Genomic DNA, 114,227 nt, shown 5'->3' with positions numbered 1-114,227 from the left:
CCATGCACAGCGGTTCCCGACGGTTTATTCAGCACCAGGATATGGTCGTCTTCATAAAGGATAACGTCCGCCAGCGCCGCCACTTTTTGCAGATGCGGTGAAACGGCCTCTTCTTCACGTTCCGCCACGCGTACAGGCGGAATGCGCACTTCATCACCTGCTTGCAGTTTGTATTCGGGTTTGATGCGTTTTTTATTCACCCGCACTTCGCCTTTACGCAAAATGCGATAAATCATACTTTTCGGCACGCCTTTGAGCTGCGTGCGCAAAAAGTTATCAATGCGTTGCCCCGCTTCGTCAGCAGTAATAGCAACAATTCTTACGGATGGAGTCTCTGTTTTCATGGGGGCCGATTCTAAATAGCCATAAGGATTAGCGCCACTCATTTTTCTATGCTTATATTTATCTTTATCCGTCGTCACTCACGTGCTTCATGATTGATTTGGTGGTTATTAAACCAATCACCGCGCATAAGTGAAAAAACTGTGAGTAAGCGGGTGATAAATGGTAAAAGTCATCTTGCTATAACAAGGTTAGCAGTGGAATAATGTCACCGCTTCCGTGCTGAATCTTGTTAAAACAAGGAATTTTACGGAAAGACCCATTTTGTCCGGACGATCATCCACGCAGCAATGGCGTAAGACGTATTGATCTTTCAGACAGTTAGCGGGCTGCGGGTTGCAGTCCTTACCGGTAGATCGGATCTTCTCTGGAGAGTAATACCCAGGCGGTTCCCCTGATAATTGCGCTGCGTTTCCGTATGAAATGCAGGCAACCGACACTCTGCGCCTCTTTGAGCTGACGATAACCGTGAGGTTGGCGACGCGAATAGACACGAGGCCATCGGTTCACACCCGGAAAGGCAATACTCTGCCCGCAGCTTAGTCGTCAATGTAAGAATAATGAGTAAGTTACGATGAAAAGAATGTTAATCAACGCAACTCAGCAGGAAGAGTTGCGTGTTGCCCTTGTAGATGGGCAGCGTCTGTACGACCTGGATATTGAAAGTCCTGGACATGAACAGAAAAAAGCGAACATCTATAAAGGCAAAATCACCCGTATTGAACCGAGTCTGGAAGCCGCTTTTGTTGATTACGGCGCTGAACGTCACGGTTTCCTCCCGTTAAAAGAAATTGCCCGCGAATATTTCCCCGCCAATTACAACGCTCATGGTCGTCCTAACATCAAAGATGTGCTGCGCGAAGGCCAGGAAGTTATTGTTCAGATTGATAAAGAAGAACGCGGCAACAAAGGCGCTGCGCTGACCACTTTTATCAGCCTGGCGGGCAGTTATCTGGTTCTGATGCCAAACAACCCGCGTGCGGGCGGTATTTCTCGTCGCATCGAAGGCGACGACCGTACCGAGCTGAAAGAAGCGCTGGCAAGTCTTGAACTGCCTGATGGCATGGGCCTTATTGTACGTACTGCGGGCGTAGGCAAATCTGCCGAAGCGCTGCAGTGGGACTTAAGCTTCCGGTTGAAACACTGGGAAGCCATTCAGAAAGCCGCTGAAAGCCGCCCTGCTCCGTTCCTGATCCATCAGGAGAGCAACGTGATTGTTCGCGCCTTCCGCGACTATCTGCGTCAGGATATCGGTGAAATCCTTATCGATAACCCGAAAGTGCTCGAACTGGCGCGCCAGCATATCGCGGCGTTGGGTCGTCCGGATTTCAGCAGCAAAATCAAGCTCTACACCGGTGAAATCCCGCTGTTCAGCCACTATCAGATCGAGTCGCAGATTGAATCCGCCTTCCAGCGTGAAGTGCGTCTGCCTTCCGGCGGCTCTATCGTTATCGACAGCACCGAAGCGTTAACCGCCATCGACATCAACTCCGCTCGTGCAACCCGCGGCGGCGATATCGAAGAAACCGCGTTTAACACCAACCTGGAAGCGGCCGATGAGATCGCCCGTCAGTTGCGCCTGCGCGACCTCGGCGGCCTGATCGTTATCGACTTCATCGATATGACCCCGGTACGCCATCAGCGTGCGGTGGAAAACCGTCTGCGTGAAGCGGTCCGTCAGGATCGTGCGCGTATCCAGATCAGCCATATTTCACGCTTCGGCCTGCTGGAAATGTCCCGTCAGCGCCTGAGCCCGTCGCTGGGCGAGTCCAGCCATCACGTCTGCCCACGCTGTAGCGGTACCGGCACCGTGCGTGATAACGAGTCGCTGTCCCTGTCTATTCTGCGTCTGATTGAAGAAGAAGCGCTGAAAGAGAATACGCAGGAAGTCCACGCGATTGTACCTGTGCCGATTGCCTCCTATCTGCTCAACGAAAAACGTACAGCCGTTAATGCTATTGAAACCCGTCAGGATGGCGTGCGCTGCGTGATCGTGCCTAACGATCAAATGGAAACGCCGCACTACTCCGTACTGCGCGTACGCAAAGGTGAAGAGACGCCGACCCTGAGCTACATGCTGCCGAAGCTGCATGAAGAAGCAATGGCGTTGCCGTCTGAAGAAGAGTTCGCCGAGCGTAAACGTCCTGAGCAGCCAGCGCTTGCCACCTTCGCGATGCCAGAAGTTCCGCCTGCGCCAACGCCTGCCGAACCGCCAGTGAAAGCCGCTGCGCCGAAGGCCGCCGTTGCGCCAGCCGCTCCGGCAGAGCCGGGTCTGTTGAGCCGTTTCTTTGGCGCACTGAAATCGCTGTTCAGCGGTAGTGAAGAAGTGAAACCTGCCGAGCAGCCTGCGCCAAAAGCCGCAGAAAAGCCGGAGCGTCAGCAGGATCGCCGTAAACGTCAGAACAACCGCCGTGACCGTAACGATCGCAGCGAACGTCGTGACAACCGTGATAACCGTGGCGAACGTTCAGAGAATGGCGAGAACCGCGACGAGAATCGCCGTAACCGCCGCAATGCGCAGCAGAATGCCGAAAACCGTGATAACCGTCAGCAATCGACCGACGTAGCGGATAAAGCGAAGTCTGGTGATGAACAGCAGCAGCCACGTCGCGAACGTAACCGCCGTCGCAGCGAAGACAAACGTCAGGCTCAGCAGGAAGTAAAAGCGCTGAATCTTGACGAGCAGCAGACTCCAGAAACCGAACAGGAAGAGCGCGTTCGTCAGGCTCAACCACGCCGTAAACAGCGTCAGTTGAACCAGAAAGTCCGCTACAGCAGCAATACGTCCGAAGTGGAAGTGGTAGAAACCGCTGCCGCAGAAGAGAGCGTTGTCGCACCGATCGCAGCACAGACTGCACCAGCGCAAAGCACCGAGCTGGTGAAAGTGCCACTGCCTGTCGTGACAGAAGCGGCCCCAGAGCAGGATGACAACGGTGAAGCACGCGATAACGCCGGTATGCCGCGTCGTTCCCGTCGTTCTCCACGTCATCTGCGTGTGAGCGGCCAGCGTCGCCGTCGTTATCGTGACGAGCGTTACCCGCTGCAGTCGCCGATGCCGCTGACAGTTGCCTGCGCCTCGCCAGAAATGGCGTCCGGCAAAGTGTGGATCCGCTACCCGGTAGCGCGTCCTCAGGATGCGCAGCCAGAAGCTCAGGAAATCGAACAGGTACAGGCACAGCCTGTCGTGACCGAACCGCAAGCCGTAGCTACCGCCGTTGAAACCGTTGCCGCAGTCGAACCGGTCGTTGAAGCTGTCGTTGAAACGAAAGCAGAAGCACCGGTTCAGGCTGAAGCTGTGGTTGAAACGACGCATCCGGAAGTGATTGCCGCCCCGGTGGTTGAAGAGCCGCAGATGATTGCCGACGCCGATGTGCCGGTCGCCGAAGAGGTTGCCGCTCAGGCAGAGCCTGTCGCTGAAATGCAGGAAACCGCTCCGGTCGTTGAAGAGACACCAGAGGTGGTTACGGTAGAGCCTGAAACAGTGACTGCAGCGCCTGACGAGGTTGCGGCTGAACCTGAAGTGGTTGCAGAGCCTGAAATCGTTGCAGAACCTGAAATCGTTGCAGAGCCTGAAATCGTTGCAGAACCGGTTCAAGCGCCTGTGATCGTTGAAGCGCCAACCACGCCAGCGCCAGTATCCGAACCCGTTGTCGTTGCACCGGTCGCAGAAGTCGCAGCACCAGTCGCGGCAGAACCTGTTGCTGAGCACAGCCACGCCGCTGCGCCGATGACTCGTGCGCCAGCACCGGAATATGTGCCGGAAGCGCCACGTCACAGTGACTGGCAGCGCCCTGCTTTCGCCTTTGATGGCAAAGGCGCCGCAGGTGGTCACAGTGCGTCACACAGTGCCTCCGCTGGACCGACTCGTCCTCAGCCTGTCGAGTAAAATCGACAGCGTAAAAAGCCGACCTCAGGGTCGGCTTTTTTATTCCCCTTCAGGTCGGCGCATTCCCGCCAGTTCCGGCATCACCTTTTTCATCAATTCCAGAAATTTTCGCAGGCGAGTGGGATAATAACGTGCCCAGGGATAGACCAGGTGCACCGGCAAAGGTGCGGCCTGCCAGTCAGAAACCAGCTCGACGAGTCGCCCTTGCGCGATATCCTCGGTCACCGTCCAGCTTGACACCACCACCACGCCTAACCCCGCCAGCGCAGCATTGCGCGCTACATAGATACTGTCGGTACTCAGTCGCGGCGTGATCGGAAAGGTCACCGGCTCCCGACTGTGCTGATGGCTAAGCGAGACGTTATGTTGGTAGAAAGTATTGACGGCAATCCAGGGCAGTGACGATAGCTGTTCTGGCACCGAGATCGTTGCAAATTGCGCCAGCAGCGCCGGTGACGCGACCACGCTACGCGGGACTTCCGCCAGCAGCACAGAAACCGTTGCCGGATCGACCTCCACGCCTACGCGGATCGCACAGTCGATATTGTCGCTGAGAAAATCGACCGTTTTATCGTTGAGCATCCACTCCACCGACAGATTGGGATAGCGCGCTAAAAAGTTCAGTAACGGCGTGAGGAGCTGCTGCTGACCAAAAGCATGCGGAGCCCGCACCCGCAATGTCCCGACGGGCTCATCTTCCGTGACGTTGAGTCCGTCCTCTAACGCCAGCCAGGCATCAATGATATGTTTGGCGTGCTGGTATCCGCGCTCGCCGTCGTCCGTAAGCTTCATGGCGTGCGTGGTACGTAAGACCAGTTTCACCCCCAGCATTGCCTCCAGCGACTGCAACCGCCGACTGATTGTCGCCTGGGTCGTGTTCAACTGACGAGCGGCCGCTGACAACGATCCGGCCTCCACGATGCGCACAAACGTTCGCATCAGTTCCACCCTGTCTATACGCTCATTCTTTTTCATTTATCCGGTGCTCATACGCTTTACGTATAATGGTTTTACCACTTTGCTGACTACCAGGCCACCGACGTTCAGAGAAAAATAGCCTCACACCTGTGATTGAGGATTTTTAAATGCACACACCGTCTCGTTGGCTGATCTTTGTTCTGGCGCTGGGCGCAGGCTTCAGTGTCGCCGCCATCTACTATGCACAACCATTGTTACCGCTAATGGGGGCCGATTTGGCACTCAGCATCACCGGCATGGGACTGGTGCCCACGTTAACGCAGGCCGGCTATGCGCTCGGGATCCTGTTCTTATTGCCGCTCGGCGACCGTTACGACCGGCGGAGGCTCATTCTGATGAAAAGCGCAGCGCTCGCCCTGCTGCTGCTGGCCTGTAGCGTCACTGACCAGATGCATTCTTTGCTGACAGTAAGCCTGTTGCTGGGGATGGCGGCAACGATGGCGCAGGATATCGTCCCGGCGGCGGCAATACTTGCCCCAGAAGGTAAGCAGGGAAAAACGGTCGGGACCGTGATGACCGGCCTGCTGCTGGGCATTTTGTTGTCACGCACCGTGAGTGGTCTGGTCGGAGAAGCCTTTGGCTGGCGGGAAATGTATCAACTCGCCGCGCTCAGTATTGCGCTGGTCGGCGTGTTGCTGTGGAAAGTCCTGCCCGCGTTTGCTGCCCATTCCACGCTGAGTTATCCCGCGCTGATGGTGAGCCTGGCGCAGTTATGGCGTCGCTACCCGGCACTGCGTCGTGCCGCCCTGGCTCAGGGGTTTCTGTCCGTCGCGTTCAGCGCGTTCTGGTCAACGCTGGCCGTCATGCTTGCCGGACATTATCAGATGGGCAGCGCCGCTGCGGGGGCATTTGGTATCGCCGGGGCTGCTGGCGCGCTGGCCGCACCGTTGGCCGGTCATCTGGCAGATAAGATAGGGGCCGAAAAAGTGACGCAACTGGGGGCGTTGCTGGTGACCATCTCTTTTGCGCTGATGTTCCTGTTACCCGCCTTACCCGTGCAGGGTCAGTGGTTGCTGATTGCGCTCTCCGCCGTCGGCTTTGACCTGGGACTGCAATCAAGTCTGGTGGCGCACCAGAATCTGGTCTATAGCCTCGAACCGCAGGCCAGAGGCCGTCTGAACGCACTGTTGTTCAGCGTCGTCTTTATCGGCATGGCGCTCGGCTCGGTGCTCGGCAGTCAGATCTATGCGCTGGCAAACTGGCAAGGCGTCGTCGCGCTGGCCACCCTTAGCGGTGCCATTGCGCTGGTCATCAGACTGGCGGGAAAGCGTTCATCTGCTCATCTGCGGGTTAGCGTGTAACCGACAAAAAAATGCCCGCTCCGGGGTGAGATGGAGCGGGCAGACAAAACATACCCAGTTTCATGATATGTTTCAAATCGGTATTAGCGGTTGAGCTGGAACAGCGACATCCCCTGCATATCGGTGAAGGCTTTATAGGATGCCTGGAGCGCCGCCTGCTGCATGACGTACGATGAAATGGCCGCGTTCCAGTCCACATCCACCAGATTACTCATCTGCTGCGTTTGCCCAAGTGCGCGATCGGTGCCCAGCGAGTCCAGACTCTGCAATTCCTTCAGTTGTGTCCCCAGCTCCGCACGCACGCTAAGTACGTTATTCAGGGAGTTTCTCAGTCCACGGTTGGTTTTTTCCATAACAGCTTTAGCATCCGCTTTCAGCGTCTCATCATCACCGACCGGTGATTTTAGCGAGGCAATCGCTGAATCCAGCATTTTGAAAAGACTGGTTTCGGAGGTCCCGTTATTAGGTTCAGGAACAGAATTGCTGGTGATGGTGTCGAAAATTTTGTTGCCGGTGTGACCAATCACCATAGTACGAGAAGCATCCACCTGCTGAGTGATACTCTCCGTACCGCCGTTATAGGTGCCGTCAGCCTGCGAAAACGGTGCAGCGTCGGTTTTGTAACCCGCAAAGATGTAACGGTTATTACCGTCAGTGCTGTTTGCCAGGTTCATCAGTTGATCGCGGATCCCCTGTAAGTCAGTCGCCAGCGAAGCGCGATCATCATCACTTAGGGTACCGTTGACCGCATTAATGATTTTTTCCTGCGCGCTTTGTATCGCTGTCGTCACCTGGTTTAACACGTTCTCTTCCAGCGAAACCTTCTGCGTGGCGAAAGTTCGCGCCAGGGCGAACTGGCTATTCTCTGCCTGCGCCTGTGACAACACCACGGCCTGAGATGCGGCGATGGGATCGTCAGACGGATTGATTACCCGCTTTCCCGACGACATCTGCTCACCGTATTTCATCCATTCCGCCTGGGAATTGGTGATACCGCGCATGTTCTGCTGGTACATCATTTGGGTACTGATACGCATCGTTTCCTGCTCCCTTAGCGAATACTCAGCAGTGCATCAAACAGAGAGTTGGCGGTTTGCAACACCTGGGCGTTGGCCAGGTAATACTGCTGGAAGCGTTGCAGGTTGCCGTACTCTTCGTCAAGGTTGACGCCGGAAATGGACTGTTGCTGATTGCTCAGCTGCGTCACCACATTGCCCTGGGTGGTGCTGCTGGTTTTCAGCGTGGCGGTTTTGCTGCCCACGTTGCTTACCAGCGTGGCGTAGGCGTCGTTGAACGATTTCGAACCGCCTACCGTTGTGCTGTCCTTTTGCAAATCCAGCAACGCCTGACCGTTACGGTTGTCGCTCTCGCCTGCCGTGGCGTCCTTCGCCATCGCAATTTGCGATTCGTTAGTCACCAGAACGCCCATATTGATGATGGCGTCGCTGACCGGCTTGACGATAAAGCTGTCATTCTTAGCAGGGCCAACATCGATGCTAATCTCCAGGCCATCGAAGGTCAGTTTGCCCGCATCCTCGGTCGCTTCAAAAGAGGTGTTATCCGCAAGACGCGTCACCTGCCATTTCGCACCGTCATAAACCACTTTATAGTCTGTCGCCTGAACCTCTGAGGCGGTTTTAACGGTCGCGCTGATGCTACCAGTATTCTTGCTATTTCCATACACAGCCGGGTCGCCGATACTGAAGAAATCGACATTATTTTTGCCGTTCGCATCATACCCCTCGCGGTGCTGCTGGTTAAACGCATCGGCGAATGCCAGCGCCAGTTGTCCCAGCGTATTGCGCGCCTGATCCAGATCCTGAGAGCGGAAGGTCAGCAGACCGCCGAGCGAACCGGTCGTGATCAATTTTTCCGGAATTTCGATATTGCCCGCGATGGAATCCACATAGGCAACAGTGGTACGCGAAGGATCGGCCTGCGAAGGGACCGCCGCTAACTGACGGGCATTACTTCCCTGCACCAGTGAATAGCCGTTCGCCATGGTGATGTTATAGGTGCCGCCGTCCTGAATGCTGACTTCCACGCCGACAATTTTGTTCAGCTCGCTGACCAACTGGTCGCGCTGATCAAGCAGGTCATTTGGCGATGCCCCAGCACCCACACCGGTCAGACGCGAGATCTGGTCGTTCAGACTGGCAATCTGCTTACTGTAGTTGTTGATCTGATCGACGCTGGAACCAATCGCGATATTGACCTGCTTGTCCTGATCGCGCAGATACTGGTCGGTCGTTTTAAACTGGTTAACCAGTCCATTGGCTTTACCAATCAGCGTCTGGCGTGCCGCCGGGTCTTGGGCGTTACTTACCAGCGTTTGCAGGCTGGTGAAAAAATCCTGCATGGACGTGGAGACAGAGCTGGTTTTGCTGGCCAGCAGGTTGTCGATTTTGGACATCTGCTCATAACGGGTCGTCAGGCCGCTGCTCTGATTCTGCGCCGCGCGCAGTTGATTGGTGATGAACGAATCATATTCGCGCTGTACACCCGAAACATAGACACCATTGCCCACCCAACCGCCGGCACCCAGCGTGCTATTGGCTTGCGCCATAATGGTCGTCTGACGGGTATAGCCCGCAACGTTATAGCTGGAAATGTTGTTACTGGCAGTATTCAGCGCCGCCTGAGCCGCGCTCAGCCCGCTCATGGCGTTATTAATCAAGCTGGACATGGAAGTTCCTTTTAATCCTTCAGTTACAGATCATTATCGGCAGCAGGTCGCGGGACTTGAGCCATTTAGAAGAGATTGTCGAGATTCGTGTTGTAGGCGTTGCTCACCTTCTCGCTCATCGACTTCAGCTGTTGGATCATGCTGGTCAATTTACGCGCATAGTTCGGGTCGGTGGCATAGCCGGCGCTTTGCAATGCCTGCGCGCCCTGTTCCGCGGTAACCGCCGTGGTCACCGCCGCATAGCGTGGATTGCGGGTCAGCAGACCGACGTAATCCGACAGCGCTTCAAGGTACGAGCTGTACACGCGGAATTTGGCCTTCACCTTTCTCGCTTCGCCGTTTTCATATTCGGTCGTGGTGATTTCCGTCACCGGCCCTTTCCAGTTACCCGAGGCCTTCACACCAAACAGGTTGAAACTCGGCTCGCCGTTTTCCCGGCGGATCTGCCGCTGCCCCCAGCCGGACTCCAGCGCCGCCTGCGCCAGAATCAGGTGATGCGGCACGCCGCTCTGCTCACTGGCCAGACGGGCAGGCAGCGACAGTTGCGCCAGGAAGTCTTTGCTGTCGCCGGAGAGCGGTTCGTCATTGCTCTCCGGTGTTTTGGGCATCGCTTTACGCACCAGTTGCGTCAGTGCCTGGTTCTGGTAGCTGGTCACCGTTTCCAGCGGGAACTTCATCGGCACCTGCGGCGTTTCTTCCGCGGGCTGCGCCTGTCCCTGCGTCATCTGTTTGACCATCATTTCCGCCAGCCCCAGACCTTTACCGGCGGTCATCTGCTGCGCAATCTGCTGGTCATACATGCTGGTATACAGACGCGTCTGATCGCTGCTGAAGACGCCATCTTTTGGCAGCGCTTCACGCATGCTTTTCAGCATCATCTGGACGAACATCCCTTCCACCTGGCGGGCCACCGGGCGGATGTTCGCCGCCGGATCCTGACCCGCTTTCGCCTTCAGTTCATTCAGCGATTGCGCATCCCAGGCGGCGCTGGCCATCAGTTTGCTGTCGCTAATCATCAGATGATTTCCAGTTTCGCGCGTAAGCAACCGGCGCTCTGCATCGACTGCAGAATTGACATCAGATCCATCGGCGTCGCCCCCAGCGCATTCAGCGCACGGACCACGTTGTTCAGATTGGCGCTGGAACGAACGCTTTGCAGCGAACCGCCGCTCTGACGCAGATCGATTTGCGTTTGTGGCGTCACCACCGTCTGACCGCCACCAAACGGCGTATCCGGCTGGCTGACGTTAGCCTGACGGTTAACGGTAACGGAGAGATTCCCCTGTGCTACGGCACAGCTATCCAGCGTGACTTCGCGGTTCATCACCACCGAACCGGTACGTGAGTTGATCACCACTTTTGCATCCTGCGGCGTCACGTTCACCTCCATATTCTGGATATCCGCCAGGAAGCGAACCTGAGAGCTGTTGCCGCTCGGTACGCGAACCTGAATCGTGCGCGCATCCAGCGCGGTGGCGCTGCCAAAGCCGCGTGACCGGTTGATGGTGTCAGCAATCTGCTGCGCCATGGTGAAGTCTTCATTATTCAGTTGCAGGTTCAGCGTGTTACCCGCGCCGAACTGGCTGGGCAACTCGCGCTCGATTGTCGCCCCGTTGGTGATCCGTCCGCCGTTAAGCTGGTTCACCTGCACACTGCTACCGCCTGCAGACGCCCCGGCGCCGCCGACTAAAATGTTGCCCTGCGCCAGCGCATACACCTGGCTGTCGACCCCTTTCAACGGCGTCATCAGCAGCGTCCCGCCACGCAGACTTTTCGCGTTCCCCAGTGAAGACACCACCACATCGATGGTTTGTCCCTGACGACCAAAGGCCGGGAAGGAGGCGGTTACCATGACCGCTGCGACGTTTTTCAACTGCATGTTCGTCCCGGTCGGCACGGTAATACCCAACTGCGAGAGCATGTTGTTCAGGGTCTGGGTGGTAAATGGCGTCTGGGTCGTCTGGTCACCGGTCCCGTCCAGCCCCACCACCAGGCCGTAGCCAATGAGCGAGTTTTCGCGCACGCCCTGCACGCTGGTCAGATCGCGGATACGATCGGCATGCGCCAGCGTGGCGACGAGGACCAGAACCAGTCCAACTACAGATTTCAACATGGGAGACCTCGCTTACATCGGCGACAGGTTAAGGAAGAAACGCTGGAGCCAGCCCATATTTTGCGCTTCGTTGATGTAGCCGTTTCCGACATATTCAATACGTGCATCCGCCACCTGAGTTGACGGAACGGAGTTGCTGCCGCTGATGGTGCGCGGATTCACAACCCCGGAGAAGCGGATGAACTCAGTACCCTGGTTGATGGCGATCTGTTTTTCACCCACGACATGTAAATTGCCGTTGACCAGCACCTGATCGACGGTCACGGTCAGCGTGCCGCTAAAGGTATTACTGGCGTTGGCCCCGCCCTTGCCGTTAAAGGTATTCCCGCCGGAAGCCTCGACGTCCGCTCGCGCATTGCCGAATAATCCTTGCAGATAGCGCGGTACGGTATCAAAGCCAAAGTTGGTTTTACCGTCACGACTGGCGTTGGCAGAAGAGCTTTTACTGGCGCTGACGTTTTCCTGCAGCACAATGGTCAGCGTATCGCCGATGTTGCGCGGACGACGGTCTTCAAACAGTGGCTGATAGCCATAGTTGATGGGCTGCGCGGACTGAAAAATCGAACCATTTGCCACCGGCGTCGGGCCAGGAACAGGCTGCGCCGTGGTCGCGCCCTGGACGAGCGGAGTGGAAGGAATCCAGGCACATCCTGACAGTGAAACCACCAGCAGGGCCATGATCGGGTAAGCGTGCGCAGCGTTTTTTTGCATTGCCTTTATCTTCTGAATCAGGGTGCCGGTGAGACAGAAGCCTCACCGGACAACGCCTTAGAGTTGCGTCAGTTTTTGCAGCATCTGATCGGTCGTTGAGACCGCTTTGCTGTTGATTTCGTAAGCGCGTTGAACCTGAATCATATTGACCAGTTCTTCCGCGACGTTGACGTTTGAGGTCTCGACATAGCCCTGGTACAACAGGCCCGCCCCGTTCAGACCCGGCGTGCTCTCATTCGGCGCGCCGGAAGACTGGGTCTCGGTGTACAGGTTTTCACCAATGCTCTCCAGACCGGTATCATTCATGAACGTGGTCAGATTAAGTTGGCCCACCTGTACGGGCGCCGCCTGTCCCTGTTGGGTTACGCTCACCACACCATCACGACCGATGGTGATGCTCAGGGCGTTAGCCGGAATGGTAATCGCTGGCTGAACCTGGAAGCCGCCGGCGGTCACCAGTTGACCATTCTGATCGACCTGGAATGACCCATCACGGGTATACGCAGAAGTACCATCCGGCAGCAGGACCTGAAAGAACCCCTGACCTTTGATGGCGACATCTTTACTGTTGTTGGTTTGCGACAGGTTGCCCTGGCTGTGCAGACGCTCGGTCGCCACCGGACGCACGCCGGTACCGATTTGCAGACCGGACGGCAGCGTGGTCTGCTCAGAAGACTGAGCGCCAGGTTGACGAATGGTCTGATAAAGCAGATCTTCAAACACCGCACGCTGACGCTTAAAACCATTGGTGCTGACGTTTGCCAGGTTATTGGCAATCACATCCATGTTGGTTTGCTGCGCGTCCAGGCCGGTTTTGGCGATCCATAATGAACTGATCATAAAGTGTCCTGTATTAAGTCATCGACAGCAGTTGGTTAGCGCGACCAGCGTTGTCATCCACGCTGCTGATAACCTTCATCTGCATTTCAAAACGGCGGGCGCCGGCAATCATGTCGCTCATCGCTGACACCGCATTGACGTTGCTCCCCTCCAGCACTCCTGACATCACGCGAATGGTCGGATCGGCCTGCAGCACCGGGCCACGGGTTGCCTGTGCGGCAGCGGTCAGACGGAACATCCCGTCGTCGCCACGCTGCACTTCGTTCCCCTCGGCCTTCACCAGCTTCAGACGTCCCACCGGCGCGATGGTGTTCGCCGGATCGCCGGGATTCAGCGCGGAGATGGTGCCGTCCGCCGCGATGGTGATTTCCGACCCTTCCGGCACCGCAATCGGCCCGGCTTCACCAATCACTGGGTGCCCCTGAATGGTCAACTGTCCGGTCGGATCCACCTGAATGCTGCCGTTACGGGTATAGCCTTCGCTGCCGTTCGCGGTCTGTACCGCCAGCCAGCCATCCTGCTGTAACGCCACGTCCAGCGGACGCGAGGTGTAATCCATCTGGCCAGGCGTCATATCCGCCCCCGGCGTGGACGCGGTGACCAGCGTACGCGTCGGCAATGACAGCCCTTCGACGGGAACGGCGCGCAGCGCATTGAGCTGTGCACGGAATCCCGGCGTCGAGGCGTTGGCCAGGTTGCTGGCCGTCACCGCCTGTTGGTTCAGCGTCTGGCTGGCCGCCCCCATCGCGGTATAGATTGCGTGATCCATTACGTTATCCCGTCAGGCGCTTAGCGCAGGTTAACCAGCGTGTTAAGGATCTGGTCCTGGGTCTTGATAGTCTGCGCGTTCGACTGATAGTTACGCTGGGCGACGATCATGTTCACCAGTTCTTTACTCAGATCCACGTTCGAAGACTCCAGCGCGCCGTTGGTCAGCTTACCGAAGTTACCGGTCCCCGCCGTCCCCAGCAGTTCCACACCAGACGCCTGCGTGGCGGCCCAGACGTTATCGCCCTGAGAGGCCAGACCTTCGTTGTTGGCGAAGTTCGCCAGCACGATCTGCCCCAGCACTTGTTTCTGTTCGTTGGAGTAGTTGCCGACCACGGTGCCATCGTCGTTAATCTGATAGCTGACCAGATCGCCCGGCTTGTAACCGTTTTGCGTGGTGGCGATAACGGCGTTAGTCCCGGTGTTCTGCTGCATGGAATTTTGCAGGCTGAGAGTGAAGGTCGCAGGGACAGCACCGTTTACTGTACCGGTAGTAATGGAGAATGACGGCGTGGCATTAGGCGTACCGCTCAATACCCAATCTTCCGGCGGTAATGTCGTACTGTGCGTATATTCTTCAACGTTATCCAGCCCACCGTTCTTATCGAATGTCATCTGCGCGGCTTTCACCAGCGGTGCGTTCGCGACGCTGGAATCCTGAGTCCAGACGTCCCAGGTGTTATCGCCCGTTTTAACGTAAAACAGGTTAATGTCGTGTTGGTTACCCTGGCTGTCGAACACTGTTACAGGCGCACGTTTGTTGTAGCTGTCAGCGTCGGTTGGTTTGAAAGGCGTATTCGCCGGAACCTTGTCCGTTGAGTTCAGGTTGATCTGCATTGCGGCAGTATCGGTGCTTTTCGCCCCCATCAGGGTATTCGGGATGGTGATCGGACCCGGGTTTGCCCCTTGCTGAATGGTCGGCGGCGTACCCGTTGCCGGATAGCCAGTCAGTTGCATGCCCTGCATGTTGACCAGGTTACGGTTTTCATCCAGTTTGAACTGGCCGTTACGGCTGTAGAAAACCGAGCCATTGCTGTCGACCAGACGGAAAAAACCGTTCTGGCTGATAGCGACATCCAGACCACGACCGGTGTTGGTGGTCGTACCATCAGTAAAGTCCTGAGTGATGCCCGCGACTTTTACGCCCAGACCGACTTTTGAACCGGCAAACATATCCGCAAAAGACGCCGTACCGGATTTAAAACCATAGGTCGCGGAGTTGGCGATGTTGTTACCAATGACATCGAGGTTGGTGGCGGCGGCATTCAGACCGCTGACCGCTTGTGAAAAAGCCATGATGACTCCTGATTAGTGTGAAGGCTTAGATTATCTGCCGTACTTCGTCGAGGGTGGTGGTTCCATAGGTGCCCAGATCCAGAGTGTTGCCGCTGCTGCTGCGAATCACCCCTTGTACCAGTGCAAACTGCAAGGGTTGCGCCACCAGTTGCGTCGAGCCGTTGCTGGCATGAATCGCCACGTTATACGAGCCGTTCTCCGCCGTCGTGCCATCGGTCAGGGTGCCATCCCAGGTAAAGGTATGGACACCCGCCTTCAGCGCGCCAATCTCAATCGTGCGCACCACTTTGCCGTCTTTGTCGGTAATGGTGGCGGTGACTTTATCAGCCGGCTGTTGCAGCTCAACGCCAAACGGCGTGGTGGTGGTGGTGGCTCCCTCTTCGGTGCCTTTGCCCGCCAGAATGGTGGTACCCGGGATCATCACGCCATGACCAATCAGCGCGCTGGCCTGTAATGACTGGCTGTTATCGATCTGTCCGGAGATTGACCCCAGGGTGGTGTTCAGCTTCTCAATACCGCTGACGGTGCTGATCTGCGCGAGCTGTGTGGTCAGCTCGTTGTTCTGCATCGGGTTAGTCGGATCCTGGTTTTTCAGTTGCGCCACCAGCAGCGTCAGAAAGCTGCTTTGCAGATCGGCCGCATTGCTGCCCGACAGGGAACTCCCATTGCTGGTACTTTTCACACCGGTGTTTGTCGGATCGTTAACGTTTACCGCAATTGACATGACTGTCTCCTTTTACTGGCCCAGTGTCAGCGTCTTAAGCATCATGCTTTTAACGGTGTTGAGGACTTCGACGTTCGCCTGATAGCTGCGGGAGGCTGACATGGTATTAACCATCTCACCGACCACATCGACGTTAGGCATCTTCACGTAGCCATTGGCATCGGCCAGCGGGTTACCGGGTTCATAGACCAGCTTGTCCGGCGCCTGGCTCTCAATCACGTCCGACACTTTCACGCCCCCCGTGACTGCGCCGGGAGCCGCATCCACCTGGAAGACCACCTGCTTTGCGCGATACGGTTGACCATCCGGTCCCGTGACGCTGTCGGCGTTGGCCAGGTTACTGGCGGCCACGTTCAGACGCTTGGACTGCGCCGTTAATGCCGAACCGGCAATATCAAAAATATTCAGCAGCGCCACGGATTAGTTCCCCCCCTGTAGCACGTTCATCATGCCTTTAATCTGCCCACTCAAGGCAGTCAGGCTCATCTGGTACTTCAGGCTGTTATCCGCAAACTGCGTGCGCTCCCGGTCCATGTCGACGGTATTGCCGTCGAGGGAAGGCTGATCGGGAATGCGGTAGAGCAAATCCGTAGACGGTGCAGTGATGGCCTGGGCGGGAATATGCTGTGCGGAGGTTAATGCCAGCGACACACCGCTGGTTTCTTGCCGTCCACGCACCATGACTTTTTTTAACTCACTGGCAAAATCCATGTCGCGCGCCTGATACCCCGGCGTATCGGCGTTCGCAATGTTGGCGGCCAACACCTCTTGCCGTTGGGCGCGAAGATTCAGCGCTTCCTGTTGAAAACGTAAGGCGGCGTCGAGCTTATCGAGCATATCTCCTCCGCAGATGACAAAATTCAGCCGACAGCTTAAATCCCATTACGCGCGCGTTATCGCTGGAATAAACGCAAAATGGGTCGCTATTTATTGCGTTGATGGTTGCGACACACGGGTAGAATCCTGTCATTGCGAAAACGGTGGGAGGTGACGATGCAAACGTTAAAACGTGGATTAGCCATGCTGGCGCTGCTGTTCAGTCCCCTGACGCTGGCCCAGGATTTAAATGCGCAGTTGAACGACTGGTTCGGACAGCGCCTGGCCGGATTCAGCGACGATGTGGTCGTGACCGTGCGTACTCCCCCCAACCTGTTGCCGCATTGCGAAACGCCGGCGTTCAGCATGACCGGGGCAAAGCTGTGGGGGAACGTGAATGTGCTGGCACGTTGCGCCAATGAAAAACGTTATCTGCAGGTCAACGTACAGGCGACGGGAAACTATGTGGTTGCAGCCGCGCCCGTTGCGCGTGGAGGCACGCTTGGCCCGGCCAGCGTCACGCTAAAACGCGGACGCCTTGATCAGCTCCCGCCCCGTACCGTGCTGGATATCAGCCAGGTTCAGGATGCGGTGAGCCTGCGCGATCTCGCGCCGGGACAGGCCATCCAGCTCAATATGTTGCGCCAGGCGTGGCGCATTAAAGCCGGACAGCGCGTGCAGGTGGTTGCCAATGGCGATGGATTCAGCGTCAATGCGGAAGGTAAGGCGCTGAACAATGCGGCGGTCGCGCAAAACGCACGAGTGAGAATGTTATCGGGTCAGATTGTCAGCGGCATTGTCGATCCTGATGGGAATATTCTTATTAACCTATAATGAGTTAAAGATTTTGTTGCGGCTGCCGATAGTGATTACACATTCGATGACAGCTGGCCGCTACAGCATAACCCCTCGATGAGGATGATAAAAATGAGCATTGACCGTACCTCACCTTTGAAACCCGTTAGCACCGTCCAGGCGCGTGAAAACACGGATGCGCCGGTCCTCAAAGCGCGTCAGGAAAAAACCTCGACGGCAACCAGCACCAGCGTGACGTTAAGCGATGCTCAGGCAAAACTGATGCAGCCCGGCGTGAGCGATATCAATATGGAACGTGTTGAAGCATTAAAAACCGCTATTCGTAACGGTGAGCTGAAGATGGACACGGGGAAAATCGCCGACTCGCTGATCCGCGAGACGCAGAGCTATCTCCAGAGTGAGTAACTGACCGTATGACGCGCTTGTCAGAAATACTCGATCAGATGACGGCTGTCCTGAATGACCTGAAAACGGTGATGGATGCCGAACAGCAACAACTTTCCGTTGGCCACATTAACGGTAGCCAGCTGCAGCGTATTACAGAAGAAAAGAGTTCTCTGCTGGCGACCCTGGATTATCTGGAACAACAGCGACGGCTGGAACAAGACCCGCAGCGTAGCGCGAATGATGACGTCGCCGAGCGCTGGAAAGCGATTACCGATAAAACGCAGCACTTACGCGACCTGAACCAGCACAACGGCTGGCTGCTGGAAGATCAGATTCAGCGCAATCAACAAGCGCTTGAGGTTTTAAAGCCCTATCAGGAACCGTCGCTGTATGGCGCGAACGGTCAACCCTCTTCTGCCTCTCGCGGCGGAAAAAAATTCTCTATTTGATGATTACCGGATGGCGGCGTTTCGCCTTATCCAGACTACAGCACGGTGTAGACTGGATAAGCAAAGCGCCATCAGCCATCGTGATTACACCGTCCGGCGTGCAAACTCTTTCACTTTAAAGCCCATCACCGCCAGCGCGGCAAAGTAGGCGGCAATACCGGCCACGACCACCGCCATCAGGCGAAGCAGACGCCACGGCATGGTCCCCAGCGACCACTCCGGCATGATATGCAACATACCAACCAGCACGGCGGCCATCACCAGCACAGCAACAATCAGACGGATCAAAAAGCGCATCCAGCCCGGCTGTGGGGTAAAAATGTTCTGCTTGCGCAGTTGCCAGTACAGCAGTCCCGCGTTCAGACAGGCGGCAAGACCAATCGACAGCGACAGCCCGGCGTGCTTCAACGGTCCAATGAACGCAAGGTTCATCAACTGGGTCATGATAAGCGTCACGATGGCGATCTTAACCGGCGTTTTGATGTTCTGCCGCGAATAAAAACCCGGCGCCAGCACTTTCACCACAATCAGCCCCATCAGCCCCACAGAATAAGCAATCAACGCGCGCTGCGTCATCAGCGCATCGAAGGCCGTGAATTTACCGTACTGGAATAATGACGTAATCAAGGGTCCAGACAGGATCCCAATCGCCACCGCACTCGGCAGCGCCAGCAAAAAGCACAGACGCAATCCCCAGTCCATCAGGCGGCAATATTCGTCATGGTCGCCTTTTGCAAAACTCTTCGACAGTGAAGGCAGCAGAATGGTCCCCAGCGCCACGCCCAGCACCCCCGACGGAAACTCCATCAGGCGATCCGCGTAGTACATCCACGAAACGGAACCAGACGCGAGAAAAGAGGCGAAAATGGTGTTAATGATCAGTGAGATCTGACTGACGGAGACGCCGAGTATCGCCGGGCCCATTTGTTTCACAACCCGCATCGCCCCCGCATCGCGGAAGTTAACCCGCGGCAGCACCAGCATGCCGATTTTCTTCAGATGGGGAAGCTGATACACCAGTTGCAGCACGCCGCCAACGGTTACCGCCCATGCCAGTGCCAGCACCGGTGGATTAAAATACGGCGCGGCGAACAGCGCGAAACCGATCATGCTGATGTTCAAAAACGTGGGCGCAAACGCCGGAATGGAGAAGCGGTTCCAGGTATTGAGGATCGCCCCGACCAGCGACGCCAGTGAGATCAGTAAGATGTACGGAAAGGTGATTTGCAGCAGTTTGGTGGTTAACGCGAATTTATCGGCGGTGTCGGCAAACCCCGGCGCCGTCACCATGATCACCCACGGGGCGGCCAGCATCCCGGCAACGGTGACCACGGCAAGCGCCAGCGTCAGCAGTCCCGAAACATAAGAGACAAACACGCGAGTGGCGTCTTCGCCCTGCTTGCTTTTGTATTCAGCCAGAATAGGGACAAAGGCCTGAGAAAAGGCGCCCTCCGCAAATATGCGGCGTAGCAGGTTGGGTAATTTGAATGCCACAAAAAAGGCATCGGTTGCCATCCCGGCACCAAAGATTCTGGCGACAATCGCGTCACGTGCAAAACCCAGCACACGTGAAAACATCGTCATTGAGCTGACGGCGGCCAGCGATTTTAATAGGTTCATTGCTTTTTTATTCCAGACCCTACGGCAAAACGCCTGCAGTGCAGGCGTTGGAAGAGGCGCTTAGTCTACCTGGATTACGGTGAATTACTACCGCCAGATGTTACAGGGGATTATTCGCTCATCGCCTCGCGCCAGAGCTTATCCACCACGCGCTGGGCAAGGATCGCCTGCTCGCCCGCGGTTTCCGGAACCGTCTGATTTTGTACACATTCGACAAAATGGCGTGCGCAACCCGCGAATCCACGCTGTTCAAGCGTGGTTTGCCAGCCCGGAACCGGTTTGTGCAATACACCCTGCCCGCGCTCTTCACGCCACTCACGCATATCCGTCACGTCAATCAGCCCGCCATCGGTCACCGCCTGCACACTCTCACGCTGGCTTCCCGCTCGACGGTGCATACTGGTGGTGATTTGCAACTGACTGGCCGCGAAATGGTGCTCTGCGTACAGCATCTCGCCCGCGTCGTTGGTGAGTAGCGTCCCGCTGCTGAGCTGCGCGTTGCCGCCCGCCAGCCACAGCGCGGTGTCAACGACATGCAGATAATCATCCAGCAGCGTGAACCGCAGATCGTGAGGCCCCACGCTGTCGGTACGGTGTTTATCCATCCGCAGAGACGCCGCCGTCCCCAGTTCCGCCTTCAGCTCACGATACAGTGGCGCAAAGCGACGATTGAACCCGACCATCAGCGTCAGATTTTTCTTCGCTGCTAACGCTACCAGCCGCTCAGCATCACGTAAATTTTCCGCCAGCGGCTTATCAACGCAGACATGAACGCCGGCATTGAGTAATTCACTGACGACGGCGTAATGGGTCGCCGTGCTGGAATGAACAAACACCGCGTCGCAGCCCGCGGCAAGGTCGGTCAGCGAACCGGCATACGGAATGCGCCAGGCTGCGCAGATTTTCTCCGCTTTTTCACGCGACGGCGACCAGGCGGCCTGTAGCGTCCAGTCGCTGGCGGTGCCAAGCACGGGTAGCCAGGCTTTCTGGGCGATGCCCCCAAGACCGACCACCCCGATACGTAATGGTGTCACGTTATTCTCCCAGATGTTCCAGTAGCGACTCGAGGCGCTGTTTCAGCGCGGCGACTTCGCTTTCCAGCACCTCGACGCGGGCCTGTAAATCCCCTGTCGCCGCCTGTGGCTCATCGGCCAGGGCTACTGGCTCCTGCACCTCGCCGCAGAACAGATGCATATAGCGGCTTTCGCGCTTACCCGGTTCACGCGCCAGACGGACGACATAAGGGCCGTCTTCCCGCGTCGCCAGACGTTCCAGGGTCGCGTCAACTTCCGCCATATCGCTGAATTCATACATCCGCGAGGCGCGACTGCGCAATTCGCCCGGCGTCTGTGCGCCGCGTAGCAGCAGTGTCGTCACCAGCGCTACCTCCGCGGGGCTCAGTTTCAGGTTGCCAAATTCCGAGTTACAGAAGCGCTGCTCATACTTGGTGACGCGGCTACCAAAGCCGCTGACCGTGCGCAGAAAATGGCGCTTCACCAGATTGTCGAGTTGTTCCTGCACCTCGTGCTCCGCCATATTCATCACCGGTTCACGGTTGGTTTTCTGATTGCAGGCGGTGACCACGCCATTTACGGAGAGCGGATATTGCTCTGGTGTCGTGACCTGTTTTTCGAGCAGACAGCCAATCACACGGGCTTCAGCGGCAGTTAATTCATATTTCATAGGGTATCCTCACCGACCTGCGGTCCATTCTGATGTCGTTAACGCCGTCAGCACGTGGTCGCGCCATTGCCCGTCAATCAACAGATAGTCTTTCGCGTAGCCTTCTTTTTCAAAGCCAAGTCGCGCCAGTAAATCGCCGCTGCGTTTATTGTGCGGCATGTAATTCGCCATAATGCGATGAATATGTTGCGTGCGTTGCATATAACGAATTGCGGCGGTCAGTGCTTCAAACATCAGTCCCTGCCCCTGCCATTTCTGCGCAATGGAATAACCCAGATAGCAGGCATGGAAAGACCCCCGCACCACGTTAGAAAAATTCGCTACCCCGATGACCTCCTTTTCATCAGGATCCAGCAACGCAAAGTAATAGGCGGAACCTTGCTTATGAAATTCGGCAATCATGCTCAGCCGCGCCTGCCAGCCGGAGGGATAGCAGTGGCTTTCATCACGAATTGGTTCCCAGGGTTTTAAGAAATGACGATTTTCCGCGTAATAATCTGCCAGACGCCAGGCATCACGCTCATGCACTAAACGCACGACCAGGCGGTCGGTGGTTAAGCGCACTTTTGGCACGTTACTGCGATAGCCAAACATATTTATTCCTACTCCTTCCCGAATCGCCGTTACACCCTGATTGACTTACTATACCTGTGCAAAACCACCCTGTGAAAAGTGCAATTTGCCATTTTTTGAATTATTCCGCCATTTTGATGAAAACTCTCTATCAAGATGGACTTTTGATAAAAAAATATTGTCCCGGCGAGGGTGGGCAAAAAGACAGCGAAGCCGCAGAATAGGAGGTACTTCGCTTTATATACTCTCAATCATTCGAATGCCGCAAATTCCGCGCAACCCGAAGAGTGACGAGTGTTTCCCGGGAGGGGAAATGTCGCGTGTCTCGCAGGCCAGGAACCTGGGTAAAACTTTCCTGCTCATCGATAATATGCTGGTCGTGTTGGGCTTCTTCGTCGTATTCCCGCTGATCTCAATTCGTTTCGTCGATCAAATGGGTTGGGCCGCCGTGATGGTTGGCATCGCCCTTGGCCTGCGTCAGCTGATTCAACAGGGGCTGGGAATTTTTGGCGGCGCGGTTGCCGACCGCTTTGGCGCGAAACCGATGATCGTCACCGGCATGCTGATGCGCGCCGCCGGGTTTGCCACCATGGGCATCGCCCATGAACCCTGGCTTTTGTGGTTCTCCTGTTTCCTTTCCGGTCTCGGCGGCACGCTGTTCGATCCGCCGCGCTCGGCGCTGGTGGTGAAGCTGATTCGCCCGCATCAGCGGGGGCGCTTCTTCTCAATATTGATGATGCAGGACAGCGCAGGGGCCGTTATCGGTGCGCTGTTAGGCAGTTGGCTGTTGCAGTATGACTTCCGTCTGGTTTGCGCGACCGGAGCAATATTGTTCGTGCTTTGCGCCGCCTTTAACGCCTGGCTGCTGCCTGCGTGGAAACTCTCTACTGTGCGTATTCCGGTACGGGAAGGAATGAGCCGGGTGCTCAGTGATAAACGCTTTGTCACCTATGTGCTAACGCTTGCGGGCTATTACATGCTGGCGGTCCAGGTCATGCTGATGCTGCCAATTATGGTCAATGACATTGCCGGTTCACCTTCCGCGGTGAAATGGATGTATGCCATTGAGGCTTGCCTTTCTCTGACGCTGCTCTACCCCATTGCACGCTGGAGCGAGAAACGGTTTCGTCTTGAGCATCGCCTGATGGCGGGCCTGCTGCTGATGTCACTGAGCATGTTACCCGTGGGGCTGGTGAGTGACTTACAGCAGTTGTTCACGCTGATTTGCACCTTCTATATCGGTTCGATTATCGCCGAACCTGCCCGTGAAACCCTCAGCGCCTCGCTGTCGGATGCCCGTGCGCGCGGCAGCTATATGGGCTTTAGCCGTCTGGGGTTAGCCATAGGCGGAGCTATCGGGTATATCGGCGGCGGCTGGCTGTTTGATATGGGGAAACTGCTCCAGCAGCCCGAGTTACCCTGGATGATGCTGGGGATCATTGGCTTCATCACCTTCCTGGCGCTGGGCTGGCAGTTCAGTCATAAACGCACACCGCGCGGCATGCTGGAACCCGGCGCCTGATTTGATACCTGCGCATCTCTCCTCCATACTGAAAGGGAACTGACAGTCAAATGGAGGAGAAACGTGAAGCTTTATATTTACGATCACTGCCCTTTCTGCATCAAAGCCCGCATGATTTTTGGCCTCAAAAACATCCCCGTCGAACTGAATGTCCTGGCCAACGACGATGACGAAACCCCAACCCGAATGATTGGCCAGAAAATGGTGCCCATTCTGCAAAAAGACGACAGCCGCTATCTACCGGAAAGCATGGACATCGTCCATTACGTCGATAAGCTGGATGGCAAACCGCTGCTCACCGGCAAGAAGAACCCTGCCATTGACGAGTGGCTGCGCAAAGTGAACAGCTACGCCAATCACCTGTTGCTGCCGCGTTTTGCAAAATCTGCATTTGATGAGTTTTCCACCCCTTCGGCACGCAAGTATTTTACTGAGAAGAAAGAGGCGATGATTGGTAGTTTTGCCGACCATCTTGCCCATTCCGCTGGCCTGACCAAAAAAATCAGTGATGATTTGCGCGCACTGGATAAGCTCATTGTGCAACCCAATGGCGTGAACGGTGAGCTTTCCGAAGACGACATCCAGTTATTCCCCCTGCTGCGTAATCTGACGCTGGTGGCCGGTATCCACTGGCCGACACGCGTTGCTGACTATCGCGACAATATGGCGAAACAGACGCAGATCAATCTGTTATCATCAATGGCGATTTAACGTTTACCGGCGGTGGCTGAACCATACCGGCTGCCGCTTTTTTCAGTTTTTTCTACTGGCGAAGTTCGTGCTGGTGACACATGCTGCGTTATGTCAGGATTATGACGACCGCATCGTGTAGAGGAACCCCATGAAGAAGATTTTTTTTGCTGCCGCGTTGATTGTTGGCGGCCTGTTGACCGGCTGTAATCAGCTCACACAGTACACCGTAAGCGAACATGAAATAAATCAGGCGCTCGAAAAGCGCAACAACTTTGCCAAAGATATCGGACTTCCGGGCGTTGCCGATGCGCATATCGTACTCAACAATCTCTCCAGTCAGATTGGGCGCGAAGAGCCGAACAAAGTGACGCTGACCGGCGATGCAAAACTGGATATGAATTCGCTGTTTGGCAGTCAGAAAGCAACCATTAAGCTAAAACTGAAAGCCCTGCCCGTCTTCAATAAAGAAAAAGGGGCCATCTTCCTGCAGGAAATGGAAGTCGTGGACGCCACCGTGACGCCGGAAAAAATGCAGTCGGTGCTGCAAACCCTGATGCCTTATCTGAATCAGTCACTGCGCAATTACTTTAACCAGCAGCCAGCGTATGTCCTGCGCGAAGACAGCAGCAAAGGCGAAGCGCTGGCGAAAAAATACGCCAAAGGCATTGAGGTGAAACCGGGCGAAATCATCATCCCGTTCACTGATTAAACGACAAAGGCGCTGCGGCGCCTTTTTTTACGTGCAAACGAAAACGTTTCCCCTTATCCTTTGTTTCCGGCAAAAATGACATCCCCCAGCCGGAGCATATTGATGACAGCACCTTCCCAGGTTTTAAAGATCCGCCGCCCAGATGACTGGCACCTTCACCTTCGCGACGGCGAAATGCTGAAAACGGTTGTGCCGTACACCAGCGATGTTTATGCACGTGCGATTGTGATGCCCAACCTGGCGCCGCCGATCACCACGGTAGATGCGGCAATTGCCTACCGCCAGCGCATCCTTGATGCGGTCCCTGCCGGACAGACCTTCACGCCGCTGATGACCTGCTATTTAACGGACACGCTGGATCCCGCTGAACTGGAACGCGGCTTTCGCGAAGGCGTGTTCACCGCAGCCAAACTCTACCCGGCGAATGCCACGACCAACTCCAGCCACGGCGTCACCTCCATTGATGCGATCATGCCAGTACTTGAGCGCATGGAAAAACTCGGGATGCCGCTGCTGGTGCATGGCGAAGTCACCCACGCCGATATCGATATTTTTGACCGGGAAGCGCGTTTTATTGAGACAGTGATGGAGCCTCTGCGCCAGCGCCTGCCTGCGCTGAAAGTGGTCTTTGAGCACATCACCACCAAAGATGCGGCGGAGTATGTCCGTGACGGCAACGAATTACTGGCCGCGACGATTACACCGCAGCACTTGATGTTTAACCGTAATCACATGCTGGTTGGCGGCATTCGCCCACACCTCTACTGCCTGCCAATTCTGAAACGCAATGTTCACCAGCAAGCCTTGCGTGAACTGGTTGCCAGCGGCTTTGAGCGCGCCTTCCTTGGCACCGATTCGGCCCCGCACGCTCGTCATCGTAAGGAATCGAGCTGTGGCTGCGCGGGATGCTTCAACGCGCCAACGGCACTGGCCAGTTATGCAAGCGTATTTGAAGAGATGAATGCCCTGGCGCACTTTGAAGCGTTTTGTTCACTGAACGGTCCGCGATTCTACGGCCTGGAGGTCAATGACACCTTCATTGAACTGGTACGTGAAGAGCAGCAAGTACCAGAGAGCATCGCGTTGACCGACGATACGCTGGTGCCGTTCCTCGGGGGCGAAACGGTACGCTGGACGATTAAAAAGTAAAAAAAAACGATGCCGCCTGTTGTAACCTGGCCAGGATGACTGTATAAATAACCAGTATATTCAACAGGGGGCCATTATGCGTATTGAAGTCACCATTGCTAAAACTTCACCTTTACCTGCCGGAGCTATTGACGCCCTGGCAGGTGAACTCTCCCGTCGTATTACTCACCACTTTCCCGATAATGACGGTAACGTGACCGTTCGTTATGCCGCTGCAAATAATTTGTCCGTGATTGGCGCGACGAAAGAAGATAAAGAACGGATCAGCGAAATTCTCCAGGAAACCTGGGAAAGCGCTGACGACTGGTTCATTAAAGAATAAAAATGCTATGCCGTAGTCTCTTTTGCCGGGTCGCCCCGGCTTTTTTCTCTCATCGTTAAGACAACTGTTTTGCGGCATCATTTAATAATTCCCTGTTGCCTTCAGAATTGATTATATTTTCACCAGTCACTCAAGATTATTGCACAACATACTTAAAAAGAGTGAACAAGATGGTGATTAATTACTCACAAATTCTTAATTTGCAGAAATTTATGCTCCCCCCTCTTTAAAATCTCAGTGAATACCCTTATTTATTGATATACTGAAGTTGCTTCAGATAAAAACGCATTGAACCTCGAAAACCGTTGTCTTGTAACACGAATTAGGGGGCATGATGGAAAAGAATAATGAAGTCATTCAGACTCATCCGCTTGTGGGATGGGACATCAGCACCGTAGATAGCTATGACGCGCTGATGCTGCGTTTGCACTACCAGACTCCAAATCGTCCCGAACCCGATGGTACAGAAGTCGGTCAAACGCTCTGGTTAACCACCGATGTTGCCAGACAATTTATTTCGATATTAGAAGCCGGCATTGCCAAAATCGAATCCGGCGATTACCAGGTAAACGAATACCGTCGGCATTAACGAGACGGACATTCTCACTTAAAAAGGCACCTTCGGGGTGCCTTTGCTATTTCTGGGTTGTATTACGCATTTCACTTATTTACTCTGCATCAAACGCGACAGCAGAGAGAAACCGATGAAATACGACTTAATCATTATAGGCAGCGGGTCCGTTGGGGCAGCCGCAGGTTATTATGCCACTCGCGCCGGGTTAAACGTTCTGATGACCGACGCGCATATGCCGCCACACCAACAGGGTAGTCATCACGGCGACACCCGGTTGATCCGCCACGCATATGGCGAAGGTGAAAAATACGTTCCGCTGGTGCTGCGCGCGCAGGCGCTATGGGACGAACTCTCCACTCAAAATGAAGAGCCGATTTTCGTCCGCTCCGGCGTCATCAATCTTGGCCCCGCCGATTCGCCCTTCCTGGCAAACGTCGCGCGCAGCGCAAAACAGTGGCAACTGAACGTTGAGCAACTGGATGCCGCCGCCATCATGGCGCGCTGGCCTGAAATCCGCGTACCTGCAGACTACACCGGCCTGTTCGAAGCGGATTCCGGTTTTTTACGCAGTGAACTGGCGATCAAAACCTGGATCCGTCTGGCAGAACAAGCAGGATGCGCTCAGCTCTTCAACTGCCCGGTCACAGCCATTCACCATGATGATGACGGCGGAGTAACGGTGGAAACCGCTGACGGCGAGTACAGCGCGAAGAAAGCGCTGGTGAGCGCCGGTACCTGGGTTCAGGCTTTGATCCCCGACCTCCCCATCCAGCCGGTACGAAAAGTATTTGCCTGGTATCAGGCCGATGGCCGCTATAGCATCAAGAATAAGTTTCCTGCCTTCACCGGTGAACTGCCCAATGGCGATCAATATTACGGCTTCCCGGCGGAGAACGACGAACTGAAAATCGGTAAGCACAACGGCGGGCAACTTATCCACGCCGAAGCCGATCGCAAACCGTTTGCCAGTATCGCCAGCGATGGGTCTGAAGCATTCCCGTTCCTGCGTAATGTCCTTCCGGGGATCGGCTGCTGTCTGCACGGTGCGGCCTGCACCTACGACAACTCACCGGATGAAGACTTTATCATCGACACGCTGCCCGGCCATGACAACACGCTGATCGTGACCGGGCTGAGTGGTCACGGCTTTAAATTTGCCTCGGTGTTGGGTGAAATTGCCGCTGACTTTGCCCAGGAAAAGCCATCCGCCTTTGACCTGACGCCATTCAGGCTTTCCCGATTTACGGCATAATCATCAAATGGCCTCGTAATGAGGCCTTTTTAATGGTGATTAAAATATGCGTCGTCTGTTTCTTTATCTGGTCAACAATATTCGCGAGCATTTTATGCTCTACGTTATTTTGTGGTCGCTACTGGCTATTCTTGATGTTATTTACATCCTGTTTTACTGAGCCCTCAGCATTGACAAATACTGACAAAAACTGAAGGTTATCTAATTTTTGTTTTGATTTTTTGAATAACAAAACCAATCCCCCACCCCAACAAACAGTCACGAATCGGTCATTTCTGACGAATCCATTGAATCAAAATCCATACTAAATGCAAAATTATTGAATCAACGTTAAATATCTCTCCCGATGTTATTTTTTAGTTGCATTTATGTCTCTGTCGGGCCATTTTCATTCAATCCTGAAATATGAAATGGAATTTTTATGCAATTTTCAAATACCCCTCAACGATATGGTTTTATTTCCGCCATGCTTCACTGGCTAACTGCGTTGGTGGTCTACGGTATGTTTGCTCTCGGTCTCTGGATGGTGACGTTGAGCTATTATGACGGCTGGTATCACCAGGGGCCGGAATTGCACAAGAGCATCGGGATCCTGCTGATGATGGGCCTGGTCGTGCGGGTCATCTGGCGTCTGCTCTCTCCACCGCCGAAAGCACTGAAGAGCTATTCGGCCCTGACCCGCGCTGGCGCAGCGTTGGGCCACCTCGCGCTATACCTGCTGTTGTTTAGCATTGTCATCAGCGGTTACCTGATCTCAACAGCGGACGGTAAACCGATCAGCGTTTTCGGCTGGTTTGATGTCCCGGCGACCTTCGCGGATGCTGGCGTTCAGGCCGATCTCGCCGGAAGCGTACACCTGTGGCTGGCCTGGACCGTCGTTATTCTTTCCGTTCTGCATGGCCTGATGGCCTTCAAACACCACTTTATCGATAAAGACGACACCCTGAATCGCATGTTGGGTAAGTCGTCATCTGACTATGGAGCTCAAAAATGAAAAAAAGCCTGCTGGGTTTAACTCTCGCCTCTCTGCTGTTCACCACCGGTTCCGCCGTAGCGGCGGATTATAAAATTGACAAAGAAGGACAACATGCCTTTGTTAATTTCCGCATTCAACACCTGGGATATAGCTGGTTGTACGGCACGTTCAAAGACTTCAACGGGACCTTTACCTTTGATGAAAAAGATCCCGCGGCAGACAAAGTGAACGTGACTATCAACACCAACAGCGTGGATACCAACCACGCCGAGCGTGACAAGCACCTGCGCAGCGCTGATTTCCTGAATGTAGCGAAATTCCCGCAGGCGACCTTTACCTCCACCAGCGTGAAGAAAGACGGTGACGAACTGGACATCACCGGGAATCTGACGTTAAACGGCGTAACAAAGCCGGTGACGCTGGAAGCGAAGATGATCGGTCAGGGTGACGATCCGTGGGGAGGTAAACGCGCAGGCTTCGAAGCCGAAGGTAAAATCAAGCTGAAGGATTTCAACATCACCACCGATCTGGGTCCTGCCTCGCAGGAAGTGGATTTAATTATCTCGGTTGAAGGCGTACAGCAGAAGTAAGCATTTCGAGAGGGGGCTCCCCCCTCTCCTGTTCGTTACTCGGCGGGATCCGGAATACCCAGTTTCGTATTCAGTCGCCCACGCGACTTGTTGAAGATTTTATTACCGTTCTCGCGCCCTGCGCGCAGGCGACGTTGCTCTTCTTCCGGTAACGCACTCTCTTCGCAACAAATCTCGCTGCAGCAACCGTTGTACTGTTGCGCACACGCCGGGCACTGAATAAACAGCAGATGGCAGCCGTCATTTTTACAGTTGGTGTGGCTGTCGCACGGCGCGCCGCACTGATGACAATGTGCAATCACCTCATCTGAAATGCGCTCGCCCATGCGCTCGTCAAACACAAAGTTTTTGCCGATGAAACGCACCGGTAACCCCTGCTCGCGGGCCTTGCGCGCATATTCAATGATACCGCCTTCAATGTGCCACACTTTACTGAAGCCATTGTGCTTCATCCAGGCGCTGGCTTTTTCACAGCGAATACCGCCGGTGCAGTACATCACAATCTTTTTATCTTTGTGTTCCTGCATCATTTCGACCGCTTTGGGTAACTGCTCGCGGAACGTGTCGGCCGGAATTTCCAGCGCGTTCTCAAAATGGCCCACTTCGTATTCGTAGTGGTTACGCATATCGATGAACAGCGCATCCGGGTCGTCGAGCATCGCGTTCACTTCAGCAGCCTTGAGATAGTCGCCGACATCGCTGGCATCAAAGCTCGGATCCTCAATGCCATCCGCCACAATCCGCTCACGCACTTTCATCCGCAGCACCCAGAAAGATTTCCCATCATCTTCCAGCGCAATGTTCAGACGCACGCCGTTAAGTGCCGGATCAAAGGCGTACAGCTGCTGGCGGAACGCCTCCACCTGACTTTGCGGTACGCTGATTTGGGCATTAATCCCTTCATGCGCCAGATAGATCCGACCAAAAACATTCAGCGCTGTTAACTTTTGATACAACGCATCGCGTGTGGCCTGCGGGTCTGCGATGGTAAAATATTTGTAGAACGAAATGGTCGTGCGCGGCTCAGTTTCAGCCAACATCCGGGCTCTGAGGGCGTCATTGGAAATACGGTTATGTAACACTGGCATGGTGTACGGGTCCTGCAACAGGTGAAAATCAGAATCGGCGGCATCATATAGCAATCAGTGCCAATTTACATCCATACATTTTGCGCTACATTTCCTTCTTCAAACTAAAAAATTAACAACATTTGCTGCATTTATCGCCATTCCAAAGCCACAAATTTTTTCTGGCAGCGAAAAAATGCAACAATACAGATAATTGCCCGTTTTAAGGTATACAACAGGAAAGACATGACGAATTTACCCAAGTTCTCCGCAGCACTACTGCATCCACGGTATTGGTTAACCTGGCTCGGTATTGGCGCACTTTGGTTGGTCGTGCAGTTGCCCTATCCGATACTCTATCGCCTTGGTCATATGATGGGTCACCTGGCGCATCGTCTGATGAAGCGGCGGACGAAAATTGCGTATCGTAACCTCGAGCTCTGTTTCCCTGAAATGAGTGAGGGCGACCGTCATGCGATGGTGGTTAAAAACTTTGAATCCGTCGGTATGGGTCTGCTGGAAACCGGGATGGCCTGGTTCTGGTCCGATCGTCGCATCACCCGCTGGACGGAAGTGATCGGTATGGAGCATATTCGTGACGTTCAGGCTCAGCAGCGCGGAATTTTGCTGGTGGGGTTGCACTTTTTAACCCTGGAACTCGGCGCGCGCCAGTTCGGTTTGCAGGAACCCGGCATCGGCGTTTATCGCCCGAATGATAATCCCTTGCTCGACTGGCTCCAGACCTGGGGACGTATGCGTTCCAATAAATCCATGCTCGATCGCAAAGATCTGAAAGGAATGATTAAGGCGCTGAAGAAAGGCGAAGTGGTCTGGTATGCGCCGGACCACGATTATGGCCCGCGCGCCAGCGTGTTCGTCCCGCTTTTTGCTGTTGAACAGGCGGCCACCACCTCCGGCACCTGGATGCTGGCGCGAATGTCTAATGCCTGCCTGGTGCCGTTTGTTCCGCGTCGTAAGCCCGACGGCAAAGGCTACCAGCTGATTATGTTACCGCCCGAATGTTCACCGCCGCTGGATGACGCAGAGACCACCGCCGCCTGGATGAACAAGATTGTTGAAAAGTGCATCATGATGGCGCCGGAGCAGTACATGTGGCTACATCGCCGCTTTAAAACGCGTCCTGCCGGGATGCCTTCCCGCTATTAAATCCTACAGAGCAGTCCTTCCGGACTGCTTTTTCACCACTTTTAGCGATAAAAGCTCCCCGCATTGCGACCCTCTGCATCCAGGCGCATAATGAATATGCTTAATTTATATTCGTTTTTTGCCCGATCGCGCCAACAGCGCATCACACGCGGATCGCTATGTCACCCTCTGATACTCCCATAAACTGGAAACGTAATCTCACTGTCACCTGGCTCGGCTGTTTCTTAACCGGCGCCGCATTTAGCCTGGTGATGCCATTTTTACCGCTTTATGTCGAACAACTCGGCGTAACGGGCCACAGTGCGCTCAACATGTGGTCCGGACTGGTCTTTAGTATTACGTTTCTTTTTTCTGCTATCGCCTCTCCCTTCTGGGGCGGACTCGCCGACCGTAAAGGCAGAAAGATTATGCTGCTGCGATCCGCGCTGGGAATGGCGATAGTGATGCTGCTAATGGGCCTTGCGCAGAATATCTGGCAGTTTCTGGTGCTGCGTGCGCTGCTCGGGTTACTGGGCGGATTCATTCCCAACGCCAACGCCCTGATCGCCACCCAGGTACCACGCAATAAAAGCGGCTGGGCGCTGGGAACGCTCTCTACCGGCGGCGTCAGCGGTGCATTACTCGGCCCACTCGCGGGCGGCCTGCTCGCCGACCAGTATGGCCTGCGCCCGGTTTTCTTCATCACCGCGACGGTGCTGCTGATCTGTTTCTTATTGACGCTGTTTTTTATTCGCGAAAACTTCAAACCCATCAGCAAGAAAGAGATGCTGCGCGTCCGGGAAGTGGTTGCCACGCTTAAGAACCCGAAACTGGTACTGAGCCTGTTCGTCACCACGCTGATTATTCAGGTCGCGACAGGTTCCATTGCGCCGATTCTGACCCTCTATGTGCGCGAACTGGCGGGTAACGTCAGCAATATTGCGTTTATCAGCGGGATGATCGCGTCCGTACCCGGCGTCGCGGCGTTACTCAGCGCGCCAAGACTCGGCAAACTGGGAGACCGCATCGGGCCAGAGAAAATCCTCATCGTTGCGCTGATCCTCTCCGTCCTGCTGCTTGTCCCCATGTCCTTTGTGCAGACTCCGTGGCAACTGGCGGTACTGCGCTTTTTATTGGGTGCCGCTGACGGCGCGCTGTTGCCGGCGGTACAAACGCTGCTGGTCTATAACTCCACAAACCAAATCGCCGGGCGCATCTTTAGTTATAACCAGTCTTTCCGCGATATCGGCAACGTCACCGGCCCGCTCATGGGGGCGGCGATTTCCGCTAACTATGGCTTCCGCGCCGTCTTTCTGGTCACCGCCGGGGTAGTATTGTTTAACGCTATTTATTCCTGGAACAGCCTGCGTCGTCGTGCTTTCTCGCGAACAGCGGGATGATTTTTCAGCATTCATACTTGCATAACCGGAGAATCAGCTATTCTTTCCCTGAATACCTCATCAAATCAAAGGGAGACTCTGATGACCCTGTATGCAACGCTGGAAGAAGCCATTGACTCAGCCCGTGAAGAATTTTTGGCGGACCATCCTGAGCTCGAGCAGGATGAAGCCGATGTACAGCAGTTCAACGTGCAGAAATATGTGCTACAGGATGGCGACATCATGTGGCAGGTCGAGTTTTTTGCCGATGAAGGAGAAGAAGGCGAATGCCTGCCGATGCTCAGTGGCGAGGCCGCGCAAAGCGTCTTTGACGGCGACTATGATGAGATAGAGATCCGCCAGGAGTGGCTGGAAGAGAATACACTGCATGAATGGGATGAAGGCGAATTTCAACTTGAGCCCCCGCTGGATACCGAAGAGGGTCAAACCGCAGCCGATGAATGGGATGAGCGGTAATTACTCGTAAGGGCCGTGATGCATGTCGAGCGGCAACAGCAGCGTGTCAAACACCAGCGAGAACGGCAAATCGAGGATAGTGACATAACGCCATGCTGAATCCCGGACGTCCCACTGCACGCCCGGATAGTACTGGTTACCATGCCCCTGTCCGGGGATTGTCCGGCTGATAATGCTGCCGCACCCGCTTAACAGCATCACCATGATGCCCACCGCTATGATTCGCACGGGATACCTCATCAATCGTTTTCTTCAGTATAAAAAAATACCGGCGCAGGCCGGTATTTTTCAGATGATTTCGCCGGATGGCGCTTACGGCGTCTTCAGCGTCTGTGGGTTCAGGGTGATATCCTGATAGTAACTCACCCACGATGAATACTTCTCTGGTGAATTCCAGACACGATAGTGCAAACGCGCCATCGTCACCGGATCGCTCAGCAGTACCAGACGGCGGTCGCGATTCAGTTTTTCCGGGGTCTCGTTCAGCGCCTGCTCAACGTGACGATCGCGGGCAATCTCCAGCACATGGCTTGCACGGTGACGAGCTGTCGCCATCGCGGTAGCCAGCGCGTTAAACGACGGGTTAAACACCGCGTGCATGAAGCCGTCCTCAAGCGAGCGGTTGCGGTTCATCACCAGATACTTGTCGGTATCCACCAGCACCTGCGGCGGTGAATACTCTTCCGGGATCAGGAACAGCTTCCAGCGTTTGGTACGCAAACCGACCGTTGAACGGCTGGAGATCACCGAGACAAACGGTGACAGGATCAGCGAGAAGACAATCGGCGCCAGCCAGAACAGGAAACGCAGATCCAGCCACGCCATGCCGACCGCCCACACCAGGCCCAGCAGCAGCTGCGAACCATGACGCATAAACGCTTCGCCCCACGGGGTAGAGTCATCGTCACGCTGCGGCGAATTCCACACCACTTCCCAGCCGAGGAAGGCACTCACCACGAAGACGGTGTGGAACAGCATGCGCACCGGCGCCAGCAGTACGGAGAACAACACCTCCAACAGCAGCGACAGCGTCACGCGGAGAAATCCACCGTACTCTTTGGTGCCTTTACACCAGATGAGCAGAATACTCAGCAGCTTCGGCAGGAACAGCAGCACCATCGTCGAGGCAAACAGGGCTATCGCCAGTTCAGGACGCCACTGCGGCCAGACCGGGAACAGCTGGCGCGGTTGCAGAAAGTATTGCGGCTCGGTAAGCGCATGGACTACCTGCAGCGCGGTCGACAGCGCGAGGAACATAAACCACAGCGGCGCGGAGAGATAAGACATCACCCCGGTCAGGAACACGGCGCGGTGAACCGGGTGCATCCCTTTTACAAGGAACAGACGGAAGTTCATCAGGTTGCCATGACACCAGCGACGGTCACGCTTCAGCTCATCCAGCAGGTTCGGCGGCAGTTCTTCATAGGAGCCTGGCAGATCGTAAGCAATCCACACGCCCCACCCGGCTCGACGCATTAACGCCGCTTCCACGAAGTCGTGCGACAGGATAGAACCGGCGAAAGAGCCTTCACCCGGCAACGGCGCCAGCGCACAGTGTTCGATGAACGGCTTCACGCGGATGATGGCGTTGTGCCCCCAGTAATGGGATTCACCTAACTGCCAGAAGTGCAAACCGGCGGTGAACAGCGGTCCGTATACGCGCGTCGCAAACTGCTGACAGCGCGCATACAGAGTGTCCATTCCGGACGCCTTCGGCGATGACTGAATGATCCCGGCGTTCGGGTTCGCTTCCATCAGACGCACCAGACCACTCAGGCACTCACCGGTCATCACAGAGTCGGCGTCCAGCACTACCATGTAGCTGTACTGGCTGCCCCAGCGACGGCAGAAGTCATCAATGTTACCGCTTTTACGCTTCACACGACGGCGACGACGGCGATAGAAAATCTGTCCTTCGCCCTGCACTTCGGCAATCAGCTCCATCCACGCCTTTTGTTCTGCAACGCAGATATCGGGATTGTAGCTGTCGCTAAGAATATAGACATCGAAATGCTCGCCGTTGCCGGTCGCTTTTACCGATTCCCATGTCGCGCGCAGGCCGGCAAAAACGCGATCAACGTCTTCGTTACAGATAGGCATAATCAGCGCGGTACGGTGCTGCGGATTCAGCGGTTCGTCACCGACCGTTGACGCCGAAATACTGTACTTATCGCGACCAATCAGCAGTTGCAGGAAGCCCATCAGCGCAGTCCAGAACCCGGCGGAAACCCAACAGAACAGCACCGCAAAGAGGATCAAAATACCGGTTTGCAGCATATACGGCAGCAACTGCATGAAGGAGACCCACAGATCCTGCCCAACCATATCCGCCGGATTGATCAGCGCCCAGCCCTGATACGGCAGAATCGTCTTCATGTACCAGGTCGCGACGACCGTCTGCGCCAGCGTCAGCAGCAGCAGCGTATAGCGACGAAGGGTGCCGACGGTACGCCACTTCTGCTCGCTTTCCTGTTCTTCTTTCGTCAGACGAGCCAGATAGCGCGGCGTGACGTCACGTCCACGCAGACGATCCCAGAAGCGCCCAACCGGGTTGGTCCGCCAGGGATCGGGAAACATCGAAGAACGTTTGGCTTTTGGCATTGCCTGAAGCTGGTCGCGCCCTTCGTCATCTTTGATCAACTGCCCGTCGCCCAGCGCGTCTGGCCAGGCTTGTTGCAGACGCGCTTTAACAGAACCCTGCGGTGAATCGTCTTCTCGCGAGTAACGGCGATGCTCGGCATCCAGCGCTTCGTGCACCGCGCGGATGTCAGTTGTCGGCAATGCCGCTTTCTCGATCTCCGAGAGCGGCATGGCGTCAATGTACTCAGTTGTTTTATTCATTGGCAGGTAACTGGTAGCTCCAGGTTTCACTCAACGTCTGATCGGCATTGACCAATGCCGCACGCATTTCAGTGGTTTTCTTCGCATCTTTCACTTTCACGCGCATCGTCATACGCCAACCTTTGGTGATCGGGTTGTAACGTACCGTTGTTTCCACGATCTCGCCGTTGTCGCCAATGCTGGTTTGCGCGGTGACCGGGGTATCCTGCGGCAGTTTTTTCATGTCCGTGCCGGTGAAGTCCACCACGAAGGCGATCGTACCGTCAGGCTGGCGAATGAGATTCGACTGTTTGACATCGCCGGTTGAACGACGCGTCTGCTGCACCCAGGCGTTATCCGGCGCATGAAGTTTGTCTTCATCGCGACTGAACGTCAGCGTGTATTTAAAGTTCATCTCTTTGCCAGGTTCAGGCAGTTGATCCGGCGTCCAGTAAGCGACGATGTTATCGTTGGTTTCGTCATTGGTCGGGATTTCAACCAGTTCAATCTTACCCTTGCCCCACTCGCCCTTCGGCGTGATCCAGGCGCTTGGGCGCAGATCGTAACGGTCGTCGAGATCTTCAAAGCGAGAGAACTGACGGCCACGTTGCAGCAGGCCAAACCCTTGCGGGTTTTCCATCGCAAAACTGCTCACCGCAAGGTGTTTCGGGTTATTCAGCGGACGCCAGATCCATTCGCCGTTGCCGGCATGAATCGACAAGCCGTTGGAATCATGCAGTTCCGGACGATAGTTGGTCGCCGGTGAGGGCTGATTTGGCCCATACAGGAACATACTGGTTAACGGCGCCACGCCCAGTTTACCGACCTTATCGCGCAGGTAGACTTTCGACTGCACATCGACAACGGTGTCACGCCCAGGGATTATCACAAAACGATAGGCCCCGGTCGCACGCGGAGAGTCCAGTAAGGCATAAATCGTCAGGCGCTTGTCAGTCGGTTTTGGACGTTCGATCCAGAACTCACGGAAGCGGGGAAATTCTTCGCCTGAAGGCAGCGCGGTATCAATAGCCAGGCCGCGCGCAGAAAGGCCATACACCTGACCGGCACCCAGGACGCGGAAGTAGCTTGCGCCAAGCATGCTGACGATTTCATCATTTTTGTCTTTGCTGTTGATCGGGTACAACACTTTGAAACCCGCAAAGCCGAGATCTTTTACCGTGTCTTTATCATGCTGAACGTCGCCGAAATTGAAGTAGTCCGGGCTGTATTTGATTCTTTTAACCGTGGTTGCCGTGACTTCATTGATTTTAACCGGCGTGTCGAAGTACATACCCTGGTGGTAGAACTCGAGCTTGAATGGGGTCTTAAGATTGCTCCAGTATGCTTTGTCGCGATTAAACTGGATCTGCTGATAGTCCGCATATTTCATGTCGCGGAAAACGGAGGGCAAGTTACTTTTTGGCGCCTCATAGCCTTTACCGGCTAAGGATTGAGCTTGCTTTGCAACATCATCGATGGAGAAGGCCCAGGCCGACGACGTGTACAGCGTTAACATGACTGCCGCACCCAACCAACGCATTTTCATCATTTGTGGTTTATGTTTCATAATTAGTAAGCACTTCCCCCTTTGTGTGCTTATATCGATCCGATCTATTTTAATGGATAATCAGGCATTAGGACAACTGAATCCCTGCATTGTTCAGCACGCTGGCTCATGGTTTAGACACCTCGCCGGGCCCTTTTTCACTTTGCGTGCTTATCCTGGAGACAGGTCGTTGTACTTGGTGTAGGGTTGCCACCGACTGTAACGAGTAAACGCCTTACCGATAAGACGATTAGTCTGAGAATCTGAGAATACGAAAACCTTTATGAATCCCGTACCCGCACAGCGTGAATATTTTCTTGACTCCATCCGCGCCTGGCTGATGTTGTTGGGTATTCCCTTCCATATTTCATTGATCTATTCCGGCCATACCTGGCATGTGAACAGCGCCGAGCCCTCATGGTGGCTGACCCTGTTTAATGATTTTATCCATTCATTCCGGATGCAGGTCTTTTTCGTTATTTCCGGTTATTTTTCGTACATGTTATTCCTGCGTTATCCGCTGAAACGCTGGTGGAAAGTACGCGTTGAACGCGTAGGCATTCCGATGCTTACTGCGATTCCCCTGCTGACGTTGCCGCAATTTATTATGCTGCAATACGTCAAGGGAAAAGCCGACAGTTGGCAAACGCTCTCTCTGTATGAAAAATACAACACGCTGGCCTGGGAATTAATTTCTCATCTCTGGTTTTTACTGGTTCTGGTGGTATTAACAACCGTCAGTCTATGGGTATTTAGCCGGATGCGAAAAAACCTGGAAAAGGCGGAAAAAAAACGGCTGGCTGCCGTGTCGATGGGCAAACTGACGTTCATCTTCTTCTTACTGGGTATCGGTTATGCGGTGATACGGCGGACGCTGTTCATTGTTTACCCACCCATTCTCAGCGACGGCTTGTTCAATTTCGTGGTGATGCAAACGCTCTTTTATGTGCCTTTCTTTATGCTGGGCGCGCTGGCCTTTATCTCACCTGAGCTTAAAGCGCTTTTCACCACCCCTTCACGGGGATGTACGCTGGCGGCGGCTTTCGCCTTCATCGCCTATTTGCTGAATCAGCGCTACGGCAGTGGTGATGCCTGGATGTACGAAACGGAATATGTCATCACCATGGTGCTCGGATTATGGATGGTCAATGTGGTGTTTTCCCTCGGCCACCGTTTACTCAATTTCCAGTCAGCCCGCGTCACCTACTTTGTTAATGCGTCACTGTTTATCTATCTGGTACACCATCCGTTAACACTGTTTTTCGGCGCATACATTACGCCGCATATTGCCTCGAATCTGTTGGGCTTTATCTGTGGGCTGATCTTTGTGGTTGGCATCGCGCTGGTACTGTACGAGATTCATTTGCGCATTCCGCTGCTCAAATTCCTGTTCTCCGGCAAACCGCCGGTCAGACAGGAACAAAGCAAAAAAGTGACCGGCTAATGCCAGCAGCCACGTTAAAGCAGCCACTCGACAGGCAATAGCGTCGCCAGTCGCACCAGAACCCGCTTCCAGAATCCGGTGGCGGGTTCTTTTTTTAACACCTGCTCTGCGTCCTGCTGCCGATCCACCCAGTTAATTCGCCCCCAGCGATCGAGGCGTAATTGCCAGGCCGCATCGCGTTGACTCTCGATGAACCGTTTATGGATAAGCGTCGCCAGCGTCTCGCTTTCAATCACAAATCCCATTTCCGTGTTCAGCAACGTGGAACGGGGATCAAAATTCAGTGAACCAATAAACACCTTACGCCCGTCAATACTGAACGTTTTGGCATGCAGGCTGGATCCGGAGTTCCCCGTAAGCCCCCTGTCGTGCAGTACCACCTGACGTTCACGCGTCGGCTTCAGTTCATAGAGTTCGATACCATAACGCAGTAGTTTCTTCCGCCAGCGCGCGTAACCGGCATGTACCACCGCGACATCATTGGCGGCTAATGAGTTGGTGAGGATCGCAATTTTGACGCCTTTGCGCACCAGTTTCAGCAACTGCAAGACGCCTGCGCGGGTCGGGACAAAATAGGCAGAGATAATGTCAATCCGTTCCGTCGGCGATCCCATCACGTCAAACAGCCGTTGCGGCAGTAACGAGTGGCGCTGCGCTTTCCCCTCGCCTTTTAACGGATCGTCACTTAATAGCCGGGTCTTCGCCCAGATAAGGGGCAGCGCTCCGCGATCGAGATGGGTCATAAACGGGCTGGTTTCCAGTTTATGCTGGTATCGACGGGTGATGGGATCGTTGTACCAGGCGTCGGGTAACTCAATGCGGTCGGTGATCTCTTGCTCGGAAAGCGCCAGTACCGATTTCAACGTCGAAACCGAAGCGCAATGCCAGTAGCGTTCGAAATCCTCAGCAACCTCCCTGACGACGGGGCCGATGGCCATCACGTCCAGATCGGAGAACAGCGGCTCCTCGCCCGCGCCAAAATAGGCATCGCCAATGTTTCGCCCGCCCACCAGGGTGACGACACTGTCGGCAGTATAGCTTTTGTTATGCATCCGTCGGTTGAGCCTGGCGAAATCGGTCAGATAACCCAGCATCCGGAGCATGCGAAAAGAGAAAGGATTAAACAGGCGAACTTCAATGTTGGGATGGGCGTCGAGCAGTTGCAGGGTGTCATCCAGCCCTGGCGTGTTGTTGTCATCAAGCAACAGGCGCACATGGACGCCACGTTTTGCCGCCGCCAGCAGGACGGCGAACAGCAGCCGCCCGGACATGTCGTCTTCCCAGATATAGTACTGAACATCCAGCGTGCGCTCCGCCATTTCCGCCAGCCGGTAGCGGGCGGCAAAGGCGTCCAGACTGTTATCGAGCGCAAGGATGCCGCATTCTCCGGGATGATTGTCGCACAGAGGACGCGTGGCGCGAGCGAGCCGGGTCAGTTCATTCATCGCCTTGTTGGGTAAGTAAACGCTGGTAGAGTCGGGTTGTTTCGTCGTCATAACAGACAAAGTATATCTGCTCAGGCAAAGCGCGGCGGGTAATAAATTCCGAAACGGTCTTTAACGCAATTTCAGCGGCTGCCGCTCGCGGATACCCATAGACTCCGGTACTGATTGCCGGAAAGGCAATAGACGCGTAGCCGTTGGCCAGCGCCAGATTCAGGCTATTAACGTACGCATCCTGCAGCAGTTGCGCTTCGTTATGTTCGCCGCCGCGCCAGACTGGGCCGACGGTATGAATAACGGCTTTGGCGGGGAGGTTTCCCGCAAGCGTGATCACCGCATGGCCTGTCGGGCACTCACCCTGCTGCTGTCTGACCTTCATACAGGCTTCCAGTAAGGCGGGACCCGCAGCGCGATGGATTGCCCCATCAACACCTCCGCCCCCCATCAGCGAGGCGTTTGCGGCATTGACGATGACATCAACCGCGACCGTGGTGATATCCCCCTGGATAACATGAATACGCGATTCCATAGAACCTCCTTGCGTCACTCTGTTTTGTAAGTGTACAGCAGGGGATACCCTGAAATCGCTTTTTTCGTGTGCTTGTCTGAACGCCCGGTTTAGTGGTAACTGATATCCATCACCGCCAGTTTTTTCTCCTCATCCAGATAGCGCAAATTAACCGCGGCGATCTGTTTGAAGTGTTGCGGCGCTTTAAGCAGTTCCTGCGGCGAATAATAGCGGGTTTGCGTGCGCCCCTCGTTATAGCAAGACATCGCAAGGCGCTGTTGCTGCTGACTCACATTACAGGGCGGCTCAACGATTTGACCGGTAAAACGAATAACCCCGCCCTGTCTTCCCGCATCCGCGATTGCGGTGAAAGAATACAGGGCAAGAAGCGCGAGCAGCAGAAGGCTCGTTTTACGCGTGACAGGTAACGGCATGATGCTTTCCTCAATGAGTATTCATCCTTGAGGGGTGATGTTTTCCCTGATGGCGACAGGCCCGGGAGTCACGCATTCCGCGTCACTCTATTCATAGTCGAGCCGCCTCGCTTCTGCCAGCATCAACGCATAAATTGTCAGTCAGTTATGACGGTTTCGCAGAGGGCGGCCACTGTTGTGATAAATGCAGCGACTGGCCGTCAGAAACCGTAACCACGATTTTGACGGTGTCTTGCGCTGAGATATTTAAACTGAGTCTGGTCAAATCAATGGCCTGATTAGCAGGCAGAGAAAGGGTCTTTTGTTGTCGTGACTGACTTTGCCCCGCCACGCCGTCACGAAGGGCTAAAACCTGCACCTGGCACACACAGGGTTGTGTCAGGGTGACCTGCGGCGTAATTGTGTAAATGTCGCCTTGCTGGGTGGTTGCAAACGTTATCTGATTAGAGAGCGCCGCAAGGAGTAATAAGGTGTTCATGATCTCCTCCCGAAAAAAAACAGGGCTTTCGCCCTGTTTATTGTCAGCACATAAACTGAATTAGTACTGGTTAGCTGTGGCGTTGTTGCCAAAACCAACTTGTTTAACCAGAACGCTGGAATCAGAAGCCGTCTGGTTAACCAGCGCGGCGTTACGTCCACCGTATTGGCTCACAGTAATATCCGAGTTTTTGCCGTTCCACTGATCGATGGTGGCGTTGTTTTTGAAGCCTTTCTGAGTCAGATCAATGGTGCTGTTATCTGCACCCTGACCAACATCGGCGCCGTTACCATAGCCGTGCTGGGTGATTGTTGTGTCTGATTTACGAGCGTCGCTTTGCAGCGCAAGTGCGGCGTTATTGGTCCCGAACTGATAAATGCTCAGGTTTGAATCCGGGCCGGAGCTGCTTCCGCCACCGCCACCACCACCGCCGCCCCATTGTGGAACAGAACCAGCCAGAGCACTGCCAGAAACCACGATTGCTGCAAATGCTGCCACTTGTAAAAGTTTCATGGTAAACCCCCATCGGATTGATTTAAGCGTCGTCAATGGATTAGCGTTGAATAACGCGAATTGCCATTTGCGACTGTCTCTGCACTACAACTGCTGTTTTTTGCGTACCATACTGAGTAATATTTGCTTTATTTCCAGAACCTTTCTGGATAATCATCGCAGTATTACCGTAATTACTTTGCGATATACTGGCATCATTGGAATTACCCGACTGAGCAATATACGCAAAGTTATAAGCTCCTGATTGGTCAACTTTGGCCCGGTTACTTCCACCTTCTTGTGAAACCACCGACAAAAGTTTAGAGCCCTCCTGGCGTATCTTTGCACTATTATTCGTGCCCACTTGACCAATTATGGCTGCCTGATTAAATGAAGACTTACTTAATTCATTTACCGCAAAGTTATATTCGGAATGCGCTAAATCATAACTTGTTGCGGAAGCAATTCCAGGCGCACCCAGTACTGTTAACATCATAAATAACAATTTGTTTTTCATGTTGTCACCCTGGACCTGGTCGTACATCGAGAAAATAACGTTCTCATCAATTTTCTTGTTAACGCTAAACGTAATTTGTTAACGCCGCGTTACGATGAAGAGTATGTCTGCGGAAACATTTTAAATAACTCACCCGCCAGTGGTATTTTTATATTTTCGCTCACACCAAAGTACTAATCAGGGCAGGAATACCCTGTTATTTACGCTTATTTTATTTTTTCCATACTCACCGTTAATGCTTTTTCTCGTCGTCAGTCAGCAGGCTGTACAGTGGGCTTTCCAGGCTATGTTGTACGGTCGAAGAAGAGAGAGATGCGCAAGTCGTGACAAGCCTCGTTTTTTTCGTCATCAAAATGCACGACGCCGACGGATCTCATAACTCAGCAATTTCCCCACCGATGAAGTGCTAGCACAAATTGCATTTATTACTTTAAATTCAGTTAATTAATATAATTTGTATGATTTTTTAAATCTGTGCAATAACGGCTGGATGTACAACTTTACTATCAAATCTAAACTTAAAAAAAGCTCAAACTTAACAAATTAATATATATTTTTACATTCCGTTACATGTTTAACACTTGCTTTAAGATTTGTAATGGCTAGATTGAAATCAGTTGTAGTTCATTTGTATTAATATTTTGACCCGTTCGGGCTGATTCTTATTTTACTACACACAGCAGTGCAACATCTGTCAGTACTTCTGGTGCCTCATTTTTGCAGGCAGCTGTCAGGTGTGCGACTAAAAAAGTGGGGTTTCATCATGTTTAATGAAGTCCATAGTATTCATGGTCATACATTATTGTTGATCACCAAACCATCCCTGCAAGCCACAGCATTATTGCAGCATTTAAAACAATCTCTGGCCCTCACCGGAAAACTGCATAATATTCAGCGTTCTCTGGATGATATCTCCACCAGTTGCATTGTTTTAGTCGATATGATGGAAGCAGATAAAAAGCTTATCCATTACTGGCAGGATAACTTAAGTCGGAAAAACAATAATTTAAAGACGTTATTGTTGAACACGCCCGATGATTATCCCTACCGGGATATTGAAAACTGGCCGCATATCAATGGCGTTTTTTACGTAGCGGATGACGAAGAGCGTGTCGTAAACGGTTTGCAAGGGATCCTGCGGGGAGAGTGCTACTTCTCACAGAAACTGGCCAGTTATCTGATCACTCACTCAGGTAATTATCGCTACAACAGCACTGAGTCAGCCCTCCTGACTCATCGCGAAAAAGAGATCCTGAATAAGCTGCGTATCGGCGCCTCTAATATCGAAATCGCGCGTTCACTGTTTATCAGTGAAAATACGGTCAAAACACATCTTTATAATCTTTTCAAAAAGATAGCTGTCAAAAACCGTACCCAGGCGGTTTCGTGGGCAAATGATAACCTCAGGCGATAAAGCCATGAAACGCTATTTGACCTGGCTTGCAGCGGCACAGTTTCTGTTCGCTGCCGGCACGACGCAGGCTGTAGAAGTTGAAGTTCCTGGGCTCTTAACTGACCACACGGTTTCGTCTATCGGCCACGATTTTTATCGTGCTTTTAGCGACAAATGGGAAAGTGATTATCCAGGTAATTTAACCATCAATGAGCGACCCAGTGCACGTTGGGGAAGTTGGATCACGATAACGGTAAATCAGGACGTTATATTCCAGACTTTTTTATTTCCAACGAAAAGAGACTTCGAAAAAACTGTTGTCTTCGCGCTGGCACAAACTGAGGATGCCTTAAACCGCCGGCAAATAGATCAAACACTATTGAGCACCGGCGATTTAACGCATGACGAATTCTAAAAAGTGATTTTTGTCCGGAGGCTGTAATGCGTGTCAAACATGCAGTAGTAGTACTCATGCTTATTTCGCCATTAAGTTGGGCCGGAAATATGACCTTCCAGTTCCGTAACCCTAACTTTGGTGGAAACCCCAATAACGGTTCTTTTTTACTGAATAGCGCCCAGGCGCAAAACTCTTATAAAGATCCCAGTTATAACGACGATTACGGAATCGAAACTCCCTCCGCGTTGGATAACTTCACTCAGGCCATTCAGTCACAAATATTAGGTGGGCTGTTGACCAATATTAACACGGGGAAACCCGGCAGGATGGTGACCAATGATTTCATTGTGGATATTGCTAACCGGGATGGACAGTTGCAGCTAAACGTCACGGACAGGAAAACGGGAAAAACATCGACGATCGAAGTGTCGGGTTTACAGTCGCAATCCACCGATTTCTAAGCACCGCCACGTAAGGACAATCATCATGCAGCGCTTACTTGTATTCGTCGCCGTCATTTTACTGAGCGGATGCTTAACCGCCCCGCCAAAAGAAGCCGCTAAACCGACATTAATGCCTCGTGCGCAAAGTTATAAGGATTTAACGCATTTACCGTCGCCAACGGGCAAAATTTTTGTCTCGGTGTATAACATTCAGGATGAAACCGGGCAGTTTAAACCCTACCCGGCCAGTAACTTCTCAACAGCCGTCCCACAAAGCGCCACCGCGATGCTGGTCACCGCGCTGAAAGATTCTCGCTGGTTTGTTCCACTGGAGCGCCAGGGACTGCAAAACCTGCTGAATGAACGTAAGATCATTCGTGCCGCCCAGGAAAACGGGACTGTCGCCATCAACAACCGGATCCCGCTGCAGTCGCTGACGGCGGCCAACATCATGGTTGAAGGGTCGATTATCGGCTACGAAAGTAACGTGAAATCCGGCGGCGTCGGTGCGCGTTACTTCGGTATCGGCGCAGACACGCAGTACCAGCTTGACCAGATTGCGGTAAACCTGCGCGTGGTCAACGTCAGCACCGGTGAGATCCTCTCCTCGGTCAACACCAGTAAAACCATTCTGTCTTATGAAGTGCAGGCAGGGGTGTTCCGCTTTATCGATTACCAGAGACTGCTGGAAGGTGAAATTGGCTACACCTCCAACGAACCGGTGATGTTATGCCTGATGTCCGCCATTGAGACGGGCGTCATCTTCCTCATCAACGATGGTATCGATCGCGGGCTGTGGGATTTGCAGAATAAAGCCGATCGCCAGAACGACATTCTGGTGAAATATCGCCATATGTCGGTACCGCCGGAATCCTGATGATCAGGATAAAAAAAAGCGTGAGGGATTCCTCACGCTTTTTTATTTTCCGCCACGGTTCGCGTACTGTGTCTTTCTCGCCGGGCCGCCAGCCACAGGCCACTGTTTTTCATGGCATAGCCAAAGAGCAAGCCAACCGCCAGTGAAGGCAGGACCAGTTTCCAGTCCCCCTGCCCGGCAAACGTGGCGCACGCGCCAATAAATGTGCCTGGCACAAATGACAGTAAGACTTGCTTTGCCTGAATACACATCAGGAAGGCCACAACGCCGGTGATCAGATAACCCACCAGTTCGAGATGCGGCGTCAACGCGCTACCGTAAATAATGACCAACGCCCACACCACGCCGCTCAACAGCGTGGAGGCCGAAATGGCCAACCCCTTTAACCCACCCTGTGGACAGGCGAAATAGGCCGTACAGCCTAAAAACCCTGCCCAACTCAGTAAGCCAAGAGACACGGCCACCCATCCCCAGATACCGGAGAGAATGCCCGTTGTGATTGCAATGGAAAGAAGTATGTTCATGCCGCGCATGATAGCAGAAAATGCCCATATGAATGAGATCACGCACACATTTTATGCAATGTTTAACTCATGTTGCATGCAAAAGTGATATACATCACATTTATTCGTCGGTCTCTTCTTCCAGTTCGTCCCACATCGCGCCAATGGCATCGCGTGTTAACGGCGCCATCGTTCGCCAGAAAGGGGTCGCGGCGTGCGCTTCCACTTTACCGAGGAAGGTACCGCACCACGGAATGATGTAATCCGCGAACAGGGTTTCCTGCGCCTCGCTTTCATCCTCTGCAGACTGATCTTCCAGCCAGGAGGCGGCCAGCAGCAACGTACCAATATGATCGGCTGGCGTCTCGGCAAGCGGCATACCCCGTGCGGAAAGGAAGGACCGCACCTCTGATTCTGTCGCCCCTTCCACCCACGCGCTGCGATACGGTGGCACTGCGCACTCCGCACCGACAAACAGCGCGTTGTAATCCGCCGCCAGTTGGGCCATATCACAGCTTTTCTGCAGACGCGCTAACAGTTCATCCTGCTCGAGCGGCCAGCTCGCCGGGAGTTTACCTTCGCGAATCAGGGTAAAAAGCGGAACCAGCAAAGGATCCTGCGGTTGACGGTAATACAGCGATCCCAGTACGCGGCACAGGATAGAAAACTCGTTCATCTAAATATTCCAGCTCGTGGTGGTTAAAGTTCAGCAAATTCAGGAATCGGCGCCATTCCGCGTGATTCCAGGAAATTGAGTAATCGTTGCGGGGTCACGTTCAAAATACGATCTTCCGGGAAATTCACCTCTTCGATAATTTTCAGACACTCGCTGAAGTCACCCATCGTAAAGGCGGTATGAGAATCTGAACCCAACGCCACCCAGCCGCCAGCATCGCGCACCGCTGCCGCCACCGCGCGACAGTTCGCTTCACTGCCTTTGCGTGAATGAAGGAAGGAAGAGTTGTTAATTTCCAGTGCAACATTGTATTTTGCCGCAGCCTCGGCAATTGCTGTGATATCAACGGGATATTTCGGGTTGCCGGGGTGACTAATGATATGCACAACGCCGCTCGCCATGGTGGCGATCATCGCCTGCGTATTGGTGGCTTCATCGTGGGGGGCGAAAACCGGTTCATGAAAGCCCGCAATAATCAGATCCAGTGAGGTAAGCATCGGACCGGTACAGTCGATTTCACCTTCGATATTTTTGATATTTGCCTCAATGCCTCGCAGGATCCCTACCCCATCCACCACGCGCGGCCAGATACGCATATTGATGAAATGCCAGTGGTGTGGAGCATCCGCCATGTCCGGACCGTGATCGGTAATTGCGAACAGTTTCAGTCCCTGGCGCTTCGCCTGGGCGATGTAATCGCTCAGAGTGCTATAAGCATGGGTGCTGGCGACGGTATGCATATGCAGGTCAACGGGATACATGTCTCTCTCCTGTGGTCATTTTTCGACAAGGATAGCAGGAATCGCCTGCGTTTATTAGTCGAAACCCGGCATCTGCCGGGTATACCTTAATAACCGCGCTGGCGGTCGACCTGCCCGGTCACCGCTTCGCCGTTTTCCAGATGTGAAATCGTGCGGGAAATATAGGCGACGGCTTCAGCGGGACGCGTGACTGCCGCAATATGCGGCGTCATCGCCACGCGCGGATGTTTCCACAGCGGACTATCCGCGGGCAGCGGTTCACGGCTGAAGACATCCAGCATCGCCCCTTTGAGTTTATTACTGTTCAGTGCGGCGAGCAGATCATCTTCATTAACGTGTACGCCACGCGCGAGATTCAGCAGATAAGCACCATCCTGCAATTGGTCAAGCAGTTTGCCATTGATGATGCCGACCGTTTCCGCCGTATTGGGTAGCAGATTTATCAGCACGCGAGTCTGGCTGAGGAATGCGCCCAGTTCTTCGGTACCGGCAAAACTCTCAACTCCCGGCCAGGTTTTACGACTGCGACTCCAGCAGCGCAGCGGGAACCCCCAGGCCTGTAAGCTTTCTGCCACTTTCGCTCCCAGCACGCCAGCGCCCATAATCCCCACGGTAAACGCCTCGCGCGTATATTCCGGCAGCGGTTGCCATTGGCGCTCATTTTTCAGCGCCTGGTAATCATCAAAACGACGGAACCAGTGCAATACCTGACTGACCGCGTATTCCTGCATCTGCAAGCCCATACCGGTATCTTCGAGACGAAAGAGAGGAATGGCGGGATCCAGCATCGTGGGATGGGCTTTCAGTTTGCTCAGGATCGAATCCACCCCGGCGCCCAGAGCGAACACCGCCTTAAGTTTACGCCCTTCCAACATTTCTACCGGTGGGTGCCAGACCAGCGCATAATCTGCCGGATCGTTATCGCCCTGCTTCCACTCCCGGACTCTGGCACCAGGGATTGCTTTTTCCAGGGCAGCGATCCACCAGGGGGTATCAAACGTAGGGTGATAGAAAATGATATCCATATTGACTCCTGCGGGTTGTTGTGCGCAATTTTTCGCACTTATTATCATCGTTTTCAAAGGGATCATCAGCATAGCAAATTCGCTGGCGCTGGCAAAAAAAGCAGTTTCCGCCTAATTAACCGACAGGTTGCCTGAAGTTTGTGTAAACGCACGATTTTTTGGAAAAGTTGATTGACGCAGGCGGCGTATTTCCCTAAATTAGCGCCCGTTCCAGTTGTTGAGGAACAACAATATGGTGAGGTGTCCGAGTGGCTGAAGGAGCACGCCTGGAAAGTGTGTATACGGCAACGTATCGGGGGTTCGAATCCCCCCCTCACCGCCATATTTGAGAAAGAGCTCGTACGAAAGTACGGGCTTTTTTTTCGCATATGGCACACGCCGGGGGATGAGAATCCCCGACCGGGGTTCGACAACGGGCGCAGCCCGTTGGACGGAATGGCCGCAGGCCATAACGCCCGCAGGGCGAGCGAAGCGAGTCAATCCCCCCCTCACCGCCATATTTGAGAAAGAGCTCGTACGAAAGTACGGGCTTTTTTTTCGCATATGGCACACGCCGGGGGATGCCCCCAAAAAACAAAGCCCGGTCATCCCGGGCTCTGAGCGCAAAGATTGCTAACTTAACTGTACGCATTCAGCGTTCGCTGGCAGAGCGCCGAGCGAACGCAATCATCTTTGTTGAAGCGAACAATCCCGATCATCTCATCTTCTGTAAAGCGGGCCAGCGCGTCACTTAGCCCTGACTGAACATGGGAGGGTAAATCGCACTGGGTAATGTCCCCGTTTACGATAACCGTCACATTCTCCCCGAGGCGCGTTAAGAACATCTTCATTTGCGCAGCAGTGACGTTCTGAGCCTCGTCAAGAATGACCACTGCATTTTCAAATGTACGTCCGCGCATATAGGCGAACGGCGCGATTTCCACCTTACCGATTTCAGGTCGCAGGCAATATTGCATAAAGGATGCCCCGAGTCGTTTAACCAGCACGTCATAAACCGGCCGGAAATAGGGAGCGAACTTCTCCGATACATCTCCAGGTAAGAAGCCGAGATCTTCATCAGCCTGCAGAACTGGACGGGTGACAATGATCCTGTCTACATCTTTATGTATCAGGGCCTCTGCTGCTTTTGCCGCACTGATCCAGGTTTTACCACACCCGGCTTCGCCCGTAGCGAAAATCAGTTGTTTACTCTCGATAGCATTCAGGTAGTGCGATTGAGCCTCATTGCGCGCCATGACTGGCGTGGTGTCGCGACTGTCGCGCGCCATGCCAATCGCTTCTACGCCACTCATCTGCACAAGCGAGGTGACCGATTCTTCTTCACGCTGTTTATGACTGCGTGAGTCCCGTCTCAGCACACGTTTTGCTTCACGACGAGCTTTGATCACTGCTTTTTGTCTTCCCATGGATAGCACCTTGAGTTGTTGGTATTCATCACACGCGCCGTTGGCAGCGCGATTATGCGCACGAACATCTGCGGGTTGGCTTCCTTGTAAGCCATTGCTTGCCTTTCGAATAGACGCCACACACGGCTACGCGCACCGAATATGGCGTCAGTAACACGAATAAGAGGGGAAAGTGAGCGAAATTTAGCGGTGACGAGGTGGCTACCGGAGGAGAGACTTCCGCGTAATGGGCTGCAAAAACTGTCAGAAACGTGTCCACGAGAGGACTTTACCATTCGCGATCTCCATAGTGAATAATCATCACTGCCGGGAACTACCGCTATTACGTATAATTACATCAGAACTTAGCAATAACGCAACAATATTTTTACCTGACGTTAACTAAGCTCTCATTTTCTGTTGGCAACAGTCTCTTACGGAGATATTACAAAATTATTTCAAAAAACGGATCATACAAAAAAAGAATATTTTCAGTAGCGTGAGGTGCAGCATACCCCGCCCGCAGACGGGGTATTATTGTCATGCTTCAAGCAGAGACTGGCCCAGATAGCGATCGGCCTGCTTGATTCCCGGTAGCGCGAAGAAATAGCCGCCGCCAATCGGCTTGACGTACTCTTCCAGCGCCTCGCCATTTAGCCGCTTCTGCACGGTCAGAAACCCTTTTTCCAGGTCGTGTTGATAGCAGACAAACAGCAATCCCATATCAAGCTGTCCCGATGGCGTCACGCCAAGAGAGTAGCTGTAGCCACGGCGCATCATCAGGCCCGACTGCGTCTGCGCCGTGCGTGGATTCGCCAGACGAATGTGGCTGTCCAGCGCAATGACGTTACCCTCCGGGTCGCTGGCGTAATCCGGCACATCATGTTCGTGCTGCATCCCCAACGGCGCGCCGGTGTGCTTATCACGGCCAAAAATGGTTTGCTGCTCTTTGAGCGGTGTGCGATCCCAGAATTCGACGCGAAACTGAATCAGACGCACGGCCTGATAAGATCCGCCAATGGCCCACGCCGGTTCCCCCTGCTCCGCCGTCACCCACACCACATCCTGCATCAGCTTTGCATCGCTGCTGTCCGGATTCGCCGTGCCGTCTTTAAAGCCAAGCAAATTGACCGGGGTCTCTTTACCCTTACTGCGCGCCGCATGGTCGGATATAAACCCTTCTCGCTTCCAGCGAACGCTCAGCAAGTCCGGCGTATGCTTGATGATATCGCGCAGGGCATGGATCACCGTGTCCTGGGTGTTGGCGCAAATCTGCAGCAACACATCGCCATGGCACAGCGCGGCATCCAGAGAGTCATTCGGGAAACGGGTCATTTTCTGCAACGTCTTTGGCATCTGCGCCTGCAGCCCAAAGCGCGTATCGAACAGCGAATGCCCCACCGACAGCGTCATGGTCAGGTTATCCGGCGCGATGAAGGCGCCGAGGATCCCGGAGTCCATTGGCGGCAAGCGCGGGTTCGGCGTTTCCGGTGCCGGGCCGCCGGTAGTCAGGAAAGCAATACGTGTCGTCAGCAGGCGAAACAATCGTTCGAGCTCACCTTTATCGGACGCCAGGACATCAAACGCCACCAGCATCATTGAGGCCTGCTGCGGCGTCAAAATCCCCGCCTGATGGGGACCGTAAAAAGGTTGAGTCTCGCTACGGGCATCCGGTGACAAGGTTCCCGGCGCGCTTTGCGGCTTTTGCGCATGGGCAACCGGACAACCGCCAGTCAGCGCCAGCGCGCCGCCGAGCGCGCCCATTCCTTTCAACAAACGTCGGCGTGACGGTTCGCTCACGCCGTTTTTATCATCATGCTGCATGGTGCTTAGTCCAGACCCAGTACACCGCGTAATTGCGCGAGATCTTCCGCCAGCGTCGTAATCGGGCCTTTCAGCGCGTTGCGATCCGCATCGGTCAGTTTATCGTACGTCTCAAAACCGTCTTTGGTGCGATATTTCGCGAGGATGGCATCCACTTTTTTGAAGTTCGCATCCACTTTCGCCAGCAACGCTGCGTTGGATTTCTGCAGTTGCGGACGCAACAGGTCGACAATCTTCTGCGCACCGTCCACGTTCGCCTGGAAATCCCACAGATCGGTGTGGCTGTAACGATCTTCCTCGCCGCTAATTTTACTGGCTGCCACTTCTTCAATCAGTCCTGCTGCGCCGCCAACCACTTTTGACGGTGGGAATGCCAGTTCACTGATGCGTTTTTGCAGATCCAGAACGTCGGTATTCAACTGATCGGCGTATTTCGCCATCCCTTTGGTCGAGTTATCGCCAAACAGCGCTTTTTCCAGACGGTGGAAGCCGGTAAATTTCGGGTCGGCGGCTTTTTGTTCGTAGTCGTCTTCACGGGCATCGATGCTGCCGTCGAGATCGGAGAACAGCTCAGCAATCGGTTCGATACGCTCGTAGTGCTGACGGGTTGGCGCATACAGTGACTTCGCTTTCTCCAGATCGCCCGCTTTAATGGCATCGGTGAAGGCTTTGGTTCCCGCCACCAGTTGCGCGGTCTCTTCGGTCACATAGGCTTTATAGTCGGTGATGGCGCCACCCAGACTGAGCAAAGCATCACTCTGCGCGGCATCGGCCGTCGCGCTGCCCTTAACAATCAGCTTCCCTTTCGGGTTAGTCAGCAGGCCACAGGTCATGTCATATTCGCCGGGTTGCAGATTAGCCGTCATCTTCTGACTGAACCCAGGCGCGATGTTTTCGCGCTCTTCAACCACCATCACGCCCTTCAGAATCTCCCATTCCAGCGCTTTCTGGCTGTGGTTTTGAATGATGAACTGGGTTTTGCCGGCATTAACCGTAATGCTCATCGGCTCACATTGTTTATCGGTTACCGTGACCTTAACCTGCGGAATATCCGCAGCATGGGCAGTAAAAGCAGAAGCAAACAGCGCAGCCATGCCAAGCTGCAGCGCACTACGGCGAAAGTGATTCGTCATGACCATCCCTTTAAATAAGTATGTTGTAACTATGTAAGAGTCTGCGTCGCAAAGCGTTAAGGCGCTGTGCGGGACGCGGTTGTGCCTGTGCGCGGCGGCAATGCAAACACCACCAGCGCCGGTATCAGGTAGATAAACCAGACCGCAACCTCACTGACGCTCGGGGCTTCCTGGTAGCCAAAAATACCTTCCATCAGGGTGCCAAACAGCGAGTGCGTCGAAAGAATAGCGCTCATATCAAACGCCACGTCCTGGAAGTGGTTCCACAATCCGGCTTCATGAAAAGCACGAATCGCGCCTGCAGCAAGACCGGCCGCTACCAGCAAAATGAACAGGCTGGTCCACTTAAAGAAAGCGCCCAGGTTCAGACGGATGCCGCCCCAGTAGAGTAAGAAGCCGAGAACGACAGCCGTCGCCAGACCCAGCATGGCGCCAACCGGCGGCCAGACCCCGACGTCCTGTTGAAAGGCGGCCAGCAGGAAAAAGACGGATTCCAGCCCTTCACGCGCCACGGCGAAAAAGACCATCATGATCAATGCCCAGCCATGGTGATTACCGCGCTGTAATGCGCTGTCGACCGCCTGCTCCAGTTGGACTTTGACGTTGCGCGAAACCTTACGCATCCAGAACACCATCCAGGTGAGGATCACCACAGCAATCACCGCGACGATACCTTCGAACAGTTCCTGTTCCTTTTGCGGAAACTCACCGGTGGTCTCGTTGATGAAGATCCCAAGGCCCAGGCACAGCGCCGCCGCCAGAAATACGCCAATCCACATCACGCCAATCCAACGGCCTCGTTGGGTACGCTTCAGATAACTGGCAATCAGGCTGACTATCAGCGCGGCTTCCAGCCCTTCACGCAACATAATTAGAAACGGAACAAACATGCCAGACACCCTTAAACGTTATTCTTAGTCAACTGATGCAAAGAAAGGTAAATTACAGTGATAGTGATTATCATTACGGAAAGAGAAAACTCAAGCAGAATGTAATGATAATGATGTCATAATGTAAACGCTTAGCGGGTTAATGGTTATGGAGGGAAGCGATCGTTGAAAAAGACAAAAAAGCCCGCACGAAGCGGGCCTGATAGTCAGAGGATTGAGGCGTTAGCCTTCCTGCAAACGCGACGGCGGTGCGGAATGATAGTGCGCGTCCGCCTCCGCAAAGCGTTTGAGCATCGCCGATGATGGCGCTTTACCCAACAGACTGAAGGCGACAATACCAACGCTGCCGAAGATAAAGCCCGGAATGATTTCGTACAGATCCAGCCAGCCGAAATGTTTCCAGACGATCACCGTCACGGCGCCGATAATCATCCCGGCCAGCGCGCCGTTGCGAGTCATACGCGACCACATCACCGAGAACAGCACCACCGGACCAAACGCGGCACCGAAACCCGCCCAGGCGTAGCTCACCAGACCCAGAACCCGGTTCTCCGGGTTCGCCGCCAGAGCGATAGCCACCAGCGCGACCACCAGCACCATAATGCGCCCTACCCAAACCAGCTCCTGCTGGCTGGCGCCTTTACGCAGGAACGCTTTGTACAAATCCTCGGTAATGGCGCTGGAACATACCAGCAACTGACAGCTCAGCGTTGACATCACCGCCGCGAGAATTGCAGACAACAGGATGCCGGCAATCCACGGGTTAAACAGGATTTGCGCCAGTTCGATGAACACGCGCTCCGCGTTCTGATTCACTGAACCCGCCAGCGCCGGATTGTTGTTGAAGTAAGCGATACCGAAGAAACCGACCGCTACTGCGCCCGCCAGACAGAGGATCATCCAGGTCATGCTGATACGACGGGCATGAACGATGCTGTGGTGGGAATCCGCCGCCATAAAACGCGCCAGAATGTGTGGCTGACCGAAGTAGCCCAATCCCCAGCCCATCAGGGAAATGATGGCGACAAAATTCAGCCCTTTGAGCATATCAACGTTCTCAATGCTCTTCTGTTTGATGACTTCCAGCGAATCGCCAAAGCCCCCAACGCTGATGATGACGATCACCGGTGTCAGGATCAGCGCAAAAATCATCAGACTGGCCTGCACGGTATCCGTCCAGCTTACCGCGAGGAATCCGCCAATAAAGGTATAGAGGATGGTGGCTGCTGCGCCCGCCCACAGTGCGGTTTCGTAGCTCATGCCAAAGGTGCTTTCAAACAGACGCGCCCCTGCCACGATGCCGGACGCGCAGTAGATAGTGAAGAACAGCAAAATCACCAGCGCGGAGATAATGCGCAGAACCCGGCTCTTATCTTCAAAGCGTCCGGTGAAATAATCCGGTAGCGTCAGGGCGTTATTATTATGTTCGGTGTGCACACGAAGACGCCCGGCCACCAGCTTCCAGTTGATCCACGCCCCTAAAGTCAGGCCGATGGCAATCCAGCTTTCTGAAATCCCGGAAATGAAAATCGCGCCCGGTAAGCCCATCAGCAGCCAGCCGCTCATGTCCGATGCGCCTGCAGACAGCGCCGTCACAAACGGCCCAAGGCTGCGGCCCCCCAGAATATAATCATCAAAGTTCTTGGTTGAACGCCAGGCGATAAAACCAATCAATATCATGCCAAAAATGTAGACACAGAACGTCACCAGCATCGGTGTGCTAATTGCCATAAACTCTCCAGACTCTTCTGTTTTATTGCCCTGCCGGAACGTGGCAAAGCATGTTGTATTTCCCAGGCGACCGTATCCTGCCGGAAGCGTGAGTTATTCACAATCGATTTAACACACCATTTACATCAAATTTTGCTGCCGATGAATACTAATTTCCGCCAGGTTGCACTCTCTCACACTTTTTCCGGTTGCACCTTTTAAAAGTGTTAACTGCCGCAGAGAAAAAGATAGCGTTATTATTTTTCCCAACGTCATACATCTTTCTTTTATTAACATTTCATTCATTTTTAAGCTTGTCGTACAGGTCACATTTAACGTGGTTGCACAAAGTTGCAACATAGTAGATATTTCTCGATAACCACACGCAGTACATTATCGAACAACAGGAGCAGATGGCATGGGAACCACCACGATGGGGGTTAAACTGGATGACGCAACGCGCGAGCGTATTAAGTCAGCGGCAACGCGAATTGATCGCACCCCGCACTGGTTGATTAAGCAGGCAATCTTTAATTACCTGGAGAAACTGGAAAACGATGACACGCTGCCAGAACTTCCTGCGCTATTAGCCGGAGCCGCCAACGAAGGCGATGAGTCCACGGCACCGCAGGAAGAGATCCATCAGCCTTTCCTGGAATTTGCCGAGCAGATCCTCCCACAGTCGGTCTCGCGTTCCGCCATTACCGCCGCGTACCGTCGCTCAGAAACTGACGCCGTTTCGATGCTGATGGAACAGGCGCGTTTGCCGCAGCCGGTAGCCGAACAGGCCCACAAGCTGGCTTACCAGTTGGCGGATAAACTGCGTAATCAGAAAACAGCCAGCGGCCGTGCCGGAATGGTGCAGGGCTTGCTGCAAGAGTTCTCTCTCTCTTCGCAGGAAGGGGTGGCGTTGATGTGTCTGGCGGAAGCCCTGCTACGTATTCCGGATAAAGCCACACGCGATGCCTTAATCCGCGACAAAATCAGCAATGGTAACTGGCAGTCGCACATTGGTCGTAGTCCGTCGCTGTTCGTCAACGCGGCGACCTGGGGTCTCCTGTTCACCGGCCGTCTGGTCTCCACCCATAACGAAGCCAGCCTTTCGCGCTCCCTGAACCGCATTATCGGCAAGAGCGGTGAACCGCTGATCCGTAAAGGCGTCGACATGGCGATGCGTCTGATGGGCGAACAGTTCGTCACCGGGGAAACCATTGCTGAAGCGCTGGCGAATGCCCGTAAGCTGGAAGAAAAAGGCTTCCGCTACTCCTACGATATGCTGGGTGAAGCTGCGCTAACCGCGGCCGATGCGCAGGCTTATATGGTCTCTTATCAGCAGGCGATCCATGCGATAGGTAAAGCATCGAACGGACGCGGAATTTATGAAGGTCCAGGAATCTCTATCAAGCTCTCCGCCCTGCATCCGCGTTACAGCCGTGCCCAGTACGATCGAGTGATGGAAGAGCTCTATCCGCGCCTGAAGTCGTTGACGCTGTTGGCGCGCCAGTATGATATCGGCATTAATATCGATGCCGAAGAGGCCGACCGTCTGGAGATCTCCCTCGATCTGCTTGAAAAACTGTGTTTTGAACCTGAACTGGCTGGCTGGAACGGTATTGGTTTCGTCATTCAGGCGTACCAGAAACGCTGCCCGTTCGTCATCGATTACCTGATCGACCTGGCCACCCGCAGCCGTCGTCGTCTGATGATCCGTCTGGTCAAAGGCGCCTACTGGGATAGCGAGATCAAACGCGCTCAGATGGACGGTCTGGAAGGCTATCCGGTTTACACGCGCAAGGTCTACACCGACGTCTCTTATCTCGCCTGTGCGAAAAAATTGCTCGCTGTGCCGAATCTGATCTACCCGCAATTTGCGACCCACAACGCCCATACGCTGGCGGCCATTTATCAACTGGCCGGACAGAACTACTATCCGGGTCAGTATGAGTTCCAGTGCCTGCACGGGATGGGTGAGCCGCTGTACGAACAGGTCACCGGTAAAGTGGCGGATGGCAAACTGAACCGTCCGTGCCGCATTTATGCGCCGGTCGGCACCCATGAAACGCTGCTGGCGTACCTGGTGCGTCGTCTGCTGGAAAACGGGGCCAACACCTCCTTTGTTAACCGTATCGCGGATACCACGCTGCCACTGGACGAACTGGTGGCCGATCCGGTCGAAGCTGTCGAGAAACTGGCGCAACAGGAAGGTCAGACCGGCCTGCCGCATCCGAAGATCCCACTGCCGCGCGATCTGTACGGCAAAGGCCGCGATAATTCGGCCGGTCTGGATCTTTCCAACGAACATCGTCTGGCCTCACTCTCTTCTGCCCTGCTCAACAGCGCGCTGCAAAAATGGCGGGCGTTACCGATGCTCGACGCCCCGGTTGCCGAGGGCGAAATGAGCCCGGTGATCAACCCGGCAGAACCAAAAGACATCGTGGGCTATGTCCGTGAAGCCAGTGAAGCCGAAGTGGAACAGGCGCTGCAAAGCGCGGTGAACAATGCCCCTATCTGGTTTGCGACGCCGCCGCAAGAACGTGCAGCTATCCTCCATCGCGCTGCCGTATTGATGGAAGGCCAGATGCAACAATTGATCGGCATTCTGGTCCGCGAAGCCGGTAAGAGCTTCGCCAACGCCATTGCCGAAGTGCGTGAAGCGGTAGACTTCCTGCACTATTACGCCGGTCAGGTGCGTGACGATTTTGATAATGAGACCCATCGTCCGCTCGGACCGGTTGTCTGTATCAGCCCGTGGAACTTCCCGCTGGCCATCTTCAGCGGACAGATTGCCGCCGCGCTGGCTGCCGGCAACAGCGTACTGGCAAAACCCGCGGAACAGACGCCGCTCATCGCCGCCCAGGGCATTGCCATCTTGCTGGAAGCTGGCGTACCGCCGGGCGTGGTGCAACTGCTGCCTGGTCGGGGTGAAACGGTGGGCGCGCAACTGACCGCTGACAGCCGCGTGCGCGGCGTGATGTTTACCGGTTCTACCGAGGTGGCGACACTGCTGCAACGTAACATCGCGACGCGTCTGGATGCACAGGGGCGTCCGATTCCGCTGATCGCCGAAACGGGCGGCATGAACGCGATGATCGTTGACTCATCCGCCCTCACCGAACAGGTCGTGGTCGACGTGCTGTCCTCGGCGTTTGACAGCGCCGGACAGCGCTGCTCCGCGCTGCGCATACTCTGTCTACAGGATGATATCGCCGATCACACGCTGAAAATGCTGCGTGGCGCGATGGCCGAATGTCGGATGGGCAACCCGGGGCGTCTGACTACCGATATTGGTCCGGTGATCGACAGTGAAGCCAAATCCAATATTGAACAGCATATTCAGGCCATGCGGGCGAAAGGTCGTCCCGTGTTCCAGGCGGCGCGTGAAAACAGTGAAGATGTTCGTGAATGGCAAAGCGGCACATTCGTTGCGCCGACGCTGATCGAACTGGAAAGCGTTGATGAGCTGCAAAAAGAGGTCTTTGGTCCGGTTCTGCACGTTGTACGCTACAACCGTAACAACCTGGACGCACTGATTGCCCAAATCAACGCCTCCGGCTACGGACTGACGCTGGGCGTCCACACCCGTATTGATGAAACCATTGCTCAGGTCACCGGCTCAGCGCACGTGGGCAACCTGTACGTCAACCGTAATATGGTGGGGGCGGTTGTCGGCGTACAGCCGTTCGGCGGCGAAGGGCTGTCGGGAACTGGTCCGAAAGCCGGTGGACCGCTCTATCTCTACCGTTTGCTGGCAAACCGTCCGGAAAATGCGCTGGCCATCACTCTGGCGCGTCAGGATGCGGACTATCCGGTAGACGCCCAGTTGAAAGCCGCGCTGATCCAGCCGCTGGAAGCGCTCAGCGAGTGGGCGGCCGATCGCCCTGTGTTGCGTCAACTCTGTCAGCAGTTTGGCGAACTGGCGCAGGCCGGTACGCAGCGTCTGCTGCCGGGTCCTACCGGGGAGCGTAACACCTGGACGCTGTTACCGCGTGAGCGCGTGCTGTGTATTGCCGATGATGAGCAGGATGCGCTGGTGCAGCTTGCCGCCGTCACCTCGGTCGGTAGTCTGATTTTGTGGCCTGACGATGCCTTCCACCGTGATCTGGCGAAGCGCCTGCCGGCAGCGGTTTCCGACCGCATTGCGTTTGCGAAAACCGACAGCCTGACGACGCAGCCTTTTGATGCGGTGATCTTCCACGGCGATTCCGATCAGCTTCGCGCGCTGTGTGAAGCAGTGGCAGCCCGTGAAGGCGCGATTGTCTCGGTACAAGGTTTCGCCCGTGGTGAAAGTAATATTCTGCTGGAGCGACTGTACGTCGAGCGTTCGCTGAGCGTGAACACAGCAGCCGCCGGAGGTAACGCAAGCCTGATGACAATTGGCTAAGGCTGTGGTTAATTAAGGCTCCGGAAACGGGGCCTTTTTTTATGGATCCAGAGGGAATGATGAAACGAATACTACTCACCTGCGTTGCGCTGGTGCTCAGCGGTCAGGCGCTGGCCGATGACTGCGCTAATGCCAGTACGCAAGCGGAAATGAATACCTGCGCCGTCACCCAATACCAGGCGGCAGACAAAGAACTGAATGAAACGTATCAGAATGCGCTGAAACGCGCAGCCCCGCCACAGCAGGAACTGCTGAAAAAGGCGCAGACCGCATGGATCGCCATGCGTGATGCCGACTGCGCGCTTATCAGCTCTGGCACCGAGGGGGGAAGTGCTCAGGTGATGATCGCCAATCAGTGCCTGGCGGATAAAACCGCCGAGCGGGAAGCGTTTCTCGCCTCGCTGCTGCAGTGCGAAGAAGGCGATATGAGCTGCCCGCTGCCGCCAGCCAATTAACGAACGCGAATTCCCTCAATAATCATGCGCTGAACGTTTTCAACCGTCTGATTAAAAAAGGTTTCGTCACGCAGCGTTGCGCCCGTCACCGCTTCAACCTGAGGCGCAAAGTCGGCGTAATGCTGTGTTGAAGCCCAAATCATGAAGATCAGATGGTGCGGGTCGATCGGCGCCAGCTTGCCGCTTTTCACCCAACCGGCAATCAGCGCGGACTTTTCATCAATCAGCGTTTTCAGATCGCCAGTCAACTCATCCATCAACAACGGTGCGCCAGCCAGCATCTCCATGCAAAAAAGCCGCGAGGCCTGCGGGTAGTCACGGGACACTTCCAGCTTCAGCCGGATGTACTCTTCAATAGCGGCCAACGGCGCAAAATCTTCCCGAAATGCTTTTAAGGGGGCCAGCCAGATATCCAGAATCTGTCGCAGCACGGCGACATACAGCGCCTCTTTTGACGGGTAGTAATAAAGGAGATTGGTTTTGGAGACGCCGGCCTGTTCGGCAATTTGCTCAATGCGTGTGCCATGAAAGCCATATTGTGAAAACGTATTTAACGCGGCCGTCAGAATCGCCTCGCGTTTCGCGCTGACCGCCTGCGAACGTTTGCCTGTTTTTTTCTCCGCACGTTGAACCATGCCCTTCTCCTTGCTCCGTGAATCCGGCAGTGGCGCATAGTCTGCGGGGCGTTTCATTTCAGTTCAACCTGACGGGTAAAAAAAACCGCCGGAGGATCCGGCGGCGGTGGCATCATCACGTCGGGATGGGATGCGTTCGTGATGCGTTTCCGGGGTAGCAGGCCTGGTCGTTACGAATTACGATTGCCGTGGCTACTTTTACCCCCTTTCTTACCGGCTTCAGAGGCACGCTGCGGGTCGTTCTTGAAATTTCCCCCGCTGTGCTGACCACCTTTACGACCTGCTTCTGATGCTCTTTCACGGTCTTCGGCAAAATTGCCGGAACCGCCTCGATGGTTTGCCATTACTGACCTCCGTCATTGATTAGACATCGTCGTGTCCAGGTGTCGGGGAGTCTCCCCTCACGGTGTATGACCCTTGTCATAATAATCACCGCGTGGAACTAAGCATAGTGAACACCGCTCGTGGATGAGTCGATTCGTAACATTCTGTAATATCTTTGCCCGCGTATGGCTCTACCGCCGCGAAGAAGCCGCATAATTGTTTCTTATGGCAAAAGAAAGCCAGTGCGGAAAAAATGTTTCATGATAATTCAGAACGCGCCGTTGGCATGGGTCCGCTTAAAATCATGATAAAATTTATTATAAATCAAAGAAATGTTTCTAAGGCTTGCACTCTCGTCGACACGACTTATCTTTAAATAAGTGCAGCAATTTGCTGCTTTCGATAAACCGAGGAGTAGTGCAAATGGCAAAAGTTCTGGTGCTTTATTATTCCATGTACGGACACATCGAAACGATGGCACATGCGGTGGCAGAGGGAGCGAGCAAAGTGAATGGCGCGGAGGTCACCATCAAACGCGTACCAGAAACGATGCAGGCGGAAATCTTCGCTAAAGCTGGCGGTAAAACTCAAAATGCCCCCGTCGCAACCCCGCAGGAACTGGCTGATTACGACGCCATTATTTTTGGTACGCCAACGCGCTTTGGCAATATGTCAGGCCAGATGCGTACCTTCCTGGATCAGACGGGCGGATTGTGGGCGTCCGGCGCGTTGTATGGCAAACTCGCCAGCGTTTTCAGTTCTACCGGGACAGGCGGCGGCCAGGAACAAACGATTACGTCCACATGGACTACACTTGCCCATCATGGGATGGTGATTGTGCCCATTGGCTATGCCGCGCAGGAACTGTTCGATGTTTCGCAGGTTCGCGGTGGTACGCCTTATGGCGCAACGACCATTGCCGGTGGTGACGGTTCACGCCAGCCCAGTCAGGAAGAGCTCTCTATCGCACGTTACCAGGGCGAATACGTTGCCGGTCTGGCAGTGAAGCTCAACGGCTAATCTTCAACGGGAGGATAAGAATGCCAACTCAAGAAGCGAAGGCTCATCACGTCGGTGAGTGGGCAAGTCTGCGCAATACATCGCCGGAAATAGCCGAAGCCATATTTGAAGTTGCCGGATATGACGAGAAGCTGGCAGAAAAAATTTGGGAAGAAGGCAGCGATGAAGTGCTCATCAAAGCCTTTGATAAGACAGATAAAGACGCGCTCTTCTGGGGCGAACAAACCATCGAACGTAAAAACGTTTAATCCGTCAATTCCCCCGCTTGCGCGGGGGAACCTCATTTACTTCGCCGCCTCATTCAACAACGTGTCAAACTTGTCGATCGGACAGAAACCGTTCGCATCAATCGGGCATCCCTTCAACTCCAGGGTCACGCGTTGCGCCGGGGCTTTCAGCGTCAGCACATCCGCATTACGCAGTTGATCTGAACTCTGATACACATACTCAATTTTCATCAGATCGCGGTTGGCCTTCGTGTCATGCCAGCGCTGGAAGACAATTTTGCCGCCAATCGGCGTGCGTTCGTTCTGATCATGTAACTGATAGGGTTTGAATTCCAGTGCGGTGAGCAGTGAGGCGATGTTTGAGTCATGCCCTACCAGCACGGTGATTTTCGGCGCTTTCGCCTGTTCGGTCACCAGCGCTTTGTCGATGTATTTCACCAGCGGTTTCGCCACATTACGCGCGACTTCCGGAGAGGTAAACAGGCTGTCCTGGTAGCCATTTTTCAGTTTCGACAACACTTTCCACTGCTGATCGGATTTAATTTCGCCCCAGGCCACCTGATCCATCGGGAATCCTTCGTAGTATTGCAGCGTGAAGGCGTCCACCAGCGAGTTACCCACTTTCAGCGGCCCGGAGACGCCTGGCTCCTGCTCATAGTTCGCGCTAAAGGTATCTTTAGCCTCAGTCAGAGAACACTGCTGTTTTTCCTTGCACGATGGCGAGTCTTTGTAGTTGATCATCTGCTCCAGCAACTGGTAGCTGTCATCAAGTTGCATCTGGCTGCGCTCTTTTTCCATCGCCTGTACGGCTTTCTCGCGGAAGGCCGCCGAGTCATCGGTGATCACCGGGTTAAAGGTCGGGTCCATGGTGCCCATTTTTTCCTGGTGATGCACCGGAACATCGCAGCCAGGGAACGCGCCGGTGATAAAGAACTGGGCGGTCGCGACCGTACGCTGCAGACTGTTGGCATAGGTATAGACCGTATCCGGTGCCGGGCACTCGCCGGATTTCACCATCCCCTGCTCTGCCAGCCATTCACGCATGTAATGGCCCATATACACTTCCAGCACGCCACCTTTGGTGGTGAGCTGTCCGCCCGGCACATCCCATTCAGGCCATTTATTCGGAGTGGACTGCTCCAGCACGCTGCCATTATTCGCCAGCGGCGCACGTAAGTTATGTCGACTCATCATCAATACTTGCTGTAGCTGATAGCCTTCCGGCGCCGTTTGCGCCTGTGCGGCAGAAGACAACATCACAACCCCTGCCACAGCGGCGGCAATTAACGATTTGTTCATCCCTACGACCTCGTGTTGTTATTCGTCATTTATAAGTGTGACAGATATATGACACTTTTCCGGGAACGAGACCGCAAAACAGGGATTCAGCGCATCATATTGATGCCAAATATCATTTGCAGCTTGCGGATCCCGGAGGGCGTGAAGGTGACCTGGCGGCTTCCCGGTGCCGTTTTAATCCACCGCTGCCCAGTTAGCCAGGTCAGTAGCGCGGCGCCGAGTACACCACCCAGATGATAACGTCGCTCGCTCCAGTCCAGACAGCCGCAGCTAAATTTGCGTCGTGACGCGCCAGCCTGTACCACAATGCCCAGTTCCGCCATTTTCTCCTCACCCAGAGGTGTCAGGGTTTCACCATCTGCCGCCAGCCACTGCCGGGAAACCAGCGTATCAAACAGTCTCACCGCCACTTCTCCCGCCAGATGGTCATAACAGGTCCGGGCCTGACGCAAACTCAGCGGCGTAGTGATTTTTCGCGATGCTGTTGATGCCCAGGCGACGCCCATCAGGCGCTCCAGCAGTTCCGCTATGTCTGTACTTGCGAGGCGAAAATAGCGGTGCCGCCCCTGGGCGAGAGAAACCACAAACCGCTGCTCGCACAGACGGGCCAGGTGCGCACTGGCGGTAGACGCTGAGATATCCGCCACCGCGCTCAGTTCCGTCGCCGTCCATGCCCGACCATCCATCAGCGCGCACAGCATCCGGGATCGCGATTTGTCCGCCATTACCGCCGCCGTCAGCGCCATTCGCGATTCCAGTTCGCCGTCTTCTTCATTTACGACTATTGACGTCATACTGACCTCTCAGCCTCGGGGGAGGGTTAACCATGGCACGATTTTGTCATTAAGTCACAGCACGGAGCATCATTTCGATACTTAGCCCCATCAGACAAAACAGAAAGCAACGTTTAAAAACAACGGGTGAGATCACCCGCCGGATACGGGTGCCTGCCCACTGGCCGATCAGCGCCGGAACGATGGCGAATGCCGATAAGCTCAGCGACTGCATGGGGAGCGCGCCGTGCCACCACAGTCCAAGTGCTAACGCCAGCGTGGAAAAGGTAAAAGAGATACCGAGCGCCTGAACCAGTTCATCCTTCTCAAAGCCCAGCGACTGGATCCACGGCACCGCCGGCATCACAAAGACACCCGTTCCGCCGGTCAACAACCCGGTGGCGAATCCAACGATCAATGAGAGCGGTTTTTCACGCTGCGGTGCGACCGCAATCCGTTTTCCTGCCAGGGTCCAGAGCGCGTACACCATCAGCGCCAGCCCCAGCGCAAACTGTGTGCGGGAAGTATCGCCACCGGTGATCCAGACGCTGGCCAACAGTGTGGCAATCACCACCGTTAGCAGCATCGGCCAGAGTCGTATCAGCAACATCCGGGTATTCCCACCACCGCCAAACTGAAACAGATTGCTGACCAGCGAAGGTAACAGCAGCATAGCTGCCGCCGCAACCGGTGAGATCAGCGAACCGAGGATCCCCATCGCCACAGTGGGCAGTCCCATGCCGGTGACGCCTTTCACCATCCCCGCAAGAACAAAGGTCAAGGCAATCATCACAACCTGGTCGGGGTCGAATGCAAAAAGAAGGGTCATACTTCAGAGTCCTGTAAGGAGAAGATGACCCATCCTGAATGCTCGCGACGATGCTTGCTTCGTCAGCGAACGAAATGTGGTTTCAGCTATTCAGAGATAATGACTTCATGGCGGATGTTACGCGCGCAGTAGGCCGTCCCGTCTTTGAGATACAATTCCTGAAAACGGCTGTTATCCATCGGTTGCTGCAGTCGCGAACGCTCGGTATCGACAAACTCTTTTTGCACGCGGTAATGCACCGCATCCTGTGTTTCGAATGCGATAAACTCGCGGGTGGCATAGGGCTTATGTTTCAGTTTGACATAGACGATGTACTGCACCGTGCTGAACGTAAGCCCGGTTCGCACGGCAATCTCCTTCATGGTCAGCGGTTCATCGGATTCATACAGTGCCTGAACCTGTTGAATTCTCTTCTGGTTATACGCCGACACACGCAAACTGAGTTTCAGCCGGTAAGCCATATTGCGCACCACTGTCACATTGGTGCACAGCATCTGCGCAATGTGTTGCGTCGAGAGGACGCCCGCGTTTTCACGCAGGAGAGCCAGGCTCTCGTCGTTCCAGATAAATGCCATCAGCGGTATCCCTCCACCGAAAACTTATTGCCCCGCGAGACGGGCGAACGTGGCGGCTAATTCCGCCGGTTTACGCATTCCCTGATGCCACTCCAGCACCCGACCCTGTGGGTCAATCAGGACCGAGGTCGGTGTGCCGATGACCTGATATCGTTCCTGAGTGATTTTCATCTGATCGCGAAGGACCGGATACGACACCTGATGCTTCGCCAGCAGCGCATCCAGGCTGACCGTTCCCGGATCGGTATTCACCGCCACCACTACCACGCTATCGCCCCATTTCTGGCTGAGCGTTTCCAGCGAATCCATCTCCGCCAGACAGCCACCGCAGCCTGCCGACCAGAAGTTCAGGTAGATGGATTTCCCCTGCCAGCGATCCAGTCCGGACTCCTTGCCCTGTAAATCGAAGGCCGCCAGCGCCGGAGCCGTTTCGCCTACAGCCAGCTTTTCCTCTTTACAGCCACTGAGCAATACCGCCAGTGAGAGAATGAAAACGTTAAGCCAGCGCATGTTGCATCGCCTCCTCTCCCTGATACTTTCCGTGTTGCAGACGCAAAATGCGATCGGCAAACTGCCCAAGCGCCGGGTTATGCGTCACCATGACTATCGTGCGCCCCTGACGGTGCAAATCGGTAAGCAAATCCAACACCCGCTGTTCATTCTCTTCATCGAGGTTGCCTGTCGGTTCATCCGCAAAAATGACCGGCGGCTCATTCACCAGCGCCCGCGCAATACAGACACGCTGCTGCTCCCCGCCGGAAAGCTGGCTGGGTAAATGGGTGACGCGGTGCCCAAGGCCGACCTGTTCCAGTACTTTTCTGGCCGCAGCCTCGTCCACTACGCTGTGGTAGTGCTGTGCCAGCATGATATTTTCCAGCGCGGTTAAAAAGGGAATGAGATGGAATTGCTGGAACACCAGACCAATCTTCTCGGCGCGAAAACGACGCCGTCCCTCTTCGTCCAGTGCGGCGGCGTCCGTTCCATCAAGGAACACCTGGCCTTCCGTTGCGGTATCCAGGCAGGTGAGAATGTTCATCAGCGTCGTTTTCCCGGAACCGGAGGCCCCCATAATGGCGACAAACTCCCCTTGCGTAATCCGCAGGTTAATATCATCCAGGGCGGTAACGTCGCCAAACCGTTTATAGAGGTGACGTGTTTCGATCGCCACCTGTGGAATCTGCGTCACGGACATGGCGCTACTCTCCTTTCAGCACTTTAGCGGGTTCGACGCTGACTGCGCGTCGTACCGGAACAATCGCCGCCAGAATGGCGACCAGTAAAGACAATATGAGGGTGATGGGCAGCACCGGCAGACGCAGCGAGATCGCCGCGTTAAATACCGTCAGTCCCAACAGTTGCGCCAGCAGATAACCCAACAACCAGCCGCACACCACGGCCGCAAGGGCGATAATGCAGGTTTCCAGCAAGATTTGCCGTACGATGTCGCCATTGCTGGCGCCCAGCGCTTTTTGCAGGGCGAATTCGCGGGCACGCTCGCCGACTATCGCCATCAGGGTGGTATTCACGCACAGGGAAGAGAGCGCCAGAATCACCAGCGAGACCAGTCCCATCAACCCTTTGATCTTATCCAGCACCTGCCCTTCTGAGGCGGAGACTTTACGCACCGGGCGAATCTCCAGATCCGGGTACTGGCTTTGCAGCCGGCTGGCATAGCGATCAACCTGACCGACATCATTACTTACGCTCAACAGGCCGTGGCTGATTTTCCCCGGCTGATGCAGCCAGGCTTGCGCCACGTCGAGGCTGACGATCAGCATGTTGTCCGTGGCGTCGCCAGCTTCGACAATGCCTTTAATCTGCATATTTTTCCGCTGATTATGATCGACCAGCGTGACGTTATCGCCGGGCTGAACGTTGAGGCGCTCCGCCAGCTTGACGCCAATCATCGCGTTGCGATCGTCAAAGCTGACGCCAATCCAGCTGCCCTGAACCTGCCAGTAAGGCACCAGTTTTTGCAACGATTCAAACCAGACGCCGACGATCACCACTTTTTCCAGTTCGGTACGCGCCATGCCGTATAACCACGGACTGGCACCGTGAACCAGCCCCGGCGGTGCGTCATCCAGAATAGTCTGTAGCGCCTGCTGCGGCATACTCGCGCCGTGTCCCGGCCCGATGTAGAAGTTGGCGCCGAAGGTGCGCAACTCTTCACTCATTTTGGTATTGATGTCGAACCAAACCGCGCTCAGCGCCGTCACGATGGTCGCCCCCACCATCAGCGCGGCAAAAACCACGCTAACCCGCTGAAAGCGCAGGCGTAGCGCCCGCCACACCAGCAGCCAGAGCATTGTCTGTTTAGCGGCCATACAGCACCTCCACGGGATAGAGTCGCGCAATGCGCCGCGCCGGGAACCAGGTTCCGATCAGGGCAATCAGCACCGCAACCACCAGCACGCACGGCACCACAATCCAGGCGAAATCAAGCGGCGCGTCGAACAGCATCACGCCAATCGCTTTCGCCAGCCCCCACCCGGCAACGCATCCCAGCGCCCCGCCTGCCAGACCACTGGAGGCGGCTTCGAGGTAGAACAGCAGCATGATCTGCCACTGGCGCGCGCCAAGCGCCTTCATCAGACCGATCTCTTTGGCGCGTTCCATAATGGTGCTGGTCATCAGCGAGGCGATCCCCATTGCCGATGCCGCCAGCGCGGCAATCGTCACCACCGCCATCAACAGCTGAATTTTATCAATCACCACCCCTTCAGATGCGGCGACCTGCCAGACCGGACGCACCTCCGCCCCGGAGATCGCTTCCTCCAGTTGATGGGCGATAGAAGAAACATAAGCAGTGCAGTACCAGAGGTCGTACTCTTCCGCATTGAGCGCATCCAGATTTTCCCGCGCACGGCGTGAAAGCTCATTTTCCGGTACCGTCAGCGCCGAAACACGAATGGCCTGCACCTTGCCGGGCAACCCCAATAGCGTCTGCGCCGTCGCAAGCGGCATCACCAGTTGGTTATCTTCCTCGCCGCCGCTGGAGAGGATCCCGCTGACGGTGACATGAACTGTTGTACCCGCGTTGTTTAGCGCCAGCGTATCACCCGCTTTCCATCCTGTTTGTCGCGCCAGCGCGTGCCCCACCAGCGTTTGCGGTGGACTGTTCTCGCCTTCCTGCGGCCAGTCGCCGGTCACCTGCCAGAACGGGCTGACCGTTTTCTGTCCGGTTTCATATCCCTCTTCATCCGGAATATCGACCGGCTGACTGAAGAACGTCCCGAGAATGCGCACCGCGTTATCGTTAACGGTGACTTCACCGCCCAGCATCGGCGCAAAACCGACAATGTTATTGCGCCAGAAAATATCTTTGATATTCGGTAATTCAGCTTCATCAAGGAAATCCTGCCCCGAGAGCGGATTACTGCTTTCGCTAAACAGCGCAGGCAATGCCGCTTGTCCGGCAGGCTCAATCAGGATGTTCGCGCCGTAGGACTTGAGCTCCCTCGACATTTTGTCACCGATATCGATCGACACCGCCAGCAGCGCCGAGATCAGGCTGGCTGCAAGAAAGACCGTGATAATCGCCAGCCCTTTACGCCGCAGGTTGCGTCCCCAGGATTGTCGTAACATTCGCCACAGCATCGTTACTCCTCCCTCAGTTCCGCAGGAACAAACTGTTCCGGCGTTTTACGAAAACGGTCATAGTTCGCTTCGGAGGAGAAGAACCAGGTCTTACCGCCGTAGCTGTATTTGAAGTCCGCCGAGGTATTGGTCAGCGTTGAACCGTCAACCGGATCGGTCACCTGAATGGTCATCACCGTCGAGAAGTAGTTCACGCCAGCGGCCAGTTCTTTACCGGGGATCACTAACTCTTTTTCATCGTTGTGCCAGTTTTCAATCGGCACTGGATTGCAGCCGCCGGGTTTGCCAATAGAAGGGATAAAAATGTGTACCCCGCAGGCGACGCAAATGACCTGATTGCCTTCCATCACATAGCCCTGATCGCCGCACAGCAGACAGGCATCAAACACCACGCCAAAGCGCAGTTTATCGGGATAACGGTTGATGATGAAAAAGCGCACGGCTTTGCCATCGTCAGCCACCCAGACAAAGCGATGCAGCTTACCGTCCCGCAGTTGTTCAACGGGCAGATGGACACTGCCGTCGCTGGCGAGCGTTACCGGGATGGCTTGCGAAAGCTGCGGCGGCTGAGACGCGACGTTGTCCCACCACAGTTGCCCGGCAATCACCACTACGGCGCAACCGAGGGTGACCAGCCATAGCCGCAGCGCATTACGCCGCTGCGCCAGCGCCAGGCGATGAGCGATCGGTTCTTCTGTTGCCCGCGTCTGCCGGTGAGCGCTCAGTAACGACGGCAGCCAGCACAGCGCCAGAATCAGCAGTAATCCCACCGCCATCCAGTTATAGGCTGGCGCATTATTGGTCACTTTCGCCACAAAGCTCAGCAGCGATTTCGCCAGCGGCAGCACCTGTAGCTTCATCAACAGCAACAGCAAATTACCGCTTAACGGCAGCCACAGCATGACCAGCAGAATGAGGGTGAACGGCCAGTACAGCACGCGGATTCGGCGCAACAGCATGGCGCAAAGCACGCCCGCCAGACAGAGGATCGCGAAGGCAAGGACCACTGCCGTCAGATTCAGCAGCAGTTCAGTATTCAGGACATGCGTGCTGGTTAAGCCACCGAGATTCGGATCGAGCGCCCAGTGACGCGCTGCGCCAAAGACCAGAATCCCCTGCCACAGATAGCGCACGCGGTTTCCCGCCCACCAGAAGCTGAGCACAAACAGCAGCGTGACCATCACTTCCGTTCCGACCAGTAACAGCTGTACCGGTTGTGAACCGCGCAGCGTCAGTCCTGCCAGCACGCCGACCACCAGGCCAATAAGCAGCGTCCAGCCCAGAGGGCGTAAGGAAGGGGGATCGTTTCGACTCCAGAGAACACCGGAGAGTAGCGCGATGCAGAAAAAGACCTGTAGCGTGGTGACGAAAAAGTAACTCATGACATCGACTCAGAACAGCGGATTGACTCGGCCGGGATGAGTTAGCATCCCGGCGCATCGGTTTTCTTAGTTCAGACCGACGTATTTAAATTCGTAGCTCACATCAAACGGTTTCCACCAGCGACCGACGCCAGTGTCACTGTCGGTGTGACGGTGCATCCCCGCTTTTGACGGCGGTTCAATGTGGTAAGTCACTTTGTAGTTGCCCACGCCCATCATCTTGACGTTCGCGCCATAGTGAGGGCCATCGCTGGCGACCATCGGCATAAACGTCCCTTCTTGTTTTTCACCGGTATCGCTGTTGACCAGGGTGTAGCTGATGGTCAGATACGGGATCCACTCACCTGCGCCAAAGCCGTTTTTACTGCCTTCGACCGCGTGAATATCCGCCTCAAGGTGAATATCGGCTTTGGCTGCCGGTAAGCCCATGCCGCGCGGTTCCATATCAATTGGCTGCAGGTAAACGGCGGCCAGCTCCATTTCATTCATCACGACAGGCTCGCCCGCCGGGTACTCTTTAAAGGCGAACGCTGCCGGTGCGGTGAAAATTCCGGCCATCACTGCGCTGGCAATCAGGGTTTTCTTCATGGTCATCAGACATATCCTCTCGTCTAAAATCACAACTACAGAGTGTTTTTTATTGTTTCCCCGGGAACGGCGCTTTTTCGCCGCATTACCCACAGCGCAAGCAGCGCAGCGAGCAGCAATACTGCCTGCGGTAACAGCGTTTCCACATAGGGATAAATCCCCAGCCAGCTGATTTCCGTGAAGCCGTTAATCAACGTTGGCTGGAACAGTTTGCCTTCCACCAGTTCCAGCACGCCTTTGCCCGCAAACACGAAGGCCATCAGGTACATGAAACTGCCGGTAAACATAAAGAAGGGTTTCAGCGGCAAACGCACCACCGAATAACGCATGACCAGCCACGCCGCCAGTAACACGACACAGCCAATAACAAAGCCCGCGCCAATCGCCATGTGTCCGGCGACATCTTTGGCATCGCCGATCAGGGCGTAGTAGAACAGAACCGTTTCGGCACCTTCGCGATAGACCGCGAGGAAACTGGTCAGCCACAGCCCCACCAGCGACCCTTTCGTCAGCGAGTGAGACAGCTTGCCTTCCAGCCAGGCCTTCCAGTGTCGGGCTTCCACTTTAGACAGCAGCCAGTAGCTCATGAAGAACAGCATCACGACCGCAATCAACATCGTGATGCCTTCCAGCAGTTCCCGGCTGGCGCCTGAGTTGGTGAACAGCAACTGGAAAATCACGGCGGTGATCACGCTGGCGACCAGGGCGACGATTACCGACTGGCGAATCAGCGGCAGCTTATCCTGATGATTGTTTTTCACCATGTAGGCGACAATCGCCGCCACGATCAGCAGGGCTTCCAGCCCTTCACGAACAATGATCATCAGGCTGTAAAGCAGCAGGCTCCACTGCGTCTCTTCTCCTTCGCCAAGCATCGTCACCGCTTTTTGCAGATCCTGCTCGAGCGCGCTCGCTTCTGACTGGAGTCTTTCTGCCGGCTGACCGGCCTTCATCAAGCTGACCAGACGGGTGAAGTAGGCTTCCAGCGTGGTTTTGAACGCCGAATCACGGGAGCCGATTTTGTTTTCCATGCCGCTGGCTTCGAAGCGATCGAAATAGCTGTCCTGAACATCCAGAATGGCATTCTGCGCCTCGCCGCGTTGATAACGTGCAATGGCGTCCTGAATGCTCTGATTGATTCCACTGGCCACTTCACCCCAGTTCGTGCGCGAACTCCCCTCCTCCACCGCCGGAGCGTTGTCCGCAGTTTGTGGAGCCGCAATCTGCTGATCGTCGCGGGTCGTCGGTAAGCCAGGCAGAATATCCTCGATATCCTGTAACAGCGTGGTGACCTGATAAGAGACGTCGTTGAGGCGATCCGGTTGGGCGGCAAGGGCAATCAGCGCGGAAAACTGTTGATTGATGGCGGCGGCATCTTTGGCCGAACGATTCTGCCTGACCGACATTTCCATCTCAGAGTTTTTGAATCCCTGATAGTGCGCCTGCTGAACGTGCTGACTGGCCGTAGCGTAGTTCCCGGCCTGATAGTCATTCACCGCCTGGGCCAGCAGATCGTCGATAATACGGAAGCTCTCTTGCCAGTGGACAGCGATATCCGCTCGGGTGAGCGCGCTGTGCTGCTCTTCCGCCACCAGTCGGTGCCCGCCATCCAGCACCGGTTCAACCTCGCGCAGCGAGGCTTTCAACCAGTCGATTCTCGACTGCACATCAGCGAGCGGTTTTTTCTCGCCAATCATCCGCCGGATTTCACCGAAGGCGCTCTCCATTTCGTAACTTTTACTGGCGGAAATGTTAATGCGGATGGGACCTTCGAGATTTTCGAACACCTCAAAGTAGGCCATTTGTACCGTACGGCGCGCCTCATCGGTTTGCTGCTGAGAATAAAGTTCTGCTGTTTTATCAAGACGTTGCTCAATATCTTCAATAAACGGAGCATAGTTTGTCGCGGCCCATACGCTAACGCTTATGAGCAGACTGAAGAGAGTCACCAGCAGTGAGAGGCAAAACTTACGCACGATACGCACCAAAAGAACACAAATGATAATTATTATCATTATCGATTTTTGCTGACGTTGTACATGACCTGGATCATAAAAATGTCAACGGGTGACAACTTATGTAAATTTATTTCATCGATATGTGATGGAGGGCGAAATCTGACGGCGGGTAATACACCGCCCTACCGTCAGGAATTGAATGACGACGTTGCGTAAATCCGCAAAAAATTAATGATACTGCGCCTACTGGCTTAAAGTAAATTATCCGCAGGCGCACATCATTCAGCGATACAACATCTCCGGGTCTTGTTTCAGTCGCTGCAAAAATGGGCCATAACCCTGCTCGCTGATCCAGTAGTTAATACTCTTCTCAACGCCCGTTGACGTCAGCGTCGCACCAGAAATACCATCAACGGTATATTCATTATGCTTCCCTGATGTCTCCTGAACTATTTTCAACGCCGGCGTTCCATTATCATCAGCCACTTTTTTCCCCGGCCATTGTTGACGCCAGTTTTCATCTTTCACTCTGGCCCCCAGAAATGGCGTCTCTCGCTGCTGATAATAATACAGATTGTTCACCGTACGGCCGTCCAGTCCCAAAGAGAGAAATGCGTGCATCATCGATTTCGCCCCTTTGCCCGAAACAGGAATGATAACCTGCTGAATCTTATTATACTTATCTTTTACCAGGTAAACTTCCGCCAGCGAACAGCGCTGACGAATCTGTGCAGGGTCCTGCTCTGGAGTGAGTTTTTTACATCTCTGTGCGGCCGTTTTATCCGTCACCCACTCGCCGGAATCCAGATTTACTGTGCGCACGATAATCGAACGCTGATACAGGTTATCTCGCGATTTTTTATCCTGAGAATCCGTCTTAAGTAAGCCCGCCGCCTGTAAAACAGCGGCATTTTTTTCTTCTGCCGTCGGCTCCGTCATTTCCCCCTGAAAAAGCATAAACCAGGCGATCGCAATCAGAAAAATAAGGACACAAAGCACCATCATTGATGCAATAATAATTTTACCCTTGCGCATTTCTTTATAATCCCTGTAAGCATTAACATCGTTATATCGCTACATGATATGCCATCACTCCTCGTCATTTGCAATAATAAAAACCGCGAAAATATAGATTCAGCCCCGTTTACTTTTCGCCTTAATATTTGAATCGTATATTGTTACGGCTATTTCATGGTGTAAAAAAACCGGGTTTCCCCGGTTTTGACTCAACTGATTTTCGCCCACCCTAGCCGCAGGAGCATTCCCCAGTAGCTGGTCCAGCCGCTGGTAGTGGAAACCACCTGCCCTTTTGATACCACGATCAGCGTGGGGGTGACGCTGATATCCCAACTGCGGGAAAGGGCACCACTGGCATCGTTGACCACGGGAAAAGAGATCCCTTTGCGCGCCAGCCAGCGCGTGAGCGTCTGTTCATCTCCCGAACGCAGCGCAATGGTCAGCACATTCTTCCCTTGCGCCTGCAAGCGGGCAACGTCCGGTGTGGTATAGCGGCAAACGCCACACCAGGTGGCCCAGAAATAGATGAGTAGCGGCTCTTCCTCACTTAATGCCGCCAGCGTCACCCGTTCGCCATCCAGCGTATAAAGCGGTGTACTGTCGAAAGCCGTCGGTGCCTGTGGCGCGCGCCAGGCATCCATCAGCCACATTCCACCAGCCAGCAGGAGCAGAAAAATCACACCTTCAGGCAGCCAACGCCGCAACTTACTGACCATTTGCCACCGCCAGTTTTTCTTTGACGATCTCCTCAAGGACTTCCCAGGAGACAGCACCGGGGATCAGTTCATCGCCAACGATCGTCGCCGGCGTTCCCTGAACGCCAACGAGTCGCGCCAGTTGCAGATTGGTGCTCAGCGTTTCATTGCTTTTTTCATCCAGTATGACCGGACTGGCAGCCGATTTTTGCTGCGCCTGCTTAATGCTGACGTCAGTGTGATACCCCCTCTTTTGCATCAGCTTTTCATGCAGCGCGAGGAACTGCTGTGGATGCTCGCGCCAGGTGGTGAGCGCCGTCCGCGCAGACAGCACCGAGCTTTCGCCTTTAAACGGCAGCGGTTTGATAATCACCGCCACGTCCGGGTATTTCGCCACCAGTTTCTCCAGCAGCGGATCAAGCTGTTTGCAGTACGGACAGTTGTAATCGGTAAAATTCACCAGCGTCAGTTTTGCCTGTTTTGCGCCAATGCGCGGACTGGCCGGATCGTTAAACAACGCCTCCTGAATGAGGGCTTCAATCTGTTTTTCCTGCTCCGGGGTAAACGGCGCGGCTTCTTTGGCGTGGCTGAACGCGCTGAACAGGGTAAATAACAGGATGATCAGGGATTTCATGGCGTTTCTCCTTTCGCTTCAGCCAGCGTTTCTAACAGACCGTCGCGCGTTAATAACGTTGGCAGCGCCTGACCTTTCGGTAAGCCCGGGCCATAAATTTGGTTATATGGAACGGCAACCTGGCCGCGTGATTTCAGAAATGCCGTAATGTCATCAGACCGCAATGTCCAGTCGCCGCGCAGAGCCACCACATCCGGTTGCTGTAGCGCCGTCTGCACCGCGTCGGTGTTCAGCACGTTATATTTATTGACCTTGCAGGTAATGCACCAGTCGGCGGTCACATCGATAAATACGCGCTTATGCTGCGCAAGCGCGTCAGCGATCGCCTGCTCGCTCAGCGGCTGCCAGCGGACACTCTCTTTCGCCGCACTCTGAGGGGTAAAACCCAGATGAGGCAGAAGCAGCGTTGCCAGCCAGAGGGCCGAACCGAGCATCATTAAGCCGAGCAGGCGTCGCAGTCCGTTCATCCAGCGTCCCGGTCGCGGCAGACGAAGCGCCAGACCCGGACGCAGTGCGACCAGCAACCACGGCAGGCTCATCCCGACGCCGAGCGCGAAGAAAAGCCCCCATAGCACGGGCAGCGATGCCGTCAGCGCCACCGCCACGGCCGTGCCGAGAAACGGCGCACTGCACGGTGTTGCCAGCAGCGTGGCGAATGCGCCTTGCCAGAAATGCCCTGCCAGACCGTTGCCGCCGTAAGTCGCCAGTCGGGTGGTCATTGATGACGGCAAGCGAAATTCAAACAGGCCGAACAGACTGGCGCTGAAGGTCAGCATCACCAGCACCATCGCACCAATAAACCACGGATTCTGGAACTGGATACCCCAGCCCAGCGCCTGATTGCTCAGTCGTAGTACGGTCATCAGTAATGCCAGCGCCATGAAGGAGATCAAAATCCCGCCGACCGACGCGAGGAACTGCCGTCGTATCTGTTGGCGGTTTTTCTCCTCAACGAGCAAAATCGAACCCAGCTTCATCCCCAGCACCGGCAATACGCAAGGCATCAGGTTGAGGATCAGTCCGCCCGCCAGCGCCATAAGGACCACCTGCCAGAGCGGCAACCCGGCGGTATCCGCCGCCGGTGCATCACCAACGGTAAGCTGGCTCTCCTGCGCCACACCGTTATCCGCCAGCACCAACGTGAGCGATTTGCCGCGCAGATTCGGCGCCCCTTCCCCCCAGCTATCGTGAACCGGCACCGTCGCGTGAAGTTTTTCGCCATCGACCCGGATCAAGGGTTTAGCAAAATCCGAGTCCTCTACGCTATCGAGGAACAGCGCGGGTGCGGTCCAGCCACCGCGGCGCTGCGCCTCGATCACCAACTCGCCGTCACGCGCACCGGCGATCAGGGTTTGCGTCAGACCTTGCGCCAGGGGCACGCGTCCCATCGCCTGAGCATAATCATGTGCAAATCCGGCATCCTGTTGAGAGGCCGTGAGCGAAAACGGGTAGTCGGTCAGCAAACACACGTTGCTACAGGTAGAGAGCGTAAGCACACCGGCAATGCGCTCGGGAGTGTCTCCCCGGACGGTCAGCGGAAACGTGACCTGTTGGTGATAGCCCTGGGTGGTAATACCGGCGACGTCAAAACGGGCCGGTGTCGGCCAGAACCAGTCCACCGCTGGCATCTCTCCTTGCCAGGCGATGGCAGGCGCAACGCCGCCTTCCCCCGGCGAGCGCCAGTACGTCTTCCAGCCGTTTTCCAGTTTGACGTCGATCAGCAGACGGGTTTCCCCCTGTGCTGACGTATCGGCGCGCAGTCGCACGCTGGCATGGTCGTTCTCCGGGGAACGCAGCCAGCCGCTCTCTGCCGCCCACGATGTGGGCAGCCAGAGTAATAACAGGCAGATCAGTCCCTGCCTGAAGGCATACATCATAATTTTTCTCCATGAATGATTAACTTACTGTACGAAACAGCCGGTCTGTCATTCGCGGAAAACGCAGAATCTGAGATGGACCCGAAGTCTGGGGGGAGAAATAACGCGTTGTGGGAAGAACGGTAAGCGTACCGTCCTGAGCGGCGTTAACAAGGCAAGAAGTATGCAGAGCGCGAGGAGCGCGCCTTCAAAGACGACCGGTGGCGCGGCAAGCAGCGATTTCGCACTGAGCTCGCACGGGGTCACGGGGGACGTTTCATCTGTCACGGACGTCGGCGATGCCGTCGCCGCGATCGCGGTTGTCTCCATCTGCAACGCATGCAGGCCCGCCATGCGCTGCGCGGTACAGACCATCACCACGACACATGCCAGGCAGAGGAACCACCATCCCATCCGTTGACGTTTCGCCATTACACCCTCACTCATTGACGCGAGTTATCTTAGCGGCTGGCGTGTTTTACGCAACCTCTGGGCTGTAAAGTTATGTTGTCTCGCTGGTTGGCATTCATCCTCGACAGGATTACCCTACACTTACCGGTGACACCTTTTATGGGATCCCTTCAGCCTGTATTGATTAACCCGAGAGAACGCTATGGAATTAAAGGATTATTACGCCATCATGGGCGTGAAACCGACGGACGATCTCAAGACTATCAAGACCGCTTACCGCCGACTGGCCCGCAAATATCATCCCGATGTCAGTAAAGAACCCGATGCCGAAGCCCGCTTTAAAGAGGTCGCCGAAGCCTGGGAAGTGCTGAGCGATGAGCAGCGACGCGCTGAATACGATCAGCTCTGGCAACACCGCAATGACCCGCAATTCAACCGTCAGTTCCAGCAGGGCGAGGGTCAGAGTTACAACGCCGAAGACTTCGACGATATCTTCTCCTCTATTTTTGGTCAGCATGCGCGTCAGTCGCGCCAGCGCCATGCCAGTCGTGGACATGATATTGAAATTGAAGTCGCGGTTTTTCTTGAAGAAACGCTCGCTGAACACAGCCGAACCATTAGCTATAACCTGCCGGTCTACAATGCGTTTGGCATGATTGAACGTGAGATTCCCAAAACCCTGAACGTAAAAATTCCGGCGGGCGTCGGCAATGGTCAACGCATTCGTCTGAAAGGCCAGGGGACGCCGGGTGAAAACGGCGGACCAAATGGCGATTTGTGGCTGGTGATCCACATCGCGCCGCATCCCCTGTTTGATATCGTTAACCAGGATCTGGAAATTGTGGTGCCGCTCGCCCCTTGGGAAGCCGCGCTGGGCGCAAAGATTGCCGTCCCCACGCTCAAAGAGAGCATTCTGGTCACCATTCCCCCCGGCAGTCAGGCCGGACAACGTTTACGCATCAAAGGTAAAGGTCTGGTCAGTAAAAAACAGACCGGTGATTTGTATGTCGTGCTGAAGATCGTGATGCCGCCGAAACCGGATGAACGTGCGACTGCGCTGTGGCAGCAACTGGCAGAGGCACAGTCAGGATTTGATCCGCGCAAAGATTGGGGGAAAGCATAATGGCTAACGTCACCATTACTTTTACAGTTACCGAGTTTTGCCTGCGCACCGGCGTGACGGAGGAAGACCTGAACGAAATCGTGGGTCTGGGCGTCATCGAACCTTACGCCGAAACGACGGACAGCTGGCAGTTCGACGATCATGCGGCCACCGTGGTACAACGCGCCCTGCGGTTACGTGAAGAACTGGCGCTCGACTGGCCGGGGATCGCCGTCGCACTCACGCTACTGGAAGAGAACGCGCGTTTACGTCAGGAAAACCGCCTGCTACGACAGCGGCTTGCGCGTTTTATTACTCATCCATAAGTATTGGGCAGCGTAAGCTGCCCAATTATCAGGCAATGATATAAATCAACGCTGGCTCAACGGGATAGCCGTACGATAGTAGCATTCAAAATGCCACTTTATGGAAGTCAGAAGGCAATGAGCGAAAAAAGCAGAAAGCGCTGGCAGCGCCGCCCTGGGACAACGGGCGGAAAACTGCCGTGGAACGACTGGCGTAATGCCTCCACCTGGCGCAAAGCCACGCAATGGCTGCTGATGGCGATCAATATTTATATTGGCGTGACGTTTTACTACTGGGTGCGTTATTACGAAACTGGCGGAACCAGTCTGTACGTTCCCCGACCTGGCGGCATTGAAGGTTGGCTGCCCATCGCGGGCCTGATGAACCTGCGCTATACGCTGGAAACCGGCATCCTTCCCCCTGTTCACGCCGCCGCCATGCTCCTGCTGGCCGCGTTTATGCTGGTCAGTCTGTTGCTCAAAAAGTCGTTCTGCTCGTGGCTGTGCCCGGTTGGTACGTTGTCCGAGCTTATCGCCGATGTGGGTAAGAAATTATTCGGTCGCAACTTTGCGCTACCTCGCTGGCTCGATATCCCTCTGCGTGGCCTGAAATATCTGCTACTGGCCTTTTTTCTCTACATTTCACTGTCGATGCCGGCGCAAGGTATTCAGTATTTTTTAATGTCGGCATACGGGATTATTATCGATGTGAAGATGCTCGATTTCTTTCGCAATATCGGCACAGTCACCCTGCTGAGCGTCGCCCTTCTGGTGGTCATAAGCCTGTTCATTCGCAACGCGTGGTGCCGTTATCTGTGTCCCTATGGCGCCCTGCTCGGGCTGCTTTCCCTGCTCTCACCGTTCAAAATCCGCCGCAATGCGCAAAGCTGTATTGACTGCGGAAAATGTGCCAAAAACTGCCCGTCGCGGATCCCGGTGGATAAGCTGATTCAGGTGCGAACGGTGGAATGCACCGGCTGCATGACCTGCGTGGAATCCTGCCCGGTGGCTTCAACGCTGACATTTTCCCTGCTGACGCCAACGGGAAATGCTGAAACACGGCGAGGAACGTTATCGGGTATGGCGATGACGCTGCTGGTACTCGGCATTATGTTTGCCATTATCGCATTCGCGATGCTGATGGGCGTCTGGGACAGTCCGGTGCCAGAGCAGCTTTACTTCCGTCTGATTCCTGAAGCAAGGATGATCGGGCATTAACAGATACCGGATGGGCCTGCGCACCATCCGGTTGTTGACCATCACTCCGGTTTCTTGTCTTCGCTGATGCCATCCTCGATAAAATCTTTATCGAGTTCTTCGGCATTCCCCTCGTGATCGCGTCCGGAAAGAATGTTCCAGCAGGCGATAAACAGCGCGGCAACGAGCGGACCAATGACGAAACCATTGATGCCATAAATCTCCATTCCGCCCACCGTGGTGATAAGAATCAGGTAATCAGGCATTTTGGTATCTTTGCCGACCAGAATGGGGCGCAGAATATTATCCACCAGCCCTACCACCACCACGAAGAAACCGACGATGAAAAAGCCCTGCCACAGTTGCTGTGTCGAAAAGAGATAGATAGCCGCTGGCACCCAGATGATCGCGGAACCCACGGCGGGGATCAGTGACAGAAACGCCATCAGCGCCCCCCACAGAATGCTGCCGTCAATCCCCACAATGTAAAACGCAATTCCGCCCAGCGTCCCCTGCACGATCGCCACCACAACCGTGCCTTTTACCGTCGCCCGGGAGACCGCTGCAAACTTCGCAAACAGGTGCTGCTTAACAAAATTCGACAACGGTAGCGAGTCGAGGATTTGCCGAACCAGAAACGGTCCATCCTTGAGCAGGAAAAAGAGCAGGTAGAGCATGATGCCGAAACTGATCGCGAAACCAAAGGTGCCTTTGCCTATCAGGAAGGCGCTCCCGGCCAGATATTGCCCGCCCTTTAATGCTACATCCGACAGCTTCTGCTGGATTTTTGCGGCGTTATCGAGGGAGTGATCGGCAAGAAACGAACGCGCCCACTCCGGCATATGCGCAAACATACTCGCCACCACTTCCGGGAACTGAGCGTCATTATGCTGCAACTTGTTGTACACCACATTCAGTTCAACGGCGAGTGAGGAGAGGATCAGCATTAACGGGATGAATACGATCAGGCAGATAATACCCAGCGTCAACAAAGACGCCACCCCGTTACGCTCCCCCAATGCCGCACGCAGTTTGTTTTTCACCGGGTAGAAGATAACCGTCAGAATCGCAGCCCATAAGATGGCGGAAAAGTATGGCGACAGCACGTCGAAGAAAGCCCATGTCACCATGGCGAGAAGAAAAAGGAAAAACCCTTTATTCAGTCCGTTAAAACGCATTAGAGGATCCTGTAAACAAAGAAACTCTGTGGACTATAGGACTGATTGCGGATTTTACAAAGCCGACAAGAAGAAAACCGTCAGACAATGCTTCACCTTCAAAATGTGATAGTGCTCATTGTTTCACCAAAAGGAATTGCATTTAGCTCAAGAATAGATCAATCATAATCATATACACGAACACGGTCCGCATATACGAACAAAACGGAGAAAAGATGAGCGCATTCGATTACAGCAACCCGGTAAAGTTTTATTTTGGCGCAGGGAAATTCAATCAGTTAGGCGAGATAGCCGCGAAGCACGGGCAGAACGTATTACTGGTCGTGTCTGACAGCACCAAACACACAGGCCAACTCGAACGGGCGCAACAGGCGCTTTCTGACGCCGGGATTGCCTTTGCTATTTACGATCGCTTTATGCAGAACCCGCTTTCGACACTGGTTGAAGAAGGCGCAGCGCTGGCCAGAGATGAACACTGCGATCTGGTCATTGGGATCGGTGGCGGCAGTGCAATGGATATGGCAAAAGGCATCGCCTTTTGCGCCTGCAATGAAGGCAGTATCTGGGATTACGTGTTTGGCAAAAAACAGGCGCAGCACGCGTTGCCGGTGATATTAATCCCCACCACGGCCGGAACCGGCAGCGAAGCGAACCGGACCGCCGTGTTTACCAATCCGCAAACGCATGACAAAAAAGGGCTGGTTAATCCACTGATCTACCCTGTCGCCGCCATCATCGATCCCGAACTGATGCTGACCCTGCCCAAACGCGTTATCGCTGGTCCGGGCGCTGATGTTCTTTTCCATGCCCTGGAATCTTATATCTCGCGTAATGCAAATCCATTCAGTGAAATGCTGTCCCTGCAGGCCATTCGTCTGCTGGCGAAAAACCTGCCGCGGGTTTACGAGGACGTGAGCTGTCTGGACGCCTGGGAAAAGGTGACACAGGCCAGCACACTCGCGGGAATGGCGATCGACTGTGCGGGAACCACATTACCGCACGCGCTACAACATCCGATGGGCGGGTTGCTGGATGTGGTGCACGCAGAAGGGATTGCCGCGGTCTACCCTGTCTTTCTTGAATACACCTGGTCCGCCTCTCCAGAGAAGTTTGCCGCCATCGCACAAGCCATGGGCGTTAACACACGGGGAATGACCACTGAACAAGCGGCGCAAAGCAGCGTTACCGCCGTCACCGACTTCCTGAAAGGCATCAATATGCTGCCGACGCTGAGCGAACTTGGGGTAAAAGAAGAGCATTTCGACTGGATCATTAATAACGTGCTGACCACGATGAATGTGGTTTTAAACAATAACCCACGCGTGCCTGATGCGAAGACACTTCGCGATCTTTTAACCCGTAGCCTTTAATCGATAAAGGAATAGCCATGTTTATTATTATAGATTCTGGCTCGTCAGCAACACGACTGTATCTTATGGATTCCGGCGACCTCCAGGTCATTGACCGATCGGTTATCCAGACTGGTGTCAATTCCACCATTGACAAGGGAAGCAATGAATTTCTGAAAACGGAGATGGCATCCGGAATAAAGGAACTGCTCAACAGGCACTCACTGTCGACTGAAGAAATTGAATTTATTATCGCCTCAGGAATGATTACATCTAATCTGGGGCTTTACGAAATACCGCACCGGGAAGCACCAGCGGATATTGAACAACTGGCTAAACATGCCGTGCGTTTCGCCGGTAATGCCCTTTTGCCGGTGAATATCCCGGTGATACTGATTCCGGGGATAAAAAATAAAACCACGGCCCAGTGGCAGAACCTGAGTGGCGTCGACCTCATGCGTGGCGAAGAAACGCAGGCCGCAGGCGTATTGTTAGCCTGGAACCCGACATTGCCCTGCACGCTGATTGAACTGGGCTCAACCACTAAGCTGATATCCATCAATGAAAAAGGCGAAATCGCCGGCAGCATCACTTCACTCAGTGGTCAGGTTTATGCCGCCATTCTGAAACAGACATTTGTTGCTGCCAGTGTAGAGAATGCCGAAGACGCCGAATTAGATGAAACAGTTATTGATGCGGCGTACCGCTCTATTACGCAAAGTGGCTTCCTGCGCACCGTATTAATGACGCGCTTCTTACAATTTTCTTTACCCAGTACAGCAGCGCAGAGAAAGTTATTTCTTGAAAGCGCGATGGCCTGCGACGATCTCAAACTGCTGTCAGATGCCCAACACCAGGGATTTAATCTGAACGGTGACGTCTATCTTATTGGGAATGCGTCACGCTGCGCCTTATACCATTATATCTTTTCACATTATGCAGAGCGTAATGCGCATTTCCACATTATTTCCGATGCGGAAAGTATCGATATGCTGGCAATAACCGGAGCGAGCGCCATCGCCCGCGCAATACAAAATAACCCGCAGTAAGGTGAAAACAAGATGACCATTATTACCATCGATACCGGGACCACCAATACCCGCGTCTGCGCCTGGCAGGACGGAACATTACTGGCTGAAGCGGCGCGTTCCGCAGGCGTTCGCGACACCGCCATTACCGGCAGCACGGCCACGTTGATGCAAGGCGTCAGCGATGCCGTCCAGGAGGTAAAGCAAAAAGCCGGCATCCCTCGCGACGCGAAGGTAATTTACCTCTCCGCCGGGATGATTACCTCCAACGTGGGTTTATGTGAGATCCCCCACCTTGTCGCTCCCGCCGGGTTAAAAGAACTGGCGGAGGGTATGACCCCCGCGCATCTGCCAGAGATTAGCGATGACCCCATCTGGTTTGTTCCTGGCATACGCAATCACAAAGACGCCGTCTCACTCGATAACGTCGAGCAGATGGACATGATGCGTGGCGAAGAAACGGAAGCGATTGGCGTACTCAGTAGCCTTGATATCCGTGGGCCAGCGTTGATTATTTTACCGGGGTCGCATTCCAAATTTGTCAAAATTGATGCGCAGAATCGCATCGAAGGCTGCGTGACCACCATGGGCGGTGAGCTTCTGGAAGTGATTACCCGGCACACGATCCTGGCCAGCTCGTTGCAGCATCAATTCGCGACCGACATCGACAGCCCGTCGTTATTACAAGGGGCCCGCCAGTGTCTGCAGACCGGGCTTTCCCGCACCTGTTTCTCGGTTCGCGTGCTGGACATGTTTGCTTCCTTATCGCTGAACCAGAAAGCGAACGTACTGCTCGGCGCCGTCTTGCAGGATGATCTTCAGGCCGTCAAAAACAGTCGGGCCTTTGACTGTCCGCCGGATACGCACATTGTGGTGTGCGGTAAAGAGGTTCTTAAATTCGCGTTCGCCACCTTAATCGATCATGACCCGTGGTTTAACGGAAAAATAACCGTCGCGCCGGAAAATAAATCCTTATCGGCAGAGGGATTACTGGCGTTGGCGAAACGGAAAAACATTATTTAACTCCTTTGTACCCTACAAAAATAAAGGTTTACGTTATGAACACAACCGTAAAAGAAAGTGCCGTAGTCAAAAAAAGAGGCGGTAAAAGATGGTTTGTTGTTTTCCTCTTATTAATCGGCGGGATAATTAACTATCTGGATCGCGCGAGTTTATCCATCGCCGCGCCCGATATGATGAAAGAACTGAATCTGTCTAACACGGATATTGGGCTTCTGGGATCGGTATTCGCGTTAATTTACGCATTGTGCCAACTCCCGGCCGGTTTTCTGGTTGACCGCTTTGGTCCTAAGAAAGTATATGGTTGGGCCGTCGCATTATGGAGCGGCGCCACGATGCTGACGGGGGCATGCAGCAATATGATGACCCTGATTTTCGCACGCGGAATTTTAGGCATTACCGAAGCCCCCTGCTGGCCCGGCGCGGCCAAAATCACGGCCTCATGGTTCCCTAAGAAAGAGCGTGCGCTGGCGACAGGCTTCTGGGATGCTGCGTCGAAATGGGGCCCGGCCATTGCTCCGCCGATTCTGGTGGCCATTATCGTACCTTTTGGCTGGCGTTCTTTATTTTATATTGCCGGTGCCATTGGCCTGGTCTTCGTGGTGTTCTTTATTTTTGCTTATCACCAGCCGGAAAAACACCCGAGTATCACTAAAGAAGAACTGGATTATATTAAGGAAGGCGGCGGTGGCACCGCAGAAAAACTGACCGGTGATGCAGAGAAAATCAGTTGGGGCGGTTTATTCAAATACCGTTGCATCTGGGGGATGATATTAGGCTGGTTTTGCTATGTGTGGATGATGAATATTTTCACCACATTCCTGCCGCTTTATTTGATGAAAACTCAGAACATTCAGCTTAAAGAGTTAGGGATCTATGCCAGTATTCCTTATTTCGGCGGTATTGTCGGCGCCATTATGGGGGGATACATCTCCAAATGGTTAATCGATAAAAATATCTTTACCGACTCACTGAAAGCAAAACGCGTCACCATCAGTATCTCTGCGTTACTCGCGGGTATTGCGGTCATTGCCGTGCCGATGGTGGATGGCCTATTTGCCACATTAACGCTGCTGGTGATTGCAATGGCGCTGCTTTCCGCGCTCTCCGCAACCGGCTGGGCGCTGCCTGGCGACGTTGCCCCCTCCTCCATGGTGGCGTCAGTCGGCAGTATCCAGAACTTCGGCGGCTATTTTGCCGGATCGCTCTCCCCCCTTGCCACTGGCCTGATTGCTGATGTCACTGGCTCTTACACCCTGGCCTTCGTCAGCGGTGGGATCATCGCGGCCTGCGCCGCACTGTGTTACTGGTTCATCGTAAAAGAGCCGGTAAAAGTAGAAGAATAATACCGTCAGGGGGGAAATCTCCCTGACTTTTTACAGAGGTTATCAATGATTAAACATCGCGTTATTCACGCTATAGAACAGACCGGACTGATTGCCATCGTGCGCGGTATCGAGCCTGAATCTGTTTTGCCTTTGGCTGAAGCGTTATATGCAGGTGGCGTTGAGGTAATAGAGGTGACGTGCAATTCCACGCGTTATCTGGAAAGCATCACTGCGCTAAAAACGAAAATGGGAGACAAGATGAAGGTGGGTGCCGGTACCGTCATCAATCCCGTGATGGCGCAACTGGTGATCGATGCCGGCGCTGATTTTGTGTTGTCGCCCGATTTCAATCCCGACGTCATCTCTATGGTCCATGAGAAACAACGACTGATGATTCCGGCGGTGATGACGCCATCCGAAATCCTCCAGGCCTGTCGCCTTGGCGTGGATCTGCTGAAGCTTTTTCCGGCAAACAGCCTGGGCATCGATTATCTGAAAGAGATCCAGGGACCGCTGGATAATCTCGCGCTGATCCCGGTGGGTGGTATCACGCTTGAAAATACAGCAAGCTTTGCCCGCGCGGGCGCGTTTGCGGTCGGCGTCGGCAGTGCGCTGACAAACAAACAGTGGGTAAACGATGGCGAATGGGAAAAAATCACCCGACAGGCCGAGGCATTTATCCGGGCTTTTCGCGATAACAAGCCGCGGTAAATGACCCCGGCGCATTGCCTTGCGCGTTTTTCCTTCATTGTGTTCATGAAGTCCGCCTGGCTATACTGCGGCTCATTAAAACTACAGTGAGGGAAGAACGTGTCTGAGAAGATTAACCGCTCTGTCGCGCGGGCACTGGAAATCATGGAGCTGATTGCGCAGAGCAAAGAAGATCTCACCATTTCAGAGATCAGCAAATTTCTGGCCATCCCGAAAAGTACGACTTTCGATATTCTGTATACCCTTCTGGAAAAAGGATATCTGGAACAGACCAGCGAAAAACAGAAAACGTTCAGGCTGGGCATGAAACTGTTCCAGACCGGCGCTCACTATCTCGACAGAACGCCTTTTCGCGATGTCGCCCACGCCACGCTGGAAAATCTGGTTGAAACCGCAGGCGAAACGGCCTTCCTTGCGATTCTCAATAAGGATGAGCTGGTGTACCTGGACAAGATTGAAAGCCCCAATTCCGTCAGAACCTCGGCGCGTATTGGCTCCAGTAACCCGCTGTACTGTACGGGGCTGGGTAAAGCCATTCTCGCCACTCTGCCCGATGACGAGGTACGCGCCATATTAAAACGAACCGGTGGTCTGCAACCGGTTACCCCCTATACCATCACGGATGAAGCACAGTTTATGTCTATACTCGCCCAGGCCAGACAGCAAGGTTATGCGGTTGATGACAGAGAACATAACAGCGAAGTCTTTTGCCTCGCAGCGCCGGTGTACAACCTCCACGGACACGTTAGCGCAGCCATCAGCGTCGCCAGTTTATTTTCTAAAGTGAAGGACGATCGGCAAAAAATAGAGCAACTGGGGAGAATGATCTCAGCCGCTGCGCTGGAGCTTTCACACCGAATCGGCTATCGGGGTAATTCACTCTATGTGAGTGAATAAGTTGATGGACGGTTTTACCTGACAGAATCGACCTGTACGCTGAGACCGTAAGGTCGAGTCTTCTCCACGCCAGTGTGGAAAGGAAGGCCGGAATCTGTTGTCCGGCCCGCAACCAGCCTCTGAAAGCTCGGTTTGTTACTGATAACGCGCCACCAGGTCCTTAACCATTACGGCATACGTTTGTTGCTTAAGTTGCACAATCTGCTGTTCCGTCACTGTGTCTGCAGTTGCCTTCTGTCCTGGCTGCGGAGTCAGCATTTTGGTCTCATAATTGGAGGGTGACCAGGTGGCCCAATCGCCACTCGCGACATCCACCAGCGTGAAACGCACCAGATAGCGCAGCGATGTGCTGTCAGGCTGTTTCCCTGCTTTATAATCCGACCAGACCATGCTTTTGGACGCGGCATCAAATCTACCGGACTGCAACGTCTCCTGATAAACGATAATCGCTTTCTGATGCCCTTTCGCCGCAATGTAACGTAGCGCCTGCATCCAGTTAGTATTCTCAGCAACCGCTGCGTCCTGGTTCTCGTCTTTGCTTTTGTCTTTACTACAGATCGCTTTTTTTTGCCTGTCCGGGATGCCGGAGAACATCGCGACCGTGTAATAGCGGCTCATTTCCTGTTGCATGACCGCCTCTGGCGCCCGATTGCCGGACTGTACCAGAATGACGGGTGAGTTCAGCGGTACGCGAAAATTGTCCTCTGCCAGTGCCGCCTGAATATCGTCTTCAGAGACCGCCAGCGTGGTTTCATTGCCGAAAATATCTTTGTCCGTCAGCCAGGAGGGTGACGTCGTATTTCGGCTGGTACTCTCCGCCTGCAATGTGGTTTTCTTCGCATCAATGGGTGAGTGCGAGGCACAACCCACCAAAATAGAGAGGGTTACACACGACAATATTATTGACCTGAAATCCATTTTATCCGGTCCCTTATCTAAACCTACAAGATTCTGAATGGCAGAAATAATTATATACCTGAAGGGCCTCACCACAAAACGGGATTTACCCTTTTCAATTATTCACAAAATAAATATTTATAAATTTTTTATAACCTCCGTTTTTATATTGTTGAGAATCTATGCAGATTCACACAATGACTGACTCACATTCATTTCATTATTAACATGAGAAAAACACGATGCTCATTGCTAAATTATCGTCTATCCAGTTGAAATTAGATAAAATAATCGCCACGAACATAACGTATTACGGATGCCATATCAAAAAAAGATGATATTTCACTTTGCCCGAATCGCTAAAGTCACTGATAATGCGCCCGTTCGTCTCTTCAAAATGGCGGTATATTCCCTATGCTACATTTATTTGCTGGTCTGGATTTATATACCGGCTTGATGCTTTTACTTGCGCTGGTCTTTGTCCTGTTTTACGAAGCCATAAACGGATTTCACGACACCGCTAATGCGGTCGCGACCGTCATTTATACCCGTGCCATGCAGCCCCAACTGGCAGTGATGATGGCGGCGGTGTTCAACTTTTTTGGCGTCCTGCTGGGTGGGCTCAGCGTTGCCTATGCCATCGTACATATGCTACCCACAGATTTGCTGCTTAATATGGGGTCGTCACATGGCCTCGCGATGATTTTTTCCATGTTACTGGCGGCGATTATCTGGAACCTGGGAACCTGGTATTTCGGGTTACCGGCTTCCAGTTCTCATACCCTGATCGGCGCGATTATTGGGATTGGGCTCACCAACGCGCTGATGACCGGGACTTCGGTAGTCGATGCGTTAAACATCCCGGCGGTAGTCAATATCTTTGCTTCATTGATTGCATCTCCCGTCGTCGGAATGGTGATTGCAGGCGGCCTGATCTTTCTGCTGCGTCGCTACTGGAGCGGCACCAAAAAACGCGATCGCATCCACCGCCTTCCTGAAGAACGGAAAAAGAAAGGCGGTAAAAAGAAACCGCCATTCTGGACACGTATTTCGCTCATCTCCTCAGCGGCTGGCGTAGCCTTTTCTCACGGCGCAAACGATGGTCAGAAAGGGATCGGCCTGGTGATGCTGGTGCTGGTGGGGATTGCGCCAGCCGGTTTCGTGGTGAACATGAGCGCATCAGGCTACGAAATCACCCGCACGCGTGATGCTGTCGGCAATCTTGAAATGTACTTTCGGCAACACCCTGGCGTGATAAAACAGGTGGCTGACAAGGCTCAATCGCTTACTGCTCCGACAGCGGATACCACACCGACAACCGAATTTCATTGCCATCCGGCGAATACGATGGATGCTCTTGGTCGCGTCAAAACACTGTTACCAGCCAACCTGGAGAGTTACGACGCATTAAGCGTGCCGCAACGCGGTCAGTTACGACGCATCATGCTGTGCATCTCCGATACGGCAGATAAAGTGGCAAAGCTGCCGGATATCAGCCGTAGCGACGTACATCTGTTGAAAAAACTGAAAACCGATATGCTGAGCACCATTGAATATGCGCCGATCTGGATAATCATGGCCGTCGCGCTGGCGTTGGGCATGGGGACGATGATCGGCTGGCGTCGCGTGGCAACCACGATTGGCGAGAAGATTGGTAAGAAAGGTATGACCTATGCCCAGGGGATGTCCGCACAAATCACAGCGGCGCTCTCCATAGGTCTTGCCAGCTATATCGGGATGCCGGTTTCTACTACGCATGTGCTCTCTTCCGCCGTGGCGGGAACGATGATTGTCGACGGCGGCGGATTACAGCGGAAAACTGTCACCAGCATCGCGATGGCCTGGGTATTCACATTGCCAGCGGCGATTTTACTGTCCGGGTTTCTGTACTGGGCTTCCCTGCAACTTCTCTGAGTCCACTGACGGCTCAGCGAAGCGGAATGTGCCTGAGAATGCCCAGCTCGCCAGACTGGGCATGACGACTTACTGAGGATGAAAGCTAACTGCGGACTGATTACCGTCAGTGTGATGATAGCCACGGTCAGTCATAAACTCGGCTATCGCTTTTTCCGCATCCGCCAGCACATCATCCAGCGGCTGATTCGCATCAATATCAACCAGAGGCGCGCCACCAAAGGTCAGCTGTGGTGTTATCGCGATTTTTTTTGCCAGCGCTTCTCTACGGTGATCGGGTTTACGTGCACAGGCAACGTCGAGATCAACATTCAGTTTTATCACTAAATCCGGTTTATGGCTGGCCATCCAGCGAAACGCCGAGCGTTCTTGTTCGGCCAGCCAACTAACGAAGCGACTCCCGTCTGCACTGGCAGGAAATACAGTACCATCATAGGCACCGGGGATTTGTATCTGAGGGTAGCGATCGGCTAACACAATTAAGCCCCGCCGACGACACGTCAGCATATGGCGAAACCGCAGTAACCGACGCGCAACGAAAGACATAATTACTAATGCAGGTATCGCTCCAGGTAATTTTTTTGCAGTTTTAACTTTATTACGCTCAATAACTTTACCTAATGAATTACCCATTAACGGTAATTTAACCACGGCGCGTCCTACATTTCCTGCCTGCTTACCTAAGTGAACTTTTTCAGTCGGGCCATATTTCTGCAAACAGATAACAAGATGTTCGCAGACCGTTGTTTTCCCCGAACCATCGCTGCCAATAACGGCTATTAGCGGAGGTTTAATTGATTCCATAAATACACCTTTAAATAAATATACCCACCATGAATAATTTATTATCCGATTCTCCTTCCGGATATAATTGTTAATACTAAAACGACAATTAGCCATTGTCACAACTTTATTGAACAGATATTCTTGGCACTCAACCGCCACCATCAATTAATTATTTAAACTGGAACTTTCGTGAGCCAATATACTATTCCCACTATAAATCCCCCTTTTGCACGGGTGATTGCTATAGTCGGCTGCGATGGTTCAGGTAAATCAACCCTGGCAGCCAGCCTGACCTCGCATCTGGCTTTACAACTGCCAACAAAACAGCTTTATCTCGGGCAGTCCTCTGGTCGTATTGGCGAATGGATTGAACATTTGCCTGTTGTCGGGACATTGCTGGGTCGTTATCTGCGAAAAAAAGCGGCACGCGTACACCAGCGCCCCTCTGCGCCGCCAGGAAACATCACGGCGCTGGTGATCTTCCTGCTCTCTTGCTGGAGAGCGTACAAATTCCGCAGCATGCTAATCCAGAGTCGGCAAGGCACGCTGTTCATCGTCGATCGTTATCCCCAGGCGGAAGTGCCCGGTTTTCGCTTTGACGGACCGCAGTTAGCCAAAACGGCTGGCGGCAATCGGTGGGTACGACTCCTGAAAGACCGTGAACGCCAGTTGTACCAGTGGATGGCCTCCTGGCGGCCTCTGCTGTTGATCCGGCTGGATATCGATGAAGAAACCGCCTTCTCACGTAAGCCTGATCATCCCCTTGCCGTGCTCCACGAGAAGATCGCGGTCACGCCGCATCTGACGTTCAACGGGGCGACAATCCTCGAACTGAACGGTCGGGAGCCGGCGGATAAAATTCTTACTGCGTCATTACGCTCAATTCAGACCTCTCTTCGCGATCACCGGATCGGATTTCCGAGTCCTTTTTAAGACGGAACGACATGGACACAGAGAACGTAAGCTCCCAGAACGGACCATTAGCGGAATATATTCCGGGACTGATTGCTGTGGTGGGCTGCGATGGCACCGGTAAATCCACGTTAACCGCGGATTTGGTGAAAAACCTGCAGCAAAGGTGGGTGACTGAACGCCGCTACCTGGGACTGGTTTCCGGAGAAGATGGCGACAAAATCAAACGTCTGCCGCTTATCGGGAGATGGCTTGAACGACGACTGGCGGCCAAATCGTCAAAAACGCAGAGCATGAGTACCCAGGCTCCCGCACTTTGGGCGGCGTTAATTATGTACGGGTTCTCACTACGCCGGATGGCTAACTTACGCAAGGTCCGGCGACTGGCGCAAAGCGGCGTGCTGGTGATTAGCGATCGTTACCCTCAGGCCGAAATTTCCGGTTTCCATTATGACGGACCGGGGATTGGCGTCGAACGCGCGACGGGCTGGGTGAAAAACCGCATGGCGAAACGCGAATCCCGCCTGTATCAGAAAATGGCGTTATATCGTCCTGAACTCATCATTCGTCTTGATATCGATATTGATACCGCATTTTCCCGTAAGCCCGACCACGACTACAACGAGCTGCGCGACAAAATCGACGTCATGATGAAGATCACCTACAACGGCGCGAGAATTTTCGATCTGGATTCCAGAGCCCCCTACCGCGAGGTGCTGGAAAAAGCGCTGGCAGCCGCCTCCGTTATGGCCCGGGATTCTCAGCGCAGGCGCGTTTTAGCGCAACACGCCAGCGTCCTGCCCGAAATCGGGGAGCACCCATAGCGAAATAATCTCTGAACTCAGGCACTGCGCACGTCACCGGCCTGAGATTTTATGCTGGGCGGGTTTGCTCCTGCTGAGTGATGATTAACCAGGTCTGGCGGGTTTTCTCCCATGAAAAAGTGGTTTGCTGATGGCGCGTTTCGCACCATCATTCGTAATAGCGCCTATTTAGGCTCCAGTAATGTGGTGAGCGCCCTGCTGGGGCTACTGGCGCTTTCCTGCGCCGGTAAAGGGATGACGCCGGCGATGTTCGGCGTGCTGGTCATTGTTCAGTCGTACACCAAAGCCATTAGCGATTTTGCCAAATTCCAGACCTGGCAACTGGTCGTTCAGTACGGGACACCCGCGCTGGAAAACAATAATCTGCAGCAGTTCCGCGATGTGATCTCTTTTTCCTTCAGCCTGGATATCGCCAGCGGCGCGGCGGCGATCCTTTGCGGGATGGGGTTACTGCCGTTTCTCTCGCATTCATTAGGCCTCGACGCCGATAGCTTCTGGCTGGCAATGCTGTACTGCACACTGATCCCTTCAATGGCCTCATCCACCCCAACGGGGATTTTGCGGGCGGTGAACCGTTTTGATTTGATTGCCGTACAGCAGGCCACCAAACCTTTCTTGCGCGCGCTGGGCAGCGTTATCGCGTATTTCGGCGATTTTGGGTTTGCCGGTTTTGTGATCACCTGGTACGCCTCCAGCCTGGTCGGCGGCACAATGTACTGGTGGTTTGCCGCGCGCGAACTGCGTAGCCGGAATATTCACGGTGCGCTACGCCCGCAACTGTTTGAATCAGCGCGCCGCCTTGAAGGCGCATGGAATTTTGTCTGGGCAACCAACTTTGCCCACACGATCTGGTCTGCACGCAACTCATGCAGCACGGTATTGGTGGGGGTCGTTCTCGGTCCTGCCGCCGCCGGGCTGTTTAAAATTGCGATGACTTTTTTCGATGCGACAGGAACGCCCGCGCAGTTGCTTGCAAAGAGCTTTTATCCCGAAGTGATGCGCTTAGATCCGCGCAGCAAAAAACCGTGGCGACTGGGAATGAAATCAGCGCTGCTGGCCGGTGGGATTGGAATCGTCGTAGCGCTTGCGGTGGTGATTGTCGGTAAGCCGCTCATTTCGCTGGTTTTTGGCGTTAAATACCTCCAGGCGTATGACCTCATCCAGATCATGCTTGGCGCAATTATCGTATCGATGTTGGGTTTTCCTCAGGAATCGCTGCTGCTTATGTCCGGTAAACAGCGGGCTTTTCTGACCGCACAGACCCTGGCTTCCCTCGCCTACATTGTCCTGCTGCCAGGGCTGTCGCATCTCTTTGGCGTAATCGGCGCGGCTTTTGCTTATTTCGCCGGACAATGCCTGGATGTGCTGCTTTCCCTGATCCCAACGCTACACGCCTATCGCCATCGCCAGCGCTTACCATTTACCGCAGGCAAAGAGACTCACTCATGACGCACGAAAAATTCTCGCCAGACGTTCTCCAGCACCTGTTTGGGGCGGTGGAAGAAGACGACATCGTTGATCGCCATGCCACGCTACCGGAGCGTGTTCAAACCTACTGCACCGAGGATAATATCCGTCGCTGTTATGATCTGTGCCTGCAGTTTTGGGAGGAAGGTTTTACCCGCACGGACTTACTGCGTTTGGTGCTGAAGCAATTACGCGGCGGCGAGCTGTCAGATAACGAACGGATGCAGTACAAATTCATTCGCGCGCGTTATAAGCATTTACGTTTTGCGCTACGTCTCTATCGCAAGAACCACCAGGCCGGCCGTTTATTTAGCAAAACCACCGTTTTTCTCGGCCACTTCCAGGACGGGTTTCGTAACGGGAATAAAACGATTATTGCCACGTATGGAAAGCGCCTGCGTCTTTACCTGAGTCGTCCCGTCTGGTGGGTCGTCCAGTATTCCTTGCGCCACAGTCAGCCAGAGACGGCCAGCGGATTTACAACCTATTGTCAGGCGCAAATGCGCACGCTACGGGATCTGCTGGCCCAACCGCAACTGACAGGTAGTGAATTCCACACCATGCGAAAAATCATCAGTCAGCAGGTTTCTTATTTCGACACGTTACGTTCTCTCGATCCCGACAATCACGATGCTCGCGCCATCTCCCGCTTTCTGGCTGCGATTAACGGTCTGATGGGAGACCGACATGATGAGATGGTGGCTGATGCAATGGAAATGCGAACACCGTACGACGCGCCCTGCGCCCTGAATGGCGATATTCGCGGACGTATCGAGCAATGGCTCGCCCGTTATCCTCTGTAGATTGTCCGGCACAGGATTCCCCATCTCAACTCAGCGAAATAAAGGATCTGCGATGCTGCTACGTCGATTATTGATGATTTCACTTCTGCTCTCACCGTGGCTGGCGTCAGCGCATAACTTTGTCGACGGCCAGCCGGTTAAGCCGATTGTCATTACGGATCGCGGCGAATTGCTGCTGGATAATCGCGATACGTTTAGCTACCGAAGCTGGAATAGCGGTGAACTGGCGGGAAAGGTGCGCATTGTTCAGTATATCGCCGGGCGAAAATCAGCAAAAAAGAAAAACGCAATGTTGATTAAAGCCGTTAAGGCCGCCAATTTCCCTCTGGATCGCTTTCAACCGACCACCATCGTGAATACCGATGATGTGATCTTTGGCTCTGGTTTCTTTGTCCTCGGCAAGATAGAAAAAAACAAACGCCGCTACCCGTGGGCGCAATTTATCATCGACAGCAGCGGGCTGGGGCGCAGAACCTGGCAACTCAATGAGATGAGTTCAACCATTCTGGTGCTGGATAAAGAGGGCCGCGTTTTGTGGGCCAAAGATGGCGATCTGACGCCGAAAGAGGTGCATCAGGTCATTGCGATGGTACAAAAGATGGTTAACGAATCGCCAGGCCTGTGATGAAATTAATTGAACACTACATCATGACCGGCATTTGTCGACTGGTGATGACACTTGTGGGCTTTCTGATTTTTATTTTCGCCTGCTATTGCGCACAGCGCTACCTGACCGAAGCGGCCAACGGGACATTAGCCCTCGGCGTTGTGCTGAATGTTGTCTTCTATAAGGTGTTGATTGCGCTGGAGATGCTACTCCCCGTTGGTCTGTATGTTTCCGTCGGCGTCACCCTTGGTCAGATGTATACCGATTCGGAAATTACGGCGATAGCCGCCGCTGGCGCCACGCCTTCACGCCTTTATCGCGCCGTGATGTTCCTCGCCATTCCATTGAGTATTCTGGTGACGCTACTGTCCCTGTACGGCCGCCCCTGGGCTTACGCGCAAATTTATCAGTTAGAACAACAGTCGCAGTCAGAGCTGGATGTCCGTCATCTGCAGGCAAGAAAGTTTAACGTCAACAACAATGGGCGGATGATCCTCGCCCGTCAGATTGACCCCGACGCGGCACATCTGAATGATGCGCTGATCTACACCGCCTCTGACAATAAAACCCGTATCTTCAGGGCCAACAGCGTGGACGTTGTTGATCCCTCCCCCACCACGCCCTCAATAATGTTGCACTCCGGTACCGCCTATGTCCTGGATCATCAGGGTAGTGATGATAACGAGCAAGTTTTCCGCAATCTCAGACTGAATCTGAAACCGTTCGATCACAATGACGAGGTCAAACGGAAGGCGAAATCCATACAGACGCTCGCTCGTTCCTCAGACCCGGCGGATACCGCTGAACGGCAATGGCGGGAAAGTCGCGGAGCCTGCGCGCTGTTCATGGCGCTGCTGGCCGTTCCGTTAAGCCGCGTCAGGCCGCGTCAGGGACGGTTTTCCACGCTGCTCCCGCTCACGCTCTTATTCGTCATCATTTTTTATGGCGGCAATATATGTCGGACGCTGGTTGCCAACGGGGCGTTTCCCGTCACGCCAGGACTGTGGCTGATTCCTCTGCTCATGCTGGCAGGTCTGGTGATTCTGTTGATTCGCGACGGCACGCTGCGGTGGAAAACGCATAAATGAGCATCTTCAGTCGCTATATAATACGCAATCTCTTTTTAGGATTTGCGGCTGCTGCAGGGTTACTACTCCCCCTGTTTACCACCTTTAATCTGATCGGCGAACTCGATGATGTGAGTCCATGCGGATATCGCTGGACGCAGGCGGTGATGGTCGTGTTGATGACATTGCCCAGGACCCTTATCGATCTTGGTCCCTTTATCGCTTTGCTCGATGGCATTGTCGGACTGGGACAGTTGTCGAAAAGCGGGGAATTAACCGCCATACGCACCACGGGATGTTCAATTTTCAAAATCGCCATGGTGACGCTAAGTGCGGGACTGATGCTCATCGTTACCTTCGGCGCCATTGATGAATGGATTGCCTCGCCGATGCAGCAGCAGGCGTTGCAGATTAAAACGCGCTATAGCAATCACGATACGGCAGGAAACATTCTGTGGGCCCGGCGCGGCAATGAGTTTGTGACGGTAAAATCGTTGGATGCGCATCATCAGCCAGAGGGCATTGAGCTGTTTTATTACCGGGCGGACCGCTCTCTGCAACGGTATATTTATGCCCGAACCGCCACCATTTCAGATAACGGTACCTGGCGGCTTGAGGGCGTCAATCAGAAAGAGTGGAGCAACGGCAAGGAGACAACCGAGACGAAAGAGAACGTCGTGTGGTCATCCCTGTTCGCGGGCATGAGTCTTGAGGAACTCACCCTACCCAGCAACAGTTTTTCAGTTAAACAACTCGATCATTATATTTCCTACCTGAAGAGTACAGGTCAACCCAGTCTCGAATTTACGCTGGCGTTGTGGCTAAAGCTGGGACATCCGCTTTTGATCCTGGCGATGATTTTACTGGCAATCCCGTTCACCTTTAGCGCCCCCCGCGCTCCCGGACTGGGGAGTCGACTGGCCGTCGGCGTGATCGTTGGCCTACTGACTTACGTCTGCGACCAGATCATCGTCAATCTGGGACTGCTCTATTCCCTGAACGTACAGTTGACCACGCTGGCACCGCCAATATTGCTCCTGGCGGTGGCATTAATACTGGTTTATCGATTCGATCGCCAACCCTGAGATCGCAACATTCATCAGACGGCGTGAGGCGCAGGGGAAGAAGTTGCAGCAGGTATTCTCAGGAAGAATACCTGCTGCGTAGAGCGCATTATTTTTTCAGCTGTGCAAAGGCCTGAATAATCGCATCAATCTGCTCGTAGGTGTGCGCGGCATTGACACTGCAGCGCAGCAACGTGATCCCGGCGGGTGCCGCCGGTGGCAAAATGAGATTCACATAAACACCAGCGGCGATCAGTTCGCGCCAGATACGCAGTCCCTCTTCTTTTGCGCCAATAATCACCGGCACCACAGGGCTGATGTGCGAACTCAGCTCATAACCCAGTTTCTCAAGCCCTTCATACAGTCGCGCTGCGTTATCCCACAGCTTTTGCCGCAACTCCGGTTGTGTTGCGATCGTTTTTAACGCTGAGCGGACGGTTGCAATGCTCGACGGCGAAGGTGATGCGGTGAAAATATAAGGACGACTGGCGTAACGCAGGACATCCATGCCCTGTGCGCCCACGGCAAAACCGCCAATAGAAGCCAGGCTCTTACTGAAGGTTCCCACAATAATATCGACATCCTGCTCCACACCGGCGGCTTCCGCCAGTCCCCGTCCCTTCGCGCCCATCACGCCAAAGGAATGGGCTTCATCGACGATCAAAAAACCACCCAACCGTTTTTTGATCTCAACAATATCGACCAGTGGAGCAATGTCGCCCAGCATGCTGTAAATGCCTTCAACAATGATGATAGCGTCTTTGGCGCGCTCACCAAGGCGCACCATGCGCCGCTCGAGATCTTTCGCGTCATTATGGCGAAAGCGGATAATTTCAGCGCCACCTAACGCACAGGCATCATAAATGCTGGCGTGGCTGTCCGCGTCCAGTAATACCACGGCATTGTGACTGGCAAGCGTGCTGATTATCCCCAAATTCGCGGTATAGCCCGTGGAGAAGACGATGGCCGATGGCCGGTCAAAAAAATCGGCAATCTCCTGTTCTAAGGCTAAATGTGGTCCATAGCTGCCATTCGCCATTCGCGAACCGGTCGTGCCTGTCCCCTGCCTGGCTAAAGCGGCCTGTCCCTCGGTAATCGCCTGTGGATTAAAGGTGAGTCCCAGATAGTTATTCGTACCCGCCAGAATAATTTTTTGGTTGCCAATCCGTCCTTCCGTTGCGGAAAACACCTCATCGATACAAGTGCCAAATGGGTTAATCCCCGCCATGCTAAATTGTTCCCGCTCGCTGGCCAGGCGCGAGAATTTATCATAAAGACTCATTGATACTCTCCAGATAAGGGATTAACGCTTCCATTAATTGCGCAGGGGTTCTGACATCCAGCAAAATGTTAATAGGGATAGAGATATCGAATTTATCTTCCAGCAACATTAATAAATCCATAACTTTAATCGATTCCAGCCCAAGGTCATTAACCAGATCGCTGTCAGGATGGATATCTACGCTGCTTTCGACCATACCCTGCAAACAATAAAGGGTGTAATCCATTACTTCTTCATGATTTAACATAGAAAATAACATACCTGTAATATAAATAATTAAAATAGCCCCTGCCGTAACGCATATTCCAGGCTAATCCGGGGAAACCAGTTTATTTTCTCACACAGACATTTATTATTTGCCGACCAGTCTGAGTGGATTAATTCACAAACTTTACTCCGGGTTAACATCGGCTCTTTTCCGGCAAACAGACTGATTAACGTACTCGCGTCGGCAAGCAATGTGAGTAACGGTAATGGAATGGTGACGGTGCGAACTGGCCTGTTACGCACTGCGGCCGCAATGTCCTGAATGCGTTGCCAGTTATAGCCACCAGTAACACCATCGCAGAGTTCATAAGGATAAACCGGCGTCCGGTCGGCTATAAGCCATTGACTGACAGCCTGAGCTAAATCGCTCACGTGTAAAAATGACAACCGGTTTTCGGCAGCGCCAAAACGCGGAAGGTAACCGCGCAGCATCGCGCGAAACAGCGGAGTTAACTCTTTATCACCGGGTCCATACACAGCCGTAGGACGAAAAATCCCCAGCGTAATCTCTGCGGCCATCGCCGTTAACCGCTGTTCTGCGACAAATTTGGAGTTTGCATACCATGAGAGTTCCGGGTGACGTGCTGCAAGCGACGAGATAAACAGAAAGCGTCGGCAACTGCCGCTCTCTTTCGCGGCCTGCATCAGTCGTTGGCTGCCTTCAACATTGCAGCGGGTGAAGATCGCTTCTTTGTGTCCGCGAACCTGCCCTGCACAGTGGATGACGTGTTCCGCTCCGGCGACCAGTTGCGCCAGTGCCTCACTGTCTTCCAGCGAACCCCGGATCCAGACAAGATTATCGCTCGCGTCGTGGCGAACCGTTCGGGTTAACGCCCGAACGGCAAAACCGCGAGACAACAGGTCATCAATGATATGCCTCCCGATAAACCCGGTTCCGCCTGTCACCGCAACCGTGGTGCTCATTGCGAATATCCCGGCACGGGGACTGGAGAGTTAAGCGTCTCAGCGAAGAGATTCAGATAGCGTTTTTTCGCTTCCGCGCGCGCCGGTTTCCCGGATGATGTCCGTGGAATACTGTGCGGCGGCAAGAGTTCGATGCTGACAGATACGCCAAACTCGCTTTGTACCCGTGCGGTCAGGCCATGGACAATCTGCGCCCGGCGTTCTTCACAACTGACCCGGCACTGGATCTGTAAAATAATCCGTTCCTGAGACGTCACAAATGCTATCGCATCACCGGAGTGTATTTCCGGTTCCTGTTCCGCAATGTACTCAATATCCTGAGGCCAGATATTCCGACCACGAATAATGATCAGATCTTTTATACGTCCCGTCACGTACAGGTAGCCATCCAGCAGATAGCCCAGATCCCCGGTATCCATCCATCCCGTTGACTGGATTTCCTTCTGCGAAACGGGATCCTGAAAATAACCACTCATCAGGCTCGGGCCGGAGATGCAGATATGGCCAACATCTCTTTCAGGCAGTGGACTCCCACCTTCGTTACGAATTTCAATGCGGTGACCGGGAAGCGCTTTACCGCAATTCACGAAAGTGGATATCGACCGGGTACTTTTCGTCGGCGCGATCGCTTTACCCTGGTATTCGAGTATGTCGCGATCGACATCGTTCACTTGTGATCCTGAGGCTTCATCAGAAAAACTCACCGCCAGCGCATTTTCAGCCAGACCGTAGCACGGCATGAACGCTTTGCTGTCAAATCCCGCGTGCTTGAAACATTCGCCGAACTGATTCAGTTGCCCGGCAGAAATGGGCTCTGCTCCCACTCCAGCTACGCGCCAGCAGGAGAGATCCAACCCGGCAAGTTCGTTGTCATTGATACGACGCAGGCATAAATCATAACCGAAAGGCGGCGCAACGGAGACAGTGCAGCGGTTCTGACTGATTAACTTCAGCCACTGCAGTGGGCGCATGGCAAAATCCTGTGTGCGCAGATAGTCAACGGATAGCTGAGTCGCCACGGGCGTAAGCAGAAAGCCCACCAGCCCCATGTCATGATAAAAAGGCAGCCAGGATACGCAGCGGTCGCTGTCACGTAATTTGATTCCATCATGGCTAATCACGCGCAGATTCGACATGACTTCACGATGAGTAATAATGACGCCGCGAGGAAAACGCGTGCTGCCCGAGGTGTACTGAAGGTAAGCAATATCATCTGGCGACGGTGATGGCAGCTCGATATCCTCTTCCGGCAACGCATTAAATTGCGCATTGCTGAGAATGTGGATTGCCGCGCCATGCTCGTTGACCCCGTTTATCAGCGACAGCCATTGGTCACTGCTGATGATGGCCGTGGGCTGACAACTGGCAAGTAGGCCCTGCAATTTCGCGGAATAAGAATCGCGTTGTCCAACCCCCATAGGAATGGCCAGCGGTACCGCCACCACCCCCGCATACTGACACGCAAAAAAGGCTTCGACAAAACCTACGCTGGTTTCAGCAATCAGCGCAACGCGATCGCCCTTCTTGAGATTCAGCGAAAGCAACCTTCTGGCCCCGGCTTTTGCCCGCATTTTTAGCTGGCGATACTCCAGTACGGCTTCAGGCTGGTTGCGTCGATCATAAAAATTCATTCCTGCATTTCCCAAAGCGGCATAGTCCAGAGCTTCCACCAGGGTTGAAAAGTCAGCATAACGCATAGGAAGAGAATGAGTTGAGATTCTATTGGACATATACACCATGAAAATGTTTGAATTTAAAATCACTGGATATACAAAACAAATAATCGGCGGAGGATAATATAAATTAAATAATCATTAAACAGTACTTCTTTTTTTGGCAAAAGATCATCAACAAAACAAATATTTTTCCGTGTTTTAATTTTAATGATTATGATATTACCCAGCTAAATATTTAACCCGCCCCACAATATAGAAAATTATCATTAACGTCCCTGACCGTCTCCTGCTTTACATTTTATCGTCTGGTCCTATCGCCAATCGCATTAAGTGGTAAAAGAAAGAAATATACTTTCAGTAATTTATTTCGTTTTCGACTGACAACGTCATCGTATGGCAGTTAATGCAATTATGTTTATTTCTGCACTTTTTATTTAAGGCTGTTTATGATTCAGATACAAAAAGTCATGAATAAACATGACCTCAACGCATTTATCTCTTTCCCTTCTTCACTTTATTGCGCCGACGCCAGTTGGATCGAACCCCTGCACTTTGAACGCGCAGAGCATCTGTCAGCGAAAAATCCGGGTTCCGAACATATCCGCTGGCAGGCCTGGGTCGCTAAAAAAGCAGGACGGGTCGTCGGGCGAATCACTGCGCAAATTGATACCCTGCATCGCAAACGGTATGGCGACGATACCGGGCATTTTGGCATGATCGACGCCATCGACGACCCCGAGGTCTTTAGCGCACTGTTTGCCGCCGCCGAATCATGGCTGAAATCCGCCGGGGCGCAAAAAATCACCGGACCTTTTAGCCTGAACATTAACCAGGAAAGCGGCCTGCTGGTTGATGGTTTCGAGACGCCGCCCTGTGCGCTGATGCCGCACGGGAAACCCTGGTATGGCGCTCATGTGGAACAACTGGGATACACAAAGGGAATCGATCTGCTGGCCTACTGGATGCAGCGCACCGATTTATCTTTCTCACCGTCGCTGGTCCGACTGATGGATCAGGTGCGTCAAAAGGTCACCATCCGCAGCATCAACCGTAAGCGGTTTAGTGAAGAAATGCAGATTCTGCGTGAAATTTTTAACTCCGGATGGCAACACAACTGGGGATTTGTCCCCTTCACGGAACACGAATTCGCCACCATGGGCGAGCAGCTCAAGTTCCTTGTTCCGGACGATATGATTCACATTGCTGAAATAGATTCCGTGCCTTGCGCCTTTATCGTTGGCCTGCCGAATATTAATGAGGCGATTGCCGATCTCAAGGGTCGGCTGTTGCCTTTCGGCTGGGCCAAACTGTTCTGGCGACTGAAAGTGAGCGGCGTGCGCACCGCGCGAGTGCCTCTGATGGGCGTTCGTCAGGAATATCAGTTCAGCCGCATTGGCCCGGTCATGGCTCTGCTGTTAATTGAGGCATTACGCGGCCCGTTTGCCAGACACCATATTGACGCGCTGGAGATGTCCTGGATTCTGGAGTCAAACAGCGGGATGCGCACAATCCTGGAACGCATCGGCGGAGTTGCCTATAAGCGCTATCGCCTGTACGAAAAACAACTCTGATCGCAGTCTGAAGAAGCAAACGCGGAGCATCGGTAAGCCCCCTCCGCGCTTTTTGCTGTGGACTGACGCCAGCCCTCATGTAAGCAACAACGCGTTCCCGCCTGAAAACTGCATTCTGTCTTAATTCCCCTCATTCATGATGGCCTCCCGCCGTGCGGAATTGCGACTGATGTCGCAAAAATTTCACCCTGAAAATTCTGTCCATATAGCCGGGATTCTTGCCTATCACACATTTTCTGCCCCCTCCCTAAAGTAGGTCTTAGCCCATAACGTATGTTTTTTCAGCTAACAGGAGTCGCAGTAAATGATCGATTTTAATGACCCACGTCAGGTAGCCAAAGCCATTCAATTCACGAACGTCAATCCTGACTTAACCCGGGAAGGGCTTATCCAGCATCTGAATATCTGTATGGAATATCAGTTTGATGCGGCAATGATTGCCCCCTGCTGGGTCTCCCTTGCCAAAGATGTGCTGAAAGGGACCGGGGTTCGTGTCGCCACAACCGTGAACTTTCCGCAGGCGAACGACACCACCGTAATGAAAGTTGCCGTGGTGCGCGAACTGGCAAAAGAAGGTGCCGATGAGTTTGATTTTCCACCCAATCCGGGTTTTCTGCTGGGGGGTGAGGATGAACTTTATTTCCGTGAGCTGAAGGAAGTCACCCATGTCGCACATGACCTGGGAATGAAAGTTAAAGCCATGCTGGAATTTGGTTTCATCACCGAAGAAGCGATGAAAATCAAAGCTACCCGTTATGCCTATGAAGCCGGTATTGACTGGGTGAAACAGTCAAGCGGTTGGGGCAAAGGCGGTTGCGCCGCAACGGTGGAAGATGTGCGACTTCTCAAAGCTCACATCCAGGCGCCTTGCCGGGTCAAAGTCTCCGGTAAAGTGAATACGATTGAGAAAATGAAAGAGATGTTCGTAGCGGGTGCTGAATTAGTGGGGACCAGTTCCGGTCCTGAACTGGTCAAAGGACTGGTTGGCGACATCAACGCTTATTAACCGAAATGTGCCGCTGGCCGCAGCGGCACAACGCCCTGCACAATTTAAGGAGTATGTGATGAGTGTATTTATTCTCGGTAGCTACGCGAAAGCGCTGGTCATGACCGCTGAACGTATCCCGCTCGCCGGGGAAACGCTGATCGGACATGACTTCCGCCAGACATGGGGAGGAAAAGGCTCCGACATGGCGGTTCAGGCCGCGCGCTTAGGGGCCGATGTCGCCTACAGCGGCGTGGTGGGTAATGACACCTTCGGTAATGAGTTTATCGAACTGATGCAGGAAGAAGGGATCAATATTGATGCGCTGACCCTGACCAGCGAACTGCCCACCGGCGCGGGCCTGATCATTAAGGACAAAGAAGGACGCAATGTCATTGTGGTAGATATGGGGGCTAACAAGCTTTTTACCCCTGCCCTTGTCGATAACGCGCTGCAGCAACTTAAAAACAGCCACGTGGTGTTAACCCAGTTAGAAATTCCGCTCGAAACGGCGCTCTACGGTTTAAGAAAGGCCAAAGCGCTGGATAAGACGACGATTCTCAACCCAGCGCCGGCCAGAGATCTTCGCGGACGCGATTTGAGCGCGGTTGACTTCCTGACGCCCAATGAAACGGAAGCTCGTGTCGCTCTGGGGCTGGCTCCGGACGATCCGCTGAGTAACCGCGAGGTTGCCGACAGGCTACTGGAAACGGGATGCCGCTATGTGGTGATGACGCTGGGGGACGCGGGCGCGGCGGTCTACACCGCTGATACGACGCTGGAGATACCGCCCTGTCTGGTAGACGTCGTCGATAGCAACGGCGCAGGTGATAGTTTTAACGCCGCCCTTGCTGTGGCGCTGGATGAAGGTAAACCCGTTAACGAAGCGGTCCTGTTTGCTAACGCCACGGCGGCACTGTGCTGCTCTGACTGGGAAACGGTTCCCTCTTATAAATATCGCAGCGATGTCGATGCCTGGATGCAATTCAACCTGAGCCGAAGGAATCCATAACATGAGACCCGACAGAATCTTACACCCTGAACTTGCCGCCGCGTTAGCCACCTTAGGCCACACCGATATTGTCCTGGTTACCGATGCGGGATTCCCGATTCCGGCGCACGCGAACCGAATCGATCTGGGCTTCTGGCCCGGGCAGATTGACGTCCGGGAGATCCTGCGCGTGCTGCGTAAAGAACTCTTCGTCGAAGAGGTGCATTTTGCCAGCGAAGTCCGCGACTGCCATCCGCAGTTGTACCGCGAGGTACAAACGATCTACACCGGTTCAGGCGCGGAATTTTTCGCCGCGAGCCATGAAACGCTGTGCCACGAAATAGCCCTGCAAGCCAAGCTGATTATCCGTTCCGGATCGTTTGAGCCCTGGGCCAACTTCGCCCTGGTCGCCAGCACCGATCCCTTCGCCTGGTTCACCGACGCGTCTGGCGTACAGCCCCTCCCCGCCTATGTTGCACGGCGCCAGCGGATTGTCGACAACCTCGTACCGGAACTTAACTGACAGGACAGGATGATGAAAGCAGCGGTAATCAGTCAGGCGCAGCCAGGCAAAGTGGAATTTCGCCAGCAGGCCGTGCGGGCGTTAGCCTCCGGTGAAGCGCTGGTCAACGTGGAATGTTGCGGCGTTTGCCACACCGATTTACATGTCGTGCAGGGTGATTTTGGCCCGGTGCCGGGGCGAATTCCTGGGCACGAAGGCATCGGGATTGTCAGCGCCATTGCCGACGACGTGACCAGCCTGAAGGTGGGCGATCGCGTCAGTATTGCCTGGTTTTATGAGGGCTGTGGCGTATGCGAATACTGTGTCAGCGGGCGGGAGACCTTCTGCCGCGACGTGAAAAATGCCGGTTACAGCGTCGATGGCGCGATGGCCGAACAGTGCATCGTCAAAGCGGATTACGCGGTAAAGGTCCCGGAAGGTCTTGATCCCCTGGTGGCCAGCAGCATTACCTGCGCGGGCGTAACAACCTACAAGGCAGCCCAGGTCTCCGGAGTCCGTCCGGGGCAGTGGCTGGCAATCTGGGGAGCAGGCGGTTTAGGCAATATGGCGATCCAGTTTGCCCGCAATGTGTTTAATGCCCGCGTGATCGCCATTGATATTCAGGATGACAAACTGGCACTGGCCAAAGCAAGCGGCGCGGACGTCACGCTTAACCCCAATAAAGAGGATGTTCCCGCCCGGATTCAGGCGTTAACGGGGGGCGGCGCGCACTCAGCAATTGTGGTGGCAGTCGCGCGTTCGGCCTTTAATCAGGCGGTTAACAGCGTCCGGGCCGGTGGCAAAGTCGTGTGCGTGGCCGTTCCTGCCGGTGAACTCTCGCTGAATATCGTCAAGACGGTGCTTGATGGCATCCAGATTGTCGGCAGCCTGGTGGGAACGCGTCAGGATCTGGCGGAAGCCTTCCAGCATGCGCTTGCCGGGCGCGTCCGTCCTGTCGTACAGCCCCGAAAACTGGAGGAGCTCAATGCCATTTTCAAGGAAATGGACGACGGCACAATCCAGGGAAGAATGGTGATTGATTTACGTACCGTGCAGCACACAGAGGAGTGAGACGGATGAAAATTACAGGCTGGCGTACGCTAACCACCTGGCATCACTGGGAAAGACCGATTGGTGATGTTAACGGCACCATCGAGTCCGGGGTGACCGAAGTGCCTGTTCTGATGCTGGAAACAGACGAAGGGATCACCGGGATTGGCCTCGGCGGGCATGCCGACATCGAACGTGTCTTCCCGGCGATTGAAGGTGAAGATCCCCGTGCGGTGACCGCACTTTACGATCGCATGCTGGCCTGGGTTTTCAAAAGTGGTCATGCCGGTAATACCTTCGGCGCCATCGGCGTTGTCGACATGGCGTTATGGGATCTGAAAGCGAAGTGCGCGGGAGAACCGCTCTGGCGGCAGCTTGGCGCCAGGCAGGGGTTCGTTCCTGGCTATGCGTCCGGACTGGATTACCCGCTCTCACTGGATGCGCTGGTCGCATTGCATCAACGTTTTGCCGATCGGGGATTCAGCGCATTCAAACTCAAAGGTGGGCTGGACGTTGAGCAGGACCGGGAACGCTTTGCGGCGGTCAGAGAGGTTTATCTGCGTAACACCCCTTCGCCGGTCATGATGCTGGATGTCAATGAGTCAATGAACAGCAAACAGGCTGTCCGCTATATCAATCGTTTACAGGAAACACTGGATCTGAGCTGGATTGAGGAACCTGTAAGACGCTGGGATGCCGCCGGTCACGCCGCGATTCGCCAGCAGGTAACCTGCGCGGTGGCGACAGGAGAAAACCTGACGGGTATAGAGCAGTACCTGCCGTTGCTGAACGCGCAGGCGGTCGATGTGCTACAGGCGGGAATGTGTTGGGGGATTACCCATTTCCTGCGCGTGGCGAATCTGGCGCAGGCGTTTAACCTGCCGGTCAGCCCCGTCGGCTACAACGCCAACCCCGTTGCCCACGCCGCCGCCTCGGTCGTCAATCATCTGAGTTGTGAAGTGCAGGACCTGAATTTCCCGTTGGGTCTCCAGGTGGATCAACGAATAGAAAATGGCGGCATCCTGTTGGGCGATGAACCCGGACTCGGTATTTCCATTGATGAAACGGCAATTCAGTCACAGCACGATAAGGGGAGCTGGACGATTGCCCAGGGCCCCCATGTCAGACCGGAACGCGCCGGGCTAAGGCTGACACTCCAGTCACCACAACCCGAACAATCAACAAGGACTACAAAATGAAAACCGTACCGCTGGGCCACACAGGAATTCAGGTCCCCGTTCTCGCGATGGGAGCCGCATCGCTGGGTAGCATTTATCATCCGGTGTCTCAACAGCAAGCCAATGAGACTGTTGCCACCGCGCTCAGTCATGGCGTGAACTACTTTGATGTTGCCCCCTACTACGGGCTCACGAAAGCCGAAACGGCATTAGGTGTCGCGCTTAAAGGCGTTCGTCGTGAAAGTTACACCCTCGCGACCAAGGTCGGCCGCTATGGCGACAACCTCTGGGACTTCTCGCGCGAAGCCACCTTACGCAGTGTGGAAGAGAGCCTCACTCGCCTGGGCTGTGATTACATCGATGTCATTCAGTGTCACGACATTGAATACGGAGAGATGTCGCAACTGCTGGATGAAGCGCTGCCGACGCTTCGTGAACTCAAGGACAGCGGCGTGGTCCGCCACGTCGGTATCACCGGCTACGACCTGCCGCTACTCGAACGTGTCGCCTGCGAGCAGAAAGTCGATACGGTCATGGCCTATTGCACATGGACTTTACAGGACCGACGACTGGGCGCCGTAGCGCAGCGGTTGAACAAAGCAGGTATTGGCGTCCTCAATGCGTCCCCACTCTCAATGGGACTGCTGACCCGTTCAGGTGCGCCGGACTGGCATCCGGCCCACGACGATGTCCAGCGCGTATGTCGCCACGTGTCTGAACTGTGCGACAGCGTCGGCGTGAACATCGCGCAGGTTGCCCTGCAGTTTGCTCTGACGACCGCCGCTGAGCATGGTATTGCGTCCACCGTCATTGGGACCGCCAGCGCCGATAACATGCTTGATAACGTCCGCTGGTCTGAGCAACCGCTCGATCCTGAACTGCTGGACAACATTAACGCCCTGATGGCGCCAGTACTGAACATCGGCTGGGATGTGTTGCCAGGTAACGGCGGGAAGGCGCAGAAATGAAAACGCTCGACAGTCATCTTCATCTCTGGGATCCGGGATTATTGCGCTATGACTGGCTCCGCGACCTGCCAGCGCTAAACCGGGCTTTTTTACCGCAGGAGCTTGCCCGGCATGCCGGAGCGCCGGATGCGGCAATTGTGGTTCAGGCCGACTGCGCGGCTGAACAGGCCATTAAAGAAGTGAACTGGCTGAATCAACTGGCTGATGACAGTCCGATTGCCATAGCAGGCATTGTCGCCTGGGCGCCCCTGGAATGTGGTAACGCCGTCATTCCTTATCTGCGCCAGTTACGACAGCTTCCGCGCGTGGTGGGTATTCGCCGTTCCCTACAGAACGAAGCGCGGGAATGGTTTTACAGCGCAGATTACCGTGCCGGTTTGCTGGCGGCAGTAGAAGAAGGTTTTGTCATTGATATGTGCGTCAGGGCTGCACAACTGCCTGCCCTTTACGACCTGATGACATGGCTCTACGAACGGGCACCGGAGGCTTGCGTGGTCCTCGACCACATAGGCAAACCGGCCATCGTCCGCCACGAATGGCAAGAATGGGTGGAGGGAATTAAACAGTTGGCAACCTTCCCCAACCTCGTCTGCAAACTCTCGGGACTGCCGACGGAGGCCGACTGGGAAAACGGGCAACCGGAACATCTGAAGCCCTGGATACAACAGGCCATCACTACATTTGGCGCACAACGCTGCTTATTTGGCGGTGACTGGCCGGTTGTCGAACTGGCCGGAGGCTATACCCGCTGGAGGAATTGCGTGACCGACGCCATTACCTCTCTGTCGCCGGAGGAAATAAACGCAATCATGGCTGATAACGCCAGGAATATATACCTGAAAAAAGCCAGGAAAGGTTAAAAAAGTCAAATTTACACTGATGTCGTTTATTTCATTTTACCCTACTGTATAAAATTTGAGGAAATAAGCATGTCTGATAATATCAACACATTGCCATCCGGGAAGGCTGCCGATAAGCACCAAACCGACTCTCCCGAAGGCAATATCATGGTCACCGGGAAAAAGAAAAATATTCTTCTGGCTTCCCTGTTCACTAATTTCTTTGTTCTGCTGGCCTTGTATTGTGGTGTTATTTCCGTTCTTTTGCCGAACCATGTCGCGCAAATCGACCCGGCAAATAAAGCCAATAACCTGGCGATTGTCATGACCACGGCCCTGTTGTTTACCATTTTCGCGCAACCCATTGCCGGGGCATTATCCGATCGATGCCGTTCAACCTGGGGCCGCAGATCGCCTTTCATTGTTGGTGGCGCGTTAATTGGCGGACTGGCGATTTTCGGCATCTCAATGATGACAACCATCGCCGGAATTGCGGTTTTCTGGCTGATGGCATCGGTTTCGCTGAACTGTATGAATGGGCCGCTCGCCACCGTCGTGGCGGATAGATTCTTACCAGAAAACAGAGGGATAGCCTCAGGCTTCGTCGGTGCTGGTTCGACAGCGGGCGGGACCGTCGGTATCATCCTCGCCGGATATCTGGCCTGGAATCTCCAGTTAGGCTACCTCGTGTTTGCTCTGGCGATCGCTGCCTGCTGTCTCGCCTTTGTGTTGATCAACCGTGAACCGTCGACGCGAGATCTACCGGTAGAGCCCTTCAAATGGGGAACGTTTTTCAAAAACTTCTGGGTCAGTCCACGTCAGTATCCCGATTTCGGTTGGGCATTCTTTGGCCGCTTTGCGATGTATCTGGGCTATCAGGGCGTGGTCACCTATCAACTGTATATCCTTCAGGATTTCATTGGGCTAAGTGTTGAGGAGTCCAACTACGCCATCGGTACGATCTCGGTCATCACGCTGGTCACCTTGCTCTTTTCCGGTCTGGTATCCGGTGTCATCTCCGATAAACTGCAGCGGCGTAAGATTTTCGTTTTTCTCTCCACAATTCTGATGGCGGCTGGCCTCTGTATTCCTCTGCTTATGCCAACGCTGACCGGTATGTATATTTATGCCGCGATTATGGGATTGGGTTACGGGGCATATACCTCCATTGATATGGCACTCATGACTCAGGTATTACCTGGTGGCGGTAAACAAGCAGGTAAAGATATGGGGATCCTGACTATCGCGACGGTATTACCACAATCATTTAGCCCTATATTATCGGCCTGGTTATTAGCGACATTCAATAATGATTATTCATCATTATTTATTGCCGCCATTATTTTTGTCTTTGCTTCATCATTCTTTGTATTACCGATTAAATCGGTTAAATAAAAAATAACGGTTCGCAGGCGAGACCACACTCGGCAACGGGTGGGTGGGCCCTCGCCTGTCCGCAACAAGAGGGACGCTATAATGACGCAACGTATGATATTAAATGAAACCTCCTGGTTTGGGCGAGGTTGCCGCAGCCAGTTAATACATGAACTCACCCGACGGGGTTTTAGCCGGGCGCTAATCGTCACCGACAGCGGCCTGGTCAAATGCGGGATTGTCGGGAAAATTACCACCCAGCTTGATGAGGCCGGTTTTGCCTGGACATTGTTCGACCGTGTTGTCCCGAACCCCGGTATAACCGTAGTGCAGGAAGGCGTTGCCAAATTTCGCGCCAGCGGCGCTGACGTGCTCATCGCCATCGGCGGCGGATCGCCTCAGGACACCTGCAAAGCTATCGGGATCATCATTAATAACCCTGAGTTTGAGGATGTTCGCAGTCTGGAAGGGTTCGCTGAAACGACTCGTCCCTGCGTGCCTGTTATTGCCCTTCCCACTACGGCGGGAACCGCGGCAGAAGTCACCATTAATTATGTGATTACCGACGAAGAGCAGCAGCGGAAATTTGTCTGCATCGATCCGCATGACATTCCACAGGTCGCCCTTGTGGATGCGGATTTAATGGATGCCATGCCAGGTTCGCTCAAAGCGTCCACCGGCATTGATGCCCTGACTCATGCCATTGAGGGTTATATCACGCGCGGCGCCTGGGAATTACCGGATGCGCTTCATCTTAAAGCCATTGAAATGATTGCCAAATCGCTACGCAGCGCGGTTGCTGGCGATGCACAAGCAATGGAAAAAATGGCGCTTGCGCAATATATCGCCGGTATGGGCTTTTCCAATGTGGGTCTCGGCCTCGTCCATGGCATGGCGCATCCGCTGGGCGCGTTTTACAACACGCCGCACGGTGTGGCCAATGCCATCCTGCTGCCCGGGAT

115 protein-coding genes and 1 tRNA gene (2 of these 116 running past the window's edge) are annotated in these 114,227 nt (G+C 54.1%); 55 read left to right on the top strand and 61 right to left on the bottom strand.

What is annotated here, in order from left to right:
• Positions 1-344, bottom strand: the 5' portion of a protein-coding gene (rluC, locus tag AL479_RS18855; protein ID WP_061077175.1) for a 23S rRNA pseudouridine(955/2504/2580) synthase RluC. Its footprint begins 610 nt before the window's first position; 344 of the gene's 954 nt are visible here — the first part of the coding sequence; its start codon is at positions 342-344; its stop codon lies beyond the left edge, outside the window.
• A 572-nt stretch (positions 345-916) separates the two neighbouring features.
• On the opposite strand from rluC, the gene rne reads away from it, so the two are divergent.
• A complete protein-coding gene (rne, locus tag AL479_RS18845; protein ID WP_061077173.1) occupies positions 917-4,228 on the top strand; it encodes a ribonuclease E in 3,312 nt (1,103 codons plus the stop codon).
• Between the two features lie 39 nt (positions 4,229-4,267).
• Here the strand turns inward: rne and AL479_RS18840 are convergent, their stop codons facing one another.
• Positions 4,268-5,203 carry a LysR family transcriptional regulator gene (locus AL479_RS18840; protein WP_061077172.1) on the bottom strand — a complete coding sequence of 312 codons (936 nt, stop codon included), beginning with the start codon at positions 5,201-5,203 and terminating at the stop codon, positions 4,268-4,270.
• A gap of 110 nt (positions 5,204-5,313) precedes the next feature.
• Between AL479_RS18840 and AL479_RS18835 the strand changes: the two genes are divergently transcribed.
• On the top strand, positions 5,314-6,507 hold the full coding sequence (locus AL479_RS18835) for an MFS transporter (RefSeq protein WP_061077171.1): 1,194 nt from the start codon (positions 5,314-5,316) through the stop codon (positions 6,505-6,507).
• An 83-nt stretch (positions 6,508-6,590) separates the two neighbouring features.
• Here AL479_RS18835 and flgL read toward each other — a convergent pair whose 3' ends face one another.
• The 11 genes from flgL to flgB form a co-directional block, all read right to left on the bottom strand.
• Entirely contained in the window at positions 6,591-7,544 is a 954-nt protein-coding gene (gene flgL / locus AL479_RS18830) for a flagellar hook-associated protein FlgL (protein WP_061077170.1), read from the bottom strand.
• 14 nt (positions 7,545-7,558) lie between these two features.
• On the bottom strand, positions 7,559-9,193 hold the full coding sequence (flgK, locus tag AL479_RS18825) for a flagellar hook-associated protein FlgK (RefSeq protein WP_061077169.1): 1,635 nt from the start codon (positions 9,191-9,193) through the stop codon (positions 7,559-7,561).
• Between the two features lie 65 nt (positions 9,194-9,258).
• Positions 9,259-10,209 (bottom strand): flagellar assembly peptidoglycan hydrolase FlgJ, encoded by a 951-nt coding sequence (flgJ, locus tag AL479_RS18820; RefSeq protein WP_061077168.1) that lies wholly within the window; start codon positions 10,207-10,209, stop codon positions 9,259-9,261.
• Complete coding sequence (locus AL479_RS18815; protein WP_043000997.1) at positions 10,209-11,306, bottom strand: flagellar basal body P-ring protein FlgI; 1,098 nt, start codon at positions 11,304-11,306, stop codon at positions 10,209-10,211. Before AL479_RS18815 ends, flgJ begins: the two co-directional genes overlap by 1 nt.
• A gap of 12 nt (positions 11,307-11,318) precedes the next feature.
• A complete protein-coding gene (flgH, locus tag AL479_RS18810; protein WP_042319652.1) occupies positions 11,319-12,017 on the bottom strand; it encodes a flagellar basal body L-ring protein FlgH in 699 nt (232 codons plus the stop codon).
• Positions 12,018-12,074: 57 nt separating this feature from the next.
• Positions 12,075-12,857 carry a flagellar basal-body rod protein FlgG gene (gene flgG / locus AL479_RS18805; protein WP_042319653.1) on the bottom strand — a complete coding sequence of 261 codons (783 nt, stop codon included), beginning with the start codon at positions 12,855-12,857 and terminating at the stop codon, positions 12,075-12,077.
• Between the two features lie 13 nt (positions 12,858-12,870).
• On the bottom strand, positions 12,871-13,626 hold the full coding sequence (gene flgF, locus AL479_RS18800; protein WP_061077167.1) for a flagellar basal-body rod protein FlgF: 756 nt from the start codon (positions 13,624-13,626) through the stop codon (positions 12,871-12,873).
• A gap of 20 nt (positions 13,627-13,646) precedes the next feature.
• Positions 13,647-14,921: a flagellar hook protein FlgE gene (flgE, locus tag AL479_RS18795; RefSeq protein ID WP_061077166.1), complete on the bottom strand. Its 1,275-nt coding sequence runs from the start codon at positions 14,919-14,921 to the stop codon at positions 13,647-13,649.
• 25 nt (positions 14,922-14,946) lie between these two features.
• Entirely contained in the window at positions 14,947-15,645 is a 699-nt protein-coding gene (gene flgD, locus AL479_RS18790; protein WP_061077165.1) for a flagellar hook assembly protein FlgD, read from the bottom strand.
• Positions 15,646-15,657: 12 nt separating this feature from the next.
• Positions 15,658-16,062, bottom strand: a complete 405-nt coding sequence (gene flgC / locus AL479_RS18785) for a flagellar basal body rod protein FlgC (protein ID WP_043001001.1) — start codon at positions 16,060-16,062, stop codon at positions 15,658-15,660.
• A 3-nt stretch (positions 16,063-16,065) separates the two neighbouring features.
• Positions 16,066-16,482 (bottom strand): flagellar basal body rod protein FlgB, encoded by a 417-nt coding sequence (gene flgB, locus AL479_RS18780; protein WP_042319669.1) that lies wholly within the window; start codon positions 16,480-16,482, stop codon positions 16,066-16,068.
• 156 nt (positions 16,483-16,638) lie between these two features.
• On the opposite strand from flgB, the gene flgA reads away from it, so the two are divergent.
• From flgA to flgN, 3 genes are all read left to right on the top strand, one after another.
• Complete coding sequence (flgA, locus tag AL479_RS18770) at positions 16,639-17,295, top strand: flagellar basal body P-ring formation chaperone FlgA (protein ID WP_061077164.1); 657 nt, start codon at positions 16,639-16,641, stop codon at positions 17,293-17,295.
• A 93-nt stretch (positions 17,296-17,388) separates the two neighbouring features.
• A complete protein-coding gene (flgM, locus tag AL479_RS18765) occupies positions 17,389-17,682 on the top strand; it encodes a flagellar biosynthesis anti-sigma factor FlgM (protein WP_061077163.1) in 294 nt (97 codons plus the stop codon).
• An 8-nt stretch (positions 17,683-17,690) separates the two neighbouring features.
• The gene (gene flgN, locus AL479_RS18760) at positions 17,691-18,113 is read left to right on the top strand and encodes a flagella biosynthesis chaperone FlgN (protein ID WP_042319675.1); all 423 of its coding nucleotides are present in this window, start codon (positions 17,691-17,693) and stop codon (positions 18,111-18,113) included.
• An 84-nt stretch (positions 18,114-18,197) separates the two neighbouring features.
• Here the strand turns inward: flgN and murJ are convergent, their stop codons facing one another.
• The 4 genes from murJ to rimJ form a co-directional block, all read right to left on the bottom strand.
• Positions 18,198-19,733, bottom strand: coding sequence for a murein biosynthesis integral membrane protein MurJ (gene murJ / locus AL479_RS18755; RefSeq protein ID WP_061077162.1), 1,536 nt, complete (start codon positions 19,731-19,733; stop codon positions 18,198-18,200).
• 110 nt (positions 19,734-19,843) lie between these two features.
• A complete protein-coding gene (locus AL479_RS18750) occupies positions 19,844-20,767 on the bottom strand; it encodes a Gfo/Idh/MocA family protein (protein WP_061077161.1) in 924 nt (307 codons plus the stop codon).
• 1 nt (position 20,768) lies between these two features.
• Positions 20,769-21,416 (bottom strand): YceH family protein, encoded by a 648-nt coding sequence (locus AL479_RS18745; protein ID WP_061077160.1) that lies wholly within the window; start codon positions 21,414-21,416, stop codon positions 20,769-20,771.
• Positions 21,417-21,425: 9 nt separating this feature from the next.
• A complete protein-coding gene (gene rimJ, locus AL479_RS18740; protein WP_043001008.1) occupies positions 21,426-22,010 on the bottom strand; it encodes a ribosomal protein S5-alanine N-acetyltransferase in 585 nt (194 codons plus the stop codon).
• Positions 22,011-22,302: 292 nt separating this feature from the next.
• On the opposite strand from rimJ, the gene mdtH reads away from it, so the two are divergent.
• The 10 genes from mdtH to AL479_RS18690 all read left to right on the top strand — a co-directional run bounded on the left by mdtH (position 22,303) and on the right by AL479_RS18690 (position 29,776).
• On the top strand, positions 22,303-23,511 hold the full coding sequence (gene mdtH / locus AL479_RS18735) for a multidrug efflux MFS transporter MdtH (RefSeq protein ID WP_061077159.1): 1,209 nt from the start codon (positions 22,303-22,305) through the stop codon (positions 23,509-23,511).
• A 63-nt stretch (positions 23,512-23,574) separates the two neighbouring features.
• Positions 23,575-24,222 carry a glutaredoxin 2 gene (gene grxB, locus AL479_RS18730; RefSeq protein ID WP_061077158.1) on the top strand — a complete coding sequence of 216 codons (648 nt, stop codon included), beginning with the start codon at positions 23,575-23,577 and terminating at the stop codon, positions 24,220-24,222.
• A gap of 130 nt (positions 24,223-24,352) precedes the next feature.
• Positions 24,353-24,913: a lipoprotein gene (locus AL479_RS18725; protein ID WP_061077157.1), complete on the top strand. Its 561-nt coding sequence runs from the start codon at positions 24,353-24,355 to the stop codon at positions 24,911-24,913.
• Between the two features lie 102 nt (positions 24,914-25,015).
• Positions 25,016-26,062 (top strand): dihydroorotase, encoded by a 1,047-nt coding sequence (gene pyrC, locus AL479_RS18720; RefSeq protein WP_061077156.1) that lies wholly within the window; start codon positions 25,016-25,018, stop codon positions 26,060-26,062.
• A gap of 76 nt (positions 26,063-26,138) precedes the next feature.
• Complete coding sequence (dinI, locus tag AL479_RS18715) at positions 26,139-26,384, top strand: DNA damage-inducible protein I (protein ID WP_042319691.1); 246 nt, start codon at positions 26,139-26,141, stop codon at positions 26,382-26,384.
• Positions 26,385-26,718: 334 nt separating this feature from the next.
• Positions 26,719-26,973, top strand: a complete 255-nt coding sequence (gene bssS / locus AL479_RS18710; RefSeq protein WP_042320092.1) for a biofilm formation regulator BssS — start codon at positions 26,719-26,721, stop codon at positions 26,971-26,973.
• A gap of 115 nt (positions 26,974-27,088) precedes the next feature.
• A complete protein-coding gene (gene solA, locus AL479_RS18705; protein ID WP_061077155.1) occupies positions 27,089-28,210 on the top strand; it encodes an N-methyl-L-tryptophan oxidase in 1,122 nt (373 codons plus the stop codon).
• A 46-nt stretch (positions 28,211-28,256) separates the two neighbouring features.
• Positions 28,257-28,370 (top strand): YceO family protein, encoded by a 114-nt coding sequence (locus AL479_RS18700; RefSeq protein WP_043001014.1) that lies wholly within the window; start codon positions 28,257-28,259, stop codon positions 28,368-28,370.
• Between the two features lie 261 nt (positions 28,371-28,631).
• Positions 28,632-29,204 (top strand): cytochrome b, encoded by a 573-nt coding sequence (locus AL479_RS18695; protein ID WP_061077154.1) that lies wholly within the window; start codon positions 28,632-28,634, stop codon positions 29,202-29,204.
• Entirely contained in the window at positions 29,201-29,776 is a 576-nt protein-coding gene (locus tag AL479_RS18690; protein ID WP_061077153.1) for a YceI family protein, read from the top strand. Before AL479_RS18695 ends, AL479_RS18690 begins: the two co-directional genes overlap by 4 nt.
• Before the next feature lie 35 nt (positions 29,777-29,811).
• Here the strand turns inward: AL479_RS18690 and AL479_RS18685 are convergent, their stop codons facing one another.
• Positions 29,812-30,864: a rhodanese-related sulfurtransferase gene (locus tag AL479_RS18685; protein ID WP_061077152.1), complete on the bottom strand. Its 1,053-nt coding sequence runs from the start codon at positions 30,862-30,864 to the stop codon at positions 29,812-29,814.
• A 225-nt stretch (positions 30,865-31,089) separates the two neighbouring features.
• Here AL479_RS18685 and AL479_RS18680 point away from each other — a divergent pair, with 225 nt between their 5' ends.
• From AL479_RS18680 to AL479_RS18670, 3 genes are all read left to right on the top strand, one after another.
• Positions 31,090-32,010 (top strand): Kdo(2)-lipid IV(A) acyltransferase, encoded by a 921-nt coding sequence (locus AL479_RS18680; protein WP_061077151.1) that lies wholly within the window; start codon positions 31,090-31,092, stop codon positions 32,008-32,010.
• A 158-nt stretch (positions 32,011-32,168) separates the two neighbouring features.
• Positions 32,169-33,389, top strand: a complete 1,221-nt coding sequence (mdtG, locus tag AL479_RS18675) for a multidrug efflux MFS transporter MdtG (protein ID WP_061077150.1) — start codon at positions 32,169-32,171, stop codon at positions 33,387-33,389.
• Between the two features lie 81 nt (positions 33,390-33,470).
• The gene (locus AL479_RS18670; RefSeq protein WP_061077149.1) at positions 33,471-33,845 is read left to right on the top strand and encodes a MysB family protein; all 375 of its coding nucleotides are present in this window, start codon (positions 33,471-33,473) and stop codon (positions 33,843-33,845) included.
• Here AL479_RS18670 and AL479_RS18665 read toward each other — a convergent pair whose 3' ends face one another.
• From AL479_RS18665 to mdoG, 3 genes are all read right to left on the bottom strand, one after another.
• The gene (locus AL479_RS18665) at positions 33,846-34,073 is read right to left on the bottom strand and encodes a YceK/YidQ family lipoprotein (protein ID WP_061078015.1); all 228 of its coding nucleotides are present in this window, start codon (positions 34,071-34,073) and stop codon (positions 33,846-33,848) included.
• Positions 34,074-34,157: 84 nt separating this feature from the next.
• Positions 34,158-36,686 carry a glucans biosynthesis glucosyltransferase MdoH gene (gene mdoH, locus AL479_RS18660; RefSeq protein WP_061077148.1) on the bottom strand — a complete coding sequence of 843 codons (2,529 nt, stop codon included), beginning with the start codon at positions 36,684-36,686 and terminating at the stop codon, positions 34,158-34,160.
• Positions 36,679-38,214 carry a glucans biosynthesis protein MdoG gene (gene mdoG, locus AL479_RS18655; RefSeq protein WP_081093681.1) on the bottom strand — a complete coding sequence of 512 codons (1,536 nt, stop codon included), beginning with the start codon at positions 38,212-38,214 and terminating at the stop codon, positions 36,679-36,681. The genes mdoH and mdoG overlap by 8 nt, the downstream gene beginning before the upstream one ends.
• A 280-nt stretch (positions 38,215-38,494) precedes the next feature.
• Between mdoG and mdoC the strand changes: the two genes are divergently transcribed.
• On the top strand, positions 38,495-39,655 hold the full coding sequence (gene mdoC / locus AL479_RS18645; RefSeq protein WP_061077146.1) for a glucans biosynthesis protein MdoC: 1,161 nt from the start codon (positions 38,495-38,497) through the stop codon (positions 39,653-39,655).
• A 14-nt stretch (positions 39,656-39,669) separates the two neighbouring features.
• Here the strand turns inward: mdoC and AL479_RS18640 are convergent, their stop codons facing one another.
• From AL479_RS18640 to csgB, 6 genes are all read right to left on the bottom strand, one after another.
• Positions 39,670-41,151 carry a phospholipase D family protein gene (locus AL479_RS18640; protein WP_105291784.1) on the bottom strand — a complete coding sequence of 494 codons (1,482 nt, stop codon included), beginning with the start codon at positions 41,149-41,151 and terminating at the stop codon, positions 39,670-39,672.
• Positions 41,093-41,626 carry an O-acetyl-ADP-ribose deacetylase gene (ymdB, locus tag AL479_RS18635; protein ID WP_058587917.1) on the bottom strand — a complete coding sequence of 178 codons (534 nt, stop codon included), beginning with the start codon at positions 41,624-41,626 and terminating at the stop codon, positions 41,093-41,095. Before ymdB ends, AL479_RS18640 begins: the two co-directional genes overlap by 59 nt.
• Positions 41,627-41,715: 89 nt before the next feature.
• Entirely contained in the window at positions 41,716-42,039 is a 324-nt protein-coding gene (locus AL479_RS18630) for a hypothetical protein (protein WP_061077145.1), read from the bottom strand.
• A 145-nt stretch (positions 42,040-42,184) separates the two neighbouring features.
• Positions 42,185-42,517 (bottom strand): curli assembly chaperone CsgC, encoded by a 333-nt coding sequence (csgC, locus tag AL479_RS18625; protein ID WP_061077144.1) that lies wholly within the window; start codon positions 42,515-42,517, stop codon positions 42,185-42,187.
• A gap of 60 nt (positions 42,518-42,577) precedes the next feature.
• A complete protein-coding gene (gene csgA / locus AL479_RS18620; RefSeq protein WP_061077143.1) occupies positions 42,578-43,030 on the bottom strand; it encodes a curli major subunit CsgA in 453 nt (150 codons plus the stop codon).
• 40 nt (positions 43,031-43,070) lie between these two features.
• Positions 43,071-43,526 (bottom strand): curli minor subunit CsgB, encoded by a 456-nt coding sequence (gene csgB / locus AL479_RS18615; protein WP_061078014.1) that lies wholly within the window; start codon positions 43,524-43,526, stop codon positions 43,071-43,073.
• Positions 43,527-44,289: 763 nt separating this feature from the next.
• On the opposite strand from csgB, the gene csgD reads away from it, so the two are divergent.
• The 4 genes from csgD to csgG are packed head-to-tail and all read left to right on the top strand — an operon-like array spanning position 44,290 to position 46,636.
• Complete coding sequence (gene csgD / locus AL479_RS18610; protein ID WP_042319721.1) at positions 44,290-44,940, top strand: biofilm master transcriptional regulator CsgD; 651 nt, start codon at positions 44,290-44,292, stop codon at positions 44,938-44,940.
• Positions 44,941-44,944: 4 nt separating this feature from the next.
• Positions 44,945-45,334, top strand: coding sequence for a curli production assembly/transport protein CsgE (gene csgE, locus AL479_RS18605; protein ID WP_061077142.1), 390 nt, complete (start codon positions 44,945-44,947; stop codon positions 45,332-45,334).
• A 26-nt stretch (positions 45,335-45,360) separates the two neighbouring features.
• Entirely contained in the window at positions 45,361-45,777 is a 417-nt protein-coding gene (gene csgF, locus AL479_RS18600) for a curli production assembly/transport protein CsgF (RefSeq protein ID WP_044258050.1), read from the top strand.
• Between the two features lie 25 nt (positions 45,778-45,802).
• On the top strand, positions 45,803-46,636 hold the full coding sequence (gene csgG / locus AL479_RS18595) for a curli production assembly/transport protein CsgG (RefSeq protein WP_061077141.1): 834 nt from the start codon (positions 45,803-45,805) through the stop codon (positions 46,634-46,636).
• A gap of 32 nt (positions 46,637-46,668) precedes the next feature.
• On the opposite strand, the gene AL479_RS18590 is transcribed toward csgG, so the two are convergent.
• From AL479_RS18590 to ghrA, 4 genes are all read right to left on the bottom strand, one after another.
• The gene (locus AL479_RS18590) at positions 46,669-47,160 is read right to left on the bottom strand and encodes a DUF1097 domain-containing protein (protein ID WP_061078013.1); all 492 of its coding nucleotides are present in this window, start codon (positions 47,158-47,160) and stop codon (positions 46,669-46,671) included.
• A gap of 100 nt (positions 47,161-47,260) precedes the next feature.
• On the bottom strand, positions 47,261-47,815 hold the full coding sequence (locus AL479_RS18585; RefSeq protein ID WP_061077140.1) for a TorD/DmsD family molecular chaperone: 555 nt from the start codon (positions 47,813-47,815) through the stop codon (positions 47,261-47,263).
• A 23-nt stretch (positions 47,816-47,838) separates the two neighbouring features.
• Positions 47,839-48,576: a phosphatase gene (locus AL479_RS18580; protein WP_061077139.1), complete on the bottom strand. Its 738-nt coding sequence runs from the start codon at positions 48,574-48,576 to the stop codon at positions 47,839-47,841.
• A gap of 86 nt (positions 48,577-48,662) precedes the next feature.
• The gene (gene ghrA, locus AL479_RS18575; protein WP_061077138.1) at positions 48,663-49,601 is read right to left on the bottom strand and encodes a glyoxylate/hydroxypyruvate reductase GhrA; all 939 of its coding nucleotides are present in this window, start codon (positions 49,599-49,601) and stop codon (positions 48,663-48,665) included.
• Positions 49,602-49,835: 234 nt separating this feature from the next.
• Between ghrA and AL479_RS18570 the strand changes: the two genes are divergently transcribed.
• Positions 49,836-49,923, top strand: a tRNA-Ser gene (locus tag AL479_RS18570).
• 295 nt (positions 49,924-50,218) lie between these two features.
• Here the strand turns inward: AL479_RS18570 and phoH are convergent.
• The 5 genes from phoH to putP form a co-directional block, all read right to left on the bottom strand.
• Positions 50,219-51,007, bottom strand: a complete 789-nt coding sequence (gene phoH, locus AL479_RS18560) for a phosphate starvation-inducible protein PhoH (protein ID WP_061077137.1) — start codon at positions 51,005-51,007, stop codon at positions 50,219-50,221.
• A gap of 519 nt (positions 51,008-51,526) precedes the next feature.
• The gene (efeB, locus tag AL479_RS18555) at positions 51,527-52,810 is read right to left on the bottom strand and encodes an iron uptake transporter deferrochelatase/peroxidase subunit (protein ID WP_061077135.1); all 1,284 of its coding nucleotides are present in this window, start codon (positions 52,808-52,810) and stop codon (positions 51,527-51,529) included.
• Between the two features lie 5 nt (positions 52,811-52,815).
• On the bottom strand, positions 52,816-53,943 hold the full coding sequence (efeO, locus tag AL479_RS18550; protein ID WP_061077134.1) for an iron uptake system protein EfeO: 1,128 nt from the start codon (positions 53,941-53,943) through the stop codon (positions 52,816-52,818).
• A 56-nt stretch (positions 53,944-53,999) separates the two neighbouring features.
• Positions 54,000-54,833, bottom strand: coding sequence for an iron uptake transporter permease EfeU (efeU, locus tag AL479_RS18545; protein WP_061077133.1), 834 nt, complete (start codon positions 54,831-54,833; stop codon positions 54,000-54,002).
• Positions 54,834-55,055: 222 nt separating this feature from the next.
• The gene (putP, locus tag AL479_RS18540) at positions 55,056-56,564 is read right to left on the bottom strand and encodes a sodium/proline symporter PutP (protein WP_061077132.1); all 1,509 of its coding nucleotides are present in this window, start codon (positions 56,562-56,564) and stop codon (positions 55,056-55,058) included.
• A 397-nt stretch (positions 56,565-56,961) separates the two neighbouring features.
• Here putP and putA point away from each other — a divergent pair, with 397 nt between their 5' ends.
• Both putA and AL479_RS18525 read left to right on the top strand, forming a co-directional pair.
• On the top strand, positions 56,962-60,924 hold the full coding sequence (putA, locus tag AL479_RS18530; protein ID WP_061077131.1) for a trifunctional transcriptional regulator/proline dehydrogenase/L-glutamate gamma-semialdehyde dehydrogenase: 3,963 nt from the start codon (positions 56,962-56,964) through the stop codon (positions 60,922-60,924).
• Positions 60,925-60,983: 59 nt separating this feature from the next.
• Positions 60,984-61,379, top strand: coding sequence for a lysozyme inhibitor LprI family protein (locus AL479_RS18525; RefSeq protein WP_061078012.1), 396 nt, complete (start codon positions 60,984-60,986; stop codon positions 61,377-61,379).
• On the opposite strand, the gene rutR is transcribed toward AL479_RS18525, so the two are convergent.
• Positions 61,376-62,014 carry an HTH-type transcriptional regulator RutR gene (gene rutR / locus AL479_RS18520; RefSeq protein WP_061077130.1) on the bottom strand — a complete coding sequence of 213 codons (639 nt, stop codon included), beginning with the start codon at positions 62,012-62,014 and terminating at the stop codon, positions 61,376-61,378. The two genes, AL479_RS18525 and rutR, sit on opposite strands and share 4 nt — an antisense overlap.
• Before the next feature lie 170 nt (positions 62,015-62,184).
• Positions 62,185-62,358, bottom strand: a complete 174-nt coding sequence (locus AL479_RS18515; protein ID WP_012132907.1) for a general stress protein — start codon at positions 62,356-62,358, stop codon at positions 62,185-62,187.
• A gap of 403 nt (positions 62,359-62,761) precedes the next feature.
• Between AL479_RS18515 and wrbA the strand changes: the two genes are divergently transcribed.
• Together wrbA and AL479_RS18505 are read left to right on the top strand one after the other, a co-directional pair.
• Positions 62,762-63,358: an NAD(P)H:quinone oxidoreductase gene (wrbA, locus tag AL479_RS18510; protein ID WP_042319755.1), complete on the top strand. Its 597-nt coding sequence runs from the start codon at positions 62,762-62,764 to the stop codon at positions 63,356-63,358.
• Between the two features lie 20 nt (positions 63,359-63,378).
• Positions 63,379-63,606 carry a YccJ family protein gene (locus tag AL479_RS18505; RefSeq protein ID WP_042319758.1) on the top strand — a complete coding sequence of 76 codons (228 nt, stop codon included), beginning with the start codon at positions 63,379-63,381 and terminating at the stop codon, positions 63,604-63,606.
• Between the two features lie 36 nt (positions 63,607-63,642).
• On the opposite strand, the gene agp is transcribed toward AL479_RS18505, so the two are convergent.
• The 16 genes from agp to AL479_RS18425 form a co-directional block, all read right to left on the bottom strand.
• Positions 63,643-64,884 carry a bifunctional glucose-1-phosphatase/inositol phosphatase gene (gene agp, locus AL479_RS18500; protein ID WP_061077129.1) on the bottom strand — a complete coding sequence of 414 codons (1,242 nt, stop codon included), beginning with the start codon at positions 64,882-64,884 and terminating at the stop codon, positions 63,643-63,645.
• Positions 64,885-64,970: 86 nt separating this feature from the next.
• Complete coding sequence (locus AL479_RS18495) at positions 64,971-65,678, bottom strand: ArsR/SmtB family transcription factor (RefSeq protein WP_061077128.1); 708 nt, start codon at positions 65,676-65,678, stop codon at positions 64,971-64,973.
• 49 nt (positions 65,679-65,727) lie between these two features.
• Entirely contained in the window at positions 65,728-66,486 is a 759-nt protein-coding gene (locus tag AL479_RS18490) for a sulfite exporter TauE/SafE family protein (protein WP_061077127.1), read from the bottom strand.
• Positions 66,487-66,572: 86 nt separating this feature from the next.
• Complete coding sequence (locus AL479_RS18485; RefSeq protein WP_061077126.1) at positions 66,573-67,061, bottom strand: MarR family transcriptional regulator; 489 nt, start codon at positions 67,059-67,061, stop codon at positions 66,573-66,575.
• Between the two features lie 24 nt (positions 67,062-67,085).
• Positions 67,086-67,571 carry a TlpA family protein disulfide reductase gene (locus AL479_RS18480; RefSeq protein WP_061077125.1) on the bottom strand — a complete coding sequence of 162 codons (486 nt, stop codon included), beginning with the start codon at positions 67,569-67,571 and terminating at the stop codon, positions 67,086-67,088.
• Positions 67,558-68,253, bottom strand: a complete 696-nt coding sequence (locus AL479_RS18475) for an ABC transporter ATP-binding protein (RefSeq protein ID WP_061077124.1) — start codon at positions 68,251-68,253, stop codon at positions 67,558-67,560. Before AL479_RS18475 ends, AL479_RS18480 begins: the two co-directional genes overlap by 14 nt.
• A 4-nt stretch (positions 68,254-68,257) precedes the next feature.
• Entirely contained in the window at positions 68,258-69,388 is a 1,131-nt protein-coding gene (locus AL479_RS18470; protein ID WP_061077123.1) for an ABC transporter permease, read from the bottom strand.
• Complete coding sequence (locus tag AL479_RS18465) at positions 69,378-70,661, bottom strand: ABC transporter permease (RefSeq protein WP_105291782.1); 1,284 nt, start codon at positions 70,659-70,661, stop codon at positions 69,378-69,380. The genes AL479_RS18470 and AL479_RS18465 overlap by 11 nt, the downstream gene beginning before the upstream one ends.
• A gap of 2 nt (positions 70,662-70,663) precedes the next feature.
• On the bottom strand, positions 70,664-72,043 hold the full coding sequence (locus tag AL479_RS18460; RefSeq protein WP_061077122.1) for a Fe-S-containing protein: 1,380 nt from the start codon (positions 72,041-72,043) through the stop codon (positions 70,664-70,666).
• Between the two features lie 66 nt (positions 72,044-72,109).
• Positions 72,110-72,637 carry an iron transporter gene (locus tag AL479_RS18455; protein ID WP_042319779.1) on the bottom strand — a complete coding sequence of 176 codons (528 nt, stop codon included), beginning with the start codon at positions 72,635-72,637 and terminating at the stop codon, positions 72,110-72,112.
• 29 nt (positions 72,638-72,666) lie between these two features.
• A complete protein-coding gene (locus AL479_RS18450) occupies positions 72,667-74,607 on the bottom strand; it encodes an FTR1 family iron permease (protein ID WP_061078011.1) in 1,941 nt (646 codons plus the stop codon).
• Positions 74,608-74,871: 264 nt separating this feature from the next.
• Complete coding sequence (gene nqrC, locus AL479_RS18445) at positions 74,872-75,624, bottom strand: NADH:ubiquinone reductase (Na(+)-transporting) subunit C (RefSeq protein WP_061077121.1); 753 nt, start codon at positions 75,622-75,624, stop codon at positions 74,872-74,874.
• Between the two features lie 191 nt (positions 75,625-75,815).
• Complete coding sequence (locus AL479_RS18440) at positions 75,816-76,322, bottom strand: protein disulfide oxidoreductase (RefSeq protein WP_061077120.1); 507 nt, start codon at positions 76,320-76,322, stop codon at positions 75,816-75,818.
• Positions 76,312-76,935, bottom strand: coding sequence for a DsbA family protein (locus AL479_RS18435; protein WP_061077119.1), 624 nt, complete (start codon positions 76,933-76,935; stop codon positions 76,312-76,314). Before AL479_RS18435 ends, AL479_RS18440 begins: the two co-directional genes overlap by 11 nt.
• Entirely contained in the window at positions 76,932-78,812 is a 1,881-nt protein-coding gene (locus AL479_RS18430; protein ID WP_061077118.1) for a protein-disulfide reductase DsbD domain-containing protein, read from the bottom strand. Before AL479_RS18430 ends, AL479_RS18435 begins: the two co-directional genes overlap by 4 nt.
• Positions 78,813-78,860: 48 nt before the next feature.
• Positions 78,861-79,223, bottom strand: coding sequence for a hypothetical protein (locus AL479_RS18425; protein ID WP_061078010.1), 363 nt, complete (start codon positions 79,221-79,223; stop codon positions 78,861-78,863).
• A 181-nt stretch (positions 79,224-79,404) separates the two neighbouring features.
• Between AL479_RS18425 and cbpA the strand changes: the two genes are divergently transcribed.
• The 3 genes from cbpA (at position 79,405) to AL479_RS18410 (ending at position 81,827) form a co-directional block, all read left to right on the top strand.
• The gene (cbpA, locus tag AL479_RS18420; protein ID WP_105291780.1) at positions 79,405-80,325 is read left to right on the top strand and encodes a curved DNA-binding protein; all 921 of its coding nucleotides are present in this window, start codon (positions 79,405-79,407) and stop codon (positions 80,323-80,325) included.
• Positions 80,325-80,630, top strand: a complete 306-nt coding sequence (gene cbpM / locus AL479_RS18415; RefSeq protein ID WP_061077117.1) for a chaperone modulator CbpM — start codon at positions 80,325-80,327, stop codon at positions 80,628-80,630. The genes cbpA and cbpM overlap by 1 nt, the downstream gene beginning before the upstream one ends.
• Positions 80,631-80,747: 117 nt before the next feature.
• Positions 80,748-81,827 (top strand): 4Fe-4S binding protein, encoded by a 1,080-nt coding sequence (locus AL479_RS18410; protein WP_061077116.1) that lies wholly within the window; start codon positions 80,748-80,750, stop codon positions 81,825-81,827.
• Positions 81,828-81,868: 41 nt separating this feature from the next.
• Here AL479_RS18410 and AL479_RS18405 read toward each other — a convergent pair whose 3' ends face one another.
• Positions 81,869-82,984: an AI-2E family transporter gene (locus AL479_RS18405; RefSeq protein ID WP_061077115.1), complete on the bottom strand. Its 1,116-nt coding sequence runs from the start codon at positions 82,982-82,984 to the stop codon at positions 81,869-81,871.
• Positions 82,985-83,199: 215 nt separating this feature from the next.
• Here AL479_RS18405 and AL479_RS18400 point away from each other — a divergent pair, with 215 nt between their 5' ends.
• The 6 genes from AL479_RS18400 to AL479_RS18375 all read left to right on the top strand — a co-directional run bounded on the left by AL479_RS18400 (position 83,200) and on the right by AL479_RS18375 (position 89,317).
• Positions 83,200-84,354: an iron-containing alcohol dehydrogenase gene (locus tag AL479_RS18400; protein ID WP_061077114.1), complete on the top strand. Its 1,155-nt coding sequence runs from the start codon at positions 83,200-83,202 to the stop codon at positions 84,352-84,354.
• A 17-nt stretch (positions 84,355-84,371) separates the two neighbouring features.
• Entirely contained in the window at positions 84,372-85,382 is a 1,011-nt protein-coding gene (locus AL479_RS18395; protein ID WP_061077113.1) for a 2-dehydro-3-deoxygalactonokinase, read from the top strand.
• A gap of 12 nt (positions 85,383-85,394) precedes the next feature.
• Entirely contained in the window at positions 85,395-86,384 is a 990-nt protein-coding gene (locus AL479_RS18390) for a 2-dehydro-3-deoxygalactonokinase (RefSeq protein WP_061077112.1), read from the top strand.
• A 35-nt stretch (positions 86,385-86,419) separates the two neighbouring features.
• The gene (locus AL479_RS18385) at positions 86,420-87,727 is read left to right on the top strand and encodes an MFS transporter (RefSeq protein ID WP_042319813.1); all 1,308 of its coding nucleotides are present in this window, start codon (positions 86,420-86,422) and stop codon (positions 87,725-87,727) included.
• A gap of 45 nt (positions 87,728-87,772) precedes the next feature.
• Positions 87,773-88,420, top strand: coding sequence for a bifunctional 4-hydroxy-2-oxoglutarate aldolase/2-dehydro-3-deoxy-phosphogluconate aldolase (locus AL479_RS18380; RefSeq protein ID WP_061077111.1), 648 nt, complete (start codon positions 87,773-87,775; stop codon positions 88,418-88,420).
• A 99-nt stretch (positions 88,421-88,519) separates the two neighbouring features.
• Positions 88,520-89,317: an IclR family transcriptional regulator gene (locus tag AL479_RS18375; RefSeq protein ID WP_061077110.1), complete on the top strand. Its 798-nt coding sequence runs from the start codon at positions 88,520-88,522 to the stop codon at positions 89,315-89,317.
• 135 nt (positions 89,318-89,452) lie between these two features.
• On the opposite strand, the gene AL479_RS18370 is transcribed toward AL479_RS18375, so the two are convergent.
• Entirely contained in the window at positions 89,453-90,235 is a 783-nt protein-coding gene (locus AL479_RS18370; RefSeq protein ID WP_061077109.1) for a hypothetical protein, read from the bottom strand.
• A 393-nt stretch (positions 90,236-90,628) separates the two neighbouring features.
• On the opposite strand from AL479_RS18370, the gene pitA reads away from it, so the two are divergent.
• Positions 90,629-92,128, top strand: a complete 1,500-nt coding sequence (gene pitA / locus AL479_RS18365) for an inorganic phosphate transporter PitA (RefSeq protein WP_061077108.1) — start codon at positions 90,629-90,631, stop codon at positions 92,126-92,128.
• A gap of 69 nt (positions 92,129-92,197) precedes the next feature.
• Here the strand turns inward: pitA and AL479_RS18360 are convergent, their stop codons facing one another.
• The gene (locus AL479_RS18360; RefSeq protein ID WP_061077107.1) at positions 92,198-92,932 is read right to left on the bottom strand and encodes a dTMP kinase; all 735 of its coding nucleotides are present in this window, start codon (positions 92,930-92,932) and stop codon (positions 92,198-92,200) included.
• 171 nt (positions 92,933-93,103) lie between these two features.
• Between AL479_RS18360 and AL479_RS18355 the strand changes: the two genes are divergently transcribed.
• The 7 genes from AL479_RS18355 (at position 93,104) to lptG (ending at position 99,679) form a co-directional block, all read left to right on the top strand.
• Positions 93,104-93,847 (top strand): hypothetical protein, encoded by a 744-nt coding sequence (locus tag AL479_RS18355; protein ID WP_061077106.1) that lies wholly within the window; start codon positions 93,104-93,106, stop codon positions 93,845-93,847.
• An 11-nt stretch (positions 93,848-93,858) separates the two neighbouring features.
• Entirely contained in the window at positions 93,859-94,650 is a 792-nt protein-coding gene (locus AL479_RS18350; RefSeq protein ID WP_061077105.1) for a hypothetical protein, read from the top strand.
• A 111-nt stretch (positions 94,651-94,761) separates the two neighbouring features.
• Complete coding sequence (locus AL479_RS18345; protein WP_061077104.1) at positions 94,762-96,099, top strand: lipopolysaccharide biosynthesis protein; 1,338 nt, start codon at positions 94,762-94,764, stop codon at positions 96,097-96,099.
• On the top strand, positions 96,096-96,920 hold the full coding sequence (locus tag AL479_RS18340) for a hypothetical protein (protein ID WP_061077103.1): 825 nt from the start codon (positions 96,096-96,098) through the stop codon (positions 96,918-96,920). Before AL479_RS18345 ends, AL479_RS18340 begins: the two co-directional genes overlap by 4 nt.
• 52 nt (positions 96,921-96,972) lie before the next feature.
• Positions 96,973-97,545, top strand: coding sequence for a YtfJ family protein (locus tag AL479_RS18335; RefSeq protein ID WP_061077102.1), 573 nt, complete (start codon positions 96,973-96,975; stop codon positions 97,543-97,545).
• The gene (gene lptF / locus AL479_RS18330; RefSeq protein WP_061077101.1) at positions 97,545-98,615 is read left to right on the top strand and encodes an LPS export ABC transporter permease LptF; all 1,071 of its coding nucleotides are present in this window, start codon (positions 97,545-97,547) and stop codon (positions 98,613-98,615) included. The genes AL479_RS18335 and lptF overlap by 1 nt, the downstream gene beginning before the upstream one ends.
• Positions 98,612-99,679, top strand: coding sequence for an LPS export ABC transporter permease LptG (lptG, locus tag AL479_RS18325; RefSeq protein WP_105291779.1), 1,068 nt, complete (start codon positions 98,612-98,614; stop codon positions 99,677-99,679). Before lptF ends, lptG begins: the two co-directional genes overlap by 4 nt.
• Positions 99,680-99,767: 88 nt before the next feature.
• On the opposite strand, the gene spt is transcribed toward lptG, so the two are convergent.
• From spt to AL479_RS18305, 4 genes are read right to left on the bottom strand one after another with little or no spacing between them, the layout of a single operon-like run.
• Complete coding sequence (spt, locus tag AL479_RS18320; protein ID WP_061077100.1) at positions 99,768-100,940, bottom strand: serine palmitoyltransferase; 1,173 nt, start codon at positions 100,938-100,940, stop codon at positions 99,768-99,770.
• Positions 100,927-101,187, bottom strand: a complete 261-nt coding sequence (locus AL479_RS18315; protein WP_061078009.1) for an acyl carrier protein — start codon at positions 101,185-101,187, stop codon at positions 100,927-100,929. The genes spt and AL479_RS18315 overlap by 14 nt, the downstream gene beginning before the upstream one ends.
• Before the next feature lie 29 nt (positions 101,188-101,216).
• Positions 101,217-102,131, bottom strand: a complete 915-nt coding sequence (locus AL479_RS18310; protein WP_061077099.1) for an NAD-dependent epimerase/dehydratase family protein — start codon at positions 102,129-102,131, stop codon at positions 101,217-101,219.
• On the bottom strand, positions 102,128-103,861 hold the full coding sequence (locus AL479_RS18305; protein ID WP_225851850.1) for a fatty acyl-AMP ligase: 1,734 nt from the start codon (positions 103,859-103,861) through the stop codon (positions 102,128-102,130). Before AL479_RS18305 ends, AL479_RS18310 begins: the two co-directional genes overlap by 4 nt.
• 392 nt (positions 103,862-104,253) lie before the next feature.
• Here AL479_RS18305 and AL479_RS18300 point away from each other — a divergent pair, with 392 nt between their 5' ends.
• From AL479_RS18300 to fucO, 10 genes are all read left to right on the top strand, one after another.
• Positions 104,254-105,378 carry a hypothetical protein gene (locus tag AL479_RS18300; protein ID WP_061077098.1) on the top strand — a complete coding sequence of 375 codons (1,125 nt, stop codon included), beginning with the start codon at positions 104,254-104,256 and terminating at the stop codon, positions 105,376-105,378.
• A gap of 304 nt (positions 105,379-105,682) precedes the next feature.
• Entirely contained in the window at positions 105,683-106,384 is a 702-nt protein-coding gene (gene deoC / locus AL479_RS18295) for a deoxyribose-phosphate aldolase (RefSeq protein ID WP_061077097.1), read from the top strand.
• A 58-nt stretch (positions 106,385-106,442) separates the two neighbouring features.
• The gene (locus AL479_RS18290) at positions 106,443-107,375 is read left to right on the top strand and encodes a ribokinase (protein WP_061077096.1); all 933 of its coding nucleotides are present in this window, start codon (positions 106,443-106,445) and stop codon (positions 107,373-107,375) included.
• Position 107,376: 1 nt separating this feature from the next.
• Positions 107,377-107,877 carry an RbsD/FucU domain-containing protein gene (locus AL479_RS18285; protein WP_061077095.1) on the top strand — a complete coding sequence of 167 codons (501 nt, stop codon included), beginning with the start codon at positions 107,377-107,379 and terminating at the stop codon, positions 107,875-107,877.
• A gap of 12 nt (positions 107,878-107,889) precedes the next feature.
• Positions 107,890-108,927 carry an alcohol dehydrogenase AdhP gene (gene adhP / locus AL479_RS18280; RefSeq protein WP_061077094.1) on the top strand — a complete coding sequence of 346 codons (1,038 nt, stop codon included), beginning with the start codon at positions 107,890-107,892 and terminating at the stop codon, positions 108,925-108,927.
• A gap of 5 nt (positions 108,928-108,932) precedes the next feature.
• A complete protein-coding gene (locus AL479_RS18275) occupies positions 108,933-110,105 on the top strand; it encodes a mandelate racemase/muconate lactonizing enzyme family protein (protein ID WP_061077093.1) in 1,173 nt (390 codons plus the stop codon).
• On the top strand, positions 110,102-111,052 hold the full coding sequence (locus tag AL479_RS18270; RefSeq protein WP_061077092.1) for an aldo/keto reductase: 951 nt from the start codon (positions 110,102-110,104) through the stop codon (positions 111,050-111,052). Before AL479_RS18275 ends, AL479_RS18270 begins: the two co-directional genes overlap by 4 nt.
• Positions 111,049-111,912 (top strand): amidohydrolase family protein, encoded by an 864-nt coding sequence (locus AL479_RS18265; protein ID WP_061077091.1) that lies wholly within the window; start codon positions 111,049-111,051, stop codon positions 111,910-111,912. The genes AL479_RS18270 and AL479_RS18265 overlap by 4 nt, the downstream gene beginning before the upstream one ends.
• Positions 111,913-111,981: 69 nt before the next feature.
• The gene (locus AL479_RS18260; protein WP_200113120.1) at positions 111,982-113,286 is read left to right on the top strand and encodes an MFS transporter; all 1,305 of its coding nucleotides are present in this window, start codon (positions 111,982-111,984) and stop codon (positions 113,284-113,286) included.
• Positions 113,287-113,367: 81 nt separating this feature from the next.
• A protein-coding gene (gene fucO / locus AL479_RS18255; protein ID WP_061077090.1) for a lactaldehyde reductase crosses the window boundary here: on the top strand, positions 113,368-114,227 show its 5' portion. Its footprint extends 310 nt past the window's final position; 860 of the gene's 1,170 nt are visible here — the first part of the coding sequence; its start codon is at positions 113,368-113,370; its stop codon lies beyond the right edge, outside the window.

Source organism: Citrobacter amalonaticus, from assembly GCF_001559075.2.
Taxonomy (GTDB): Bacteria; Pseudomonadota; Gammaproteobacteria; order Enterobacterales; family Enterobacteriaceae; genus Citrobacter_A; species Citrobacter_A amalonaticus_F.
The sequence above is the reverse complement of the archived record's forward strand: the minus strand, read 5'-3'. Positions and strand labels throughout refer to the sequence as shown.

What these genes read in the sequence shown, in the direction of transcription:
- AL479_RS18685 (WP_061077152.1), bottom strand. Translation starts at nt 30,864, where the DNA reads ATGCCAGTGTTACATAACCGTATTTCCAATGACGCCCTCAGAGCCCGG.
- flgN (WP_042319675.1), top strand. Translation starts at nt 17,691, where the DNA reads ATGACGCGCTTGTCAGAAATACTCGATCAGATGACGGCTGTCCTGAAT.
- flgD (WP_061077165.1), bottom strand. Translation starts at nt 15,645, where the DNA reads ATGTCAATTGCGGTAAACGTTAACGATCCGACAAACACCGGTGTGAAA.
- agp (WP_061077129.1), bottom strand. Translation starts at nt 64,884, where the DNA reads ATGAACAAATCGTTAATTGCCGCCGCTGTGGCAGGGGTTGTGATGTTG.
- AL479_RS18835 (WP_061077171.1), top strand. Translation starts at nt 5,314, where the DNA reads ATGCACACACCGTCTCGTTGGCTGATCTTTGTTCTGGCGCTGGGCGCA.
- AL479_RS18460 (WP_061077122.1), bottom strand. Translation starts at nt 72,043, where the DNA reads ATGAGTTACTTTTTCGTCACCACGCTACAGGTCTTTTTCTGCATCGCG.
- AL479_RS18515 (WP_012132907.1), bottom strand. Translation starts at nt 62,358, where the DNA reads ATGGCAAACCATCGAGGCGGTTCCGGCAATTTTGCCGAAGACCGTGAA.
- mdtH (WP_061077159.1), top strand. Translation starts at nt 22,303, where the DNA reads ATGTCGCGTGTCTCGCAGGCCAGGAACCTGGGTAAAACTTTCCTGCTC.
- AL479_RS18505 (WP_042319758.1), top strand. Translation starts at nt 63,379, where the DNA reads ATGCCAACTCAAGAAGCGAAGGCTCATCACGTCGGTGAGTGGGCAAGT.
- AL479_RS18480 (WP_061077125.1), bottom strand. Translation starts at nt 67,571, where the DNA reads ATGCGCTGGCTTAACGTTTTCATTCTCTCACTGGCGGTATTGCTCAGT.
- AL479_RS18465 (WP_105291782.1), bottom strand. Translation starts at nt 70,661, where the DNA reads ATGCTGTGGCGAATGTTACGACAATCCTGGGGACGCAACCTGCGGCGT.
- AL479_RS18380 (WP_061077111.1), top strand. Translation starts at nt 87,773, where the DNA reads ATGATTAAACATCGCGTTATTCACGCTATAGAACAGACCGGACTGATT.
- csgC (WP_061077144.1), bottom strand. Translation starts at nt 42,517, where the DNA reads ATGAACACCTTATTACTCCTTGCGGCGCTCTCTAATCAGATAACGTTT.
- AL479_RS18315 (WP_061078009.1), bottom strand. Translation starts at nt 101,187, where the DNA reads ATGTTAAATCATGAAGAAGTAATGGATTACACCCTTTATTGTTTGCAG.
- AL479_RS18690 (WP_061077153.1), top strand. Translation starts at nt 29,201, where the DNA reads ATGAAAAAAAGCCTGCTGGGTTTAACTCTCGCCTCTCTGCTGTTCACC.
- AL479_RS18630 (WP_061077145.1), bottom strand. Translation starts at nt 42,039, where the DNA reads ATGCCGTTACCTGTCACGCGTAAAACGAGCCTTCTGCTGCTCGCGCTT.
- AL479_RS18290 (WP_061077096.1), top strand. Translation starts at nt 106,443, where the DNA reads ATGAGTGTATTTATTCTCGGTAGCTACGCGAAAGCGCTGGTCATGACC.
- csgG (WP_061077141.1), top strand. Translation starts at nt 45,803, where the DNA reads ATGCAGCGCTTACTTGTATTCGTCGCCGTCATTTTACTGAGCGGATGC.
- flgB (WP_042319669.1), bottom strand. Translation starts at nt 16,482, where the DNA reads ATGCTCGATAAGCTCGACGCCGCCTTACGTTTTCAACAGGAAGCGCTG.
- rutR (WP_061077130.1), bottom strand. Translation starts at nt 62,014, where the DNA reads ATGGTTCAACGTGCGGAGAAAAAAACAGGCAAACGTTCGCAGGCGGTC.
- AL479_RS18475 (WP_061077124.1), bottom strand. Translation starts at nt 68,253, where the DNA reads ATGTCCGTGACGCAGATTCCACAGGTGGCGATCGAAACACGTCACCTC.
- spt (WP_061077100.1), bottom strand. Translation starts at nt 100,940, where the DNA reads ATGAGTCTTTATGATAAATTCTCGCGCCTGGCCAGCGAGCGGGAACAA.
- AL479_RS18340 (WP_061077103.1), top strand. Translation starts at nt 96,096, where the DNA reads ATGACGCACGAAAAATTCTCGCCAGACGTTCTCCAGCACCTGTTTGGG.
- AL479_RS18585 (WP_061077140.1), bottom strand. Translation starts at nt 47,815, where the DNA reads ATGAACGAGTTTTCTATCCTGTGCCGCGTACTGGGATCGCTGTATTAC.
- AL479_RS18395 (WP_061077113.1), top strand. Translation starts at nt 84,372, where the DNA reads ATGTTTATTATTATAGATTCTGGCTCGTCAGCAACACGACTGTATCTT.
- ymdB (WP_058587917.1), bottom strand. Translation starts at nt 41,626, where the DNA reads ATGGAATCGCGTATTCATGTTATCCAGGGGGATATCACCACGGTCGCG.
- dinI (WP_042319691.1), top strand. Translation starts at nt 26,139, where the DNA reads ATGCGTATTGAAGTCACCATTGCTAAAACTTCACCTTTACCTGCCGGA.
- AL479_RS18525 (WP_061078012.1), top strand. Translation starts at nt 60,984, where the DNA reads ATGAAACGAATACTACTCACCTGCGTTGCGCTGGTGCTCAGCGGTCAG.
- ghrA (WP_061077138.1), bottom strand. Translation starts at nt 49,601, where the DNA reads ATGGATATCATTTTCTATCACCCTACGTTTGATACCCCCTGGTGGATC.
- AL479_RS18440 (WP_061077120.1), bottom strand. Translation starts at nt 76,322, where the DNA reads ATGGTCAGTAAGTTGCGGCGTTGGCTGCCTGAAGGTGTGATTTTTCTG.
- AL479_RS18350 (WP_061077105.1), top strand. Translation starts at nt 93,859, where the DNA reads ATGGACACAGAGAACGTAAGCTCCCAGAACGGACCATTAGCGGAATAT.
- AL479_RS18400 (WP_061077114.1), top strand. Translation starts at nt 83,200, where the DNA reads ATGAGCGCATTCGATTACAGCAACCCGGTAAAGTTTTATTTTGGCGCA.
- AL479_RS18495 (WP_061077128.1), bottom strand. Translation starts at nt 65,678, where the DNA reads ATGACGTCAATAGTCGTAAATGAAGAAGACGGCGAACTGGAATCGCGA.
- AL479_RS18700 (WP_043001014.1), top strand. Translation starts at nt 28,257, where the DNA reads ATGCGTCGTCTGTTTCTTTATCTGGTCAACAATATTCGCGAGCATTTT.
- rne (WP_061077173.1), top strand. Translation starts at nt 917, where the DNA reads ATGAAAAGAATGTTAATCAACGCAACTCAGCAGGAAGAGTTGCGTGTT.
- AL479_RS18310 (WP_061077099.1), bottom strand. Translation starts at nt 102,131, where the DNA reads ATGAGCACCACGGTTGCGGTGACAGGCGGAACCGGGTTTATCGGGAGG.
- csgB (WP_061078014.1), bottom strand. Translation starts at nt 43,526, where the DNA reads ATGAAAAACAAATTGTTATTTATGATGTTAACAGTACTGGGTGCGCCT.
- rimJ (WP_043001008.1), bottom strand. Translation starts at nt 22,010, where the DNA reads ATGTTTGGCTATCGCAGTAACGTGCCAAAAGTGCGCTTAACCACCGAC.
- cbpA (WP_105291780.1), top strand. Translation starts at nt 79,405, where the DNA reads ATGGAATTAAAGGATTATTACGCCATCATGGGCGTGAAACCGACGGAC.
- AL479_RS18360 (WP_061077107.1), bottom strand. Translation starts at nt 92,932, where the DNA reads ATGGAATCAATTAAACCTCCGCTAATAGCCGTTATTGGCAGCGATGGT.
- flgM (WP_061077163.1), top strand. Translation starts at nt 17,389, where the DNA reads ATGAGCATTGACCGTACCTCACCTTTGAAACCCGTTAGCACCGTCCAG.
- flgF (WP_061077167.1), bottom strand. Translation starts at nt 13,626, where the DNA reads ATGGATCACGCAATCTATACCGCGATGGGGGCGGCCAGCCAGACGCTG.
- putA (WP_061077131.1), top strand. Translation starts at nt 56,962, where the DNA reads ATGGGAACCACCACGATGGGGGTTAAACTGGATGACGCAACGCGCGAG.
- efeB (WP_061077135.1), bottom strand. Translation starts at nt 52,810, where the DNA reads ATGCAGCATGATGATAAAAACGGCGTGAGCGAACCGTCACGCCGACGT.
- mdoH (WP_061077148.1), bottom strand. Translation starts at nt 36,686, where the DNA reads ATGAATAAAACAACTGAGTACATTGACGCCATGCCGCTCTCGGAGATC.
- flgK (WP_061077169.1), bottom strand. Translation starts at nt 9,193, where the DNA reads ATGTCCAGCTTGATTAATAACGCCATGAGCGGGCTGAGCGCGGCTCAG.
- AL479_RS18435 (WP_061077119.1), bottom strand. Translation starts at nt 76,935, where the DNA reads ATGAAATCCCTGATCATCCTGTTATTTACCCTGTTCAGCGCGTTCAGC.
- lptG (WP_105291779.1), top strand. Translation starts at nt 98,612, where the DNA reads ATGAGCATCTTCAGTCGCTATATAATACGCAATCTCTTTTTAGGATTT.
- AL479_RS18840 (WP_061077172.1), bottom strand. Translation starts at nt 5,203, where the DNA reads ATGAAAAAGAATGAGCGTATAGACAGGGTGGAACTGATGCGAACGTTT.
- AL479_RS18580 (WP_061077139.1), bottom strand. Translation starts at nt 48,576, where the DNA reads ATGTATCCCGTTGACCTGCATATGCATACCGTCGCCAGCACCCATGCT.
- pitA (WP_061077108.1), top strand. Translation starts at nt 90,629, where the DNA reads ATGCTACATTTATTTGCTGGTCTGGATTTATATACCGGCTTGATGCTT.
- AL479_RS18345 (WP_061077104.1), top strand. Translation starts at nt 94,762, where the DNA reads ATGAAAAAGTGGTTTGCTGATGGCGCGTTTCGCACCATCATTCGTAAT.
- AL479_RS18470 (WP_061077123.1), bottom strand. Translation starts at nt 69,388, where the DNA reads ATGGCCGCTAAACAGACAATGCTCTGGCTGCTGGTGTGGCGGGCGCTA.
- AL479_RS18305 (WP_225851850.1), bottom strand. Translation starts at nt 103,861, where the DNA reads ATGTCCAATAGAATCTCAACTCATTCTCTTCCTATGCGTTATGCTGAC.
- AL479_RS18275 (WP_061077093.1), top strand. Translation starts at nt 108,933, where the DNA reads ATGAAAATTACAGGCTGGCGTACGCTAACCACCTGGCATCACTGGGAA.
- AL479_RS18430 (WP_061077118.1), bottom strand. Translation starts at nt 78,812, where the DNA reads ATGATGTATGCCTTCAGGCAGGGACTGATCTGCCTGTTATTACTCTGG.
- AL479_RS18815 (WP_043000997.1), bottom strand. Translation starts at nt 11,306, where the DNA reads ATGTTGAAATCTGTAGTTGGACTGGTTCTGGTCCTCGTCGCCACGCTG.
- murJ (WP_061077162.1), bottom strand. Translation starts at nt 19,733, where the DNA reads ATGAACCTATTAAAATCGCTGGCCGCCGTCAGCTCAATGACGATGTTT.
- wrbA (WP_042319755.1), top strand. Translation starts at nt 62,762, where the DNA reads ATGGCAAAAGTTCTGGTGCTTTATTATTCCATGTACGGACACATCGAA.
- csgA (WP_061077143.1), bottom strand. Translation starts at nt 43,030, where the DNA reads ATGAAACTTTTACAAGTGGCAGCATTTGCAGCAATCGTGGTTTCTGGC.
- flgH (WP_042319652.1), bottom strand. Translation starts at nt 12,017, where the DNA reads ATGCAAAAAAACGCTGCGCACGCTTACCCGATCATGGCCCTGCTGGTG.
- AL479_RS18385 (WP_042319813.1), top strand. Translation starts at nt 86,420, where the DNA reads ATGAACACAACCGTAAAAGAAAGTGCCGTAGTCAAAAAAAGAGGCGGT.
- nqrC (WP_061077121.1), bottom strand. Translation starts at nt 75,624, where the DNA reads ATGCGCAAGGGTAAAATTATTATTGCATCAATGATGGTGCTTTGTGTC.
- AL479_RS18670 (WP_061077149.1), top strand. Translation starts at nt 33,471, where the DNA reads ATGACCCTGTATGCAACGCTGGAAGAAGCCATTGACTCAGCCCGTGAA.
- AL479_RS18485 (WP_061077126.1), bottom strand. Translation starts at nt 67,061, where the DNA reads ATGGCATTTATCTGGAACGACGAGAGCCTGGCTCTCCTGCGTGAAAAC.
- bssS (WP_042320092.1), top strand. Translation starts at nt 26,719, where the DNA reads ATGGAAAAGAATAATGAAGTCATTCAGACTCATCCGCTTGTGGGATGG.
- AL479_RS18680 (WP_061077151.1), top strand. Translation starts at nt 31,090, where the DNA reads ATGACGAATTTACCCAAGTTCTCCGCAGCACTACTGCATCCACGGTAT.
- flgE (WP_061077166.1), bottom strand. Translation starts at nt 14,921, where the DNA reads ATGGCTTTTTCACAAGCGGTCAGCGGTCTGAATGCCGCCGCCACCAAC.
- csgE (WP_061077142.1), top strand. Translation starts at nt 44,945, where the DNA reads ATGAAACGCTATTTGACCTGGCTTGCAGCGGCACAGTTTCTGTTCGCT.
- flgL (WP_061077170.1), bottom strand. Translation starts at nt 7,544, where the DNA reads ATGCGTATCAGTACCCAAATGATGTACCAGCAGAACATGCGCGGTATC.
- putP (WP_061077132.1), bottom strand. Translation starts at nt 56,564, where the DNA reads ATGGCAATTAGCACACCGATGCTGGTGACGTTCTGTGTCTACATTTTT.
- flgJ (WP_061077168.1), bottom strand. Translation starts at nt 10,209, where the DNA reads ATGATTAGCGACAGCAAACTGATGGCCAGCGCCGCCTGGGATGCGCAA.
- AL479_RS18285 (WP_061077095.1), top strand. Translation starts at nt 107,377, where the DNA reads ATGAGACCCGACAGAATCTTACACCCTGAACTTGCCGCCGCGTTAGCC.
- AL479_RS18405 (WP_061077115.1), bottom strand. Translation starts at nt 82,984, where the DNA reads ATGCGTTTTAACGGACTGAATAAAGGGTTTTTCCTTTTTCTTCTCGCC.
- mdtG (WP_061077150.1), top strand. Translation starts at nt 32,169, where the DNA reads ATGTCACCCTCTGATACTCCCATAAACTGGAAACGTAATCTCACTGTC.
- solA (WP_061077155.1), top strand. Translation starts at nt 27,089, where the DNA reads ATGAAATACGACTTAATCATTATAGGCAGCGGGTCCGTTGGGGCAGCC.
- AL479_RS18260 (WP_200113120.1), top strand. Translation starts at nt 111,982, where the DNA reads ATGTCTGATAATATCAACACATTGCCATCCGGGAAGGCTGCCGATAAG.
- AL479_RS18425 (WP_061078010.1), bottom strand. Translation starts at nt 79,223, where the DNA reads ATGGCGAAACGTCAACGGATGGGATGGTGGTTCCTCTGCCTGGCATGT.
- AL479_RS18370 (WP_061077109.1), bottom strand. Translation starts at nt 90,235, where the DNA reads ATGGATTTCAGGTCAATAATATTGTCGTGTGTAACCCTCTCTATTTTG.
- pyrC (WP_061077156.1), top strand. Translation starts at nt 25,016, where the DNA reads ATGACAGCACCTTCCCAGGTTTTAAAGATCCGCCGCCCAGATGACTGG.
- AL479_RS18390 (WP_061077112.1), top strand. Translation starts at nt 85,395, where the DNA reads ATGACCATTATTACCATCGATACCGGGACCACCAATACCCGCGTCTGC.
- deoC (WP_061077097.1), top strand. Translation starts at nt 105,683, where the DNA reads ATGATCGATTTTAATGACCCACGTCAGGTAGCCAAAGCCATTCAATTC.
- AL479_RS18745 (WP_061077160.1), bottom strand. Translation starts at nt 21,416, where the DNA reads ATGAAATATGAATTAACTGCCGCTGAAGCCCGTGTGATTGGCTGTCTG.
- AL479_RS18725 (WP_061077157.1), top strand. Translation starts at nt 24,353, where the DNA reads ATGAAGAAGATTTTTTTTGCTGCCGCGTTGATTGTTGGCGGCCTGTTG.
- AL479_RS18640 (WP_105291784.1), bottom strand. Translation starts at nt 41,151, where the DNA reads ATGACGACGAAACAACCCGACTCTACCAGCGTTTACTTACCCAACAAG.
- AL479_RS18410 (WP_061077116.1), top strand. Translation starts at nt 80,748, where the DNA reads ATGAGCGAAAAAAGCAGAAAGCGCTGGCAGCGCCGCCCTGGGACAACG.
- flgG (WP_042319653.1), bottom strand. Translation starts at nt 12,857, where the DNA reads ATGATCAGTTCATTATGGATCGCCAAAACCGGCCTGGACGCGCAGCAA.
- AL479_RS18455 (WP_042319779.1), bottom strand. Translation starts at nt 72,637, where the DNA reads ATGACCATGAAGAAAACCCTGATTGCCAGCGCAGTGATGGCCGGAATT.
- AL479_RS18265 (WP_061077091.1), top strand. Translation starts at nt 111,049, where the DNA reads ATGAAAACGCTCGACAGTCATCTTCATCTCTGGGATCCGGGATTATTG.
- AL479_RS18300 (WP_061077098.1), top strand. Translation starts at nt 104,254, where the DNA reads ATGATTCAGATACAAAAAGTCATGAATAAACATGACCTCAACGCATTT.
- csgD (WP_042319721.1), top strand. Translation starts at nt 44,290, where the DNA reads ATGTTTAATGAAGTCCATAGTATTCATGGTCATACATTATTGTTGATC.
- AL479_RS18695 (WP_061077154.1), top strand. Translation starts at nt 28,632, where the DNA reads ATGCAATTTTCAAATACCCCTCAACGATATGGTTTTATTTCCGCCATG.
- mdoG (WP_081093681.1), bottom strand. Translation starts at nt 38,214, where the DNA reads ATGATGAAAATGCGTTGGTTGGGTGCGGCAGTCATGTTAACGCTGTAC.
- mdoC (WP_061077146.1), top strand. Translation starts at nt 38,495, where the DNA reads ATGAATCCCGTACCCGCACAGCGTGAATATTTTCTTGACTCCATCCGC.
- adhP (WP_061077094.1), top strand. Translation starts at nt 107,890, where the DNA reads ATGAAAGCAGCGGTAATCAGTCAGGCGCAGCCAGGCAAAGTGGAATTT.
- AL479_RS18490 (WP_061077127.1), bottom strand. Translation starts at nt 66,486, where the DNA reads ATGACCCTTCTTTTTGCATTCGACCCCGACCAGGTTGTGATGATTGCC.
- AL479_RS18590 (WP_061078013.1), bottom strand. Translation starts at nt 47,160, where the DNA reads ATGAACATACTTCTTTCCATTGCAATCACAACGGGCATTCTCTCCGGT.
- flgA (WP_061077164.1), top strand. Translation starts at nt 16,639, where the DNA reads ATGCAAACGTTAAAACGTGGATTAGCCATGCTGGCGCTGCTGTTCAGT.
- phoH (WP_061077137.1), bottom strand. Translation starts at nt 51,007, where the DNA reads ATGGGAAGACAAAAAGCAGTGATCAAAGCTCGTCGTGAAGCAAAACGT.
- AL479_RS18335 (WP_061077102.1), top strand. Translation starts at nt 96,973, where the DNA reads ATGCTGCTACGTCGATTATTGATGATTTCACTTCTGCTCTCACCGTGG.
- cbpM (WP_061077117.1), top strand. Translation starts at nt 80,325, where the DNA reads ATGGCTAACGTCACCATTACTTTTACAGTTACCGAGTTTTGCCTGCGC.
- efeO (WP_061077134.1), bottom strand. Translation starts at nt 53,943, where the DNA reads ATGACGAATCACTTTCGCCGTAGTGCGCTGCAGCTTGGCATGGCTGCG.
- AL479_RS18270 (WP_061077092.1), top strand. Translation starts at nt 110,102, where the DNA reads ATGAAAACCGTACCGCTGGGCCACACAGGAATTCAGGTCCCCGTTCTC.
- lptF (WP_061077101.1), top strand. Translation starts at nt 97,545, where the DNA reads ATGAAATTAATTGAACACTACATCATGACCGGCATTTGTCGACTGGTG.
- csgF (WP_044258050.1), top strand. Translation starts at nt 45,361, where the DNA reads ATGCGTGTCAAACATGCAGTAGTAGTACTCATGCTTATTTCGCCATTA.
- efeU (WP_061077133.1), bottom strand. Translation starts at nt 54,833, where the DNA reads ATGTTTGTTCCGTTTCTAATTATGTTGCGTGAAGGGCTGGAAGCCGCG.